Annotated in this window: 123 protein-coding genes, 2 rRNA genes, 3 pseudogenes and 1 other annotated feature (1 of these 129 running past the window's edge); of the genes and pseudogenes, 104 read left to right on the forward strand and 24 right to left on the reverse strand. The window is 31.8% G+C overall.

Annotation, left to right across the window (positions count from 1 at the left end; genetic code table 11):
• Both JHL18_RS08565 and rrf read left to right on the forward strand, forming a co-directional pair.
• Positions 1 to 75 (forward strand): 23S ribosomal RNA (locus JHL18_RS08565); the annotation flags it as partial.
• Positions 76 to 132: 57 nt separating this feature from the next.
• Positions 133 to 250: ribosomal RNA gene (gene rrf / locus JHL18_RS08570) — 5S ribosomal RNA — on the forward strand.
• 251 nt (positions 251 to 501) lie between these two features.
• Here rrf and JHL18_RS08575 read toward each other — a convergent pair.
• Positions 502 to 1,347, reverse strand: a complete 846-nt coding sequence (locus tag JHL18_RS08575) for a metallophosphoesterase family protein (protein ID WP_200268172.1) — start codon at positions 1,345 to 1,347, stop codon at positions 502 to 504.
• 326 nt (positions 1,348 to 1,673) lie between these two features.
• Between JHL18_RS08575 and JHL18_RS08580 the strand changes: the two genes are divergently transcribed.
• A complete protein-coding gene (locus tag JHL18_RS08580; RefSeq protein WP_338025460.1) occupies positions 1,674 to 3,083 on the forward strand; it encodes an MFS transporter in 1,410 nt (469 codons plus the stop codon).
• 130 nt (positions 3,084 to 3,213) lie between these two features.
• Here the strand turns inward: JHL18_RS08580 and JHL18_RS08585 are convergent, their stop codons facing one another.
• Entirely contained in the window at positions 3,214 to 4,098 is an 885-nt protein-coding gene (locus JHL18_RS08585; RefSeq protein WP_200268176.1) for a helix-turn-helix domain-containing protein, read from the reverse strand.
• A gap of 514 nt (positions 4,099 to 4,612) precedes the next feature.
• Here JHL18_RS08585 and ccpM point away from each other — a divergent pair.
• The 7 genes from ccpM to JHL18_RS08620 all read left to right on the forward strand — a co-directional run bounded on the left by ccpM (position 4,613) and on the right by JHL18_RS08620 (position 12,284).
• Positions 4,613 to 6,037 (forward strand): Cys-rich peptide radical SAM maturase CcpM, encoded by a 1,425-nt coding sequence (gene ccpM, locus JHL18_RS08590; protein ID WP_200268178.1) that lies wholly within the window; start codon positions 4,613 to 4,615, stop codon positions 6,035 to 6,037.
• A 335-nt stretch (positions 6,038 to 6,372) separates the two neighbouring features.
• Positions 6,373 to 7,515: a TIGR04066 family peptide maturation system protein gene (locus JHL18_RS08595; RefSeq protein ID WP_200268180.1), complete on the forward strand. Its 1,143-nt coding sequence runs from the start codon at positions 6,373 to 6,375 to the stop codon at positions 7,513 to 7,515.
• Complete coding sequence (locus JHL18_RS08600) at positions 7,515 to 7,808, forward strand: hypothetical protein (protein ID WP_200268182.1); 294 nt, start codon at positions 7,515 to 7,517, stop codon at positions 7,806 to 7,808. The genes JHL18_RS08595 and JHL18_RS08600 overlap by 1 nt, the downstream gene beginning before the upstream one ends.
• Positions 7,809 to 7,921: 113 nt before the next feature.
• A complete protein-coding gene (locus tag JHL18_RS08605; protein ID WP_200268185.1) occupies positions 7,922 to 8,119 on the forward strand; it encodes a CLI_3235 family bacteriocin precursor in 198 nt (65 codons plus the stop codon).
• Between the two features lie 194 nt (positions 8,120 to 8,313).
• On the forward strand, positions 8,314 to 8,484 hold the full coding sequence (locus JHL18_RS08610; RefSeq protein WP_420839216.1) for a hypothetical protein: 171 nt from the start codon (positions 8,314 to 8,316) through the stop codon (positions 8,482 to 8,484).
• 281 nt (positions 8,485 to 8,765) lie between these two features.
• Positions 8,766 to 10,580, forward strand: a complete 1,815-nt coding sequence (locus JHL18_RS08615; RefSeq protein WP_200268189.1) for an ABC transporter ATP-binding protein — start codon at positions 8,766 to 8,768, stop codon at positions 10,578 to 10,580.
• Positions 10,581 to 10,634: 54 nt separating this feature from the next.
• Complete coding sequence (locus tag JHL18_RS08620) at positions 10,635 to 12,284, forward strand: S8 family serine peptidase (RefSeq protein ID WP_200268191.1); 1,650 nt, start codon at positions 10,635 to 10,637, stop codon at positions 12,282 to 12,284.
• A gap of 309 nt (positions 12,285 to 12,593) precedes the next feature.
• Here JHL18_RS08620 and JHL18_RS08625 read toward each other — a convergent pair whose 3' ends face one another.
• Positions 12,594 to 13,118 (reverse strand): hypothetical protein, encoded by a 525-nt coding sequence (locus tag JHL18_RS08625; protein ID WP_200268193.1) that lies wholly within the window; start codon positions 13,116 to 13,118, stop codon positions 12,594 to 12,596.
• 346 nt (positions 13,119 to 13,464) lie between these two features.
• Here JHL18_RS08625 and JHL18_RS08630 point away from each other — a divergent pair, with 346 nt between their 5' ends.
• The 4 genes from JHL18_RS08630 to JHL18_RS08645 all read left to right on the forward strand — a co-directional run bounded on the left by JHL18_RS08630 (position 13,465) and on the right by JHL18_RS08645 (position 16,463).
• Entirely contained in the window at positions 13,465 to 13,953 is a 489-nt protein-coding gene (locus tag JHL18_RS08630; protein ID WP_200268195.1) for an RNA polymerase sigma factor, read from the forward strand.
• Entirely contained in the window at positions 13,950 to 14,405 is a 456-nt protein-coding gene (locus tag JHL18_RS08635) for a zf-HC2 domain-containing protein (protein WP_200268197.1), read from the forward strand. Before JHL18_RS08630 ends, JHL18_RS08635 begins: the two co-directional genes overlap by 4 nt.
• 640 nt (positions 14,406 to 15,045) lie before the next feature.
• Positions 15,046 to 15,534 (forward strand): RNA polymerase sigma factor, encoded by a 489-nt coding sequence (locus JHL18_RS08640; RefSeq protein WP_243277835.1) that lies wholly within the window; start codon positions 15,046 to 15,048, stop codon positions 15,532 to 15,534.
• Positions 15,531 to 16,463 carry a hypothetical protein gene (locus JHL18_RS08645; protein ID WP_200268455.1) on the forward strand — a complete coding sequence of 311 codons (933 nt, stop codon included), beginning with the start codon at positions 15,531 to 15,533 and terminating at the stop codon, positions 16,461 to 16,463. The genes JHL18_RS08640 and JHL18_RS08645 overlap by 4 nt, the downstream gene beginning before the upstream one ends.
• A gap of 168 nt (positions 16,464 to 16,631) precedes the next feature.
• Here the strand turns inward: JHL18_RS08645 and JHL18_RS08650 are convergent, their stop codons facing one another.
• Positions 16,632 to 17,102 (reverse strand): helix-turn-helix domain-containing protein, encoded by a 471-nt coding sequence (locus JHL18_RS08650; RefSeq protein WP_200268199.1) that lies wholly within the window; start codon positions 17,100 to 17,102, stop codon positions 16,632 to 16,634.
• A 722-nt stretch (positions 17,103 to 17,824) separates the two neighbouring features.
• On the opposite strand from JHL18_RS08650, the gene JHL18_RS08655 reads away from it, so the two are divergent.
• Positions 17,825 to 18,280 (forward strand): GNAT family N-acetyltransferase, encoded by a 456-nt coding sequence (locus tag JHL18_RS08655; protein WP_200268201.1) that lies wholly within the window; start codon positions 17,825 to 17,827, stop codon positions 18,278 to 18,280.
• A 461-nt stretch (positions 18,281 to 18,741) separates the two neighbouring features.
• Here JHL18_RS08655 and JHL18_RS08660 read toward each other — a convergent pair whose 3' ends face one another.
• Both JHL18_RS08660 and JHL18_RS08665 read right to left on the reverse strand, forming a co-directional pair.
• Positions 18,742 to 19,077 (reverse strand): hypothetical protein, encoded by a 336-nt coding sequence (locus JHL18_RS08660; RefSeq protein WP_200268203.1) that lies wholly within the window; start codon positions 19,075 to 19,077, stop codon positions 18,742 to 18,744.
• 13 nt (positions 19,078 to 19,090) lie between these two features.
• Entirely contained in the window at positions 19,091 to 19,615 is a 525-nt protein-coding gene (locus tag JHL18_RS08665; protein ID WP_200268205.1) for an HTH domain-containing protein, read from the reverse strand.
• A 434-nt stretch (positions 19,616 to 20,049) separates the two neighbouring features.
• Here JHL18_RS08665 and JHL18_RS08670 point away from each other — a divergent pair, with 434 nt between their 5' ends.
• The 3 genes from JHL18_RS08670 (at position 20,050) to JHL18_RS08680 (ending at position 23,055) form a co-directional block, all read left to right on the forward strand.
• Positions 20,050 to 20,955, forward strand: a complete 906-nt coding sequence (locus JHL18_RS08670) for a conserved phage C-terminal domain-containing protein (protein ID WP_200268207.1) — start codon at positions 20,050 to 20,052, stop codon at positions 20,953 to 20,955.
• Between the two features lie 11 nt (positions 20,956 to 20,966).
• Positions 20,967 to 22,328 (forward strand): replicative DNA helicase, encoded by a 1,362-nt coding sequence (gene dnaB / locus JHL18_RS08675; protein ID WP_200268209.1) that lies wholly within the window; start codon positions 20,967 to 20,969, stop codon positions 22,326 to 22,328.
• A 301-nt stretch (positions 22,329 to 22,629) separates the two neighbouring features.
• Positions 22,630 to 23,055, forward strand: coding sequence for a GNAT family N-acetyltransferase (locus JHL18_RS08680; protein ID WP_200268211.1), 426 nt, complete (start codon positions 22,630 to 22,632; stop codon positions 23,053 to 23,055).
• A gap of 268 nt (positions 23,056 to 23,323) precedes the next feature.
• Here the strand turns inward: JHL18_RS08680 and JHL18_RS25880 are convergent, their stop codons facing one another.
• Positions 23,324 to 23,779: a GNAT family N-acetyltransferase gene (locus JHL18_RS25880; RefSeq protein WP_200268213.1), complete on the reverse strand. Its 456-nt coding sequence runs from the start codon at positions 23,777 to 23,779 to the stop codon at positions 23,324 to 23,326.
• 403 nt (positions 23,780 to 24,182) lie between these two features.
• On the opposite strand from JHL18_RS25880, the gene JHL18_RS08690 reads away from it, so the two are divergent.
• From JHL18_RS08690 to JHL18_RS08730, 9 genes are all read left to right on the forward strand, one after another.
• Positions 24,183 to 24,419, forward strand: a complete 237-nt coding sequence (locus JHL18_RS08690; RefSeq protein WP_200268216.1) for a GNAT family N-acetyltransferase — start codon at positions 24,183 to 24,185, stop codon at positions 24,417 to 24,419.
• Positions 24,420 to 24,575: 156 nt separating this feature from the next.
• Entirely contained in the window at positions 24,576 to 25,301 is a 726-nt protein-coding gene (locus JHL18_RS08695; RefSeq protein WP_200268218.1) for a CPBP family glutamic-type intramembrane protease, read from the forward strand.
• Positions 25,302 to 25,524: 223 nt separating this feature from the next.
• On the forward strand, positions 25,525 to 26,400 hold the full coding sequence (locus tag JHL18_RS08700; protein WP_200268220.1) for an NADAR family protein: 876 nt from the start codon (positions 25,525 to 25,527) through the stop codon (positions 26,398 to 26,400).
• Between the two features lie 17 nt (positions 26,401 to 26,417).
• Entirely contained in the window at positions 26,418 to 27,284 is an 867-nt protein-coding gene (locus JHL18_RS08705; protein WP_200268222.1) for a DUF4261 domain-containing protein, read from the forward strand.
• Positions 27,285 to 27,321: 37 nt separating this feature from the next.
• On the forward strand, positions 27,322 to 27,786 hold the full coding sequence (locus JHL18_RS08710; RefSeq protein ID WP_200268224.1) for a hypothetical protein: 465 nt from the start codon (positions 27,322 to 27,324) through the stop codon (positions 27,784 to 27,786).
• A 173-nt stretch (positions 27,787 to 27,959) separates the two neighbouring features.
• Positions 27,960 to 29,588 (forward strand): HEAT repeat domain-containing protein, encoded by a 1,629-nt coding sequence (locus JHL18_RS08715; RefSeq protein WP_200268226.1) that lies wholly within the window; start codon positions 27,960 to 27,962, stop codon positions 29,586 to 29,588.
• Between the two features lie 89 nt (positions 29,589 to 29,677).
• Entirely contained in the window at positions 29,678 to 30,370 is a 693-nt protein-coding gene (locus tag JHL18_RS08720) for a tyrosine-protein phosphatase (protein ID WP_200268228.1), read from the forward strand.
• Between the two features lie 49 nt (positions 30,371 to 30,419).
• Entirely contained in the window at positions 30,420 to 30,800 is a 381-nt protein-coding gene (locus JHL18_RS08725; protein ID WP_200268230.1) for a nuclear transport factor 2 family protein, read from the forward strand.
• Between the two features lie 99 nt (positions 30,801 to 30,899).
• Positions 30,900 to 31,268 carry a cyclic-phosphate processing receiver domain-containing protein gene (locus JHL18_RS08730; protein ID WP_200268232.1) on the forward strand — a complete coding sequence of 123 codons (369 nt, stop codon included), beginning with the start codon at positions 30,900 to 30,902 and terminating at the stop codon, positions 31,266 to 31,268.
• Between the two features lie 240 nt (positions 31,269 to 31,508).
• On the opposite strand, the gene JHL18_RS08735 is transcribed toward JHL18_RS08730, so the two are convergent.
• The gene (locus JHL18_RS08735; RefSeq protein WP_200268234.1) at positions 31,509 to 32,876 is read right to left on the reverse strand and encodes an MATE family efflux transporter; all 1,368 of its coding nucleotides are present in this window, start codon (positions 32,874 to 32,876) and stop codon (positions 31,509 to 31,511) included.
• A gap of 187 nt (positions 32,877 to 33,063) precedes the next feature.
• Entirely contained in the window at positions 33,064 to 33,453 is a 390-nt protein-coding gene (locus JHL18_RS08740; protein WP_200268236.1) for an RrF2 family transcriptional regulator, read from the reverse strand.
• 540 nt (positions 33,454 to 33,993) lie between these two features.
• Here JHL18_RS08740 and JHL18_RS08745 point away from each other — a divergent pair.
• The 13 genes from JHL18_RS08745 to JHL18_RS08805 all read left to right on the forward strand — a co-directional run bounded on the left by JHL18_RS08745 (position 33,994) and on the right by JHL18_RS08805 (position 45,198).
• Positions 33,994 to 34,155 carry a polynucleotide phosphorylase gene (locus JHL18_RS08745; protein ID WP_200268238.1) on the forward strand — a complete coding sequence of 54 codons (162 nt, stop codon included), beginning with the start codon at positions 33,994 to 33,996 and terminating at the stop codon, positions 34,153 to 34,155.
• Between the two features lie 214 nt (positions 34,156 to 34,369).
• Complete coding sequence (locus JHL18_RS08750) at positions 34,370 to 34,642, forward strand: hypothetical protein (protein WP_200268240.1); 273 nt, start codon at positions 34,370 to 34,372, stop codon at positions 34,640 to 34,642.
• A gap of 117 nt (positions 34,643 to 34,759) precedes the next feature.
• Positions 34,760 to 35,332 (forward strand): non-canonical purine NTP pyrophosphatase, encoded by a 573-nt coding sequence (locus tag JHL18_RS08755; RefSeq protein WP_200268242.1) that lies wholly within the window; start codon positions 34,760 to 34,762, stop codon positions 35,330 to 35,332.
• A gap of 320 nt (positions 35,333 to 35,652) precedes the next feature.
• On the forward strand, positions 35,653 to 36,585 hold the full coding sequence (locus JHL18_RS08760; protein ID WP_200268244.1) for an ABC transporter ATP-binding protein: 933 nt from the start codon (positions 35,653 to 35,655) through the stop codon (positions 36,583 to 36,585).
• A 9-nt stretch (positions 36,586 to 36,594) separates the two neighbouring features.
• Positions 36,595 to 37,755, forward strand: coding sequence for an ABC transporter permease (locus tag JHL18_RS08765; RefSeq protein WP_200268246.1), 1,161 nt, complete (start codon positions 36,595 to 36,597; stop codon positions 37,753 to 37,755).
• A complete protein-coding gene (locus JHL18_RS08770) occupies positions 37,752 to 38,861 on the forward strand; it encodes an ABC transporter permease (protein WP_200268248.1) in 1,110 nt (369 codons plus the stop codon). The genes JHL18_RS08765 and JHL18_RS08770 overlap by 4 nt, the downstream gene beginning before the upstream one ends.
• 581 nt (positions 38,862 to 39,442) lie before the next feature.
• Positions 39,443 to 40,189 (forward strand): ABC transporter ATP-binding protein, encoded by a 747-nt coding sequence (locus tag JHL18_RS08775; RefSeq protein ID WP_200268250.1) that lies wholly within the window; start codon positions 39,443 to 39,445, stop codon positions 40,187 to 40,189.
• On the forward strand, positions 40,158 to 41,708 hold the full coding sequence (locus JHL18_RS08780) for a hypothetical protein (RefSeq protein ID WP_200268252.1): 1,551 nt from the start codon (positions 40,158 to 40,160) through the stop codon (positions 41,706 to 41,708). Before JHL18_RS08775 ends, JHL18_RS08780 begins: the two co-directional genes overlap by 32 nt.
• A gap of 146 nt (positions 41,709 to 41,854) precedes the next feature.
• Positions 41,855 to 42,934, forward strand: a complete 1,080-nt coding sequence (locus JHL18_RS08785) for a sensor histidine kinase (protein WP_200268254.1) — start codon at positions 41,855 to 41,857, stop codon at positions 42,932 to 42,934.
• On the forward strand, positions 42,935 to 43,558 hold the full coding sequence (locus tag JHL18_RS08790) for a response regulator transcription factor (RefSeq protein WP_200268255.1): 624 nt from the start codon (positions 42,935 to 42,937) through the stop codon (positions 43,556 to 43,558).
• Between the two features lie 86 nt (positions 43,559 to 43,644).
• On the forward strand, positions 43,645 to 44,391 hold the full coding sequence (locus tag JHL18_RS08795) for a nucleoside phosphorylase (RefSeq protein ID WP_200268256.1): 747 nt from the start codon (positions 43,645 to 43,647) through the stop codon (positions 44,389 to 44,391).
• A gap of 251 nt (positions 44,392 to 44,642) precedes the next feature.
• The gene (locus JHL18_RS08800; protein WP_200268257.1) at positions 44,643 to 44,783 is read left to right on the forward strand and encodes an SDR family NAD(P)-dependent oxidoreductase; all 141 of its coding nucleotides are present in this window, start codon (positions 44,643 to 44,645) and stop codon (positions 44,781 to 44,783) included.
• 10 nt (positions 44,784 to 44,793) lie between these two features.
• On the forward strand, positions 44,794 to 45,198 hold the full coding sequence (locus JHL18_RS08805; RefSeq protein ID WP_200268258.1) for a GNAT family N-acetyltransferase: 405 nt from the start codon (positions 44,794 to 44,796) through the stop codon (positions 45,196 to 45,198).
• Between the two features lie 88 nt (positions 45,199 to 45,286).
• Here the strand turns inward: JHL18_RS08805 and JHL18_RS08810 are convergent, their stop codons facing one another.
• Positions 45,287 to 45,628 (reverse strand): hypothetical protein, encoded by a 342-nt coding sequence (locus JHL18_RS08810; RefSeq protein ID WP_200268259.1) that lies wholly within the window; start codon positions 45,626 to 45,628, stop codon positions 45,287 to 45,289.
• A gap of 442 nt (positions 45,629 to 46,070) precedes the next feature.
• Between JHL18_RS08810 and JHL18_RS08815 the strand changes: the two genes are divergently transcribed.
• The 3 genes from JHL18_RS08815 to JHL18_RS08825 all read left to right on the forward strand — a co-directional run bounded on the left by JHL18_RS08815 (position 46,071) and on the right by JHL18_RS08825 (position 48,693).
• The gene (locus JHL18_RS08815; protein WP_207752996.1) at positions 46,071 to 46,538 is read left to right on the forward strand and encodes an NUDIX domain-containing protein; all 468 of its coding nucleotides are present in this window, start codon (positions 46,071 to 46,073) and stop codon (positions 46,536 to 46,538) included.
• Between the two features lies 1 nt (position 46,539).
• A complete protein-coding gene (locus JHL18_RS08820) occupies positions 46,540 to 47,397 on the forward strand; it encodes a metallophosphoesterase family protein (RefSeq protein WP_200268261.1) in 858 nt (285 codons plus the stop codon).
• 300 nt (positions 47,398 to 47,697) lie between these two features.
• On the forward strand, positions 47,698 to 48,693 hold the full coding sequence (locus JHL18_RS08825; protein WP_243277846.1) for a DUF2087 domain-containing protein: 996 nt from the start codon (positions 47,698 to 47,700) through the stop codon (positions 48,691 to 48,693).
• 346 nt (positions 48,694 to 49,039) lie between these two features.
• Here JHL18_RS08825 and JHL18_RS08830 read toward each other — a convergent pair whose 3' ends face one another.
• On the reverse strand, positions 49,040 to 49,666 hold the full coding sequence (locus JHL18_RS08830) for a type 1 glutamine amidotransferase family protein (RefSeq protein ID WP_200268263.1): 627 nt from the start codon (positions 49,664 to 49,666) through the stop codon (positions 49,040 to 49,042).
• Between the two features lie 100 nt (positions 49,667 to 49,766).
• On the reverse strand, positions 49,767 to 50,729 hold the full coding sequence (locus JHL18_RS08835) for a helix-turn-helix transcriptional regulator (protein ID WP_200268265.1): 963 nt from the start codon (positions 50,727 to 50,729) through the stop codon (positions 49,767 to 49,769).
• A gap of 518 nt (positions 50,730 to 51,247) precedes the next feature.
• Here JHL18_RS08835 and JHL18_RS26570 point away from each other — a divergent pair.
• From JHL18_RS26570 to JHL18_RS08875, 8 genes and pseudogenes are all read left to right on the forward strand, one after another.
• Positions 51,248 to 51,364: pseudogene (locus tag JHL18_RS26570) on the forward strand (hypothetical protein); the annotation flags it as partial.
• A 51-nt stretch (positions 51,365 to 51,415) separates the two neighbouring features.
• Positions 51,416 to 51,562, forward strand: a complete 147-nt coding sequence (locus JHL18_RS08840; RefSeq protein ID WP_200268267.1) for a hypothetical protein — start codon at positions 51,416 to 51,418, stop codon at positions 51,560 to 51,562.
• Positions 51,563 to 51,752: 190 nt separating this feature from the next.
• Positions 51,753 to 52,934 (forward strand): GNAT family N-acetyltransferase, encoded by a 1,182-nt coding sequence (locus JHL18_RS25885; RefSeq protein ID WP_243277836.1) that lies wholly within the window; start codon positions 51,753 to 51,755, stop codon positions 52,932 to 52,934.
• A gap of 194 nt (positions 52,935 to 53,128) precedes the next feature.
• On the forward strand, positions 53,129 to 53,755 hold the full coding sequence (locus JHL18_RS08855; RefSeq protein ID WP_200268269.1) for a TetR/AcrR family transcriptional regulator: 627 nt from the start codon (positions 53,129 to 53,131) through the stop codon (positions 53,753 to 53,755).
• A 114-nt stretch (positions 53,756 to 53,869) separates the two neighbouring features.
• A complete protein-coding gene (locus JHL18_RS08860) occupies positions 53,870 to 54,673 on the forward strand; it encodes an alpha/beta fold hydrolase (RefSeq protein WP_200268271.1) in 804 nt (267 codons plus the stop codon).
• A gap of 120 nt (positions 54,674 to 54,793) precedes the next feature.
• On the forward strand, positions 54,794 to 54,979 hold the full coding sequence (locus JHL18_RS08865; protein WP_200268273.1) for a hypothetical protein: 186 nt from the start codon (positions 54,794 to 54,796) through the stop codon (positions 54,977 to 54,979).
• Between the two features lie 337 nt (positions 54,980 to 55,316).
• Positions 55,317 to 55,787 carry a MarR family winged helix-turn-helix transcriptional regulator gene (locus JHL18_RS08870; protein WP_200268275.1) on the forward strand — a complete coding sequence of 157 codons (471 nt, stop codon included), beginning with the start codon at positions 55,317 to 55,319 and terminating at the stop codon, positions 55,785 to 55,787.
• 59 nt (positions 55,788 to 55,846) lie between these two features.
• The gene (locus JHL18_RS08875) at positions 55,847 to 56,797 is read left to right on the forward strand and encodes an alpha/beta hydrolase (RefSeq protein WP_200268276.1); all 951 of its coding nucleotides are present in this window, start codon (positions 55,847 to 55,849) and stop codon (positions 56,795 to 56,797) included.
• 205 nt (positions 56,798 to 57,002) lie between these two features.
• Here JHL18_RS08875 and JHL18_RS08880 read toward each other — a convergent pair whose 3' ends face one another.
• Positions 57,003 to 57,596, reverse strand: coding sequence for a TetR/AcrR family transcriptional regulator (locus tag JHL18_RS08880; RefSeq protein WP_200268278.1), 594 nt, complete (start codon positions 57,594 to 57,596; stop codon positions 57,003 to 57,005).
• A 238-nt stretch (positions 57,597 to 57,834) separates the two neighbouring features.
• Here JHL18_RS08880 and JHL18_RS08885 point away from each other — a divergent pair, with 238 nt between their 5' ends.
• Both JHL18_RS08885 and JHL18_RS08890 read left to right on the forward strand, forming a co-directional pair.
• Positions 57,835 to 58,878 carry an NADH:flavin oxidoreductase gene (locus tag JHL18_RS08885; RefSeq protein ID WP_200268280.1) on the forward strand — a complete coding sequence of 348 codons (1,044 nt, stop codon included), beginning with the start codon at positions 57,835 to 57,837 and terminating at the stop codon, positions 58,876 to 58,878.
• Positions 58,879 to 59,443: 565 nt separating this feature from the next.
• Positions 59,444 to 59,965, forward strand: a complete 522-nt coding sequence (locus tag JHL18_RS08890; protein WP_200268282.1) for a nitroreductase family protein — start codon at positions 59,444 to 59,446, stop codon at positions 59,963 to 59,965.
• Between the two features lie 220 nt (positions 59,966 to 60,185).
• On the opposite strand, the gene JHL18_RS08895 is transcribed toward JHL18_RS08890, so the two are convergent.
• Positions 60,186 to 60,569 (reverse strand): carboxymuconolactone decarboxylase family protein, encoded by a 384-nt coding sequence (locus tag JHL18_RS08895; RefSeq protein ID WP_200268284.1) that lies wholly within the window; start codon positions 60,567 to 60,569, stop codon positions 60,186 to 60,188.
• A 255-nt stretch (positions 60,570 to 60,824) separates the two neighbouring features.
• Between JHL18_RS08895 and JHL18_RS08900 the strand changes: the two genes are divergently transcribed.
• The 31 genes and pseudogenes from JHL18_RS08900 to JHL18_RS09045 all read left to right on the forward strand — a co-directional run bounded on the left by JHL18_RS08900 (position 60,825) and on the right by JHL18_RS09045 (position 81,934).
• On the forward strand, positions 60,825 to 61,202 hold the full coding sequence (locus JHL18_RS08900; RefSeq protein ID WP_243277837.1) for a MerR family transcriptional regulator: 378 nt from the start codon (positions 60,825 to 60,827) through the stop codon (positions 61,200 to 61,202).
• A 197-nt stretch (positions 61,203 to 61,399) separates the two neighbouring features.
• Positions 61,400 to 61,891, forward strand: coding sequence for an NUDIX hydrolase (locus JHL18_RS08905; protein ID WP_200268288.1), 492 nt, complete (start codon positions 61,400 to 61,402; stop codon positions 61,889 to 61,891).
• Positions 61,892 to 62,197: 306 nt separating this feature from the next.
• Positions 62,198 to 63,118 (forward strand): hypothetical protein, encoded by a 921-nt coding sequence (locus tag JHL18_RS08910; protein WP_200268290.1) that lies wholly within the window; start codon positions 62,198 to 62,200, stop codon positions 63,116 to 63,118.
• A 28-nt stretch (positions 63,119 to 63,146) separates the two neighbouring features.
• On the forward strand, positions 63,147 to 63,665 hold the full coding sequence (locus JHL18_RS08915) for a GNAT family N-acetyltransferase (protein WP_200268292.1): 519 nt from the start codon (positions 63,147 to 63,149) through the stop codon (positions 63,663 to 63,665).
• Between the two features lie 221 nt (positions 63,666 to 63,886).
• On the forward strand, positions 63,887 to 64,699 hold the full coding sequence (locus JHL18_RS08920; protein ID WP_200268294.1) for an AAC(3) family N-acetyltransferase: 813 nt from the start codon (positions 63,887 to 63,889) through the stop codon (positions 64,697 to 64,699).
• A gap of 26 nt (positions 64,700 to 64,725) precedes the next feature.
• Positions 64,726 to 65,262: a DUF7010 family protein gene (locus JHL18_RS08925; RefSeq protein ID WP_200268296.1), complete on the forward strand. Its 537-nt coding sequence runs from the start codon at positions 64,726 to 64,728 to the stop codon at positions 65,260 to 65,262.
• Between the two features lie 100 nt (positions 65,263 to 65,362).
• The gene (locus tag JHL18_RS08930) at positions 65,363 to 65,809 is read left to right on the forward strand and encodes an NUDIX hydrolase (protein ID WP_200268297.1); all 447 of its coding nucleotides are present in this window, start codon (positions 65,363 to 65,365) and stop codon (positions 65,807 to 65,809) included.
• 4 nt (positions 65,810 to 65,813) lie between these two features.
• A complete protein-coding gene (locus tag JHL18_RS08935; RefSeq protein WP_200268299.1) occupies positions 65,814 to 66,272 on the forward strand; it encodes an AraC family transcriptional regulator in 459 nt (152 codons plus the stop codon).
• 719 nt (positions 66,273 to 66,991) lie between these two features.
• On the forward strand, positions 66,992 to 67,507 hold the full coding sequence (locus JHL18_RS08940; protein WP_200268301.1) for a GNAT family N-acetyltransferase: 516 nt from the start codon (positions 66,992 to 66,994) through the stop codon (positions 67,505 to 67,507).
• 362 nt (positions 67,508 to 67,869) lie between these two features.
• Complete coding sequence (locus tag JHL18_RS08945) at positions 67,870 to 68,775, forward strand: IS1 family transposase (protein WP_200268302.1); 906 nt, start codon at positions 67,870 to 67,872, stop codon at positions 68,773 to 68,775.
• Between the two features lie 224 nt (positions 68,776 to 68,999).
• Positions 69,000 to 69,140: pseudogene (locus JHL18_RS26575) on the forward strand (TIGR04076 family protein); the annotation flags it as partial.
• Positions 69,141 to 69,211: 71 nt separating this feature from the next.
• On the forward strand, positions 69,212 to 69,604 hold the full coding sequence (locus JHL18_RS08950; RefSeq protein WP_200268304.1) for a cytidine deaminase family protein: 393 nt from the start codon (positions 69,212 to 69,214) through the stop codon (positions 69,602 to 69,604).
• Positions 69,605 to 69,668: 64 nt separating this feature from the next.
• Positions 69,669 to 70,574, forward strand: a complete 906-nt coding sequence (locus JHL18_RS08955) for a hypothetical protein (RefSeq protein ID WP_200268306.1) — start codon at positions 69,669 to 69,671, stop codon at positions 70,572 to 70,574.
• A gap of 176 nt (positions 70,575 to 70,750) precedes the next feature.
• Positions 70,751 to 71,299, forward strand: a complete 549-nt coding sequence (locus JHL18_RS08960; protein ID WP_200268307.1) for a P-loop NTPase family protein — start codon at positions 70,751 to 70,753, stop codon at positions 71,297 to 71,299.
• A 66-nt stretch (positions 71,300 to 71,365) separates the two neighbouring features.
• Entirely contained in the window at positions 71,366 to 71,884 is a 519-nt protein-coding gene (locus JHL18_RS08965; RefSeq protein ID WP_200268309.1) for a GNAT family N-acetyltransferase, read from the forward strand.
• Positions 71,885 to 71,965: 81 nt separating this feature from the next.
• Entirely contained in the window at positions 71,966 to 72,511 is a 546-nt protein-coding gene (locus tag JHL18_RS08970; protein WP_200268311.1) for a flavodoxin family protein, read from the forward strand.
• A gap of 179 nt (positions 72,512 to 72,690) precedes the next feature.
• A complete protein-coding gene (locus JHL18_RS08975; RefSeq protein ID WP_200268313.1) occupies positions 72,691 to 73,407 on the forward strand; it encodes a DUF1963 domain-containing protein in 717 nt (238 codons plus the stop codon).
• 705 nt (positions 73,408 to 74,112) lie between these two features.
• Positions 74,113 to 75,219 carry a glycoside hydrolase family 113 gene (locus JHL18_RS25890; RefSeq protein ID WP_420839217.1) on the forward strand — a complete coding sequence of 369 codons (1,107 nt, stop codon included), beginning with the start codon at positions 74,113 to 74,115 and terminating at the stop codon, positions 75,217 to 75,219.
• Between the two features lie 20 nt (positions 75,220 to 75,239).
• Positions 75,240 to 75,833: a hypothetical protein gene (locus JHL18_RS08985; protein WP_200268317.1), complete on the forward strand. Its 594-nt coding sequence runs from the start codon at positions 75,240 to 75,242 to the stop codon at positions 75,831 to 75,833.
• Between the two features lie 159 nt (positions 75,834 to 75,992).
• Positions 75,993 to 76,322: a hypothetical protein gene (locus tag JHL18_RS08990; RefSeq protein WP_207752997.1), complete on the forward strand. Its 330-nt coding sequence runs from the start codon at positions 75,993 to 75,995 to the stop codon at positions 76,320 to 76,322.
• Between the two features lie 196 nt (positions 76,323 to 76,518).
• A complete protein-coding gene (locus tag JHL18_RS08995) occupies positions 76,519 to 76,779 on the forward strand; it encodes a DUF3781 domain-containing protein (RefSeq protein WP_476728536.1) in 261 nt (86 codons plus the stop codon).
• Between the two features lie 190 nt (positions 76,780 to 76,969).
• Positions 76,970 to 77,446: an HD domain-containing protein gene (locus tag JHL18_RS09000; RefSeq protein WP_243277838.1), complete on the forward strand. Its 477-nt coding sequence runs from the start codon at positions 76,970 to 76,972 to the stop codon at positions 77,444 to 77,446.
• A gap of 57 nt (positions 77,447 to 77,503) precedes the next feature.
• Positions 77,504 to 77,782, forward strand: coding sequence for a hypothetical protein (locus JHL18_RS09005; RefSeq protein ID WP_200268323.1), 279 nt, complete (start codon positions 77,504 to 77,506; stop codon positions 77,780 to 77,782).
• A 74-nt stretch (positions 77,783 to 77,856) separates the two neighbouring features.
• Entirely contained in the window at positions 77,857 to 78,627 is a 771-nt protein-coding gene (locus JHL18_RS09010; protein ID WP_200268325.1) for a class I SAM-dependent methyltransferase, read from the forward strand.
• 92 nt (positions 78,628 to 78,719) lie between these two features.
• Positions 78,720 to 79,175, forward strand: coding sequence for a GNAT family N-acetyltransferase (locus tag JHL18_RS09015; protein WP_200268327.1), 456 nt, complete (start codon positions 78,720 to 78,722; stop codon positions 79,173 to 79,175).
• 30 nt (positions 79,176 to 79,205) lie between these two features.
• Positions 79,206 to 79,538, forward strand: coding sequence for a DUF1801 domain-containing protein (locus tag JHL18_RS09020; protein WP_200268329.1), 333 nt, complete (start codon positions 79,206 to 79,208; stop codon positions 79,536 to 79,538).
• Between the two features lie 196 nt (positions 79,539 to 79,734).
• Positions 79,735 to 79,962 (forward strand): annotated as a pseudogene (locus JHL18_RS26220) (DUF2441 domain-containing protein); the annotation flags it as partial.
• 51 nt (positions 79,963 to 80,013) lie between these two features.
• Positions 80,014 to 80,379 (forward strand): hypothetical protein, encoded by a 366-nt coding sequence (locus JHL18_RS09030; protein WP_200268331.1) that lies wholly within the window; start codon positions 80,014 to 80,016, stop codon positions 80,377 to 80,379.
• A gap of 246 nt (positions 80,380 to 80,625) precedes the next feature.
• Complete coding sequence (locus tag JHL18_RS09035; RefSeq protein WP_200268334.1) at positions 80,626 to 80,949, forward strand: nucleotidyltransferase domain-containing protein; 324 nt, start codon at positions 80,626 to 80,628, stop codon at positions 80,947 to 80,949.
• Positions 80,942 to 81,298, forward strand: coding sequence for a HEPN domain-containing protein (locus JHL18_RS09040; protein ID WP_200268336.1), 357 nt, complete (start codon positions 80,942 to 80,944; stop codon positions 81,296 to 81,298). Before JHL18_RS09035 ends, JHL18_RS09040 begins: the two co-directional genes overlap by 8 nt.
• Positions 81,299 to 81,625: 327 nt before the next feature.
• A complete protein-coding gene (locus JHL18_RS09045) occupies positions 81,626 to 81,934 on the forward strand; it encodes an MGMT family protein (protein WP_200268338.1) in 309 nt (102 codons plus the stop codon).
• On the opposite strand, the gene JHL18_RS09050 is transcribed toward JHL18_RS09045, so the two are convergent.
• Positions 81,931 to 82,107: a hypothetical protein gene (locus JHL18_RS09050; RefSeq protein WP_200268340.1), complete on the reverse strand. Its 177-nt coding sequence runs from the start codon at positions 82,105 to 82,107 to the stop codon at positions 81,931 to 81,933. The two genes, JHL18_RS09045 and JHL18_RS09050, sit on opposite strands and share 4 nt — an antisense overlap.
• Before the next feature lie 322 nt (positions 82,108 to 82,429).
• Here JHL18_RS09050 and JHL18_RS09055 point away from each other — a divergent pair, with 322 nt between their 5' ends.
• The 8 genes from JHL18_RS09055 to JHL18_RS09090 all read left to right on the forward strand — a co-directional run bounded on the left by JHL18_RS09055 (position 82,430) and on the right by JHL18_RS09090 (position 93,163).
• Complete coding sequence (locus JHL18_RS09055) at positions 82,430 to 86,143, forward strand: 5'-nucleotidase C-terminal domain-containing protein (RefSeq protein ID WP_200268342.1); 3,714 nt, start codon at positions 82,430 to 82,432, stop codon at positions 86,141 to 86,143.
• Between the two features lie 649 nt (positions 86,144 to 86,792).
• Complete coding sequence (locus tag JHL18_RS09060; RefSeq protein ID WP_200268344.1) at positions 86,793 to 87,395, forward strand: hypothetical protein; 603 nt, start codon at positions 86,793 to 86,795, stop codon at positions 87,393 to 87,395.
• Between the two features lie 261 nt (positions 87,396 to 87,656).
• On the forward strand, positions 87,657 to 88,313 hold the full coding sequence (locus tag JHL18_RS09065) for an ankyrin repeat domain-containing protein (RefSeq protein ID WP_200268346.1): 657 nt from the start codon (positions 87,657 to 87,659) through the stop codon (positions 88,311 to 88,313).
• 498 nt (positions 88,314 to 88,811) lie between these two features.
• Positions 88,812 to 89,327, forward strand: a complete 516-nt coding sequence (locus tag JHL18_RS09070) for a helix-turn-helix domain-containing protein (protein ID WP_243277839.1) — start codon at positions 88,812 to 88,814, stop codon at positions 89,325 to 89,327.
• A 255-nt stretch (positions 89,328 to 89,582) separates the two neighbouring features.
• Complete coding sequence (locus JHL18_RS09075; RefSeq protein ID WP_200268348.1) at positions 89,583 to 89,855, forward strand: hypothetical protein; 273 nt, start codon at positions 89,583 to 89,585, stop codon at positions 89,853 to 89,855.
• A gap of 219 nt (positions 89,856 to 90,074) precedes the next feature.
• Entirely contained in the window at positions 90,075 to 91,079 is a 1,005-nt protein-coding gene (locus JHL18_RS09080) for an AraC family transcriptional regulator (protein WP_200268350.1), read from the forward strand.
• Positions 91,080 to 91,120: 41 nt separating this feature from the next.
• Positions 91,121 to 91,915, forward strand: a complete 795-nt coding sequence (locus JHL18_RS09085) for an SDR family NAD(P)-dependent oxidoreductase (RefSeq protein WP_200268352.1) — start codon at positions 91,121 to 91,123, stop codon at positions 91,913 to 91,915.
• A 321-nt stretch (positions 91,916 to 92,236) separates the two neighbouring features.
• Positions 92,237 to 93,163 (forward strand): GNAT family N-acetyltransferase, encoded by a 927-nt coding sequence (locus JHL18_RS09090; protein ID WP_200268354.1) that lies wholly within the window; start codon positions 92,237 to 92,239, stop codon positions 93,161 to 93,163.
• 217 nt (positions 93,164 to 93,380) lie between these two features.
• On the opposite strand, the gene JHL18_RS09095 is transcribed toward JHL18_RS09090, so the two are convergent.
• The 6 genes from JHL18_RS09095 to JHL18_RS09120 are packed head-to-tail and all read right to left on the reverse strand — an operon-like array spanning position 93,381 to position 98,998.
• Entirely contained in the window at positions 93,381 to 94,427 is a 1,047-nt protein-coding gene (locus JHL18_RS09095) for an ATP-grasp domain-containing protein (protein ID WP_200268356.1), read from the reverse strand.
• A 21-nt stretch (positions 94,428 to 94,448) separates the two neighbouring features.
• Positions 94,449 to 95,336, reverse strand: a complete 888-nt coding sequence (locus tag JHL18_RS09100) for a UDP-3-O-acyl-N-acetylglucosamine deacetylase (protein WP_207752998.1) — start codon at positions 95,334 to 95,336, stop codon at positions 94,449 to 94,451.
• A complete protein-coding gene (locus tag JHL18_RS09105; protein WP_200268360.1) occupies positions 95,323 to 96,297 on the reverse strand; it encodes a CgeB family protein in 975 nt (324 codons plus the stop codon). The genes JHL18_RS09100 and JHL18_RS09105 overlap by 14 nt, the downstream gene beginning before the upstream one ends.
• 2 nt (positions 96,298 to 96,299) lie before the next feature.
• Positions 96,300 to 96,989, reverse strand: a complete 690-nt coding sequence (locus tag JHL18_RS09110; RefSeq protein ID WP_200268362.1) for a WbqC family protein — start codon at positions 96,987 to 96,989, stop codon at positions 96,300 to 96,302.
• A gap of 17 nt (positions 96,990 to 97,006) precedes the next feature.
• Positions 97,007 to 97,993, reverse strand: coding sequence for a GNAT family N-acetyltransferase (locus JHL18_RS09115; protein ID WP_200268364.1), 987 nt, complete (start codon positions 97,991 to 97,993; stop codon positions 97,007 to 97,009).
• A 42-nt stretch (positions 97,994 to 98,035) separates the two neighbouring features.
• The gene (locus tag JHL18_RS09120; protein ID WP_200268366.1) at positions 98,036 to 98,998 is read right to left on the reverse strand and encodes a Gfo/Idh/MocA family protein; all 963 of its coding nucleotides are present in this window, start codon (positions 98,996 to 98,998) and stop codon (positions 98,036 to 98,038) included.
• A gap of 680 nt (positions 98,999 to 99,678) precedes the next feature.
• Here JHL18_RS09120 and JHL18_RS09130 point away from each other — a divergent pair.
• The 6 genes from JHL18_RS09130 (at position 99,679) to JHL18_RS09155 (ending at position 106,730) form a co-directional block, all read left to right on the forward strand.
• The gene (locus JHL18_RS09130) at positions 99,679 to 100,296 is read left to right on the forward strand and encodes a DUF6273 domain-containing protein (RefSeq protein ID WP_200268368.1); all 618 of its coding nucleotides are present in this window, start codon (positions 99,679 to 99,681) and stop codon (positions 100,294 to 100,296) included.
• A 71-nt stretch (positions 100,297 to 100,367) separates the two neighbouring features.
• The gene (locus tag JHL18_RS09135) at positions 100,368 to 100,844 is read left to right on the forward strand and encodes a pyridoxamine 5'-phosphate oxidase family protein (protein WP_200268370.1); all 477 of its coding nucleotides are present in this window, start codon (positions 100,368 to 100,370) and stop codon (positions 100,842 to 100,844) included.
• Positions 100,845 to 101,153: 309 nt separating this feature from the next.
• Positions 101,154 to 101,376: a binding site (T-box leader), on the forward strand.
• A 58-nt stretch (positions 101,377 to 101,434) separates the two neighbouring features.
• Positions 101,435 to 102,877 carry a proline--tRNA ligase gene (gene proS / locus JHL18_RS09140; RefSeq protein ID WP_200268372.1) on the forward strand — a complete coding sequence of 481 codons (1,443 nt, stop codon included), beginning with the start codon at positions 101,435 to 101,437 and terminating at the stop codon, positions 102,875 to 102,877.
• 237 nt (positions 102,878 to 103,114) lie between these two features.
• A complete protein-coding gene (locus JHL18_RS09145; RefSeq protein ID WP_200268374.1) occupies positions 103,115 to 103,690 on the forward strand; it encodes a TetR/AcrR family transcriptional regulator in 576 nt (191 codons plus the stop codon).
• Positions 103,691 to 103,716: 26 nt separating this feature from the next.
• A complete protein-coding gene (locus JHL18_RS09150) occupies positions 103,717 to 104,892 on the forward strand; it encodes an alpha/beta hydrolase (protein ID WP_200268376.1) in 1,176 nt (391 codons plus the stop codon).
• A gap of 413 nt (positions 104,893 to 105,305) precedes the next feature.
• Positions 105,306 to 106,730, forward strand: a complete 1,425-nt coding sequence (locus JHL18_RS09155; RefSeq protein ID WP_207752999.1) for a serine hydrolase domain-containing protein — start codon at positions 105,306 to 105,308, stop codon at positions 106,728 to 106,730.
• A 211-nt stretch (positions 106,731 to 106,941) separates the two neighbouring features.
• On the opposite strand, the gene JHL18_RS09160 is transcribed toward JHL18_RS09155, so the two are convergent.
• Both JHL18_RS09160 and JHL18_RS09165 read right to left on the reverse strand, forming a co-directional pair.
• A complete protein-coding gene (locus JHL18_RS09160; RefSeq protein ID WP_200268380.1) occupies positions 106,942 to 107,850 on the reverse strand; it encodes a carbohydrate kinase family protein in 909 nt (302 codons plus the stop codon).
• Positions 107,851 to 108,044: 194 nt separating this feature from the next.
• Positions 108,045 to 109,265 carry a glycoside hydrolase family 130 protein gene (locus tag JHL18_RS09165; RefSeq protein WP_200268382.1) on the reverse strand — a complete coding sequence of 407 codons (1,221 nt, stop codon included), beginning with the start codon at positions 109,263 to 109,265 and terminating at the stop codon, positions 108,045 to 108,047.
• Between the two features lie 296 nt (positions 109,266 to 109,561).
• On the opposite strand from JHL18_RS09165, the gene JHL18_RS09170 reads away from it, so the two are divergent.
• From JHL18_RS09170 to JHL18_RS09185, 4 genes are all read left to right on the forward strand, one after another.
• On the forward strand, positions 109,562 to 110,452 hold the full coding sequence (locus JHL18_RS09170; protein WP_200268384.1) for an AraC family transcriptional regulator: 891 nt from the start codon (positions 109,562 to 109,564) through the stop codon (positions 110,450 to 110,452).
• Between the two features lie 245 nt (positions 110,453 to 110,697).
• On the forward strand, positions 110,698 to 111,291 hold the full coding sequence (locus tag JHL18_RS09175) for a TetR/AcrR family transcriptional regulator (protein WP_243277840.1): 594 nt from the start codon (positions 110,698 to 110,700) through the stop codon (positions 111,289 to 111,291).
• 250 nt (positions 111,292 to 111,541) lie between these two features.
• Positions 111,542 to 112,372 carry an SDR family oxidoreductase gene (locus JHL18_RS09180; RefSeq protein WP_200268388.1) on the forward strand — a complete coding sequence of 277 codons (831 nt, stop codon included), beginning with the start codon at positions 111,542 to 111,544 and terminating at the stop codon, positions 112,370 to 112,372.
• A gap of 73 nt (positions 112,373 to 112,445) precedes the next feature.
• On the forward strand, positions 112,446 to 113,219 hold the full coding sequence (locus JHL18_RS09185) for an EFR1 family ferrodoxin (protein ID WP_200268390.1): 774 nt from the start codon (positions 112,446 to 112,448) through the stop codon (positions 113,217 to 113,219).
• 260 nt (positions 113,220 to 113,479) lie between these two features.
• Here JHL18_RS09185 and JHL18_RS09190 read toward each other — a convergent pair whose 3' ends face one another.
• Positions 113,480 to 114,070, reverse strand: coding sequence for a TetR/AcrR family transcriptional regulator (locus JHL18_RS09190; protein ID WP_200268392.1), 591 nt, complete (start codon positions 114,068 to 114,070; stop codon positions 113,480 to 113,482).
• Positions 114,071 to 114,230: 160 nt separating this feature from the next.
• Between JHL18_RS09190 and JHL18_RS09195 the strand changes: the two genes are divergently transcribed.
• A complete protein-coding gene (locus tag JHL18_RS09195) occupies positions 114,231 to 115,184 on the forward strand; it encodes a ketopantoate reductase family protein (RefSeq protein ID WP_200268394.1) in 954 nt (317 codons plus the stop codon).
• An 83-nt stretch (positions 115,185 to 115,267) separates the two neighbouring features.
• A protein-coding gene (locus tag JHL18_RS09200) for a DNA/RNA nuclease SfsA (protein ID WP_338025461.1) crosses the window boundary here: on the forward strand, positions 115,268 to 115,343 show its start. It continues 788 nt past the right edge of the window; only the first 76 of its 864 coding nucleotides appear in the window; it begins with the start codon at positions 115,268 to 115,270; the stop codon falls past the right edge of the window.

Raw genomic sequence — 115,343 nt, forward strand, 5'->3', positions numbered from 1 at the left:
AGGTTGATAGGTCGGAGGTGTAAGCATGGTAACATGTTCAGCTGACCGATACTAATAGGTCGAGGGCTTGACCAAAACAAATTATTACAAAGTTAACTTAAGTGCAATTTTGAAAGAATAATCTTTGAAAGATCTAGTAATGATGCGTCTAAGGGTTACACCCGTACCCATTCCGAACACGAAGGTTAAGACTTAGACGGCTGATGGTACTGCATGGGCGACTGTGTGGGAGAGTAAGTGGTTGCTAGGTAATTAGTATATGACGATACGAAAAAGACCTCACAATATGTGAGGTCTTTTTTATTTTTATTTCTTGCGAGAAAATAAGAAAAACTTATATTAATTGTTTTTATAGATTTATAAAAGTACCAGATGACTAACCACTTAAATCAAAAACAGTAGTTTAGTAACATCTAAATAACTAATATTTCAATTAAAGAGTATATGTTGATGGGATGTCAATACTCATTGATTTTTAACATACCATTACTTAAGATAAGCCTATAGCCCAAATTCTTCATCAGCCTTGTCCCAGATATTATTAGGAATTAAGCTTAGGTTAGTAAATCCATTTTTCTCAGCTAACTTATAGGCAAATTTAATGAAATCAGAAGTTACATCTCTGCCTTCTTTTATACTTTGTAGAGTTAACTTAGACCAAGTTGTACATGCTTTATATAATCCGCTTTCGAAGAAAGTCTGTTCTAATTCAGATAAGTCATATTCAACTTGGTGATGTGTAACTGTAAAGTGATTACCGCACCAATTTAAAATAGCATATTCAGCAAATTTGCAATCATTAAAAGGAACTCCAACTGAGCCTGGATTTACTATTAGCTTATCATATATAGTCTTATGCCAAGCAAAATGGGTATGACCGCAAATTAGAACTTTTTCGGTAATACCCTTAAGAGATTTTTCTATTCTCTCAGGGTGCTTGTCACTAAAAATCTGTTCAGAAACATTAAAAGGCGACCCGTGTACAACTCGTATAGTATCTATACCTGGCAAAGAGATATTTAGTTGTTCAGGTAACTGATTTATGTATTCCAAGTTTTCTTTGTACAATATACTGTGTGTCCACACAACTGATGCCATTTGCTTATAGTCGATCCATTCTTTATGAAGACCTTTATTGAAATCTAATACATATTTTTCTCTGTTTCCTTTTATGGCGTAACCATTTAAACTTCTGATTATTCTTAATACCTCATTATCACTTGGACAATCAATGATATTATCACCAGCAATAATGTATTTATCGATATTTAATTTTTTAAGGTCATTAAGTACAGCATTTAGAGCCGACAAATTGCCATGTATATCTGATAATATAGCTATTTTCATTAATTATTCACCACCTTATGCTTTTAATTTTATGGTCTATTTAATATTGTTGTTAAAATTAAGGTGGTGCTACGAAAATTATTCAAGCATCAGGAATAAAATCTTAATTCCAACAAAGTTCATAAACATAAACTAAACTTATTGTATCACAAGATATTTTATTATAAGTATAATTTTGTTACAAGATTATACCTTATAAAAAGCAGTGAATGGATAGGTCTATAATTTATTCATATTGAACTGGTACAACTTAAATCCATAGTATTGGTATCAATTTAGTAGATTTATAATATTATAGTACTGAACAATTTATGGAGGTATTCAAAGTGAAGGAAGGAAGATGGAAGACTCTAGTAGTAATATTGGTTGGTTCCTTTATGACTACCTTGGATATTAATATAGTTAATGTAGCATTACCGAAGATGGCGGCCTCTTTGTCAGTAGATTTAGGAACAATACAGTGGGTGGTAACTAGCTATCTTTTAGTTATTTCAACTCTAGTACTTATGTTTGGAAGGCTTGCTGATATGAAAGGCAAGAAAAATATATATCAAAATGGATTTCTTATATTTTCACTAGGATCACTGTTGTGTGTTTTTTCAAAAACAATGCTTTTCTTAATTGTAGCTAGAATGGTACAGGGGCTTGGAGCTGCTATGATGATGGCTTGCAATTTTGGTATTATTACAATGGTATTTCCACTGAAGGAAAGAGGAAGAGCAACGGGAATCTTAGGAACAGTAGTTGCAATAGGTACAATGACTGGACCACCTCTAGGCGGATTTCTTGTTGGAACCTTTAACTGGCAGTCCATATTCTTAATTAACATCCCAATTGGTATAATCGCATATTTAGCTGGAGTAAAGTATGTGCCTAAGGAAGAGCTTAAGAATAATAAACAAGCCTTTGATTTTAAGGGAATGATCACTTTTGTAATTACTGTTGCTGCACTTTTTCTATCACTTTTAAACGCTGAAGCATTTGGGTGGAGCAGTTTGCCAATAGTTTCAGGATTTATAGTATCTATATTAAGTTTTGTAGCTTTTTGTTATATAGAAATAAATACAAAGGTTCCAATGTTAGATTTTACACTTTTTAAAAATAATCTCTTCAGCGCAGGGATATTTTGTGCTTTTATTTCCTACTGTGTAATCTACTTTACAAATATAATACAACCATTTTATCTGCAGCATATATTAAGCTTTTCTCCTCAAAGAGCAGGTATTATAATGATGGTTTATCCTGTGACTGCAGCTGTAATGGCACCGCTTAGCGGAATTTTATGTGATAAAATAGGCTATAAGATTCCTACCTTTATAGGGCTCGCGTTTACTTGTGTTGGAATATTTACAATGTCCTTCTTACAATTGGACTCATCATACTTTGCTATAATGGTAAGCATGACTATACTAGGATGTGGTTATGGATTATTTCAATCTCCAAATAATGCAGGAGTCATGTCCTCGGTTCCCAAAGACAAACTTGGTATATCAGGCAGTATGAACTCTCTTATAAGAAACTTAGGAATGACAAGTGGAATTTCAATTTCAGTAGCTATATTCTATAGTCATATGAGTTCAAAGCTGGGAAGTCATGTATCAGCTCTTACTTCCGGTAATCCTGAGCTTTTTATAGGTTCAATGAGTTTTACCTATAAGATTGGTGCAGTAATTGCAATTGCAGGTATTTTTATGGCACTTTTTAGGCTTGTGAAGACACCTAATATAAGTGAATAGAACAACAAACTTAAGTAATTTATACACTTTTAGATGATAACTAAAAATGTACCACTTCGATTAAAGAACTATTTTAAAAGCTCTTTTGGGTTCTGAGAGTAGAATTTAAAGAGAAAATGATCGGAGTGGTTTAAATACATCTCTTAATTGGAACAAATATATCTACTTCGCAATAATCGGATCTTAGATTTTCTTCACGAATGCTTTCATAATGAAAGGAATGACTTTGTTCATAACCTGAGCGGTAGAGCCAAGTATTAAATACATAATCGTATACGTCTATGATGTTGCCAATGGTGACCTCGCTAATATTACATAAGTCTATATATTTAAATACTGCATATTTGTTACCGACAATAGTATCTTTAGTCATACTGTGGGGTATTTTTTTATAGTTATCCACTTCTATAGATGGTTGATAATAAGAATACTCTTTATCAATGTACCTTGTCAGCCCTATATATTCTCCCCCTTTTGCATTTCTTATATTATGTTTATGGTTATAATAAAAATCTGAAGCAACTTTGCTTGCAGTATAGCCGTAACAATTATCACCTGTATATAACTTATGCGTTTGACCAACTATATAAATCGGCGGTCTAATAACAATCTGTGGTTCAATAATAATCCTATCTTTTATAGAATTAGTGCGAGTTAGATCTATCCTGTCTATAATTTTTATTGCCTTTTTTTCCTTTCTAAATTTTGAAGGACTCACACTAAATTGATTTTTAAAGGACCTAATATAATTCTGCTCATATTCAAAGCCATATTCATGAGCTATATCTATTATCTTTAATTCTGTATTAATAAGCTCATTAGTAGATTCGGATAATTTTCTTCCTATGAAATATTCCATTAGTGGACTACCAGTTATTGATTTAAATATTCTGTGCAAATGATATTTTGAGATACCAGCTTCTTGAGAGATGTCATCTAAGGTAATGCTGTCTTTTAAATTTACTTCAATATAGTCGATAACCGTCTTTATAATTTTAAAAGTTTCTTGTGTCATTAATAAACTCACCTCAAAGCATATTTTGAAAGGTATACCTTTTTTGAAGAGATAAACTACTTCAATACGTGGTACGGATGTAAAGATGTGATAAAAATATGATTTTTATCTTGATAGAATTTGACATGAACACATTTATTTATAAATTATATCATCAAAAATATAAAAAGATAGCAACATATGATAATTTTGGTTAACTTCATATATGTAAAATAGTAACATAGCATGAAATTTGTGAAAATTAACAACAAATAAAAATATTATAGAGTATTTATTGTATAACGTGAGTGAACAAATGAAACAAGTAATATGGTTTTGTGCAAATTTTATCCTTTAGGAGATCAAGATGAAGAAAATCTGTGGGAGCATAGAAATAGTACTCATTAAAGTTATAAAGAATAATAGAGAAAAGCATTTCATTTGTAAGATTTCTCACATAGTCCAAAGAAAGTTTATGGATAAAAATATTACCTTACTCAAAATATAAAAACTTTAGATTTAGGAGGCTTTAAATATGACTAATGAAAAACCATTTATTCACCCAATAAAAACTCCGTATGGTAGTTATATATTTGACGTGAATACCAATTCTATCATTAAGGTTAATAAAGAGGTTTTTAAAGCTATCAAAGATGGAAGAGCAGATGACTTTGATGAAAACGATATCAAAGATATTGTTGGGATAACTATTAAAAATCTAAAAGAAGAAGGACTTTTATCTTCTAAAAAACCGAAGAAGATTGTCCATCCAGAAGACAGATTTCTTGAGTATAACTTAGGACATAAGGTAAAAAAAATAACCTTGCAAGTAACTCAAAAATGTAATTTTAGATGTGCGTACTGTGTATATTCCGAGACAGCTAACGGTAAACAGAGAGCCCATTCTTTAAAGAGCATGTCCTTTGAAACAGCAAAAAAAGGCATAGATTTCTTGCTAGATCATTCTAGAGATTTAGAAGAGGTTAATATTGGTTTTTATGGAGGAGAGCCGCTTCTAGAATTTGATTTAATTAAAAGGTCTGTTGAGTATGCTGAAGATTTGTTCGAGGGAAAAGATCTTTCCTTTACCATAACTACAAATGGCTCCTTGCTTACGGATAAGATAATAGATTTTTTAATAGAACATGATATTCATACTATGATTAGTCTTGATGGACCAAAAGAAATACAGGATAAAAATAGGATATTCGCAGCTAATGGTTGTGGAACCTTTGATGTAGTAGAAAGAAACCTTCTAAAGATTAGAGAAAAGTATCCAGAATATTTTAAGAAGTTGTCTTTCAGTATGGTTTTAGATCCTAGCAATGATTTTGACTGTATAAACAGCCTCTTTACAGATTATGACTTATTTAAAGAGAATAACATAATGTCCACTGTAATAGATGATGCTTATTCAAGTAGCAAAATTCATCTGGAAGATGATTTTATAAGTAAGAGAGGTTATGAAGTATTTAAAGCATACTTACATTACTTTGGTGAATTAGATAAAGATACAGTTTCTCCAATTGCAATGAAAGAAGTGGATGAAGTAAAGCAGCTTAAGGACAAGCTGTCTAAAGGTACTGTAATGGCTGAAGTTATGTCACATGGGGGACCTTGTATACCAGGAGCACAGAGATTATTTATTAATGCAGAAGGAAATTTTTATCCTTGTGAGAGAGTAAGTGAAGTATCAGAAGTTATGAGCATCGGAAACATAGAAGATGGTTTTAACCTTGATAAGGCAAGAAACTTATTAAATGTAGCAAAACTTACTGGTGACTCTTGTAAGAATTGTTGGGCTATCTCTCACTGTGTGATGTGTGCAAAACAGGCTGATAACAGTAAGGAACTTTCAGTTGAACTAAAGAAAAATGGTTGCAGTAGTGTAAGAAATTATGTAGAGAGTTTACTTAGAAATTACTTGATGGTCAGTGAAATTCAAGAGGTTTTTCTATAGATGAACCATTTCGTAATAAAGTTTATATTTTTAAATCATCTCAATAGAACCTAGGAGAGTTTTAATATAAATTTTGGATTCAAATGTTTCAGCTTTAATTATAGATAAACTACTTCATATTAGAAATTATTCAAATAAAGATTCGTAGAACCATCGAAATCTTTATTTGGAGTTTAAGGACTGAAGTAGTTTATCAGTTCAACGGAATAGATAATCTAGTTCTATATAATAAATCTAATATATATTTCTATTACCATTAATGGTAATAGGATTATCAAATATAGATTCCACTTGGAACTAGTTTATCTATACAAAAACTTGAGAGGAGAATTTTTATGGTTGCAACAAAAAAGAGAGCAATAATTTATCCTTATGGCAGAGAAGCAGCATCACTTGTAAGACATAGAGAACTATTAAAGGACTATGAAATAGTTTCTTTAGTATCACCTAAGGGATGGGGAATCATAGATGAAGATGCTGGACAAGCTGATAAGGGAGAAAATATAGGTATAAAAGTCAGTGGAGATTTTGAAAAAGCATTAGAACAGTGTGATGCAGTAATTATAATGGATTATAACAAGAATGAAAAATTGAAAAATAGAATTGTTTCTAATATTCATAAGGCAATAGCTGCTGGTAAAGAGGTTGTATGTGCATCAGAATTTGATGGCGATACAATTGAGAAGTTACAAGAGGAATATGGTAGTGAAAAACACTGTTTTAGATATATAAAAGAGAAAAAATCTGATTTTTCAGTTGGCGCTTATGATGAAACTCTACTTGAGATTGAAACCCCAGTTATTTTTGTAGGGGGATTAACTGAGAATACCAGTAAATTTGAGATCCAATTATCCTTAAGAGAAAAGCTTATAAATCAAGGTTATAAGGTAAGTCAGGTAGGTACAAAAAGTTATTGTGAATTATTTGGTTTTCATTCTATACCTGAGTTTATGTTTAAAAGCGAGATTGGGGAAAAAGAAAAGATTGTATCTTTTAATAGATATATAAAAGAAATTGAAAAGACAGAAAGTCCAGATTTAATTATTGTTGGAATACCTGGTGGTTTAATGCCTTTCAATAAGAAGCTAACAAACAATTTTGCAGTTACTGCATTTCTTATATCGCAAGCACTTACTCCTGATTTTACAATTATAAGCATTTTATTTGAAATTATGTATCCTAGATACTTTGAAATGCTTAAGACCTCCTTTAAGTACAAATATGGGTTTGAGGTGGATTGTTTTAATTTATCCTCTGCACGTGTTGATTATACTGCATCGAATGATAGGCGAAAGATTTGCTTAGATTATTTTAGTTCTTTGGATATAGACAAAGTTATAGAAGGTGAGTATATGAATACCATTAGGCCAGTATTCAATATATTAAGTAGCTCTCATAGTGAAAAAATGCTGGAATATTTGATTGATACCCTATCTAAATATGGAGATAGAGAACAGATAAGCATAGGAGGGATATAATGGAGGCAATATTAGAGAAAACCTTAGACAAGCAACAGATTCTTGATAAATTATCAGAAGTTATCGAGAAAAGATTCGATTTTCCTGTGAAAGAAATCTCGCCTAGTTGGGAAAAGGAACTTATACTTGGCAGTAAGTTTGGATTTACGCCAAGAGAGCTTATATATTTGTATTTTGAAGTTCAAAGAGAGTTTGGTTTAAAGATTCCGCAAGAAAATATTTTAGACGGTTCGTTTAAAACACTTGAAGGAATTGCAGAGAGTATTCTGCATGTATATGAAAGTAAAAGCTGAACAAATCGGTACAATCCTAAGGTTATATTTTATTTTAAGAAAGGGAGGAGATTAATTTAAATTTAACCTTTGGTTTGATATATATTAAATTTTTTATTGAGGAGAGATATATTATGAAAAAATTAGGTAAAAAAATATCAATGATTGATGAAACTATAGAAGCTTATAACACATGTAACTGCTACTGCAGCTGTTCATGTTCATGTACATGTACAAGCGCTACACTTTTCAATACTTCATTTAGCCCAAATAGTAGTCCAAACAGTGGTAAAACAAGCAGTATGAACCTTGCTAGTGGATACCGTCCATAAGATTTTCAATTTAAGTTATAAGAAGAAAGCATTTTCATTTGAACTTATTATGTTGATTTAGCATTTCATTATAGAATCATATTTTTAAAATTTCCTCCCTGATATTACATCTATATGAAGAAATTTCATAATGAAAGGTTACAATTTTAGTTAAGGAGAGATGATAAATGAAAAAGTTGGGAAAAAAGATATTCATGACTAATGAAACTATTGAAGCTTATCATAGCTGTTTATGTTCTTGTAGTTGCACATGTTCATGTACTTGTACAAGCTATTCAGGCTTCAGTGCTACATTTAGTCCAGCAAATAGTTCCACTTCTTATAGTAATAATACTCCAAATACTTGGAGTAACAATCGTCCATAAGATCTTTATTGATGTCATATAGTAGATGTAAAGTAATCTACTAAAGAAGTTACAGTTATAAGGTTAGTATTATCTTTTAGGGGGTAATACTAACTTTCCATTTCAAGTAGTTTATCAGTTCAAAGGAATAGATAATCCAGTTCTGGCTAATAAAACTAGGCGATATTTCTGTTAACTATTAATGGCAATAGGATTATAAGATATAGATTCTATTTGGAACTGGTTCATCTTTAAATCATCAATATCAACCATAGTAACTCTATTGAAAGGAGTGAGCAGTGATGAAATTTGCTAAAAAGATAATGCCAATGATAGTTACTTCAGTAAACTCAATTATATTTTGTATGAAGATTTCCTGGCAGGCCTCAAAGGGGTTTACAGCCCTAAGAATAGTTCTAGAGATAGCGTCCTCTGTAGTACCATTTATCAACATTTACTTGGGAAAAGAAATACTAGATTTACTAGTAAAGCTAGTAAGTGGCGGAGGAGAGACGGCTAGTGTAGATGGATTTATAAGGCTCATAATACAGCTTACAGCAGTTCAAGCCTGTTCAAAGGTTATGGAAAAAATAAAAGAGTTTTCTTCAGGCTTACATAATGATTATATAACTAATCATGTTAATGTATTGATTGGTAAAAAGTCAATTTCTTTGGACTTATGTTTTTTTGATTCAACTAAATATTACGATGAAATAACAAATGCAAATAGAGATTCAATGTTTGTTCAGATGTATATCTGGAGCATTATGCAAGGAATTAGTTCCGTATTCAAACTAGTTACTTGTTTTATTTTATTATGTAACTTAAATGTTATCTTTGCTATATTATTGATATTTGCAATTATACCATCCATGATTATAGAGAAAAAATACACAGAAAAAGTGTATAATTGGCAAAGAGATACAGTACCAGAGGAGAGAAAATTTAGATATATATTAAATATTTTCTCAAATAGAATGTTTGCTAAGGACATGCGCATTTACAATCTGGGTGATGAGATGATAAGTAAATATAAAAAATCCTGGGCAAAATGGTTTGCCGGAAAGAAAAATATAATATCGAAAAAAGCATTTCTTGTATGTGTGGTTTCAACTCTACCTGAAATATGTTATGCAGGTATGATGTATTATGTTGGCAGTAATATAATTCGGGGGAAACTGACTATAGGAGATTATAATTTATATACTGGATATTTTGGAGAGATGATAGGTGCACTGTTCATGCTAGTGTACACCTTTTCCAGGATTCTAGATGAAACTTTAAGAATAGATAATTTTAGAAAATTCCTAGCTTGGGAAAATACAATACTGGATTTAGGAGAGAAGAAGGTTGATAAGAGTTTTTTTGTTGAATTTCGAAATGTAGCCTTTAAATACCCTAACTCAGACAGTTTTATATTAAAGAATTTAAGTTTTACCATAGATTCAAAAGACAAGACAGCGTTAGTTGGAATTAACGGTGCAGGTAAATCAACTATTATCAAGTTAATGTTAAGATTTTATGAGGCAACTGAAGGTGAGATATTAATTAATGGAATTAATATAAAAGAATATGAACTAGAAAGCCTAAGAAGTCGCTTTAGTGTTATGTTTCAGGATTATGCAAACTATGCTTTTACAGTTAAGGAGAATATAGTTTTTTCAGATCTTAAAAATAAAGATGATGAAAGTAAAATAAAAGATGCATGTAAAAAAAGCGGGTTTGACAGTGTAGTAAACAAATTTGATACAGGCCTTAACACTTTTTTGACAAGAGAATTTGAAGAAGATGGACAAGAACTTTCAGGAGGACAGTGGCAAAAGTTAGCTATTGCCAGAACTTTTTTCAAAGATGGTGATGTAATAATTTTGGATGAGCCATCAGCAGCTTTGGATGCAGAATCAGAGCATCATGTTTTTAAGATGTTTGCTGAGCTTTGCAAGGGTAAGGGAGCTATCTTTATATCTCATAGATTATCTAATGTGGTGATGGCAGACAAGATAATAGTTTTAGATGATGGAAAAGTAGTAGAAAGTGGATCTCATTCAAGTCTCATAAAGCTTAAAGGTAAGTACGCATACCTGTTTAATTTACAAGCGGAGAAATATATTAGTTGATAAAGAAGAACCACTTCAATCCGAAATCTATTTTTAAAACTCTCACGGGTTTTGGTGAGAGAATTTAAAAATAATAAGTTTTATTATGAAGTGGTTCATCCATATAAATTTAAGATGGGATTGTTGAGGGGTATGGTATCTGAAAAAGTATCTGTTGCTATTATTGATGATGGCATAAATGAAGAGTTTTATAATTTAGGTCCTTTAAAACATAATATAGAGATAAGAAGTGACTTGGCTGTAATTATAAGAAAAGATTATAATAAATGGTTACCTAGTCATGGAACTACCTGTGCAGCTATTATTAAAAGTTACTCAAAAAATGCAGAATTAAGCAGCATAAAAATATTAAACCATAGCACAATGAAATGTGAAAAAAATCAATTAATAAAGGCAATAGAGTGGTGTGTAGAAAATAAAATAAAAATAGTGAATATGAGTCTTGGTACTATTGATTTTAGAGATTTTGAAGATGTGAGGACTTGTGTAAACTTTGCCTATGAAAAGGGTGTTATTATAATTGGAGCCTGTAGTAACAAAAATGTTTTCACCTATCCAGCATGTCTTTCTAATGTTATTGGTGTTCGTGGTAAGGAAGAGTATACAGGGCTTCAATATAAGTTTATAAGTCACCCATTTGATGGAATTGACGTACTTGCAAGCTCAAGTCACCATTTATCAGGTGCTTTTGGATATGAAGAAGATACCTTCTTTTGTAATAGTTATGCAGCTCCCACTGTAACAGCGTTAGTTTGTAATATAGTCAGTGATAAAAGAGATATTACCTTGGAAGAAATAAAAAAAACGCTGTGGCAAGGAGATAAAAACAATCTTGAAGATAAGTATAATCCATATTTAAAGTTAGACTTAGATTGGATTACTGATAAAATTATAGTAAATATCTGCACCGCTGGAGAGGAAATAAGTGATACTTTATGGGACGAAAAAGCAGCAAGTATAAATGTAATTATTGACGACAAATTAAGCTTAGAAGCAGATATATTTTATGCATTAAATAAAAACTTAGATTATTTAAGTGGGTTCAAAAATGTCATATTAGTGTTCTCACAAGCTATATATAATCATGAGAGATATATTAAAAAGTTACTTAATTATTTCAATGAATTAGATAAGAATGTGGTGTTTATATATAAAGAAGAGTGTAATTCCAAGGATTTTATAGAAGTAAAAGATTTCAAAAATAGTATTTGGGATGCTGCAACTTACAATAAAATTATAAGTAGCCAGTTGAAGAAGGAAGAGGAACTGGATATACCTTTGTTATATTTTTACGGAGGTAACCCTTCAGAACTACTTGCTATAATAGCTGAGATAAGTACTAGGTTTAAGAAAGATGGGTATAATTCTACCACTATTTCTAACGAGGCAATTGGCAAATTAGAAGGGATTGAGTATATTCCCCATGGTATTAATTTAAACAGATATTTGACTACTTTATATAGAAAGTATAATTCAGATATCATCATACTAGGAATTATTGATCCTGATAATGTAAATCGCAAGGACAATATAAATGAAGCTTTAGATATTGACATAAATATGATAGATATATATATAGAAATAGACAAATGCAAAATCACAATAACAGCTGAAGATGAGAAGGAAGTCATTGGAAAAAACCAGGATAATAATGTGATTGAAATACAGAAAATATATGATAAAGTAATTAAATATTTAATATAGTTGATATAAAAGATATTAATATCAGTCAGTAGCATTTTAGTTCTATTAGGGATAATGCTACTGACTGTTTTTTTACTGGTGTATGTAATATGTTTTGTGTTTTGTAAGAATATGGTATCATTGTGATTCAAATTAAGTAAGTGTTCTTTACTTAAAATGTTGAAAAGGAGGTAAGAATCATATATGATTTTGCTAGTTCTTCATTTCCTTGGGTGGCAATGGGAGTTACTATTGCAGTTGTGCTTACACATCTGAATTCAAAATAGAAGTTGAAGTCATAAGGATAGAAGTGGAACCTTATTAAATATATCAGCTTCCTAGTTTTTCAACATAATAATCATCTTGTATTTTTAAGAGTTTTTTTATTTCAGGTACATCTTTTTCTGTAAAATCAAAAACTGATATAAGTTCGCTACCACAACGATAAACTTTTCTTCCATCTGGATAAATAAAAGTATATCCTTCTGATCCATCACATCTGCCGCATCCGTAACATCCAGTATATCTTCCATCATATTCTTCAATAACATTTTTAATTCCGTTATTAAAAATATCGGAATATTCTTTTGCTGCAAAGAAACGCATTCTTAATCCTGGTTTATCCCGTTCACCGTATTTAAGCCCAGCATGCTTCTGTTCCTTGGCTTCCAGCTTTAAAATTGTTTTTTTAAATTTATTTTTCCGAAAATCAATATTGACATCAATGGTTTTGCTTCTTACTGGAGTATAGCCAAGGCTTATGGCATATTCAGCTAATTCTAAAAACATAGTATTATATTTTAAATCTATGTTTGATAACAATTCATTTAAAATAGATTGCTGTTTTTCATTCATAATATTTATCGTGCCTCCGATTTAACATATCTATATGCTTATAAATCAAACTAATTATGGGGCATAATGTACGATATATTTTATTGTTACTATAACTAATTATTTACAATTGTACCATTATATTTATTGTTTTTAAATACATCATTGGAACCTATAAAATTTTTTATTCTTTGGGAAATGGTGATAAAGTAAGAGCTAAATATAACTAAATTTAAAAATTAAGTGGTAAATTAAGATAGAGGCACTAAACCTTAAGATATTTCAAAACTGGCATGCTAAAAATTTTTCGGGAGCAGTGTAATATTTTGCGTTTTAATGTGACTAATTATATGAAAGGGGGATTTAAATGAAGCAAATAGAAAGATTGTACTTAGAATATAAGCAAGATATATATAATTATTTGTTGAGTATTACTCATAATCATACCCTTTCAGAAGATTTGCTTTCCGAAACATTTGTAAAGGCTATTTATTCTATTGGGAGTTTTAAGGGCAATTCATCCATTAAAACATGGCTATTTAGCATTGCTCGTCATTTATGGTTGCAAAATTTACGAAAAGATAAGGCCACTGTGGAATATAGTGAACTTTTAGAACTATATATTTCAGATAGTACCTTTGATAACTTTAATACAAAACAAATAGCTGAAAGAGTGCGCGAACTGTTAAAAACTAAAGAGGAGCAAGTTGAAAAGATAGTAAGTATGCGTATTGATGGGATAAGCTACTGTGAAATATCAGAGAAAATAGGTGTTTCTGAAAACTCGGCAAGAGTAATAGATTTTAGAACAAAGAAATGGCTTAAATCCATTTTGCAAAAGGAGGAATTAATTTGAATATATCATGTGATGTTGTATTAGATTTAATACCGCTAGTAAAAGATAATGTGGCAAGTGAGGACAGTGTTAAATTAGTTAAAGATCATATAAAAAACTGTGAAAGCTGTAAAATTGAGTTTGGAATACATACTTTGCCAATTGATACTGAATTAAATGATAAACGAGTGGTATCCACAATCAAGAAAAATCTAATTCTTGCAATGTCAGCGTTATTACTTATAGGAGCTTTTATTGGAATGGCATTAAATAAAAATTCACATTCAAACTTTATGCCAGCAGTAATAGTTGTTTTAGGTATTGTTTCCGTAGGTATAATAATATTTAAATTTGATTTAAAAGGGGATAGAAATATGAAAAACTTTTTTGTAGGAAGAGCTATCGGTACAATCATTATCTTTGGTATATTGGCAATTTATTTACTACTAAGATATGTGCTACAGCTTTTTTAGATATAAACCACAAGGCACTGAGTAGAATACTAATAGTTGTATTAAGCGCTCTTTAAATTAGACGATTAAAAAGTAAAGTGGACAAATCAACTTGCCCACTTTTATTATGCTTATTTATAAATATTAGTTTAAAGTAGAGCCTAAATTTATATAATTAAAAAATGATAAATTCTTATATTTATATAATTAAAACAATATAAAAATATAAGAATGTAACAATTTATAGAAAACATGCGGGTTTCAAGCTGATATGCAAAAAAATATATATTCTTATTGGCTGGAATGTTTGGGGTTAATTCAGTACAATGTTTATTAATAGGAGATATGGGTGAACGATGAACTGGGCTAATCCAATCTCTTGGCTTATAGTTGCGTTGGTAATTATAATGATTGTAGTACGTAGGAGTTCTTAATAACGTAAAGATACTGGTATATCCATAATACTACAAAGTTTAATTTGATAGATCAAAGATTAATGAAGAGGGGGACCAAGGAAGGTTCCCCTTAAAGCATTAACAATAAAAATATAACTACTAATGATTATGTATTGTATTTTAATTCTCAAAAAATGAAAAAGTATTTTTAAGGATGTGACCATATTCTATTTTTATTCGTGTTATAGGTGAAAGGAGTGAGGATTTTGCAAAATCCATCTAAACAGTTAACTGATAATTTCTCACAAAAGTATAAACTTTATAGCAGTATGCTATTTAAAGTATGCATGATTTATCTTGGAAATAAAGAGGATGCAGAGGAAGCTGTACAGGAGTCCTTCTTGAAGCTAATATATAAAAGTCCGGAGTTTATTAATAATGAACATGAAAAAGCATGGCTGATTAGAGTAACCATTAATGTATGCAAGGACATGCTTAGGAGTATATGGCGTAAACGAGTTGTAAGTATTGAGGATATTCAAAGATATTATGATAGCTCAGAAGAAATAGAAATAATGGAGGAGATCATAAGGCTGCCTTCTAAATATAAAGATGTTATTTATCTCTACTATTTCGAAGATTATTCTATAAAAGATATATCCAAAATACTTAAGGTCACTGAGTCCGCAGTTAAAATGCGATTGAAACGAGGACGTGACACGTTAAAAATAGAATTGGAAGGAGAAGCGTTATGAATAAGGATGATATTAAAAATGCCATTGAAAAGTTAGTGCCAGACGAAGAAATGGAACAAAAAGTGTTTGATAGAATATCAAAAGGGCAAAAGAATGTATTCTCAATGAAAAGAATTGCTGTGATAGCTGCAAGTGTTATAGTAGTTGTTTCAATTGGAATAGTTGCTAAAAATCTCGCGGATATAAAAGTTATAACCACGCCTAATACCAGTACTACTGGAGAAGGTATTTATATACCAAAAATGGAATTGAAAAAAAATGCAAGTAAAAATGCTAAAATGGTAGCTCTCATTGTGTATCAGGGCAAAATATATACTCATTCAAGCACCAAGATAACTCCTGAAAATGCTGAGAAATTAATTGATAAAAAAATTGGAACGACTAAGGAAAGCTTAGATGAGTGGAGTAGCCAGAAGGATTATGCAGTTGAACTTGCATCAACCATTGGAATCGCAGATGTTTATACAGTTAAAAATTACGATAAAAACTTTAGAATAATGACATATGGTAAACAAGAAGGAACTATATATGCAGAGTTTTATGAATGTTTTGAAGGGATTACTGTAAAGAACGGAGAAGATGTCTTTGGTAAGTTAAAAATAGAGAATAATATTAGCTCTGCAAAGTTACAAAGGTTAGAAAGCTGGAACAACAATAAGCAAGAATATAAAGAATTAAAAAATTTGGATACTTTAAATAGCTTTGTAAAGGAATTGAAAAATACTACTCCATATTCACAAGAAAGTTTAACTGATCTTTTTACTAAAGAGGGAGAAGAAGATCAGAAGTTTATATATATAACTCTAAAAGATGGCAGTGAGGTTGAATTAAGACTTTTCAAGGATGGATATATATTCTATGAAAGTCCTCATATTTTCTTTAAGATGGAGGATAAAGCCTTCCAAAAGCTTTGGAATGAATTAGATTAGTATGATAGGATTTAAATTTTCATTGGTATAGATATCATGTTTCGATAAAGTATGTTTTTATAAACTGATCCAATTAAAAGTTGCAAACAATAAAATTTCACTAAAAATGGCATCAAAGAGAGCACAAAAGCAGCAATAATATTCTGTGATATTATTGCTGCTTTTACTTTATTGTTCTAATAATTTTAAAGTATCAATTATAAACGATGGATTACCAAATAGAGTAAATCGTGCCTTACCCTCTTTTTCAACATATTCATAGGAGTACTTAGCACCACTCTGGACAGCCTCGTTGCTATGGTTTATTACCATTATCAGTTTGTCTGACATTTGTTTTGCAGATTCTATATTATCACAATAGTAATCCACAATAGTACAAATTTGAATATTGCCGTTCATGTCTGTATTAACACCATCAATAAAATCAAGCACCTGTTGTTTTTTGTCATCTTGAATGTCTTTTGAAACATTGCCATTATTAAATAGTTTTTCAATGTTCTTCATATTAAACCTCCATTGACCACCAATCTTTTTACCTTCTAGACTTCCATCTTTAAGATAATTTCTAATTGTACGAGTTGTTAGACCTGTCATGTTTGCAATATCTTCAACTGTATAAAGCTTCTCAAGTTCTTGCATTACTTCCATCTCCTTCCTATATTTATATTGTATTTCATAAATTTTCATATATCAATACACAATTTCATATAATTTCATATTTTTTTATATAAGGATAACATAAAACAGATGGATAATATTCTTATATATTTAAGCTATGAAAAGATTACAAAAATCCAAATATGATAACAATTACTGTGTATCAAATCAAAATACATAACAATGTATCGTTATAGAGATAAGTTTAAAGGGAACCCCTTTTTTGGAGTTCCCTTTAAGTTAATAGTGTGAATGTTATTATTAAATAACACCTTATATAAAGGTGTAAAATGCAAAATTAAACTTATATTTTAGCATTGTTAATGATAAATATATTTAAATAAAAATAAAAGAATCTACGCATAACATGGTAAGAATAAATATCAGAAAGTTTATCCATGACATATTTATACGATTGAATAATTTTATAGGATTTTGTTTTTCATAAGCTAGTAATGGATATACTATCGTGAAGAATCCCATAAAAAATAAACTTTTAAAAATCATACCATATTGGAATGGGGAAAGTACATGATTTACAGTACAAAGTATAAATCCTTAACCTTAGAGAATTGAATTGGAATTAAATGAAGAATTTAAAAAAGGTAGTAGATTCAATTATATAATTATTATTTGTAAAAAAATAGAATTGTAGTATAATATGTGTATTTGGTAAAAAGTATAAAATAAGAGGGGGAAAATATATGTTTGAATTCAAAGATTTTGATTTACTAACAGATGGGGAGATTAGTTTAAAAGTAGAGGATAAAACACCTTCAAATGATGAGAAAGGTTATTTGCCAGCATACAGATATAAGATTATTTTACACGATTCAAATATTAGCATAGGCAATATTGATATTCGTATAGGATACAATGAAAATATATATTATGGTGGGAATATTGGCTATGGGATTGAACAATCATATAGAGGAAATAGTTATGCCTCAAAGGCTTGCAAAATTATAAGACAGGTAGCTATTGCTCATGAAATGGATAAATTAATAATAACATGTAATCCAGATAATATTGCATCACGTAAGACTTGTGAGAAAGCGGGTCTTAAGCTTAAAGAAATAGTAGACTTGCCTCAGCATAATGAGATGTATCAAGAGGGGGAAAGACAGAAATGCATATATGAATGGATTCTAGGGGAATGATTAAGTTCCATGTAATGCTATTGCTGTATTGATCATTTTATATATAGATGAACCACTTCATAATTGAATTTATATTTTCAAATTCTCCTCTCAGAACCCAGAGGAGTTTTGAAAATAGATTTCGGATAGAAGTGGTTCATCTTTATAATTACTAAAATGTTGATAGCACACATATTGTAATATGTCTGTGCATATATTTTTATACTATTAACTTCTGTATTAAATAAATGTTGGTAGTTAATCGCTTGTCCCTGTGGGGACAGTAACAACATTTATTTAATACATAATATAAGTTCTTTAAAATAGTAATATCTAGTGTATTCCTTCGGTCTAAGTTTTTGCAAATTTCTAAGTATATTAAGTATCTAGATAGCTTTTTTGCTTATTTCAGAATCAATTACAAGTGTCTTCTTGTTTATTTATAAGATTAAAATGGGTTATAAGAACTATTCCTCTACAATCTAATCAATCTTGAAGTAATCATTAAGTATGTCCATTTTATTGGAATACTTCTCCTCAGAGAAATATCCAATCTCTTTCAATTCCTTTAACGCACTTGAATATTTTTGATACTGCTCGTAATCTTTATTTTTAAGATTTTTCTTTTGATAAAACTCTATTATTTCTTCCAGCTCAGAATCACTCAGCACGTCTATATCACGTAACTTAACTAAATCACGGCTTTCTTGATCAATTATATATTTCTTTTCAATCAAGGGACTAATTGCTAATCTAACAGCTGCAAAAATTATAAGAAATAGCATAGCAGCCCAAAGTAAAAGTGTGTTTAAATCCATTTCATAGCCCACTTTAATCATTCCCTTCAGCTTTAGTAAAATCATAATTAGGCTCTTTCTTTAATAGGTAGTGCAAGAACAAAGTAGCTACAGCTAATTTATACTTTTTCTCAAAAGAGATTGAATTAGTATCTGTCATAAAACTTTCAACATCATTTAAGCTAAGACTTGAATATAAAGCAATACTCTCATAGCTCATAGCATAATTCATAGTTAATCCATCTATGATTGCTTTAACTCTACTATCTTCACTTATGGTATCTATGCCATCATATAGCATAGAAATAACATGTGAAAACCATAGGGCATTAGGGGCATTTGCACTATCATCAGTGGATTTATAATTCTCACCTAAATGCATTCTATTGAAAAAGTGAATATTTAAGTGAACTTTTTTATCCATAAAATCTTTTAGCCAAATATAATTTACTCCTAGCATTTTACTTAAAGTGTTAAGCTCAATTTTATAATTCTTAGCTAAACCTTGTATATTCTCTCTTAATATATCATCTGCATAATGTAAGTTCGTAGATACCATAATATCACCTCAAAATTTTAATAGCTTGTAAATATGAAAAATCTACAACAAATTATTTTATTATAACATTTTTTACATAATATGTATAACTACACATTGATCGATTATTGCTGATAAAAGTTTAGAAAACATAAAATTCTTAAAAGTTTCTTACATTTTGCAAAATATCAACATAGATGTAAAATAATTGGATATAATGGAAAAAGCTTAACAATGCATTATTTAAATTTATTTTAAAATCTTATGGTACCAAGATTTTAAGAGGATGCACTGACTTTTATACAAAGATCTGTTTTTAAAGCTTCTTTGAATTTTGAGAGAAGGCTTTGAAAATATAAAATCTAATAGGAAATGATAAATTTCCAAATACAAAAGGTAGTAAGCAAAGTTTGTATATAAACAAATAAATTTTAATAAAACTTTTGGAGGTTAAGATGAAGTACACAGCAATGGGCTTTAGCCAAGAAAAACTAGTTAATTATGGGCTTGATATGAAAGATGCAGTTATATTAAGATATTTTATTGATTTTAAAGGTACAAATACAATGAGGACAGAAATCATTGATGATGAAGTTTACTACTGGGTTAGGTATGAAGGAATTGTTAATGAGTATCCTATATTAAATCTTAACAATGAAGATAGTATTTATAGAAGACTAAAAAAGCTTGTGAAAGTAAATATATTGAAGCATAAGACAATAAAGAGTTTTGGAACTTATTCTTATTATACCTTGGGAGAAAATTATATTGATTTAATATCAGGCTATGAAAAAGAAGCTGATAATCAGGTGAAGAATATAGAAAAAAATTTTAATGCCTATGAAAACAATCTAGAAGATTCTAACAATCTATCGGATGAAAACATGTCTATTGTCGGATGTAAATCCTTAGAGGGTACGGATAATTATCCTACAGCTACAGGATGTAAATCCGTACCAAATAATCCTTCTACTATTAATCCTTCTATTAAAAATAATCAATATATAAAGAAAACTGAAGAAAATATAAAAAAACAGAATATTACTAAGGTGATTGTAGATTACCTTAACTTAAAAGCAAATACTAATTACAAACATACTACAGCTTTAACTATTAAAAATATTAAGGCTAGATTTAAAGAAGGTTTTATACTAGAGGACTTTTATAAGGTTATTGATAATAAACTTTTGGATTGGAAAGGTACTGATATGGAGAAGTTTTTAAGACCAGAGACCTTGTTTGGAAATAAGTTCGAAGGTTATTTAAATGAAAATATTACTTTGAAGAAAGAAAAGCATAATCCAGTGAAGGCTGTGGAAATAAGTACAGGCAATGCCGGAATGTATAAATTACTTGATTAGGAGGATTTAGCATGGATATATTAAAAGCTATGCCAAGCTCTAAGGAAGCTGAACAAGCAGTGCTTGGTTGCATATTAGAAAGTGGCAATATGGATGAGCTAGTAGGGCTACTGGATAAAAATGATTTCTATGTTACAAGTCATAAAACTATATTTTCTTGTCTAACATCAATGTACAAAAAGGATAAAAGTATAGATATCATAACCGTCATAGAAAACTTAAAATCAAAAGATATGCTGGATTCCGCTGGGGGAGCAAGTTACTTAGTTGCACTTAAGGGTGGGATAATAAATACTAGAAATTTAATTCATTATGCTGAAATAGTAAAGGATAAATCCTCAAAGAGAAAGTTTATCTTATCTGCTCAGGAAATGTTAAAAGAGGCTTATGAGGATAAGCTAGAGGTTAAAGACATTATTAGTAAAGCAGAGGAATCTATGTTTAATATAGTAAGCAATAAATCTAAGGATTTTGTAACCATAGGAGAATGTATTGAGGGTGCTTTAAAAAATATAGAGAAAAACTACTTAAAAGGTGGCGGAATTGTGGGGATTTCAACAGGCTATAAAAATCTAGATAGATGCACTAGCGGACTTCAAAGATCAGATTTTATAGTAATTGCAGCAAGGCCATCTATGGGTAAAACCGCTTTTGCTATAAACCTAGCTAACAATATCGCACATGAATCAAAGGTTGCCATATTCAGCTTGGAGATGAGTGAAGAGCAATTATCCTATAGGCTGCAGGCATCAGAAGCTCTGCTTGAGTTCTCTAGAGTAAATAAGGGAGCAATGAATGATGACGAATGGGTAGAACTAACAAAGGCCTCGGCTAGACTAGCTGGGAAGAATATAAAAATAAACGACTCAGGGGAATTGGATGTAAGTGAAATAAAGGCCAAATGTAAAAGACTAAAATTAAAGCAAGGGTTAGATGTGGTAATAATCGATTATCTTCAGTGCATTAAGTTAAATGAAAAAGTATATCTTAGAGAACAAGAGGTTAGTAAGATTTCAGCAGCACTTAAGAATATGGCAAAGGAACTGGATATAACAGTAGTTGCCTTATCCCAGCTGTCTAGAGCACCAGAAAAAAGAGCAGATCATAGACCACAATTAGGTGATCTTAGAGATTCAGGATCAATAGAGCAGGATGCTGATATAATCATGCTTTTATATAGAGATGAATACTATCATCCAGATACAGAGGATAAAAACATAACGGAAGTTATTATAGGCAAAAATAGAAATGGACAAGTAGGTACCACAAAACTGGCATGGTTAGGGCAATATCAGAAGTTTGCAGAATTGAATGGGGGAGATAAGATAGGAATAAACAGGACGAGTTCCACAAATGGCAAATGGATGAATTGATGCTTAAAATAACAATCCTTAGGTTTATTAAAAGTTATATTTTCAGGTTAATTTAAAAAGACATCGATGATAATTTTTATATGATTGATACCGCTTATTGGTTAAATTATGTATTTAGTGGTAGTTTTAGGCTTATAACTTTTAGTGTATATTATATATTGATGTATTACTTTGTAATAAAACTTATATTTTTAAATTTTCTCACTAGAAGCAGTGAGAGTTGTAAAAATAGATTTCGATTCGAAGTAGTTTATCTATAGGGTAGGCTATAAAAATCTATAAATAATGGGGGCGAGAAATTATGGCAGATTATATTATTGAAGAAAGTACAAGAGAAGAGTGTGGGTTAGTTGATGATGGTATAGTTAAATATAATTTATCAAAGGTTCCTTTTACTCAAGAACCATCTTTTATTTCAATCAATAGAGTGATAAAAGGAGCAAATGGAGAGGTACTCGCAGGAATAAACAGTGTATTATATTGCTGGAATTGCTTATATGTAGATGTTTTGTGGGTTAAAGAAGAGTATAGAAGAGAAGGATATGGATCTATACTTTTGAAGGAAGTTGAAAAAATTGCTAAAGAAAAAGGGTGCAAACTAAGCCACTTAGATACCTTTGATTTTCAGGCAAAAGATTTTTACCTAAAGCATGGCTATGAGGTTTTTGGTGTACTAGACGATTGTCCAGCTGAGCATAAACGTTATTATCTGAAAAAGAATTTATAATCTAGCATAGATTAACATTAAACATAGTAAAACATTTCATACTCAAACTTATACTTTCCAATTCTCCTATCAAAAATCAGAGGAGTTTTTTTAATAGGTTTGGGAGTGAAGTGGTTCATCTTTATTAACAGGTAGCTCTATTGGACTACCTGTTTTACTTTAGTAATTAATTTGTGAACTATTTTTATCATATAATATAGTGGATCAAAGTTCGATTATTAGTTTTTAAACGACATACGGTTAGTTAACAGTATAATAATGTTGCGTCTTAAATCCTTTTTAAAATATAATTTCCGATATGAAAACCATAACGTTCATAAAATGGTAATGCTTCATCATTTGCATAGACTACATTAATTTCAATATTTGTTGCTAAATTTAGTTCAAACCAATTTAAGGCACTTCTCATAAGTTTGTCCCCTAATTTAAACTTACGATACTGACTTTCGATAAATATAGAATCTATTTCTCCTAAATTATCTTCAATGGAACTTAAACAATATCCTATATACTTCCCAGTGTCACTGTCTAAAAGCATATCAATCCTTATAATGCCGTTTTGTGCCTTTTTATTAATAGATTCCATTCTTTTATCAAAAGTAAATTTTTCGTATTTACTTTTAAAGTGAACCGATTTATTAAAGTGTATTGAATTAAGTTTTTCCCATAGTGGCTTTATTAAATCAAATTCTGTTATATCTTTCTCAACTAAACAAATATTCACCCTATTCCCTCCAATTTGTATTTTTCTATTCACTAACTTATTGTTATGACATTTTAAATTACAATTGCAAATTATAATATGTTATATCATATGGTGTTTTGTTAATATTTACTTTGAAGCAAGTTTTCCTAAAAGTATAGAATTATCATTTTTTAGTTTCTTGTTTTTTTCTATAAATAAGACATGCTATCAAACAGTATTTTACAGTTAATCCGATTTTTATTTAATTATATATTATAATTATGAATATTCAAACATTTAATATGATTTACACATAAATTGATTCTCTTATTATAAAATTCCTTAATTTAGTGTAAGCATGCCTTCTCTTTTACTCAGATCTATTTTAATTATAATTTTCTGTAATATTATGGTACAATTATTAGGAATTTAACAAGTAGTTTTGAAAAATAACTTAGTAAATTTTAAGATAGGCACAGAACTATTTACAAAAGCTGTTCAGTGGTCCAAAGAAAAGGGCTTCAAACAAATGAAGATAGAATGTCAGAATAATAATGTACCAGCTTGTAGATTTTATCATAAACATGGTGCAGTTTTAGGAAAGTTAGATGAATACGCCTATTATAAAGATATAGAGATTAGAGATGAAGTTCAGCTTATATGGTATTTGGATTTGTAGAATGAAGAAAGTTTAAATGTATGGAATTTAAATAAATATAGGATTCCTAACTCAAATATTAAGTTGGGAAAACTGTATTTGAAATCTCTAAAATAGTTTAATAAAATCAAAGAATTATATATGGCTAATAGTGTTTTATTATGAGGAGTTGATTTAATGAATAAAAAATATCCGTTTATATTACCATTATTCAGAAGTATCTTATTTATTATAGTTGGAGTGTTATTTACAATAATAACTAACAAGTCATTAGAACAAGCAAGTAAGTGGTGGTCAGTAATATGTACAATTTGCAATATTATTACTATTGCCGTATTAGTTGCAATTTGCAAAAGTGAAGGATATTCATATAGAAAACTAATTGGGTACCAAAAGGGTCAAAATACTCTAAAGTATACATTGTTGATTATAATCATAATGCTCATATTAGGAATGGGTGGAATGTATGGATTCGGATTTATGATTTATGGTTATGTTCCAGTGACAATGGTACAACCTATTCCTGTTTGGATGGCTATAATAAATGTTATACTTTTGCCTTTAACGGTAGTATTTGCAGAACTACCTTTATATTTTGGATATGCACTAAATGGAATTGAAAAAATTACAGGCAATAAGATATTAGCAATTGTATATCCAATGTTTTTCTATGCACTTCAGCATAGTTTTATACCGCTACTATTTGATTGGAAACATATCCTGTTTAGGTTTTTGTCATTCTTACCTTTGATGTGTGTATTAGGAATTATTTATTATAAAAAGAGAAAGCTCCAACCGTTGATGATAGGTCATGCTATCCTAGATTTAGCAACTGGTAGTCAGATTCTAATGACGTCTATATCTCCTGCAATATTTGAAATGATGAAGGCAATGAGTAAATAGAGTGTATTAGGATCTCTAGTGGCCCTATATTTTAAAATTGTTATTAATGTATGGTGAGTTGAATAGACGTATAAGGGAGTAATTTGTTTAAATAATGAATTACTTAGAGGAAATATGAAATTATCATAACTGTATAATTCAGTTAGTAGAGAATGAGATACAGTAGATAGAAAAATACAAATTAGATAGACCTAATAAATTAGTAATGTAAGGAGATAAATTTATGAAAGATAAATATACTATTAAAAATCCTATGGCACCACTATGGCTTATGTACCCTCATATCACTAGATACAGCATTGGCTGGAGAATGGGATATGGAGAGGCTTATGCCATGAAATTTGTTGATTGGTATTCTAGTTTGTGTGCTGATGAACAAGTTAAGTTTCAGCAGTTGTTTCCAGAGCCCAAAGGCTGGCTTGGCTGGTATGAAGAAGAAGGTATAGATAGAGATATTTATGATGGGCAAACTCTTCTTTGGGATAAGGAAAAAGAAATGAGCTATAATCTTGATAATCTACAAAAAGACTTCAGAAAAGGAAAAAGGATAAAATACCTATTTTTTTGGGGACACCAGCCATCCAAAGATGGAAATATTACAAAAGCCTGTTTTAGTCAATGGTGGAAGTCTGATTTTACTATTAATACAGATACCTATTGCTGTATGGAGCAGTACATGATGGCAGAGAAAGCAAGGCTTTTTGAGGATAATGAAACTTTAGAAAAGATAATGAAAAGTAAGCAGCCAAAGCAGATAAAAGATTTGGGAAGGCAAGTTAAAAATTTTCAGGAGGATATTTGGATTAGATATAGATATTCTATAATCCTTAATGGTAATTATGCGAAGTTTATGCAAAATGAAGATTTAAGACAGTTTTTATTAGGTACAAAGGATAGAGTGATTGTAGAAGCAAGTCCTTATGATAAGGTTTGGGGAATTGGAATGTCTGCGGATGAGGAGAATATAGAGAATCCTTTATCCTGGAAGGGGTTAAATCTTTTAGGATTTGCTTTGATGGAAGTAAGAGCTGAACTTATTAGGATATGTGAAAACTACGATAAATTGAATTTAGTAGAACTCCATAAGAACTTTGATTAAGAGAGAGGGATTTAATTATGTTTTGGAAAAATAAGAAAAACAAAAAGGGTGAAGAAACTTTACCAGATTGCTTTGCACGTACATATGGTGTTGAAATATTTACGGAAAATGAACCACAAATACCAGTTGACGGATTATTAAGCAAATTAAGAAGCCGTTGTGGCAATGTTAAATTAGTGGTGAATAAAGATAAATCAATATTATTTACTTTTGAGGATCATATAGTTCAATACTCAAATGGACAAGTACCATCACAAATAGCAATAATGATAATTGACAAAAAGGTAGACATGGAAAAGCTAGAGATGTCATTTTATCAGTCTTGGGGCTGGAAGAATGCTAGAGCTACTGCTGAGAAGGCAGAGTATACAATTCTAGTTACAGATATGATGTCATCAGGTTTAGACTACACTATTAGATTAGAACTATTTCAGAAGACTTTGTATTCGTTATTAGAGACTGTACCTTGCTTAGCTATTAACTGGCACTTGACGCAACAAATCATAGATCCAGAGAAGTATTTAGATAATATTCCAGAAAGTGAAGATTATAATTTGCTATTTGGTGCCCTCAATGTGAGATTATTCAACATTGAAGGAACGGAGAATGAAACTTTAATGGATACTATAGGGTTAGGAGCACTGGGATTACCTGATCTACAATGTCATTTTAAAAATATTGATGTAAATAAGATTGCTAATATACTATATACATACGGTGACTATATTTTCAAAAATGGCGATGTTATAAATGATGGTGAGACTATTGAGGGACTTACAGTTAATGATAAATGGAGATGCCAACACGAAATTTCTCTGCTTGAGCCGAAAAGAATAGTTATAGACATAAATCCTGGAGAAGAGTTCTCTGCAGGAAATAGGTAGTGAACCATAAATTTATGTTGTTTTAGGAGGATTATTTTTGTTTTATAAATATATCTCGTTAGATGCTTTTGAACATATTTCACTTCATGATTGTGTAATTGACGAAGGCATAGTACTAAACGATAAAGTAAAATTAATATTTGATAGTATTAATGTTGTTTTTTCTCATCCATTAAACTATTTTAATAGGTCTAAGCGTACAGGTAAAGCTGCAATAATTTTTGAAAAATGCACTGTACTAAAGTCTTTTTTATCTGAGGTTTCGGATGTTGATGAAGAAAAGATAATGAAGATATCTGAGGAGGAATTTAATAAGCTTGCCAAAAATATGGAAGTTCTTCGGGTAAGAATTGATACATCAATGGAAGATATGCTTCAATATAAATTTATAGGGTTGAATGATGATGGTAATGGTGTGCAATTTATATTAAAATTTGAGAAACTTATTATATGTTGGAACAGATTTGAAGGAGATACATGGTTCGCAGATTGGGATAATTGATTATAATAAGAAGCTATAATTGAGATAATATTTTATACCAAAAAAAAGAGAAAGTAAAAGCTATCCTAAAACCAAAGTATGTAAGCATTCAGATGACTTTATCAATGTATGCATAATACCTAACCGTAATGAGTTTGAAGGGTTAAAATATAACAAAAGAAGGTGCAAATTTAATGTTTAAAGAAATAATAGAAATTATATTAAGAAATAATAAATCAAAAAATATAGAGGTAAATTCTTCAGTTAACTTTAAACTAACAAGTGACATGGAAAATAACATTCTTAACGAATTACTTAGAGACAATGTGAAATTATCAGTCATTCCAGATGCTTTTCGACTATTACTTAGTAGTAATGAAAAAACAAAGCTACAGGCTGCAGAAATTCTTAAGTATATTATTGGGAATTTAAATTCTTCCAAGCTGATTAAAGTTGAAAATTTGTTTAGGGAAAGAAGTTCCTATGATTGGCAATATAATTGGAGTAATAAGGATCCTCAAGAGTTACTTAATCCATTAATGTTAATAGAAGAAAAGATTACAATCCTAGGGTTAAGTAGTTTTCATCCAAATGGATATTTTAGAGAGAAGGCAATACTAGCTCTTTCAGGTATGGAAACAGGACAAGAAATACCATATATCTTAATTAGGCTTAATGACTGGGTTAGAGAGGTTAGAAGTACTTCGAAGAAAGTGCTATCGAGATATATAACTCCAAAATACGCTATGGATTTTGTAAATAACCTACCTTTAGTATTGAGATTAAGAGAGTGTTCAAGAGATGAGCATACTCAAATTATAGATAAAATTATCTCAATAATATCAAGCAAGGAAGGCTCTGAAAATTTAATAAAAGGCCTACAATCCACTGATCCAAAGGTGAGACTAGCGTGTTATAAAGTTTTACTTGAGACAAAAGTCATAGATACTAGAATTATAATGAGTCATTTAATAAAAGATAATGATCCTTATAATAGATTGTATGTATTTAGAAGGATACAGCATGAGTTGAGAAGTGAGGAGTTTACTGATATTTTACAGCTATTAATTAATGATAAGTTTGCACAAATAAGAGTTTTGGCTCTTGAGTCACTATATGCATATATTCCTGAAGATACCTTAGAAATTTTAGAAAAAAGCTTATTTGACAAGAATAAGTCAGTGCGTGACACATCTCGATATTTACTCTCAAAGCACAAAAAGTACGATTTTGCAGCTATATATCGAGAAGCTATTTACAATGATGAAAGCTTGTATTCTAGTATTTGTGGACTTGGGGAGACTGGTGATGTACAGGATTCGGAGATTGTCATTAAATTTATACACTCTAATAGTATTAAGATAGTTAAGGCCTCGATTACAGCACTTGCAAGACTAAATATACAAGGATATAAAGACAAATTAATTTTACTACTGAATGATAATAGAGTAGGAATATCAAAACTTGCTAAAAAACTAGTACAAAAAGAGATTAATAATAGTGATGCAGATACTTTATATGAGATTTATAAACAAGCTAAATATGACCATATGAAAATTAATGCTATTAGTCTTTTATGCTTATTAAGTAAATGGAATTCTATAAGATATATCATAGAATTTTGTTCAGATGAAAATAAAACTATTTCAACACTTGGGCAAAGTGAACTTGAGAGTTGGAGACTAGCATACAATAATTCTTTTACAGCACCTACCAAATACCAGATAGAAGAGATAAGGAAATTATTAGAGTATTTTGGTGAGGCTATTAAAGATAGTGATAAAAGGTTTATTGAATTTCGTATTAGGGATTTTGAAAGGTAGAGTATAAACTATATGAAAGTAAGAGAGCCGCTATATGGATATTTTGAAAAAATATTATTAAAGAATAGATAATTTAAGGAAGTGAATTTATGCGTAGATTTTTATTAAGCAATACACTTAATACCCGTGATTTAGGTGGGTATCCAATAGATAATGGAAGGGCAACAGCATATAAGACTTTTATTCGTAGTGATGTGCCACATAAGCTATCTGAAGAGGATATACAACTGCTATTATCAAACAATATAACAACAATTGTTGATCTAAGAAGTGATGAGGAGACTGAAAACAAACCTTGTGCTTTGAAAGATCATAATGATTTTGAATATTATCATTCAAAAATCTATGGAGATGGATATTTACCTGCAAGTGTTGAAGAAGTTCCTCTTTCGTATTTTGAAATCGTGGACGAGCAAAAGACTATATTAAATACCCTAAGAATATTTTCAAAAGCTAAAGGTGGAGTTCTATATCATTGCACTGCTGGCAAAGACAGAACAGGTGTAATTTCAGCGTTATTACTTCTCTTAGCAGGCGTTTCCAAAACAGATATTTTGGTTGATTATCAGATCTCGCAAGTATACTTAAACTCTATGTTACAGCAGTATTGTAAAACCAATAGGAATGTAGATATAAATATCATCACTCCTAAAATGGAGCACATGGAAAAGTTTTTGGACATGTTCTTTGATAAATATAATTCAGTTGAGGAGTATTTTTCGAAGATTGGTTTAGAGGATAGTGAGGTAATGAAGTTAAAAGAAAAGTTAGTTGGGGTTTAATATAGTAAGATTAATGATAAATTAAATCAGATCAAAAGGGGCAATGTATATGGATATTAAGAAAAGAGTATTGAATTTTTGGGAAACTGTCATTGAACAAAATCCTACAAAGATTCAAACTTATTTTCAGTCAAATGCAATAATTAATTGGCATAATACTAACGAAAGTTTTACTCCTGAAGAATACATAATTGCAAATTGTGAATACCCAGGCAAATGGTGTGGAGAGGTAGAGAGAATTGAAATAATAGATGATTTAGTTATCTCAGTTACAAGAGTGTGGCTTGCAGATAAAAGTGTATCGGTTCACGCAACTTCATTTTTTAAGTTTAGTGGAGAAAAGATAGTGAGTCTAGATGAATATTGGGGTGATGATGGCGCTGCTCCTCAGTGGAGACAAGATAAGAAAATTGGGAAAGCTATAAAATAATTAAAGCTTGCTTTATAAAAGAAGGCAATGTTTAGATTGGTTCATTATAATGATAAGAGTTGATGAGGATTTAAATATAGTGTAAAAAAGGTGTTAATTATGGATAGTAATAAAAAAATAATCAATCTTTATGTAGATGATTTAAGAGATTGCCCACTCGGGTTTATTATAGCTAGAACTATTGAAGAAGCTATATATTACCTAGAAAATTATGAGGTTAATATTCTTTCATTAGATCATGACATGGGTGAAGATAATCAAGGCAATCTTAGAAAAAGTGGATATGAATTAGTGAAATATTTTTGCGAAAATGGCTTGAGAGCAAATAAGATATACCTTCATACAGATAATGCTGTTGGAAGAGAAAATATGTATCATACATTAATTGGTGCTCAGAGAAGAGGGTTTATTGATTCTAGTATTGAAATATTTCATTATCCTATAACTGAAAATAAATATACTATATAGCGAAAGAATTGATTTTTTTCAAACTTAATGTTGAGTTGTAGCTTTACGATATTCATTATTGTAATTTACCACAATCGCTTCTTTTATGTCTGTACCCTTAATAGAAAATATTTTTGTTCCAAGTTTTTGCAGGAATTTTATTTATTAATTAAACGAGCTTTTATATAAAAGCTCTAACACTAACAAAACAAAAAAAGGAAAATCAAATTCAAGTAAATTTGATTCTCCTTTTTTTAGTTGCTAAATTGGTTTTGTAAATCCAGGTACCGATGTAAGCAGATGTTTATAATTCTTTAAGAAAAGAATAATTATTATGAAAGCACTTAAAAGATCTGCTATTGATTGTGACAGCCAAAGCCCAGAGGTTCCCATAAGTTTTGGTAAGAAATACAGCACTACTGGAAATATGATACATTGTCTTGAAAGTAGAAACATAATAGCAGTCTTAACTTTTCTAGTGACCATGAAAAGTCCTCCAGAAATTATACATATTGATGATAGTGGTATAAGCATAGAATATAGTTTTATTCCTTTAGTAGTTATATCCATGAAAGTAGGATCTTTTGTAAATAGTTTAATAAAGAAAACTGGGAAAATCTCAATAAATATGGTTCCAATTAATAAAATAATAAAGCTGTAGACTATTGATAAAATAAATGTTTTAAATGCTCTGTCATATTGGCCTTTAGCATAGTTATAACCAACTATAGTTTGGTTTGCTTGACCTATTCCGTTAGCTAGCATCAATGGAAAAGATATCACAGATGAAATTACAGCCATTGCCCCAATATACATTTGTCCTCCATAAAGATTCAATGAGTAATTGCTAAAAATTTGTGATAAACTTACGGCCATCTGATTAAGGAATGGAACAGCTCCTATCAAAATCATTGGTTTAATAATAGAAAGTTTAGGTATCAGTTCATTTTTTGAAAAATGAAGAGAAGACTTTCCTTTAGTAAAATAGAAGAACCCAATGATTACTGTGATAAATTGAGATATAACAGTGGCTGTTGCAGCTCCTTTTATTCCAAAGTTCAAGATGTTTATAAAAATTACATCCAAGAAAATATTAAGTATACATCCCATAACAGTAAGTATTGCTGCAAACTTTGGGTTTCCTTCAGCACGAATTAAATTTGGAAATAAAAAGTTTTGAATGCTGAAAATAGAACCTATTATAATGATATTTATAAAATCTTTGGCATAAGGTAAAGCTTCACCACTTATCCTAAAAAACTGTAATATTGGATTTTGAAAAAGGAAATATAAAACTGTGAATAAAACTCCTATGATAAAAGACATAGTAATAGCGTTATTTAACATAGCATTTGCTTGTTCTTTATTGCCTTGTCCTAAACTAATAGATATATTTGTGGCTGCTCCAACTGCAATTAAAGCTGAAAGGGACAATAAAATAGTAGTTATTGGGATAGTCATTCCAATCCCAACTAAGGCTATTGGACCTATTCCAGAAATATTACCAATAAAAATACGATCAATTATTATATACATTGAAGATATAATCAAGCTTAACACTGATGGGATTGAGTATTTTAAAAGTAATTTATTAATTGGTAAACTATCAAGTTCGTTTAATCGGTTCATATGAAAGCTCCTTTAAGTACATTAGAGATACTCTATATCTCTTATTTATATAAAACAAATGTTAAATATTTTTTATGAATAAGGGATAAACAATTTCTCTTAGCTAAAATAAAAAATATTATGGATATATTAAAGATATTTTATATCTTCAATTGTTGCAGAATAAATACTAAACAACAGTTTAATATTATTCCTTATGTACTAAATTATATAATTTCTTACTCTTCAAAAAGTGTTCCATGTTACTTTCTGCTTCGGACATAACTTGTTGAATAGGGCATTTAGGCTCATTGTGGACACCACATTCAAATAATGCTGAAGTTCCTTCGATAGCAATAATAACATCATAGAAGGATATTTCCTCAGCTTTTTTACGTAGAATATATCCACCATTTACTCCTGATACAGACTCTATGATTCCTGCTTTTACAAGTTGAGTCATTATTTTTGAAAGGTAGGTTACAGATACATTAAAATGTTCGGCCAAAGTATATTTGCTCAAATTTTCCTTTGGAGATTGTTGAATCATAAATACTATAGTATGTAATGCATAATCAGTAGCTTTTGTATATTTCATTAAGATACACATCCTTCGAAGATATTGTGGACTCTAATTATCTCTTAATATATAAGAAAACTTTCTAACTGTCAATACAATATGTTTTTTTTATTCTATCAGCTTATGTATTAAATAAATGTTGGTAGTTTATAACTTGTCCACTTATATGGCTTGTCCTCTTATATAGCTGTAACAACATTTATTTAATATATAATACAAGGCTTCTTTATAGTTATATCTAATGAACACCTTCAGCGCAATTTTCTGCAAACGTTCAATTAAAGTAAGACTATAGACAACTTTTTCTTACCTAGAAATCAAATACAATTGCATTTTAAGTTAATAATGGCTAAGATAGATAATTAATATAAGAAACAATCTTGATCATCAACACTACTCTTTATATAAACCTTATTAAAAAAGTTAATGGTGGGAAAATATTAATTAAATGGATGAAAGTCACTTTGAGTTTGGATTCAAAATCCTCATATCCCCCTTGAAAACCAATTCCCATAGAACTATAATTTCCCCATATTAAATCACAAGGGAGGTTTTTATATGGACCAGCAATATCTAGAAAAGCTTAAGCCTATGGAATATGCAAATATGCAAGGCGAACAAGTTAGCCGTTTGAGAGAAGTAGAACTAAAATTTAACGAAGAATTTGGGACTGATTTCTATTTCATGGTTATGGAAAAGGAAGAGAAGTTTAAAAGCTAAAAGACACTTAGGTGTCTTTTTTTATTGAAAAAAAGTTAAATAACATTTAACTATTGACTAGTCTTAGGTTTAAATTTTCCTAGGCAATTTCAATATGATTAACAAACAGTAATTTATGAAAAAAGATCAATAAAGGTCTTTTTTTGCAAGTCTTTTTGTTATATATTGGATATACAGTGATAATATTAAGGTTTATCCATTAAGAGGTGATATAGTGAACAGTAGCATGATTTTTATTATATTTTGCATAGTTTTGGCTTCTGGGGTAGATCTGATTATTAAATTAATTAAAAAGATTTATAAGAAGAATTATAAAAAAATATATCTATATATAGCAATGACAGTGCTACATGTGGCCTTCTTGTATTATGGTGGAAGCTACATATTTTTAAATGAAAAGAAGGATATATCTATATGGGTGGATCTAGTTCTGTTAATCTGTGTAATTATAAGAATTTTAACATTTAAAACAGATTTGATTGAATAAAATATTTTTAAAGCAATTAAATATAAAGTATATTTATGTCTAGCCAACAAGAAAGGACAACTAAAGCCACGGAAGTTTTGAGTAAGGCTATAAAATACATATAAAAGGAGTATATAAGTGGATAATACATTAATTTATGTTACAGGGAACAGTGTTAAATTTGATGTTGCTCGAAAGACATTTGCTAATACAGAAATAAATGTCATGCAAATGAAGATGGATACCCCGGAAATTCAGAGTAAAAGCGTACAAGAAGTGGCAATGTACTCAGCCCGCTGGGCAAGTAAAGAAATAAATAAACCAGTTATCGTAACAGATTGTGGTTTTTATATAGAGGCTTTAAACGGTTTTCCAGGGCCTTTCATCAAGTATGCGAATGAATGGTTCTCAGCTGATGATTTTGTTAATTTAGTAAAAGATAAGAATGATAGAACTATAATTATTCAAGATTGCTTAGCATATTGTCATCCAGAATTAGATCCAATGGTTTTCACTGGAACATATCGTGGAAGATTAGCAAATGTGGCAAGTTACAATCCTGGTACTTCAATAGAAAAAGTTTTTATTCCTGAAGGGTTTGATGTTCCTATTTCTGATATACCTGAAGAAGCGATGATTTCATATTGGAGTAATGGTGAGATAATGAGTAAGTTTAAAAAGTACATTTTGGAAAATATAAGAGGCTTATAAAAACTAGCAAGACACTTAGGTGTCTTTTTTTACTGTACAAGAAAATATGAATTTCTAACGATAGATAAACCTAGTAATTTCAAACATTTAAAATGAATTTTTAGGTCGTATAGTAAAAACGAAACTTATTTGCCTGTCAAATTTTCCTCATATATTGGGAAAGGCAGATGCGTAAAAAAGCTTATTGAAGAAAGACGCTTCAGTAAGCTTTTTTTGTCCAAAATGACATTTGTCATATCCGAAAGTAATATAACTCACTATTTTCATTGCATCTATTAACGTATTATAAGATTAGAAAATACGGTTGGAGGTATTAAAAGATGATTGTTGAGATTAAGAATCTTGTTAAAAGATATAAGGATTTTATAGCAGTAGATAATTTGAGTCTATCAATAAAAGAAGGAGAGATATTTGGGCTTCTTGGACCAAACGGGGCAGGGAAGACTACAACTATAAACACTATTTTGGGACTAAGCAAAATAGATAGTGGAGAGGTAAAAATCTTTGGAAAAAGTTTAGATAAGGATGAGATGGTGATTAAGAGGAATATTGGGATAGTTCCTCAAAACATTGCTCTTTTTAACGATCTTAAAGCTTATGAAAATGTAGAGTTTTTTGGCAGGCTTTATGGACTGAGGGGTAATGTATTAAAGTCAAGGGTAGAGGAAGCTTTAGAATTCACAGGTCTTTTAGATAGAAAAAAGGATTATCCAGGCAAGTACTCTGGAGGTATGCAAAGAAGACTTAATATAGCTTGTGCCATAGTTCATAAACCAAAGCTTATAATAATGGATGAACCTACTGTAGGAATAGATCCACAGTCAAGAAATCACATACTAGATTCAGTTAGAAAGCTCAATGAAAGTGGATCTACAGTAATTTATACTTCACACTATATGGAGGAAATAGAGGAGCTGTGCTCTGATATAACTATCATGGATCATGGAAAGGTCATAGCAAAGGGAACTAAAGATGAGCTAAAGTCACTTATAGATGTAGAAGAAAAGGTAACTGTTACACTTTCAAACATCAATTATACAATGGTTGAACAGATTAAGAGAATATCAGGGGTTATAGACTGCGTACTTGATGATAGAAAGCTTACTGTTATATCTCAAAAGGGCAGTAAAAACTTAAGCAGGATAATAGATTCAATTAACAATTCAAGTAGTGAAATAGTAGGGATAGATGTTGATAAACCAAGTCTTGAAGGGGTATTCTTAACCCTCACTGGAAGAAAGTTAAGAGATTAGGAGGAAGTCATGAATATATTCTATATAGCTTTAAATACTATCAAGCGGAATTTAAGGGACAAGAAAGCATTACTCAGTTCTATTTTGATGCCTATTCTAATGATTATGATACTTGGAACTGCTCTAAATAGCCGTTTTCAGAGTTCAGAGTTAGATAAACTTGATATATGTTATCTTAATGTTGATAGTGGCACTTTAGGGAAAGAGTTTGAAAGGTTCCTTGAAAATGATGAGATTAAGGAAATACTTAATGTTAAAGTGGTAACTTCAATAGAAGAAGGAGAAAAGTTAGTTAATGATAAAAAAGCAGTTTCTCTTTTAGTTGTGCCACAGGATTATTCGGAAAAATTAGAAGCTGGAAAAGAATCTGCTATTAAAATTTACAATACAAAATATGCTGATTTTAAAAATACAATAGTTGAAAATATAGTGGATGCCTATAATTCTGGTGGAAATACAATAATGGCAATAGCTAAGCTTAATTCAAGTAGCAGCCTTAGTTATACTAGGTACAAGGCAGTAGATGAAAGTATTCTTTCTACTGAAGGAAATTCTCCAAGAGGTATAGATTATTACGCCGTAGCCATGCTTGTTCTAGCAATAATGAGTTCTGCAGGCTTTGCTGGTGATGTGATTTCAGAGGATTATTTTTATGATGTGTCGGTGAGAATCAAGGCAACCCCTATAAAGTCTTATGAAAGGTTAATAGGAAAGATACTAGGTTGTGTGTTTGATATATTTATCAAGGCAGCTATTATCATAGTCTTCAGTAAACTTGTCTATAAAGTAAACTGGGGAAACAACTTTGGAATGATAGCAATTATTGTAATAAGTGCTGCAGTGTTTTCTACTGTATTTGGGATGTTTGTAGCTATGGTTGTGGGTAATGGAAGCAAAGCTTCAGGAATATTAAATATCTTAAACAATGTTTTTACTTTCGGAGCTGGAGGGTATGCGGTGCTTTTGACTAGGGATTTAGGTGAATCAGTATTTATGCATCTTTCTCCAAACTTTTATCCTCAAGCTGCATTGTTCAACGTAATATATTCAAATAAATACAGTGTAAATATTCATTTCTTTAATACTTTTGGATATATAGCAATGCTTTGGGCGGCTGCAGCGTTGTTATTTATAGGTTTTATCACAGTGGAAAGGAGGAGAGTAAGATGACAATCTTCATTACAAATTTAAAAAGGATATTTAAAAGAAGATTAAATAGAGTGATAATATTTGGAGCACCAATAGTTTTTATAATTATTGCTTTTTATTTAGGCACTAATGGAATCAGTGTAAATGTAGGAATTGTAGATAAGGATAATACAGAGTTTACTCAGAGCTTTATAAAAGGGCTTCAAGGAAAAAGTGATGTAGAAATTATGTCCGAGGATATTATGAAAACATCTATTATGAATAAATCCCTAGCCTATGGAATTGTGATAGATAAAGGTTTTACGGAAGATATGTTAAACGGCAAGGATGTGAAGCTTAAAACCTACAGAGTTGACGAGGTAAACATAGCTTCTTCAGTTAAGTTATATATAGAAGATTATATTAGTGCTGCTAAGAATATTTCTAACAGTACAAAAGGAAATAAAGAACTATTCTACTCCTCAATGAAGGACTATGAGAATGGTAAACTTAACACCGAGAAGATTATTATTGGAGATAATGGTGGAGATGGTCAAAAAGAAAAGATTGCGTTAGGACTATTAGGGTATACTATGCTTTTACTTGCAACCTTCTCAACTAATATTATCCTTGAGGACAAGAAAAATAATACCTATATACGTATGTTTGCTTCACCTCTAAAAAACTTAAGCTATATGCTGCAAAATATTTTAAGCTTTTTATTTGTGTTACTTTTACAAGTAGATATTGCTTTTCAATTTATGACAAGGGTATATAAGGTTCAGCTTGGAGCATCAGAAATAAATATGTTTCTTATATTCGCACTTTATGCTGCTAATTGTGTTGCATTATCCCTTGCTATAGGAAGCATTTCAAGAAATATTAAACAGGCTGGGGCTTTAGGAATGCTTGTTACAACTCTAATAGCAATGCTAGGTGGTCTTTTCTGGCCAAAGGAATTTATGCCTGATGTGCTCCTTACAATAGGAAAATTTACGCCAGCATATTGGCTTACAGATGGTATAGATAAAATACTTACTTCTTCCTCAATAACATCTATAGCTATGGAACTGGGAGTACTTTCATTATTCACAATAGTATTTTTCATGATCTCCTCCTGGGGGAAGGTATACTCAGAAAATGTTTAATGAAACTTTATTCTAATAATTGATGTAAGGGTTAGCTTATAGTCAATTGTTGCAGCAAAGCATGATAGACTTAACTGGATTATACAATGGAAAAGATCAGATTTTAGATGAAATAAATTTAGGCATAAATTTACCTCTGTGTTTTAGTTTTCAGCTTGTTTGAAATAAAACATAAGGTGATTTTATGCTTTTTTATAGTTTATAGAAGCCTCTATAACTGCACAGTAGAAAAATGGAAACTAACTATCTGAAACAACTTATACTTAAAAAAAGGCAAATAAGCAAAAAATCAGTTGTTTTCAGTGGTTTGTATAGCATAATTCTTATAAATATTTAACTTTAACAATATTCTTAAGCATATTCATGATTATTTAAATTAGACAAATTCAACATAGATAAGTAAAATAATTACAATGATGTAAGTGGAATGGGATATTGCAGAAGATTTAAAAAGTTTTTATAGATTGAAACTTATACAGATTATATCTCTAGCTATTAAAAAATACTCTATTATATTACAACATTTGCATCTAAATTAGAGCACAAATAAATTTTAAATGATGAAAGGATATTAGAAAAGTATGATTTGTATTGAAAATGTATCAAAGAAATATAAGGATTTTACTGCTGTAGATAAGCTGAATATTGAAATAAAAGATGGAAGTATAGTTGGGCTCATAGGTCCCAATGGTGCAGGAAAGACTACAACAATAAGCATGCTGATTGGAATTATTGACCCATCTGAGGGAAGTATCATAATAAATGGCAGCTCAATAAAAGATAAACCTATGGAGATAAAAAAACAAATTGGCTATGTTTCAGATGATGAAAATAAGTTCTTAAGTTTAAAAGCTATAGAGTATTTAAATTTTGTTGCTGATATGTACAAGGTTTCAGAGGATGAAAGAAGAAAACAAATATTAAGCTTAAGTAAAAGATTTGATATATTAGATCATTTAAATACAAGGATGGACAAGTTTTCTAAGGGAATGAAACAAAAAATAATGATAATAGCATCTTTAATTCATAGCCCTAAGTTTTGGATATTGGATGAACCATTTAATGGGTTAGATCCTCAAACAGCATATGAGCTAAAAATGTTTATGAGAGAGTACGCAAGCAAAGGAAATATAGTACTTCTATCATCTCACATTTTAGAGATTGTAGAAAATCTTTGCGATGAAGTCATTCTAATTAAAAAAGGAAAAAATATCTTTTTTGGAGAACTAAGTGATCTAAAAGATAGATTTAGGAATGGATACACCTTGGAGAAAATCTACATGGAGGTATTTGAAAATGGAGCAGATAATATCTCTAGTAAGAACTAGTATAAGAAGTAAATTAAATATAAATCTTGGAGAAGAAAAAAGAGGAAAGAAAATAATAAATGTAGTAGCTTTTGTGATTTTTTGTATTGCTTGTATGGAGGCTTCATTTGTAAAATCATTCAACATGCTTCATTCAAGTAATAGTGATATATTAGTTTTCAAGCTAATAATTAATGTGGAGTTAATTATTAGTGCTCTATGGATCTTTAAGGAAGTAATTACTACCTTCTATTTAGCAAGTGATTGGAAAGAAATGATGATATATCCTATAAAACCTGGGGAGCTGCTGTTATCTAAGTGTATTCTATGCTGTTTGGCAAACAGTATAATTTCCATATTTGCGTTAGTATTTTTATTTAGCTACGGCTTTTTAGCTCATGTTAGTGCTTATTATTATTTGCATGTAATCTTGTTTCAGATCATTATAACTGCTGTACCTACGGCATATTTTACCTTGATAACCTTGACTATATTCTGGGTTACTGCAGTGATTAGAAACCCTATAAGTAATCATAAAAGCAACAAGTGGTTGCTTGTGATTGACTTAGTGGTAGGAGTGCTTACCTATTTTCTTATAAAAGACGCTATAAACAATCATATCAGTGTAGGAAATCTAATAACATACACCTTTTTGGGATCAAATTTAGATAAACCACTGGGGATAGAGCTTTTAATAACATTATCAATAATTGTTATTGTAGGACTTGCTGTTTACTTTCTTGGCGAAGTTTACTCTACTATTATGAAAGGTGATTTGTTTAATTCAAGAAGGTCTAAAGAAGTGGAGTTAGAATCTAATTTATATGAATTTAAACCTAAAAATATTATTATTTCAAATATAATAAGAGATATTAAGCTGTTAATGAGAATACCAGCACTTAGATTTAATTGCATTACTTTTAATGCTTTCAGTTCGCTATTTAGTGCGATTTTACTAATAGCCTTTAGAAAGCAAATCCTCTCAATTCAACCTATAATTGAGAGGATGATGGCTCTTCTTATAATTTTATGGTTTTTAAGCTTACAAATTGCTAATTTCACAATGATTACATCATTTTCTAGAGAGGGCAGAGCTTTAAATCAATTTAAGGTATATCCAGTAGAAATTAAGGATATTTTACTTTCAAAAATTTCTGTTGGTATATTGAGCAATATTTTTCCATTCGTTAGCACAAACTTACTATTATTTTTAGTATCTCCAAGTCTTATAAGTTTTGTTTTAAATGAAGTTATTTTAATAATATATTTGGTTGGAATTACAATAATTCAGATTGAGTTGGATGTTAGCAGTATGGAGTTAAAGTGGATGGATATTAAGGAGTTAGTAACCATTGAGCGTGTTATAAAAATTGTGAAACCATATTTTATATTAACACTTATACCACTTGTGGTTATTATTCTGGATAGTTTGATACTTCATGGTAAGTGGATGAAATATATACCCACAATTTGCATAGTTTTTGCTATGGTATTTTATTCTCTTCATAGTTTTAGAAAGATAATGATTAAAATGAGGTAGGAGGAATACAGGTACGAGAAGATTATTGGATAAACTTATTTGGCGATAGCAAATGGGAACTATTTAAAAAGTTGTCTTATTATACAATTGGCTTTAAAATAAATACATCAATATAAATAAAAAGAGAGCTTAAAAAGGTGAGGAATATGGGGTACTTAATTAGGATATTAATTTTTGCAGCAGTGATAGGAAAGTTTATAATTCAAGGAAGTGCATCGGCACTTGAGGTTTCACTGTTTCTTTCCATAGCTGCTATCAATATATTTAAGCATAAATACAAGGTAACTTGGCAGATTCTTATAGTAGAAGCTATAGTTATAACTTTTGGATGTTCATACAGTTCTAATTTTACCTTTCTATATTCCCTCATTGCATATGATGCAGGAAGTAAAGATTTTAAGTACTTTGCTTTGCCAATACCATTGCTCGCTATTTATTTTTCAGGAATTAATAGTAGTATTGAAGTTTTAACCCTAATATTTATGGCTTTTATAGTTGGAAATCTTACTTTAAAGTTTAGGGATAATATAAGTTCTTTTAAAGAAACTTATGATAATGAAAGAAGATATAGGTATGAGCTTGAAGCTGCAAAGCACAAACTGTTAAACTCAGCTAAAGAGGCTGCTTATATCGCAGAAATCAGAGAGAGAAATAGGATTGCAAGGGAGATTCATGACACCGTGGGACATAGCCTTGCAGGTATTTTGCTTCAGCTTCAGGTGGTGCAAAAACTTAAAACTAGGGATGAGGAAAAATCTGATAGTCTTCTTCAGGACTCAATCGTACGCTTGTCTGATTCTTTAGATGTTATGAGAAATACAGTTCATAACATTAGGCCAAGCAATCCACTGGGGCTTGAATATATTGAAAGCATTATCAACAATTTCAATTACTGCACAGTGAACTTTAAGCATTCAGGAGATTTCAAAAGTCTTCCGGCAAATGTTCTTGAAACTATAAGTTCAGATATTAAAGAAGCACTAACAAATGCTTATAAGTATTCTAAGGCAACCGCAATAGATATTAAAATTGACGTTATGGATAAGTCTGCAAGAGTATATATAAAAGATAATGGAGAAGGATGTGCAAGCCTTAAAGAGGGCTTTGGTCTAATGGGTATAAGAGAAAGGATCAAAAATCTTGGAGGTACTGTATCCTTCAGAGGAGAAAATGGTTTTATAATACTTTATGTAATTCCACTTGAAAAAGATAAGGGGGAGAATTAAATGAAGGTAATAATAGTTGATGATGATGGCTTAATAAGGGATAGCTTAAAGTTGCTTATAGATCTCGAAACAGACATGGAGGTAATAGGTACAGCAAAAAATGGTATGGAAGCCTTTGAGCTTTGTAAGGCAGAGCAGCCAGACATTGTACTTATGGACATACGTATGCCTGTAATGGATGGAGTTCTCGGAACAAAGCTTATAAAAGAAAGCTTTCAACATATAAAAGTAGTAATGCTTACTACCTTTAAAGATGATGAATATATAAGAGAGGCAATACTTAATGGAGCTGAAGGCTACATACTAAAAAATCAATCTTCAGATAGCATTATTGATAGTCTTAGGACTGTGTTCAAAGGAAATGCAGTGTTTGAAAAAGATATAATTAACTCAATCACAGGTATGCTTAAGGAAGAAAAGAAAAATAAACCTTCAAGCTTTGGTCTGTCTGAAAGAGAGTTTGAGACCTTAGCTTTAATCGCGGAAGGGATGTCCAACAAGGAAATAGCAGAAAAGCTTTTCTTGGGCGAAGGAACAGTGAGAAATTATATAACCAATATTCTAGAAAAACTGAGCCTTAGAGATAGGACTCAATTGGCTATATTTTATTTGAAGAATTTTTAGGGGTAGAGGGATCTATTAGGATACCCACTAATCATGAGGTTTAAAAGTTATTAAAAAATGAATTCTAATTTTGTAGAGGTAAGAGGATGGATAGAAATTATGTAATGACAGAACCAAAAGACTTAGTACGAATCGAGTTAAAAAACGCTGGGTTTGATATAGATAATATCAAAATTCCTAAAAGAGTTTTTTTATTAGCTGATGATATATATGATGCTATGCTTGAGAGAGAATGTGGAACTTATAAGTATCCTTTAGGAGGAAAGCTATATGTATTTAATGATAATCCAGATATTGGGTTTGTAAAAGGAAAAATGTGCTCACCAGGAATAGCTATACAAGCAGAAGATTTAATTGCGGGTGGGGTTAAAGAGTTGATACATGTAGGATTAGCAGGAGGTTTACAACCTAATATAAATATAGGTGAAGTTATTGTTACGGATGGAGCGTATAATGATACTGCTGTTGCAAGACTTTATGGATTTAATCATGATTTTATAGAAACATCTAAAACATTGACGGATGAATTAGAGTGTTTATTGAACAATAGCTTAGTTGAAGTAAAGAGAGGAAAACATTGGACTACTGATGCTGGGTATCGAGAAACATGGGGACAGGTTTTAGATTATCGTTCAAAAGGCGCTTTGTGTGTAGAAATGGAAGGTGTAGGTCTTTTTACAATAGCTAAATATAGGCAATGTAAGTCATCTGCCATTTATATAGTTACAGATATACTTAATGAAAATGGATGGAGTTTAGGATGGAACGGTAATGAAATAAATAAGTCAATAGGTAAGATAATTGATATGATTATAGGTTCTATAAAAATATAAAATCTGATTTATGGAAATAAGTTGTTTTTGAAAAATATAAAGAGCTGTATAAATGCTATTTGATGTAGTGTTTATACAGCTTTTTTATCTTTACATTGAAGAGGGTGCCTTTATTGGTGTTCCGGTTTTCCGTATATTTGAATATTTACAGATGTATGGTATATAATTAGATAAATGTATAAATAAAGAGTGAAATTGAGTTTTTTAGAAGTGGTATATCTATACAAGATATTTATAAGGGGGGGAAATGTATGGAAAAGAGAATTGCAATTGTTACTGGAGCTAGTGGTGGTATTGGGAAAGAATTTACAAAGATATTGATTGAAGAAGAAGTAGACGAAGTCTGGGATGTAGCTAGAAATAAAGAAAAGCTTGCAGCTTTAAAAGGTTAGGACTAAATTAATGATTAATTATAAAGAAATTGATTCATCCATGCTTGAATCTATAAAAGATATCTACAAAAAGGAATCTTGGAATGCATATTTGAAAGATGATGAAAAGTTAATAAGAGCATTTGATAATTCCTTATATACCATGGGGGCCTTTGATGAGCATAAGCTAATTGGCTTTATTAGATGTGTTGGAGATGGAGAACATATTTTGGTGGTACAAGATTTAATTGTTGAACCAGAGTATCAAAAGCATGGGATTGGTACATACCTCTTTAAAACAATAATGGAGAAATACTCAAAGGTAAGAATGTTTATGGTTGTAACAGATATAGAAGACATGGTAGATAATAAGTTTTATCAATCCTTCAAGTTTAAAAAGTTAGAGGATATGAACATGGTAGGATATATTAGATAGAATTTACTAAAAACAATATACAATAATTTAAGGGAACTAGTTAAGGTTCCCTTAATTCATATTTAAACAATATTATGTTGGATAAAAATCACTTCGAAACTCTTTCATAAACCGCATCAGGACCCATTAGCCATCTGACATAAATACGTTTATGTTCTTTATCATTTTTAAATTCACGGATGGAAGTACCTAAGAGTGAATCGATAAGCGTCCTTTTTCTATCTTCATTTATTGCAATACCTATAACTTTACCTACGCTATCAGTATCAGTAAAGTTAAAATCCTTGGCTACATAAACATTATTTTTATAGGTAATTGTTCCGTTGACGTCTATGTATGTAGGCAAAGTAATAAGTCTATAGGTAAGCAAAAGTGGAATAAACAGAACAATTGAACAAATAATGAGTGTTACCTTTTTTCTGAATTTCATTTTTTATCCCCTTATTTCTTTCAGTTCTTAAAATTCTATAATTCGTTTAATTATACAGGATATAACTGCCTGATTGCAATAATTTTACATTTATTATATACTGCTTCTTATACTCTAGGTGACATGGTTTATAAGCTTAATTTAATTTTAATGTAGGCATCTTCTTTGAGAAATATGGTATAATTGTCTTTAAAACTTAAATAATGAAGTTACTGATGCTTAGAGTATTAAGGATATATGATAGTGATTAATAAATATTGAATCAAGAAGGTGTATAGTTATAGCAGGATTTTTCTTTATATGCGATGTAATATACAACTATGTAATAAAATTTCTTGAAGAAGGGATTTCTAAAGGATTAATAATTAATAGAGATATTAGTTTTGCTGATTATTATTCATCTTATATAGTGGAATATATGTCTTAGAGAGAAGGGTGAACTTTGATAAAGTTAAGAAATACTGCCAAAGCCATAATAGTTGAAGATAGTAAAATACTATTTGTAAAATATCTTTCAAAGAGAACTGGAATTATATATTATGTTTTGCCTGGAGGTGGACAAGTAGCTGGAGAAACATATGCAGAGGCGCTAAAAAGAGAATGCCTGGAGGAACTTGGAGCAGAAGTAGAAGTAAGGGACGTTGCACTTGTTAGCGAGTATATTGGGAAAAACCATAAGTTTGCTGACTTGCATTCTGAAATACATAGAATTGAATGTATGTTCTTTTGTGCATTAAAAACACCACTTGATTTATCAAAAGCTACTAATATGGACCCTGATCAGATAGGGATTGAGTGGTTAAAGCACGAAGAGCTTAAGGAGAAGACAGTGTATCCTGAGGCTTTGAAAAGAGTTTTTGATGAACATGGTAATGTTATATCTCCATTATATTTAGGGGATGTGTTTTAAAATGGATATAGCAGTTTTATCTGATATTCATGGCAATTACATTGCATTAGAGCGTTGCCTTGAATATGCATTTTCAAGAAATATTGATACGGTTATATTTCTGGGCGATTATATAGGAGAATTAGCTTACCCAGAAAGGACAATGAAGATAATATATGAAATTAATGAAAGATATAAATGTTATTTTATAAAAGGAAACAAGGAAGATTATTGGCTTAAATATCGTGATGATGGTGAGAAAGGCTGGAAAGACAAAAATTCTGCCAGTGGTTCATTACTATATGCATACAAATCTCTTACTGACAGAGATTTAGATTTTTTTGCTAAGCTAAGGCCAGTAGGGAAAATAAAATTTGGTGAGATGCCAGAAATCACTATTTGCCATGGTTCTCCAGAAAAGATAAATGAAAAAATGTTACCGAATGATAAGAGAACTTTGGAAGTGATTAATAGTGTAAAAACATCAATGATTTTATGTGGACATTCCCATGTACAAAGGAAGATAGTGCACAATGATAAATGTGTACTAAACCCAGGAGCTGTAGGAGTACCTCTTTATAGTGAAGGAAAGACACAGTTTTTGATATTGCATGGAAATGATGGAATATGGTCAGAGGAATTTATAAGTCTAGAGTATGACACTTCTAAAGTAATCAAAGAAATGCATGAAGCTAAGCTCTACGAACGTGCGCCTTTCTGGAGTATGGTAACTGAAAGTATACTTCAAGGAGGTAATATATCTCATAGTAGAGTCTTATCAAGAGCAATGGAGATATGTAGAGAAGAAACCGGTGTTTGTGCTTGGCCGAATATCCCTGAAGAGTATTGGGAGAAGGCCGTGAAAGAATTAATACTGTGAGTGTCAATATTTATTATGAAAATGATTAAACATTAAATAGTTTGGTTAATACATAAATATGTATAGTATATACACAAGAATAAAAGTGAAAGTTCTTACCTTAAATCTAAGGATAAGAGCTTTTTTGCTGTAACGAAAAGTATAAATTTTATATCTAATAAACTTAGATACTTCAATGATCTTAGAAATTCCTTATGTAGATATGTAAAAACACGCTGAGGCAGGTCATTTCAGCAGTTTTTTTATTTTATACAATATAAGATGCAATTGACAAAAATATTAAAAAGTGTTATTGTGTCTATGAAATTAATAGACTGGAGAAGAGAAATGCTGGAGCTTATTCGAAATGCAACTATAGAAGATTATAAAAGAGGCTATCAGTGGGACGCTAAAAAAGCCCAATTCTTTTGCTTAATATGTGAAAGATACATTAATCAAGAAGATGATAATTTAAACGTTCATATGGAAAGTCATGGATCACCTTTAGAAAGACTTTTGATATTGGATAAGAAGTATACTGGGCTTACAGAAATTCAAAAAGAGTTTTTAGATATGGTATCAAATAAATATAATGATAAAGAGATAGCATTGAAGCTTGGTTGTGCAGAATCCACAGTAAGAAATACGAGATTTGCCTTAAGAGAAAGAGCAAGGCAAGCAAGAGCCTTTTTGGCAGTTATGGAATTAGCTGAAGAGGATATGCCTAAAACAGCCATTCCAAGGCTAAGGGTTTTTCCAGTTAGAGAAGAAAAAAGGAAGGCATTACTGCCAAGATTCGCAGATTTGTTTGAGCCAGATAAAGCTTATACAGAAGCAGAAGTGAAAAAAATCATTCAAACAATCTATGAAGATGATGCAACAATACGTAGATACCTAGTAGACTATGGGTATCTAGCAAGGCCAAATGATGGAAGTAAATATTACAAGAATAGTAAGGAGAATATTATGAGCGATATAAATAAAAAAGAAATCAAAGATAATTATAAGCTTCAAGAAGTAGAGATGGGAATAATTCAAATATACAATAAAGTTAACGGATATTCTTTCGTAGATACATGTACAAATCTTTATAAGCCCTTTGAATCGATAAAGTTTCAACTAAACTTAGGTAAGACTAAAAGTAAAGAGCTAAAAGAGGATTGGAAAGAGTACGGAGAAGATGCTTTTGAGTTTAAGGTGGTAGAAAAGCTTAAACCAAAGGAAGGGGCTTCAGAAAAAGAGAAGCTTGAGGAACTAAAAGAACTTCTAAAGCTGTGGGTTGAAGGTGAAGGAGAGAAGTTAAAGTTATATAAATAAATATAGAAATAAACCTATGGTTAAGAACAGTTTTAATATGAAGTGCTACATCCATAATATGAGATTTTTTAAGGGAACTTATTAAAAGTTCCCTTAATGCACATATTTTGAAGAATGGGTACTGATAGTTATACTTATTAACTTTACTAATTGCATATTCTCCTCCAAGCAGTTCCAAAGATTAATGGATTCTTCCTTAGGCACCATAGCTGATTATCGAAGTATTATAATCATAAACAATGAGATACTCTTGATTCCTTGGATGGGTGTCGTCGACATTGCCGACAAAACCTACGCTAAAGTAAAAGGTGGTGAAAAGTAGCTATCTTACCCACTTTAAGCCATTTTATTGAATTGAGTTCATCAACTCAAAGAAATATTTTAACTCTTGGGTTTTATAAAGATTGTACCAGGAATATAGGGTTTGCGGTGAGAATACATCTAGAATTTTCAATATATGCAAAGCAAATTCAAGAGGAGCTATTCCAGAAGCAGTAATCAAATTTCCGTAAGTTACTACAGATTCCTGCTTATAATACATCTCTCCATCATAGTTTGGACAGACCATTTTAAGATACCCAAGGTCATTGCTTGTATGGTTTCGTTTATCCAATACTCCCCCTATAGCAAGTCCTATTGTAGCACCACAAATTGCCCCTACAACAATACCTTCCTCTAAATATTCTTCAGCCATTTTTATAATTGGAGCATGAATTGCTTCTGTCCATGTATTACCACCAGGTAGAATCAAAGCAGCAGTATCTGTAACACTACACTCCTTAAGTTCAATTTCTGGCAATATTTTTAGACCTCCCATTGTAGTAATAGGGGTCTTGGTAATTCCTACGGTTACCACTTTTAGCGGCATTAATCCCTTTTTGTAGTACCTTCCTGAATTGATTTCAGCGGTTAAATAACCTATTTCCCAGTCTGCCATCGTATCAAATACATAAAGATATACTGTATTCTTCATTTTCTATTCCTCCACATTCAGTTTATTGTTGCTATTTGTTACAGGATGGTCTCAAACTCCATCTTGATCTATTATATATTATCTTCACTGACAAACTCAGTCAGTGAAGATAATGGGCCATTAAATCTCTAAGAATAGCTGCCATAGCATCTTTAAAACTATTTGGTTCAAGCACATTTAGTGATTTACCATATTGAAGTAGAATGTGAGGAACATAGGTATGGATTGAGTTTTCATCCATTAAAAAATTAGCTCTGCATTCAGTTCTTTCTATCAGATGATATCCTAAAAACCAATGCGAACAAAGGTCATTCAATGCTTCTGACTTGCCCTCAATTACTAAAGTGCAAAGTCCTACTTTGCTTTCCACATCCGATAATAGGTTTTTTGTAAAAAACTCACGTGCCGAAAAAGCTTCGGGACGCTTAAATATATTTTTAGTGCTTATAATATTTACTATTCTATCTACCCTAAAGCTGCGAATTTCATTCCTAAGATGGCAAAATGCAACAGCATACCATTTATCGTTCCAGTAAAGCATCCCGTAGGGGTCAACAAGCCTATGCTTAGGATGCCCTTCATAACCTGAGCAGTATTCAATTTCCATAGAGCATTCATTAGCAACAGCTTGCTCAATTTCCATTAACATAGGTTTGACAGCTGGATCACAAATACGGCTCACTACTTCAAATCCCACTAAGTGACGATTGAGAACTTTTTCTTGTTCTTGATTTGAGAACATCTTTAACTTTGATGTCGCACTATTTAGTGCTTCCATAAAAGGATACCCTGCCTCTATTGCAAAAGTAGCAGCATGCAAAAGTGATTTTTTCTCTTCAAGATCAAAAAACAGGGGTGTTCGGATAAAATTGTTAAGCAAACTATATCCGCCGTTATGACCGGACTCCGATATTATTGGTACTCCACTAACACACAATGCATCAATATAACGATAAACTGACCTTATGTTTATTTCTAACTTTTCGGATATTTGCTTTGCAGTTATTTTTGTACCTGAATTCAGCATCCATAAAATTGCTAGCATATTATCATTTTTTGGCATAATTCGCCCTACTTCCCTAGATTTTTAATAGTATCATTTATAAATAAATGTAATGTACCTCATTGCCAAGACATATTTTTCTCATATTTAAGTTAGTATCTTTGACACCCTCTGTTTGTTAAAGGGAATCAATGGGGACAGTTCTTTTTCTTTATAATATATAAACTAATACTATAGATGAACCACTTCGAACCGAAATCTATTTTTAAAACTCTCACGGCTTCTGGTGAGAGAATTTAAAAATAATAAATTTTATTACGAAGTGGTTCATCCATAACTATAGTTAAGTTGTCATAACTTACAAATGTTCATTTATTTGATTATATAATATGTAAGTATTGAATTACAAATATTCTACATATGCTATTATTTCATTTATAAGGTTTCTTTATTTTCACACATTTCAAACAGCTATATAGATTTTAGGATGGCATCTTTAATAAGAATAATTGGTTAAATAGACCATATGAGTTATAATATAGGATAATGATGTGTAGATAGATATAAGACCCTAAACAATATATGACACAAACTTTTTTGACATCGGAGCATGTATTGGTTCTCTTGAATACTTTGAAAAAGACTTTGTTGAAAAAGCAATTATTGAAGCCCATCGAATCTTAAAACCTTATGGAAAGTTTGTTCTCGATGTTCCGGATGTTGGAAGTGCTGAGTATCAAATTACGATGCTTATAGAGGAGTATTTAGGCAGAACTGATAGATTTGATATGTCATCTCAAGAATTTGAAGAGGTATTAGCTAATTATTTTCAAATAGAAAAAAAAGAAAAAGTAGGGCCTATGATTCAATATTTCCTGTGTTGCAAAAAATAATGCAGTGAGTTTGATTAAATGAAAGATATGGGGAGTAAGCAAAACTAAAGGGGTCCTGCGTGGGAGCTTAATTTATACTTGTTCGAAAATCACGCACTTACGACTTTTAGCATGTATGAATTATATAATTGAGCTAGAGACCCTATAAAGCATGCTAAGACAATAATTAATATAAAAGAGGGTAATTAAGATGGAATATGAAATTATACATTTACCAAAAGATAAATGGAAGGGAACTTTGATTCCGATTAGGTATACAACAGACAAGTATTATGATGTTAAGGTAAATAAAACGGATGAAGGCTTTGCTATTGATATAGAAAAGAAAGCTTTTAATGAGCCAGTAACTCACACACCGGAAGAATATGATTTTCCAGATAAGTTATACCAAGATCATTGGTTGAATGCTTATGCCTGGGGAGTAGTGATTAATGATGAATTAGTTGCTGCGATTCAAACGGATCAAGAGCTATGGTCTAACCGTCTAAGAATCACAGAACTTTGGGTAGCAGAGAAGTATCAAAAGCAAGGTATAGGACGTGCTTTAATTGAAATGGCAAAGGAGCAAGCAAGAAGAGAACGCCGAAGAGCTATTATACTAGAAACGCAATCTTGTAATGTTAATGCAGTAGATTTTTATCAGCACGAAGGCTTTACTTTGATTGGTATGGATGCTTGCTGCTACAGTAATAATGATCTACAAAGAAAAGAGGTAAGGTTAGAGTTTGGTTGGTTTCCAGAGGAGAAGAAAAGATTAAACCGTGAAGAAGTAGACATTAGAATGGAGACAAAGGATGATTGGTACAATGTAGAGCTCATGACACAGCATGCATTTTGGAACAAACATCATCTTGGATGTGACGAACATTACCTTGTACATAAATTACGAAAAGATAAAGATTATCTTCCAGAGCTAAGTAGAATAGCAGTAAAGGAGGGGGAAGTAATAGGCTGTATAATGTATTCAAAGGCAAAAGTTGTTGATGGTGAAAATACACATGAAATCATAACCTTTGGACCTCTTTGTGTAGAACCTAAATGGCAGGGCTGTGGAGTTGGTGAGCTGCTACTTCGAGAAACTATGAACATAGCTGCAGATAAAGGTTATAAAGGAATCGTAATTTTTGGTGAACCAGAATATTATCCTAGAATTGGCTTTAAAACTTGCGATAATTTTAATATTACAACTGCTGATGGCAAAAATTTTGATGCATTTATGGGATTTGAACTGACAAAGGATAGTATGAAAGACATAAAGGGAAAATTCCACGAATCAGAAGTTTTTGTAAATCTTCCAAAGGAAGAAGTAGAGGAATACAATAAAAGGTTTCCTAAGCTGCAAAAACTAAGATTCCCTGGACAATGGGATTGATACATTTATAAATTTAAGGTCTTCTAAAAAACGGTCAGTAGATTTAAAATAAAATTAATCTACTGACCGTTTTGGTCTAAAGAGTTCCTGTGTCGAAACTTAATTTATACTTGTTCAAAAGTTCAGACTTCTAGGAATATCGGGCACGTATAACTAAATAGTTGAGTTAGGAATCCAATATTAAGGAGAATAATATGAATCAAGCATATTTTCAGTTACCGTTAGATAAACAAAATAATTTAATCAATGATGGATATAAACTATTTGCAATATACCCATATAAGAAAGCTTCGATGATTGCAATTGCTAATGAAGCTGATATCTCAAAATCCTTATTGTTTTATTATTTTAAAAACAAAAAAGAATACTATTTATTTTTATTTGATACTGCTGTTGACTTTATTGATGAATATAAAGAGAAAAGTATTGATAAGGAAATCAAGGACTTTTTTGAGTTAATAAATAAAACTATGGAACGTAGAATGCAAATAATTCACGACTATCCGTATTTGTATAAGTTTATCACAAGAGCATATTACGAAAACTTTGAAGATATAAAGCTTGAGATAGATGAAAAGAAAAGAATAATGCTGCAAACTAAGGAAGAGGAGATATTAAATATTATCGATTATGATAAATTTAAAAATCCAAGTGATGTAAAAATACTGCTTGATATAGTTCTATCTGTTGCAGAAGGATGTATGAGAGGACTGGAGGATTTGGACCTTTGGAAGATACAAGGCAAGGTAAATGAGTTTAAGGTTATGATGAATTCTTTGAAAAAGTATTATTATAAGAAAGAATATTTGATTAAGCTATAGATGAACCACTTCGTAATAAAATTTATTATTTTTAAATTCTCTCACAAGAATCTGTGAGAGTTTTGAAAATAGATTTCGGATCGAAGTGGTTCATCTTTATAAGGGGAGTTCAGTATGGAAAATCAAGCTAGATATTTGGTATTTAAAAATATGAATTGTAATATTCATTATTGGTATAGAAAGGGAACGACTAATAAGTGGGTGATATTTTTTCATGGAGCAGGTGTTGATGATGAAATGTTCAATGAGCAAATTAAGGCATTAGATGACACCTATAACTTAATTGCATGGGACTGTCGAGGCCATGGGTTGTCAAAAATGGAGCAAGGGCAAAAGTTTCAGTTTAAAGATATGATTAGCGATTGCAAAAAACTATATGAAATTTATAATATTGATAAGGCTGTTCTTATTGGACAATCGATGGGAGGTAACTTAGCACAGGAAATAGCTTACTATTATCCAGAGCTAGTAGAGAAATTAGTGCTTATTGATTGTACCAAAAACACAGGCAAGCTCACATTTATAGAAAAATGTTCTTTAAAATGTACTAAGTTTATCTTTAACTGTTATCCCTGGAAGCTTCTTATAAAGCAGAGTGCTAATGCTTGTGGAAACAAGGAAAGTGTAAAGAAATATGTTAAGAATTGCTTTGAAAAGATAGATAAAGAAACCTTTATTGATATTATAACTGATTTAACAAAATGTCTTCATTATGATCCAGAATTCAAGTTTAAGAATCCTGTGTTATTACTTTGTGGTTCAGATGATAAAACAGGCAATATTAAAAAGATTGCTGAGCCGTGGGCAAAAAGTGATAGTAGTTGTATACTTCATTTTATCGACCATGCAGGACATAACTCCAATCAGGATAATCCAGAGATGGTAAATAAGTTGATCATCGACTTTATAAATAGTTAATTATATTAGGGGGACATTTATACTGATTCGTGGAACTTTTACTATAATCCAGCATAATAATGTTAGTATACAATAGTAAATTATTGTTGAAATAAAGCTTGATGAGGATGGAAGGAGTAAATGAAAAATAAATACGTATTCATAATAAGTTTAATTATAATGATAATTTCAATACTAATTATGTATATTAATCGCTTTGTAGAGCCACTTCCAGACATAGCTATAAGGGTTTTAGGTGGCTTAATGCTTGGTAATATATTTGTTTTAAGTTATAGTGCTGTAAAATTGAAGAATAAAAATCAGTGATGTTTACTTAATAAAAGAGTAATGCAGAAAAATGAATCATAATAGATTTTTTGTGAAGACAGAGAAGCACCTTTATAATAAACCCCACGACGATATTGATTTATATTGTCGTGGGGTTTATTTTTACAACACTGATAAAATAGTTATTGACACGATAGGATTATTGGCACAGCATTTGCTGTACTACTGGAGTGTGTCCGAGAGATTAATAGATAACTAAGTGCTGCTTTTTTCTACCTATACAAAGTGGTATTACGATATATTTTTGTTTACAAAGGAAACAATAGGAGCTATAATGATATTGTTTCCTTAGTAAACAAAATGTGAGGTGTTTTATATGATAACTGATGAACTTCTTAGTACAACTTTTAATAATGTCTCTGAAATACATAATTTAATAAAAAAAACAGAGGAAATGAAGTTTTTGACCGATTATACATTTACTGAAGTACATTGCATTGAGCAAATAGAAAAAATGGAAGACCCCAATGTTACAAAGTTATCAAAAACCTTTGAAATGACTCGGGGGGCAATTAGTAAGATAATAAAAAAACTAATTGAAAAAGGCGCAATAGAGATATATAGAAAGACAGAAAATAAAAAAGAAATTTATTATAAACTTACTGAAAGCGGTATGTTAACATTCATGGAGCATGAAGAAATGCACAAATCAAGGCTAGAAAGAGATAAAGTTATCTTCAGTAAATTAAGTGAAGATGAGAAGGCTACTTTTGTAAATATTTTAAATAAGGTTCATGAACAACTGACTGTAGAACTAAAAGATGCAGGCATTGACGAGTATATATAATGAAATAATTAAAAACATTGCAAATTAAAATTTTGATAATATGAGAGGATGACACCTATATGAAACAAGAAATTTATATCTGCGGTAAGAAAAAATCTGAATTGGTTAAGGGTATACTTGCAAATTTTCCACCTGATTTTTTAGAAGATGTAAATGCAAATATATCAGATATTAAAACTAAACATCTTGATTTACCGTATTGTGATTTACCGGATTCAAAAACTTTGGATATTTATCTTCCAGATCAAGGTGAAAAGCCATTTCCAGTGTTGGTTTTCTTTTTTGGAGGTGGATTCTTATTCGGGGACAAAAGAGGAACTCAATTAGAAATACCTCTTTTAGCCAGAGAATTAGGATTTGCTGTGGTAAGTGTCAATTACACTTTAAGCAGCGAAGGAGAGTATCCAAGACTTGTATATGATGTAAAATCATCCATAAGATATTTACGTGCAAATGCAGAACAATATGGGCTTGATTCAAAAAAGATAATTACAATTGGGTTTTCTGCTGGAGGAACTCTTTCAGCATTACTTGGAACTACCTCTGGTGTAAAGGAGTTGGAGGGACTATCCTTTGGAAACTCAGATTATTCAAGTGATGTTCAGGGAGTTATAGATTTCTGTGGTCCAACAAATATTCTTGCTATGAAAGATGAAATGAGTGAGCATGTATTGAAAACTGGAATATCACCTTCACTGTCCTATGGTGAGCCAGATTCGGTAGAATCATTACTTTTTGGTGCACTAGCAAGTGATGTACCTGAAAAGGCTAAAGCTTTTTCGCCTATTACGCATGTTAATTCCAATGTTCCACAATTTCTTATAATACATGGAGCACAGGACGATACTGTACCTCCACAGCAGTCTATTGAACTTGCAGAGTTGATAGAAGAAAAGGCAGGAAAAGATAAAGTAGAATGCCATATCTTAGAAGATGCTGGACACTGTGATGAAGAATTTTTTAAGGATGCAGTTCCACTAATGTTCAACTTCTTAAATAAATATATTTAAAAAAGAATTATTAATTTGGTAAACCGTTAAGAACAAGAGGCTATTACTGAAACAGAGCTAAACAAATAAACTAGAATTAAATTTTGATGTAAGTCTATTAAAACCTCGGCAGAAATGTCGAGGTTTTTAACTATCGAATTATTAAATATATACCATTTCAATTCCAAATGAAAAGTAAGTTCTATAGTATATTAAGAAAAAAATACTAGCTTTTAGAAGAAAACATCTCAATACTAGGCATTACATAAGGTAATATATTATGTGAAAGTTCTTCAGCTGAAAGCTGTCTCCCTTGACTATACCAGTAGCTAGTAGCTCCATATATAGAATTACTTATCATTATGGATAATAGATCTAACTTATCTTGATCAATGATGCCAAAGGCAGTGGTGTTTGTTAACATTAGAGCAATAAGTTCTTTAAGCTTAAGCTGTATCTTACTATCCATAAAAGAAGAAATTGATTTATAAACCATATTACAATGATTGCTGATATTCTCATGATAATTGCACATAGCAACTATTAAATCCTTTAGTGTATCTTCATTTAACTGTACATCAGCTTGAAGTTTACTGGATATGCCAGAGGTGAAGGCATCCGAAAGCAACTGATCTAGAAGAATATACTTATCTTCAAAATGAGCATAAAAGGTGGATCTATTTATATTGGCTCTTTCTACTATATATTTTACGGTTATTGCTTCAAAAACTTTTTCTCTTGTTAAGGAAAGAAAGGCATCTTGTATCAAAATGCGAGTTCTAGCAGCTCTTGGATCTATTTTTTTAGTTTCAGGTGTCATTTATCATACCTCTTAATAAAATGTTTCTCCATCACTTTTAATACTTTGATGGGTTAACCGACAGAACTGAAGTTTTGTTGGTTGAACTAGTTTCCTACGGATATTATCATAATAACATGCAGAAATCACTTTGACAACACGTGTTGGAGAGAGGGGTGGCATTGACATTAAAAGCTATAAGTTTATAAGGATATCCGGTTCAATTATATTAAAATTATGTAAAAGGAGCTAGAATAGAATGAAATTATTATTTGATAAAACTAATATAGGAAAGTTAGAATTAAAGAACAGATTTTTTAGATCTGCAACTGGTGATGGCTTTATTAAGGATGGACACCCAACAGAGGAAATGTTTGCAGCATATGAAGAGTTAGCTAGAGGTGGCGTTGGAACCATAATAACAGGCAACGCTAAAATAACTGACTACAAGATTCCGTTTTTTGATATGCTTAGTATAGAGGATGATTCTTTTATACCTGAACTAAAAAGTTTTACTGATAGAGTCCATGCTTTGAAAACCAATATCATACTTCAAATTGCATACTTTGGTTCATTAATTGGAGCAGAAGAAGGAGATATTTTAGGTCCAAGTGCTATACCGAATTTTATATCAAAAATTGTACCTAAGGAAATGTCAAAGGAAGATATTAAATATATACAAAAGGCATTTGCGATCGCAGCACTAAGAAGTAAAAAAGCTGGTTTTGATGGTGTACAGCTTCACGCAGCACATGGTTTTCTTTTGAGTCAGTTTTTAACTCCATATTATAACCGTAGAACAGATGAATATGGTGGAAATATCGAAAATAGAGCGAGAATGCTTATAGAGACTTGCAAGGAAGTAAGAGAACTGGTAGGAGAAGACTATCCTATTTTAATAAAGATAAATAGTAGTGATGCTATGGAGCAAGGGATGACATTTGAAGAATGCAAATATGTTTGTAAAAAGTTGCAAGAGGTTGGAGTAAATGCAGTGGAGATAAGCGGCAGTACCCACACTTTCAAGCCGCAACAAGAAGCATACTTTAAGGATTATGCTGCAGAAATTGCCTCTGAGATTGATATACCGATTATCGTAGTTGGAGGAAATAGAGACTATGCAGCTATGGAAGCTATATTAAATGAAACTTCTATCGAGTATTTCTCATTCTCAAGACCATTTATTGCAGAAAGTGATTTTATTAGACGCTGGGAAAACGGAGATACAAGTAGAGTAAAGTGTGTTTCCTGTAATGGCTGCAACAGGCCAGAAAGTATGGGAAGATGTGTATTGAAAAAGTAGGCGCTGTTAAACACCATGTTGAAATTAATTAGTTAATCATCCGACGCTTTAATGAGCTTACGCAAAGAATTAATATGATTTTATCATATTCCATGTCTAAAAATGTAAACTCACTACGTTCGAACAGTACATTTTTACTTTTTAAAAATCCATGCATTATATAAATATTTTATAACTTAAATTTAATAAAATAAAAGGTCACCTGAATTAAAAGTAAAAAGTAAAAATTTATCGCCTGCCAGAATTTCTTCACATACGTTCAGAAAAGGCAGATGCGTAAAAAATAACTAACAAAGAACGATTAGTGATTTTTTAGAGCCATTCCATCTGACAAAATCATTTAATTCTAATAGCTTGCTCATAGAGCGTCTCCTGTATAACTAATTAATTTCAACAATATTATTAAACATAGCCTAAAAATAAAATAAGTAAATGTGCCATAAGTTAGAAGCTTAATGGCGCATTTTTTTACAGTATAGGAAGGATCCATGAAACTAAAGCTATTGATACTTTTTAAACAATATAATAAAATGTTTGAAAAGTAGAAAATTAGGAGGAATAATCAATGCTGTTAGATCAATTAAAGACTAGAAGAAGCATTAGAAAGTATGAAGATAAGGTAGTTGAAAAGGAAAAAATAGATACAATACTTAAAAGTGCACTACTTGCACCATCATCCATGTCAAGAAAGCCACTACAATTCATCGCTGTTACTGATACAGAATTGCTTAAAAAACTTTCTGTGTGCAGAGAACCAGGTCCTCGTTATTTGGCAGCTGCACCTTTAGCGATTATAGTTATAGCAGATAATACCGCAAGTGATGTATGGGTTGAAGATGCATCCATAGCAGCAACTTTTATGCAATTAACGGCACACGACTTAGGACTTGGATCATGTTGGATACAAGTAAGAAAAAGATTCCGTACAGAACAAGAGACAGCAGAGCAATATATTAAAGAAGTAATGGGGATACCTGAACAGTATAGTGTTCAATGCATTTTATCTATTGGCTATCCTGGAGAGGAAAAAAAGCCTTATGAAGAAGAGGCTTTGCAGTATGAAAAACTTCATTTTAATAAATTTTAAGTTTAGGCTATGTCAAAGAATAATGTTGATAATATGCAAATTATTAGGGGAACTTTTTAATAAGTTGCCCTAATAAGTATGTTTAATCTACATTATCTACGTTAAATTCAAGTTCAAGACATCTATTAGATGATAGTTTTTAATAGCGTTTATTATAACATAACTTACAAAATATGTTATGGTAAAGACAGTTAAATAAATATTCTGTTTAAGATAATGGTTATAGTGTGATATTACGTTCTTGAAAGACTTTTTTTGCTGTAAAGATAGCATTTAGTACTTTGGGAAATCCAGTATAAGGTATGCATTGCAGAAAGGTTTCTACCACTTTGACTGGCTCTATTCCTGTGTTTAAGGCTCCGTTAATATGAACTTCTAATTGTGGTTCGCATCCACCAGCTGTAAGTAGGCTAACGATAGTAATCATTTCTCGCTCCTGAAGTGATAAAACAGGTCTAGAATAAATATCACCAAAAGCAAATTCAATGATGTATTTTCCGAGGTCTGGTGATATATCTTGTAGAGATTGAATCACTGCATCGCCACCTTTTCCATCTACAGCTTTTAATTTTTCCATTCCTTTTATAAATCTTGTATTATCCATAATAAAACCTCCAAATGTAGTTGATATTTGAAGAATATCACTTCAAGTATGGTTTAAGTCAATGAACAAATTATGAATTATAGATAAAGATGAAACACTTCGATCCTCAATCTATTTTTAAAACTCTCACGGCTTATGGAGATTTTCGGGCAAGTATAACTTAATAGTTGAGCTAGGAACCCTATAGAAAAATTCAAATAAAATGTAAGTTTATGATATAATTACAGATAATGGGTAATGCCATTTTGATATGTTATGAAAGAATTTATACAGGCGAGGTGTGAAATGACAATTGGTGAATTCTCTGATTTAACCGGTATAAGCTGTTCGGCATTAAGATATTATGAGGACAAGGGTTTGCTCCAGGTTGAAAGAGATTTTGGAAATAGAAGAATTTATTCTGATAAAGACATTGAATGGGTGAAGTTTCTACAACGGCTTAAGGATACAGGTATGTCTCTAAAAGATATTAAGAGATATTCTGATTTGAGGTATGAGGGAGATTCCACAATTTCAGAAAGACTTGAGATATTACAAAATCATGAGATTTATGTGGAGAAACAAAGAAGACTCTGGGAAGAATACTCTGAAAATCTAAAGTCTAAAATTCAGTGGTATAAAAATAAGCTTTGATTTTAGAGATATTGTAAGAAATACTTTGAATATATATGTGTATAAGACAAAGAACACGGAATAAAATAAAGTCTATTTGAAATCGGTACATCTATAGATAAACTACTTCATGCTAGAATGTATACTAGGAGTTTAATGACTGAAGAAGTTTATCCGTTCAGAGGAATGATAAATACCAATTTTAGAAGTTAATAGTTATGGAATTATGGGATGGATATAGAGAAGATGGAACCCTTGCAGGTTGCAATTTGGTTAGGGGTGAAGTAATTCCTGCTGGGTTATTTCATTTGGTCAGTGAAATAATAGTTAGGCATGAAGATGGTATGTTTTTGCTTATGCAAAGAGATTTGGAAAAGCCTAATTTTCCAGGATTGTATGTAGCCAGTGCAGGTGGTAGTGCATTGATAGGTGAAGGACCTTATGATGCTGCCATTAGGGAACTGAAAGAGGAAACAGGCGTTGAAGCCAAAGAATTAGAACAAATATATAGATGCAAGAGTAAAGACACTATATATCATGGCTATCTATGTAAAACCAATTGTGATAAAAATTCAATTAAGCTTGAAAAAGGCGAAACAATTTCATATTTGTGGCTGAGAAAAGAAGAGTTTTTGGAGTTTATAGAATCAGATCAGTATATGCAGAGTCATAAAGACAGAATGATGGAATATCTAGATATGATTAGATAAATGGTAGCTAAGTACAAATGAGCTATATAAATACTATTTAATGTAGTGTTTGTACAGCTTTTTTTGTTTCTGTACTAGTACAATTGAAGTGCCTATGGATATACATATTTTCTATATATTTGAATATTTGTGAGAGCGTAGTGTATAATTAAAGAAATGTATATAGAGCACAAATTGTAATATAGTTAAGGTAATTAAATTTGACAGCGGACGAGCATTAGCATTATATGAATTGAGGTTTTAAATTTGATAAGTGCTAATTTAAGACTAAGTAATGTAAATATTAATTTTGTGGAGGAAATATTTATGAATAAAGTGAACTTAAAGCATATAGCATCTTGGATACATAGAAATGCAAGAGAACTTGAGATTGCAATATGGAGATATCATTTTGAGAATGGAAATAAAGAAGATGTAGTTAATGCTTTAATGTATTATCAAAACGAAGATGGTGGGTTTGGTAATACGGTTGACCCTGATAATTGGAATGTAAATTCATTACCAATGGCAACACTATTTACTATTAATATTTTAAAGGATATTGAATTCTATGACATGCAGCATCCGATTTATTTAGGGATAAAAAAGTATATTGACACTAAATTAAACTTTCCAGAAGGTTGTGATTTTACAGTAGCTACCAATATAGATTATCCTCATGCAAGTTACTATAATCATGATGAAAATTACAATAGAACTGAAAGTACGGGTGTGATTTTAGGATTTTGTTCCTTTATTATTGAACATTATGATGACTCAAAAATATATTCAGAGACACTAGAACTTGTTCGCAAGATGATGGATCATTTATACACTGATAACCTTGGAGATATGGGGCCAACAGGTTATATTTCATTGATTAATGCTATGAGACATAAACAGGTTCAGGGATATGATTATGAAAAATTGGATTTAAGATTGAAAGAACTAGTAAATAACTCTATTCAAAGAAACCCAGAACAGTGGCCTTATTATGGGTATAGACCATCAGATTATATCAAGTCTGAAGATAGTATTTTCTATGAAGATAATAAAGATATTGTTAATGTAGAATTAGATTTTTTACAGGACACCTTGCCAGAAAATGACGTTTGGCCAATTACATGGTCATGGTTTGAAAACAACGAAAAGTATCCAAAGGAGTCAACAATTAGTGGCAACTGGTGGAAATCTATCAAAGCAATTGAAAGAGCAAAGTTCTTAAAGAATTTTGGAAGAACGTATTAACAAGTTTAGCTTAAGGAAGAGATAAGATATGCTACTTAATGTAAAAAGATTATCACAAGTAGAGGCAAGAAAATTAATGATGGTGTATGAAGAAAGCAATGTAGGAAATAATAAATGCTTTTTTCCAGACAATAAGGATATTAGCAAAGGAAAAAAGGCAGAAGAAGAGAAATTTTTAGATTATCTTAGTAATGATTTTTTTAAACTCGACAATTCAGTTCTATATGTATGGGAAGAAGATAAGATATGGGTAAGTGCTCTTAGATTATACAAAATAAATGAGAAGCTTTATTTTCTCGAAGCTTTAGAGACGCATCCTGGTTATAGAAGGAAAGGCTATGGAAAAAAATTAATAGATAATTTAATAGAAGAGTTGAAGCAAAACGGCAACTTTATATTAAAAAGCTATGTTTATGAAAATAACATTGCTTCACTTAATACACATCTTAGGTGTGGATTCGTAGAAGAAGAGGATAGGGCCTTTGATTATGTAGACGAGTCTTATGTTGATAACTCAATAAGTCTAGCATTTAAATATGGGGTATAGCTTAAAGTATAGGGAAAAGATTTTGTAGAAGTTCTGATAGCAAAATCCTCTAAAACCTTGATTCTATGAGTAAATAGTTAAATAGTTATAAAGTTAACTTTTTTAAAATTTATAATTTTAAGAAGGTAAAAAGTTTTATTCATAAATATTTGAAAAGGTATATTTATATAAATTTAAAAAGTTATGTAGTATCGAAACATTAAGAGACGAGGAAAAACCAAATGAATGAAAGAAATATAATTACAGAAACAAATAAGCCCAATACCGTAAAAACTTTATATGAGGATTTTCTAAACCTTGGCGTGAATAGCTCAGATATATTATTAGTGCATTCCTCCATGTCTAGCATGGGATGGATTTGTGGTGGAGCACAGGCTGTCATAACTGCCTTGAAGGAAGCGGTAGGTAGTGATGGAACCATAGTAATGCCAGCTCAAAGTGGAGATTGGTCAGACCCTGCAGGTTGGGAAAAACCACCTGTACCAAAGGAGTGGATCCAAATAATTTATGATAGTATGCCAGCTTTTGATCCAGAGCTTACGCCAACAAGAGGTATGGGACGTATAGCAGAATTGTTTAGAACTGTACCAAATACAATACGCTCAAACCATCCTCAACGATCCTTTAGTGCAAATGGCAAGGATGCAGCCTATATTACTCAAGATCATCCCCTTACTCCTCATTTTGGAATAGAATCTCCTCTAGGCAAAATGTATAATCTTAAAACAAAGGTTCTTTTATTAGGAGTTGGCTATGATTCTTGCACAAGTTTTCATCTTGCAGAAACCTTTATAAATGAAATGCCAAAAGAAAGACTTGGTGCTGCAATAATGGAAAATGGCGAGAGATGCTGGAAGTGGTTCGAGGATTATGCTTATGATATAGAGGGCTTTGACCTAATCGGTAAGGAATTTGAGGAAAAGTGTAGTGTACAAGTAGGCAAGATTGGCAATGCTGACTGCAGACTATTTGATATGAAGGAAGCAGTTGATTTTGCAAAGGATTGGCTAATTAAACATAGGTTTAATATGTAGAATATTTAAATTGGGGAGAAATGATTATGAATTTAGAAGCATTACGATTAGATTGTGCAATTAAGCAAAAGAAAGGGCTGCATTTTATATTAGCATCTATTATTATTTGGTGTGCTGTACTAATAATTCATTTAACAGCACTACCTATCTTAACAAAGAACTTATTTACATTTTGTGCTACAGCACCATTAATGCCTATAGCATTCTTCATAACAAAAATAATCAAAGTTGATTTTCAAAACAAAGAAAATCCGTTAACTAATTTAGGCGTTCTTTTCTCTGCAAATCAGATGCTATATTTACTGATTGCAATGTGGGTGTATCCAACAGTACCTGAAAAAATGTTAATGGTAATAGCAATGATTTTTGGAGCGCATTTATTACCATATGGTTGGCTATATAAATCAAAATCCTATATGGTAGTTGCTACTTTGGTACCAATTTTGTCCCTTATAGTAGGTATAAACTTTAAACCTTATATTCTTGCAAGTATGATGATTTTAATAGAAATTATATTTAGTGTTTGTTTGATATTAGAGAATAAAAAAATATCGCAAATTTAAATCATACACTTTAATTTGTCCATGAGAATATTTAAAGTGAGAAATAGTTGTATTACTTAATACAATAATTAATGACTAATATATGAAAGGAGGAGATTTTATGAGAGCACCGTATCAAGTTTTAGTATTTCCTTATCATATCAATGAGCAAGGTATAGAATATGCTATATTTCATAGAAGTGACTATGACTGTTGGCAAGCAATCTCTGGTGGAGGAGAAGACGGAGAAACCGTAATTGAATCTGCTAAAAGAGAAGCATGGGAAGAAGCAGAAATTCCTATGGATTCAAATTACATTAAGTTAGATACAGTTAATTCAATACCTGCTGATGAGTTTTCAGACAGTAAATATTGGGGTGAAGATGTGTATGTTATACCAGAAAATTGTTTTGGGGTTGAAATTACTTATAAACAATTAAAGCTTTCACATGAACATACAGAATATACTTGGATGAGTTATGCTGATGCTATTTCATGTTTAAAATATGATGGAAATAAAATAGCACTGGGTGAACTTAATAAAAGACTAAATAGGAGAGGTGAGTGAAATTATGGCTTATAAATTAAAAGAAGCAACAATAAGAACAAATAATTCTGAAGAAGGAATGAAAATGATTGATGAACTTTGGGAGGATATTTCAAGCGGAAAACTTCCTGTTTTGTTTGATAGTGAGCATACATTTCAACAAGGCATTTCTCCAGTTTCAAGATATAGCAACTATTCTAGTGATGAGAGTGGAGATTATGACCTTACCATAATGGCTGTATCAGTTGAATTCTTTAAAAATATGGAAGTAGCAGTAAGTAAGGGATTATATAAAAAGTATGTTGAAAAAGACGAAAACGGAGAAATAGGTGTATGTGCAAAAAAAGCCTGGGAAAAAGTATGGAATGAGCAAAAATCAGGTGAAATAAAAAGAGCATTTACTATGGATTATGAGAGCTCTGTTCCTAGTGAATATACGAAGGATGGAAAAGCACATTGCTATTTATATATTGCAATTCAGTAAAGCGTAAAAGCATATTTGGGACATATTATTAAACAAAGAAGTTCCAGTATAAGTTTGAGTAATTTTATTTTTTACCAAAGTGCTTAACTAAAAAGCTTGGTATCAGTATAAATATAGTTATTAGAATACTATCTAGTATAAAAACATCAAAAAGAAATTGCGGTAATGACAATACAGACATATGTAATCCTCCTTTTCATTTATATATAAATATTACTGATACTCTATAATAATTACTCTATTTTAGAAAAACTAATTATAGGTAAACTGCTTCATATTAGAATTTATCAAAATAAAGATTCGTAGAAACACCGAAATATTTATTTGGAGTTTAAATACTGAAGTAGTTTATCTGATTAAGTGGAATATATATTTGAGACTAATCTTAAATTACTTATAATTCAGCAAAGTTATTAACATTAAGAAGTTTTGAAAGATTGTGTGCTAGAGTTGGACAAGGCTTATTTAGTATCTCCTGCAATGGAGCATAAAGAAGGTTTTAACTATTGATTGTGCAAATTTAGTATCCTGTAAACTTGCTGAAAAGTGTGGCTTTGAATTGTTTGAAAGAAGAACACCCATAGGGCATAAGCAACCTAACATGGAAAGTGATAGTTATTTTTACTATCGTAAGTATAGATAAATTACAATTTAAGTTTTATTAATAAAATAGTAATTTGTATGTCAGATGTTGATACAATTCATTAGGAGGTAATTGCATGATACTAGAAACTAAAAGGTTAATTTTAAGAGAAATGACACAAGCAGATTTTTCGGATCTTTGTAAGATTATGCAGGATGATGAAGTAATGTATGCTTATGAGGGTGCATTTACAATTGATGAAATTCAAGTATGGCTTGAGAGACAAATTGAACGTTATAAAGAACATGGCTTTGGTCTATGGGCAGTTGTTCTGAAAGAAACGGATAATATGATAGGACAATGTGGGTTGACATTGCAAGATTACAACAGTAACAAGGTACTGGAAGTCGGTTATCTTTTTCAAAAAGATTATTGGCATCACGGATATGCAAGTGAGGCTGCAATTGCCTGTAAAAAATACGCCTTTGATAAGCTAAATGCTAAAGAAGTATATTCTATTATTAGAGATACAAATATACCATCACAAAACGTAGCAATAAGAAATGGAATGACTTGTATAGATAAGTTTGTGAAACATTACCGAGGAGTTGATATGCCTCATTTTCTATTCTCTGTTAAGAAGATTGTATGATATATAAGTGCTATTTAATTTACTTCATCAATTAATCATCTAAAATATCATTACTTTAATAGTTTATGAACAAAACTATTCTACTGAAAGAATTTCTTAACTTATATTTCTTGACTTATATTTCAGAAAAGACTGATGTGAAAAGAGACACACTTAAGAATGGCGATTTGCCATTTTTATATGAACGTTTTTATCATTTTAATTGTCTACTATAAATGGATCATATCAGAAAGGAACTTCAGTAAATTTTTATAGTATGGAGTTATTTGTTAAATAAATGTTGGTAATGATTAAAAAATGAACATGTGGCAAGCATTAAGAGGATAGAGTAATTATTAAATTTTCTTAGTGAGGTGTTCTTTTTGCTACAGCATGATGTTAAACTTAAAAAATTTGATCTGCATACTAACGATGTTCTAAAAAGAGATTTTTATAAAGATAGAGTTGTAGAGACTTGTCCAATTTGTGAGTCAAATTGGTATATTAAATATGGCTTTTATAATGGAATTCAAAGATACAAATGTAAAGTATGCGAAAAAACTTTTTCGCGTACAACTAATTCATTGTGGAGTTATTCAAAAAAGAACACTAGAACCTGGATGGAGTTTACTGAATTAATGACCGAAAATAAAACTTTAAAGTTTTGTGCTGAGAAGCTAAATATAAGTATTGGCACAGCTTTTTATTGGAGACATAAAATACTTCAGGCGCTAAGTATAGACTCAACTCCAGATAGTTTATCAGGAGTTGTACATATAGGAAAAGTTATTATAAAAGAAAGCTTTAAAGGGTGCAGAGATTCAGAAATACTAGCCTTCAGAGCTCCAAGAGAAGATATTTGGATTATTGGTGCAAAAGGACAAGAAGACTCTATGTTTATAAAGCCAATATTTAAATTTAAGTATCAATGGGATAAAGTTGCTTTCGATGAAAAAGTTTATTCTAAAATAGAAAAAGATTCATACATTGCTCCCTGCTCGGACAGGAATATAAACTCAGTAGCAATAAGGCACAATAGAAATAACAGGAATAAATCCATTAAGGTAGAAGCTGAGTATAGGATAAAATATCTTTGGCCAAATTTGAAAAAATGGCTATCGATCTTTCACGGGGTGGCCTCAAAGTATCTTCAAAGATATCTTAGTTTTTTCATAATTATGAACTTGGATAAGGTGATTGATTATATGGGCTTGATATACGATAGATTATTCGAAGGGAATAGATTTATAAGAACTGATGAGATAAGAATTAGAAGTTCACTTTTTTAGAAATAAAAATTAACACCGGGGTTGTCCGTTTTTTCTGCATAGATATTTACCAACATTTAATTAATATATAACTATATAAAGAAAAAATATACTGTAAGCATAGAGCTACTGTATAAAGAAAAAATACACTGTAAGCATAGAGCTTGAGAAAATAATAGTGTAGTTATTACCAAAAAGGTGATTAATACATATTATAAGATCTATGCCCTCAATTATGCCATGAGTTTTGCAATTGCATATATCCTTTTATTTACGCTTTGCAAAATGGTGCAGATAGACTATGGAAATGCAAATTAAAGCAATTTGATGCAAAATGTCCAGATGGTGGAAGGGTATGTATTCATGGTGAATATATAGACAAATAAACTGAAAATAATGTGTTGTAAATGGACAACTAAGCTGTGGTCGTACTAAATCGAAGATTAAGGAGAAGAATATGGAACAAATATGGGAGAAACTTTATAAAGAAGCTATGAAGGTTATAAATCCACATGAAGTCTCAAGCACTATGTGGGTTGGAAGCGTTGCTTCAGCAGTATTAACAAAGAAGGGGAATATCTACACAGGTATATGCATAGATACAAATGGGTCCTTAGGAATGTGCGCAGAGAGAAATGCATTATCAACAATGCTTACCCATGGTGAAAATGAAGTTGATAAAGTAGTTTCTGTTTATAAGGATGGAAAAGTGATACCTTCTTGTGGTGCCTGTAGAGAATTTATGATGCACCTTGGAAAGGATGCAGATAATATAGAAATGTTACTTGATAATGAGGGAAGAACAATCAAGTTAATTGACTTACTTCCGGAATATCCAAGATATAAATAGCATGGAATGGAAAAATTTTGGAGATAAATAGGAAATTAACATAAAACTAAATGGAGGTTTGATTATGTATTATGAACAAGCTAGGAACTTTATTTACAAGAATGCGAGGCCACTTGATATAGCAAGGTGGAAGTATCTGTTTGAAAACGGAAGTAAGGAAGATGTACTGATAGCATTAACTTCGTATCAAAATGAGGACGGTGGTTTTGGAAATGCACTTGAGCCAGATTGTTGGAATCCTAATTCAGCTCCAGTTCAAACCTGGGTTGCCACCAAGATAATTAAAGAAATAAATTTGGAGGATAAAAATCACCCTATTATACAAGCAATATTGAATTACTTAGCTTCGGGAAAGGATTTTGATGGACATACATGGTCAAATACAGTAGCTACTAACAACGATTATCCACATGCACCTTGGTGGAATTTTCAAACTTCCAAGGAAACATCATATAATCCTACAGCATGCTTTATTGGGTTTATATTGAAGTTTGCAGATAAAAGCAGTAAAATCTTTGAACTGTCTTGTAGTCTTGCTAAAGAAGCATACAGTTATTTTAAAATACATTTTCCTATGGACTCTATGCACACTATTTCTTGCTTTGTTGAATTGTATGAGTATATAAAAGAAAGCTCAATGAATGACCTTTTGGATATAGAGGAATTTAAAACATTACTACAACAACAGATTAAGCAAGTTATAACATACGACACATCAAAGTGGACAGTTGATTACGTATGTAAACCGTCCTTATTCATAGACACTAAAACAAGTGATTTCTACATGCAGAATAAAGAAATATGCGATTATGAATGTGAGTTTATCATAAATACTCAAGAATCAGATGGCACATGGGCTATCACCTGGTCATGGCCAGAGTATCCTGAACAATGGAACATTAGCAAAAATTGGTGGAAATCAGATTTGATTATAAGAAATGTTAGATATATTAAAGCAATACGTGGCTAAATTCCAATTTTTAAATCACAATAGGTACAACAAAAGAGTTTATGGAGGAGCAATTTAATCAACCTACTTCCGGAGTATCCAACATATAAATAGCTGTGAGGTAAAGGTGAACACATAATGTGGAGATAATTAATAATTTGAATTGTTGATTTTTTACGTTTTAGGAAGTGGTATTATTGTATACGTATAAATACAATCGCATCATCATTGTTGGTAATAATGGTAGTGGTAAAAGCTTTTTATCTAAAGAGTTGTCTGTTATTACAGGTTTGCCACTGGTTCATCTTGATGTTGAGTATTGGCGTCCTAATTGGGAAAACCCAACGAGAGAAGAATGGGTAAAGAAAGTAATGGAGCTTATATCAAAGGATAAATGGATAATAGATGGAAATCATACCAGCACAATGGAGATAAGATTTAAAGCGGCGGACTTAGTTATATTTCTTGATATAAATCGTTTTGTATGTTTGGCCCGCGTACTATTAAGAAACGGTAAAAAGCGTTCTGACACACCCGAATATCTCGAAGAAAAATTTGATAAGGCATTTTTGCATTTTTGTAAAGGTTTATGGAGTTTCTCTAAAACTCGTAAACATGTTATAACGGATTTACATAAAAAATATCCCAATAAGCCGTTTTTTGTTATTCATACAAGAAGAGAAATGAAAAAGTTATTAGATCAATGGAGTAATGAAAAAGATAAATATATAAATCAGGATTTATAAGAATAACATGAAGCTGACAAATAGTAGTTTTAAAAGCAGGTTTTACTGCTAAAGGAGAATATAGAAATGAAAATTGAGACAAATGATTTGATTATTCGTAATTTTGAGCTAAGTGATGAAAATGATTTATGTGAATATATGTTGCAACGAGTTAATTCTAAATTTGAGCGATATCCAGATTTCACTTGCCAAAAAGCGAAAAAAGAGGTTGAATTCAGAGCACAAAGTGATGAATTTTATGCAATTGAATTAAAAAAAGAACATAAGGTTATTGGAAATATTTATTTAGGAAAGAGGAATTTTAATACAAGAGAACTTGGATACGTATTGAATGAAAACTATCAGCATAAGGGCTATGGAAGTGATGCCAGTAAAGCAGCTATAGAATATATGTTTAATCGAGGCGTTCATCGAATTTATGCAGAATGTGCTCCTCAAAACACACCTTCATGGAAGTTAATGGAGAAGATTGGAATGATACGTGAAGCACATTTTAGAAAAAATGTTTCTTTCCATCAAGATGAGAATGGATGCCCTATATATTGGGACACCTATGTATATGCAATATTAAATCCATATAAGTAAGTTTATTCTGACTGACAAATTCCAATTTAAGGATTAATAATATAAATAGTAATTTGTGAAGGAGAAGAATATGGATGTATTATGAAAACATTAATATTTAATGGTTCTCCAAGGAAAGACGGAGATACTGTTAGTTTGATAAACGAACTGATTAATAAGTTAAATGGTGAATATAGAATAGTTAATACATATAATTGTAAAATAAAACCATGTACTGATTGTAGATTCTGTTGGAAAAATGAAGGTTGCTGTATTGATGACGAAATGCAGGAAATTTATAAGTATATACAGGAATGTGATAATATTTTAATTGCATCTCCTATCTATTTTTCTGAATTAACAGGATCATTGTTGAGTGTTGGAAGCAGGCTTCAAACTTATTTTTGTGGAAAATTCTTTCGTAAAGAGATTCCAATCAAAAAGTCTAAAAGAAGTGCTGTTATTGTTGTTGGTGGTGGCGATGGAAGCGTAAATAGACCATATGAAACAGCATGCACTTTACTTTATCATATGAATTCACATGATGTATTCCCACTTGTGTATAGTCATAATACAAATAGCAATCCAGCAATTACAGATATCAATGCTATAAGAGGCATAAATGGTATTGCAAAGTTTTTTAATTAGATAAGAGAATAATTTTTCATAGAAAAATAAGTACTGTACTATTTTTATTGGAAGCAATTCTAAATTCTTTTTACAGGATGAATAGATTTTAGAAAGTATCAAAAATTCTAAAAAAGAGATAAAAATACTTCCTGTAAGTAATGAAGTATTTAATTAACTTCATAAAAGGAGTGTTATATTTGGATTCTATAGAAATTATAAAAGATAAACTAAAGAGGAAAGCAACCTTAATGCAAATTGGAGGATTTAGACCAGATAATAACTTATTAACTTCATGGTTTGGGAGGGTTAATTTTTGCTTGCCAGGTGAAGATTGGCCTATTTGTAATGGAATACCTATGCATGCATTGTGTCAGATAAATTTGACACAGCTTCCATATGTACCAGAATCACTTAATGACTTAGAGTTTTTAGTTGTTTTCATTAGTCCAGATGAGTATCCAAACAATGATACTAACGGTGTTAATTGGTGCCTTAGAGCGTATAAAAGAATTGAAGAGTTGGTTCCACTTAAACAGATAGTTACAGGTTCAACTATAAGAGAATTCCAAATGCGAGGAATTCTAATTGATGAAGATTATCCTTGTTGGGAGGATTTTTCCGATGCTACACTTCAAGACAATCCATTAGAATTGACTGACGAACTTGAGGAATATTATTGGGATAACTTAGAAAATGTATCAGGTTTTAAGATCGGAGGTTGGCCTACCTTAATTCAGTCTGAAATTTACTGGGCACCATACAATCAACATCCAGCAAAACCGGAGTATATTTTCCAAATCGATTCTACTGAGAAAGGAAATTGGATGTGGGGTGACAATGGAGTTGGGTATTTTGGCAGGGGAACCAAAGAAGGTCATGAGGATGAATGGACTATTGAGTGGCAATGTTATTAATTCCACCGAATTAAGTTCAAAGGTACAACTTACAACAAACCCTTTCCAATAATTAAATTTGGAATGAACATAATTAATCATAGTGAAAAACATTGAGAAAAAGAGGTATACCGTATGAAAAACATATTCATATCAGTAATTATATTTGGTTTAATAATTATATTGATACTGGCATTAGTTAAGTATTTAAAAAATAAATACAATCCTAAACCATTAACGCTAACTATTTTAATAGTATCAATAGTATCAATTTTAGGTGGTTTAATAACATTAGGCTTGTGGAGTTCAGGTCTAAGATTGACACCTCTTCAGGCTTCAAAAGCTAACAGCTTTATAGAGGTGGATAGCAAATTTTTAAAAGAAATAAAGGTAGATGATAATTTCCTTCACATCTATTATAATCCTAAGGAAAAGTTATACAGAACTACGTTAACTAACCCTGTTGGATTTCTTTACAAAAGCACTTCTTCAACATCTTACTATCCACATGAAGACGACAAAGTATCAACCTTAGGAGGCAGTAATATTACAACAAAAGAAGGCAATAAATCTGTGTTATGCATAGTTACAAAAGATCCAGAAGTAACAGAATTCGCGGTACTTGATTCAGAGGGGAATTATATAAGCAGACAACCAGCTAAATCAGGAGAGCCTGTCACGATTCAGTATAAGCATCAGAATAGCGACAATGCATCAAACTATAGAATTTTAGCTTTAAATAAAGATCTAGATGTTGATTACTATTATGGTAATCAAACAAATTCTAATCAAAGCAGCACTAGTGATTATAAATGGAGTGTAATGAAAAACGAGAAATTAGACAGTAAATTTGCAGCAAAAATTAAATCAGGTAATTTAGTTACTAACTATAAAATTGATACAGTTCTTAAGGATATAGATAACTTAGGACTTAATACATTAAATATTCCTGTTGTTATAGCTATAAATGACCTTTCATCTAGTGATATGTCAATTGATAAAAACAGCGAAGAACAAGCCATAAATCTTATTAAGAAATTACAAGGCAAAAACATAAATATAATACTTGAGCCTTATCCATGGATAGCTAATGGTAGTAAAGTTGAGACAGAATGGAATCCTAAGGATATCAATGCTTTCTTTAACAATTGGAAAACAAAAGTATTAAAGCCTTTAATTGATGATATTGCAGTTCCTTATCATGTTGAGGCCTTTAACATAGGTACGAGCTTCAACAAAATTGAAGATTATGAAGACCAATTCTGTGAAATGATAGATTTTGTAAAGGGGCAGTACAAAGGTCTAGTTGCTTATAGAACAAGCTGGTGGGTAACAACTAATTGGAATGATCCTGCAACTAAAAAGATTGAAGAAAACTTAAAATCAGCATATAACAAAAAACTGAATAATAAATTATTTTCAAAGCTAGATTTCATATCTATCGCATCTTACTTTGAACTTACTGAAAAGGATACAAATACCGTGGACAACCTTGTCGGAGCTCTCCAAAGTACTCAAAGATATAATAGGAAGCAAAATGTTAAGCAAGAAATTAAAAACTTCAATACTAAGTGGAATAAACCAATCTTCTTTGGCGAATTGGGCTTTCCACCAAAAGATAAAGCTTCCATTGAGCCATGGAATCCATATCAAACCTACAAATGGAATGATAAAGAACAAGCTAATTGTTTTGAAGCCTACAAAACTGTATTTGAAAACGAACCATGGAATTTAGGCTTTTCAATTTTTGCAATCGGAAGTAAGGAATCTGACAACAACTACTATCCAAGTGATGATACTATGGAGGTCATAAAAGGATGGTATTCAAAATAGGAAATTTTAGAGGTGTAAGGATGGAGAAAAAGATCCCGCAGATAGGAATTGTAACTTGTATTTTATATTTTATAGCAGTAACGTTGTTTATTATTACCCAAACAGGACTAGCACTGACCATATGGGAGACGTTAACCATTATTGGTGCCCCAGTTATTTTGTTTGTTCTTATTGAACTTTCAAATATTATGAATATTAAAACTACCTATAGAAATGCAATGATTGTATTTATGTCTGGTACTTGTTCGCTAACAGGACTTGCACATATAGTTAACATAACAGTAACAAGAAAGTTGATAGCAGATGGTATAAATGTACCAAATTATTTTAGAATAGGGTACTGGCCTTCTGTGGAAATGGCAGTAGATTATCTAGCATGGGGTTTTTTTATGGGGTTAGCATTTTTATCAGTTGGCCTAGCAATCAATGGTGACAATAAGCAGAATTCAATGATGAAAAGAATAGTACTCATATGTGGTATTCTTTGCTTAACTGGTTTTTTCGGCACAATATTTATAAATGAGAATCTATGGTATTTTGCCCCGCTAGGTTATGGTTTTGGAATGATCTTAATTTGTATTAAGATGATGAAAAGAAAAAATGAGACTGATTAATTTACGAAAATCATCAAGGTTATGAGCATATGTATAACAATAAATTCAAGTTAGAGTAATATAAATTGTAATTTGTAGAGATGGTAGAAATGAATAATGTTATACAAGTGTTATCAAAAAACAAGGATTATAGATTAGATTTGGAAAAGAGGTGTTAATATGAATGATATTAAAGTAATTGCAATGTGTGGGAGTATGAGATTTTCAAGAGAAATGATGAAAATTTCAGAGGAATTAGAATTGAAAGATGGATATGCAGTAATTCAATGTGTCTATAATGTGGATGGAGAAAAATATGAAGATCTTGATACTGAATTATTAGGTAAAATCCATCGCAGAAAAATAGATATAAGTGATGCTATTTATGTAGTCAATGTTAATGGTTACATTGGAAATAGTACAAGAAATGAAATCGAATACGCAAGGGCATTAGGTAAAGAAATATTATCGCTTGAACCATTAGAATTGGAACAAGTAAAAATACCTTAATGGGTTTGATGGGATAATTCCGTTAAAAAATACAAATTCCAATTTTTAAATCAGAATAGTAAAATGCGAGAAATAATAGAATGTTTTGGCTTGTTAAGAAAGTATAATAACACATTACTTAAAGAGTGGACTTAATAAGTAAGTTTCTATTTAAGCTTTATTAGTATAAATGATAAATTTGAAAGGTTTATACAGGGTGACAAAATTGGATGATCGCATTGAACTAATCTTAAACTTAGATAAGCTACATACAACAGATTTAGGCATTGTTAGAATTAAGAAAAATCTTTCTTTAGATGTAGATGATGTTGTTAGATGGTGTAAAAATAAAATTGAAAATCCAGATGCTTTGATAATGAGAAGGGGCAAAAACTGGTATGTAGATATAGATGATTATGAAATAACTGTAAATGCTTATAGTTATACAATTATCACGGCGCATAAGATAAAGACGTAAATTATATATAAACTCAAAAATAGATAAATTTAGATTTAAGATTGAGTAATGTAAATATTAGTTTGTCAGTGATTTGAGTGGTTCGTTTAACAAATGCGAACTGAAGATTATTATATAATGGGTGGTGTAAGATATGGAGAACCATATTGAAAAAATTCAAAAGTATTTACATAATGGAGGTGCCAAAGATATGGATAATCGCATTGAAATACTTCGAAAATATATTGATGGAATTCTAATAAATATGAAAGACAGTGAAGAAAGAAGATGTGGTTACCTCCATTTATATGGAGTTTCTCAGGCATGCGCAATGATTGCTTTGAAAAGAAATCAAGATGTTGAGTTGGCAACTATGGCTGGTATGTTACATGATTTACATTCATATAAGGCAATGAATACTGAAAATCATGCTGAGAAGGGAGCAGTTTTGGCACGTCAAATTCTTGAGGAGTTGTCATTGACAACTGAAAATGAAACTGATTTGATATGTTCGGCTATTCGTAACCACAGTTCAAAGGCTACTACTCATTCTGCATTTGATGAAGTATTAAAAGATGCAGATGTTTTGCAACATTGTTTATATAATCCTCTTTTTCCTGTAATGGAACATGAAGGATATAGGTTTCAGAATTTGCTAAATGAATTTGGTATTTTGAGAACGTTATAAGCATAATGTGGAGTTTAACAAATTCCAATTTGTTTAATGCAGAGAGGATGAAGCATAATGATGCAAACATTAGATTTCTTAGCAACTGTTTGGAAGTCAAATAGCATAAGAGAAGAATTATTAAATAACCTTCAATGTGAGAAAAAGGAATTTTTTGATATTGGAATACATCGCTTAAAGTTTGATTTTAAGCACCAGATCATATATATAACCTGTAATGATATTGATTACATTTTTATGGCTAAAATGATTCCTTTGAAAATGTCATTTGAAACACTGATAAATTTAATTAATAAGGATTTTGATAATAAGAATAATAAGTGGGATGTATTGTAAGTAAAAGATAATTTCCAATTTGTGAGGCACTTGAGATATGAAAATAATTAATATCATAGTAAGGAGTACATTTTATGGACAGGGATGAAATACTAAAAACCAATAAAACATATTGGGACTCAAATGCAGATTTATGGTTTGGTACAACAGCACTTCCAGAATACGGAGTGAAGTTTGTGACAGAAGATGAATTACATTTGTTTGGAGATGTTTCTGGTAAAAAGCTTTTGGAAATATGTTGTGGCAGTGGTCACTCTTTAAAATATCATGCAGATAGAAATGCATCTGAATTATGGGGAGTAGATATCTCTAAGAAGCAAATAGAAAATGCTGATGCTTATTTAAAAGAGCATGGTTATGGAGCAAAATTCATTTGTTCGCCAATGGAAGCAGATATGGATATACCGACAAATTATTTTGACTTTGTTTATTCCATATACGGAATCGGCTGGACCACAGATCTGCAAGGTATATTCAATAAGATAGCATCATATCTGAAGAAAGACGGCATATTTATATTCAGCTGGCATCATACCTTGAATTACTGCGTAGCTTGGTCATGTAGCGAACGTAAAGATGTTATAGAAAATGACACCTTGGTTTTTAATAAAAGCTATTTTGATGAATCATACTTTACCATGCCAGTTGATGGAAGTGAAATAATATTATGTAATCGAAAAATATCAACATATATCAACGCTTTAGCAAAAGCAGGATTTGTTGTTGAACAAATGATTGAGCAATCGGATAAAGAAACAATGGAAGCAACTGGATATGTTAGCGACAAAACCAAAAAAGCCAAGATGCTTCCGATTTCTTTTTGTATTAAGGCGAGAAAACTGTAATGTGAGTTTCGTACAGTATGAGAAAACGGGAAGTTGTCAAGTTCAAATTTAAGGTTGAGTAGTATAAATAGTAATTTGCAAGGGGAAATATTATGATATGTATTATTAATGATAGAGAACAGAAAGAGCAAATAGCAAGAAAAATATTATTTAACCTGCCGGATTGGTTTGGACTCCCTGAAAGTACGGAGGAATATATACGCTGTAGCAAAGATATGCCTTTTTGGGCTGATATTGTAGATGAAAAGGCAAGAGGGTTTGTTGTATTAAAAGAGACAAGTCCCTATACTGTTGAACTTTATGTTATGGGAGTACTAAAGGAATTTCACAGAGAAAAAATAGGTAAGCAATTATTTAACCATTGTTATGATTATTCTAAAGAACAAGGTTATTTATATATGCAAGTTAAAACTGTAAAAGAAGGATGTTATGAAGAATACGATAGAACCATAGCCTTCTACAAGAGTGTTGGATTTAAAGAATTTGAGTGTTTGCCTACACTTTGGGATGAATGGAATCCCTGTCAGATTTATGTGATGTCTCTTTAGTAAATGGTAATTTGTGGAGGTGCTGTTAATATGAATGAAAGTATTCAAAATTATATTGAAAAATACAGCGAAGAAATACAAGCAATTTTTTCAGAGATACGGGAGCTTATTATGAAAAGTGTCACTTGCAGGATAGAAGAAAAGTTATGGGCAAAATTACCGAGCTTTTATGTTGACGATAAATTCGTAAGGGTTATTCCTTTTAAGGACCATATTAATATTGAATCTACTGCAATTATTGAGCATAAATCACAATTAGAACAATATAAGATTACGCCTAAAGGGATGTTACAGATTTATCTGAATCAAGACATACCCTATACTGTTTTGCAGGCAATTTTTAAGGAATCGTTAATTGGGTAAATTCCAATTTGTCAGTGATGCTACCTAAAGATCTTTTAATAAATACATACGAGAAAGGAGGAAAACAAATTTGGAAGCAATCTATGTTTATCACGTAGTAACGGAAAGACCAATGAGGTTAGGACAAAAAATCTTGTTTGATGAAAATAATCACAATGGTGTATATAATAGAGTTATGGCTTAATGGGCTGAATTTTTTAAAAATGCTGGCCGTGATGTATATTCTATTGTTAAACTAAAAGTACAAGGAAATATATTTGATGGTGATGCTTGCAATTGTTTTGACGGAACAGAAAATGATGAAGACAATATGGAAAAAGCACGTCATTATTGGAAAATGGATATTGAAAATCACAATCCTGTTATTGAAACTTTAGTTGATGGAGTGATAACAGTTGATGAAATAATTGAGAATTTTAAGTAGACATAAATTTGATAATCTAATTAATAAAGAAATTTTGAGGAGGCAAGTCTTATGGAAAAGTATACAAGAGAAGAATTAGACGAGGCACTAAAGGTTATAGATTCAACTATAAGTAACTGTGAAAAAATGCAACCTAAATTTGAGGAGGGTACCTCACAACACACATTACTTAAGAATAGGATAAAAGCACTGTATATATCAAAAGCACTGATAACAGCTGAAGATATAACTGAAAAATATACAAAAGAAGAATTGATAAAAGCACAACCACCTGTAGCTTCAATCATAAGCAAATGTGAAAAAGCCCAGCTAAATTCTACAGAGGGTACCGCTCAGCATACCCGCCTTAATAAAATAATAAAAGCGATGTATATTTCTAAAGCATTAATAGCGGAGGAAATTAGTAGAAGAGGGTAATTTTTATTTTTGCTTAGGTTGTTAGTATAACCTAGCAGATATAGAGCAATAAATGCAATACTTTAAAAGATGTTGAAAAGTTAATAAGAGCATTTGAAAAGTCATTTTATATTATGAAGGATTTGATAATTGCAAGTTTATTAGTTAATTCAAAATTTATATTGTAGTTATGCTAAATATAAAGGTTTGTAGTATGGATATATATTATTAAAATGGCTTATAATAAGATATAGGTAGGTGAGGAATATGCCACAAGATATTAAAATAGAATTAAATAATTTAGTAAAAGAAATATATGATGTTTTTGATATTAGTTCGATTTATTTATTTGGTTCATATGCATATGGAACTCCTAATGAAGACAGTGATTTAGATATTTGTATAATAACAGATAATAAAAGTAAAAGAAAAGTTGAAATAATGAAACTTGTAAGAAAAGCTATGGCTAAGGTCCAAAGCATGCCAGTTGATTTGTTAGTTTATTATAGTGATGAGTTTAATGAACGAGCAAAATTAGATTGTACTTTAGAAAGTCAGATTTTTCATGAAGGGGTAAAGCTTTATGGATAATGACAAAATTTATGAAGAGTGGTTTGTATATGCGAAAAGAGATTTAGAATCAGCTAAATTCTTGATAAATATGTATCCTAAACCTATAGAGATAATATGTTATCACTGTGAACAAAGTGCAGAAAAGTACTTGAAGGGGTATCTTATTAGAAATGGAAACAAGATAGAAAGAACACATGATTTAGTAGTGCTTAATAATAAGTGTAAAGTAATAGATAAAAGTTTTGCTGCAATTGAGGATGAATGTATTGAATTAGTACCATACGGAGTACAGGTTAGATATCCATATCAATTAGATGTTACTGAAGATGATATGACAAGTGCTATAGAATGTGCCGAAAAGAGGTAAGATGGAGAAATAATCTATTTTACCTTTTTGTATTGTCTGGTTATTGGTTGATATAATAAGAGGTTAAAAGACAAGTAGTTATTAGAAGCGAGTAATAATGGATAAAAATAATAATTTGATCTTAATTAAAGCTCTTAGTATTTTTGGCATAAATACCGTGAACGTAAAAGCTAATGGTCATAAAATCACTGCTTTTCATTGTGTTTCGTTGAAACACTAGTTATTTTTTGCTAGAATTATATCACCAAAACAGAAGACTAAATATTAAGATATGGTGAAAGAATAAAACAATATATCCAAGTAAGGATACATATCACAGGTGAATATATGAAAAAGGTTATGAATGAACAATTAATTTATGAAATACTTTCCGTTGTGGAAGAAATCCCAAAAGGGAAAGTTGCTACCTATGGACAAATAGCCAGACTTATTGGTAGAGACAAAAATGCACGACTTGTGGGGAAGGTCCTTAGCCAGGCAGAACTTTATGGTGGATACCCATGTCATCGTGTGGTAAATCATGCTGGAAGACTAGCACCTGGGTGGCAGGAACAACGATTTCTGCTATTAGAAGAAGGTGTATCCTTTAAAGATGACAATCATGTTGATATGAAGAAAAATCAATGGGATAGTTAAGGCGTATTTTTCTTATGATTACCTATAAGTCGTATAAAACCATATACTAAACAACATATACTAATAACTAAAGGCACTTTATAAATTAGGGAATTGCCTTTTAGTGATCCTAATATACCTGCAATACCTATGAATATGAAATATAAAGGATTGATATTATTTTTATTATTCATTAATTTACCTCCAGACAGCTTTTAGCAAGCTAATTATAGCTTGTTTTCTTTTTGCTTTCAACAGCGCCTAGATTTAAATCCTTTAAAATATATTATTATTATTTTTTTCTTGTAACAAAATAATAATAATAATAAATATGTAATCGCTTTCTTAACGTTTTGATAGAAATAGATTAAGAATAAATAATAACAGTTAACATAATATATAAGGAAAATAATGCTGAAATGTGTTATCATGAATTTTGGAAGTATATTCCAAATATAATAGAATAGGATGTCCATTAATTGGATATTCAGAAACTAGGAAAAGTAGGGGGAGAAAATGTTAAATTCTATCAGGAAAGTTAAGGGATTTATTACTCTAGCACTGTCAACAGTAATGACATTTAGTATGATCGGTCCGATAAATGTCATGGCAGACACTACTAACAAAAGTGAACAAGCTATCAGCACAAGTGAGAAAAGTAATTCTTTAGCCACAGGTAACGAGAAGCAAACACTACAGATCCTTGCCACATCAGATAGTCATGGGAGATTTTTACCTTATGATTATGCGATAAATGCAGCGGATACTACAGGGAGTTTAGCCCAAGTTTACACTGCAGTAAAGAAACTTAGAAGCCAAAATCCTAACAACACTATTCTTATAGACAATGGAGACACAATACAAGACAATTCAGAAAGCTTATTTGTAAATGGTAATCCTAATCCTATGATAGCCGCTATGAATATAATGGGCTATGATACTTTAACCTATGGAAATCATGAATTTAATTATGGTATTCCAGCATTAAAAAGTGTAATGAGTCAGTTCAAAGGAAAAACTCTTTGTGGAAATGTTTACAACCAAGATGGTTCAAGACTTGCAGCACCTTATACAATTGTTGAAAGAAGTGGAGTTAAGGTCGGAATAATAGGTATGGTAACTCCAAACATTAAGAGATGGGATTCTGTAAATCTTGAAGGTTATAAGGTTACAAATCCAATAGATGAAACAAAAGAGGCAATAAAAAAGCTTAGAGAGCAAAATGTTGATGTTATAATTGCTTCAGAGCATATGGGAGAGACTGGAGAATACAATGAGCCGGGATCAGGTGCTATAGAGGTACTTTCTCAGTGTCCTGAAATAGATGCTTTTATAGCAGGTCATTATCACTCAAGAATAACAGGGGATTATTATTATAACAATGTTATATATACTTTAAACAACAATGCAGTTACAGCAACTTTACCAGATGGAAGCACAAAGGCTTCAACTATGGAAGCTTACACTGAAGCTAAACAAAAGGGAACTGTAATAGTAGAACCTAATAAGTGGGATAAGAGCCTTTCACAGATTAATATAAGTGTTACAAAGAACGCTGATGGAAAGTATGTTATTGAAAATAAAGGAACTGATATAACTACTGCTATATATGATATGGCGACTAAAACTGCGGTAAATTATCAGCCTGATGCAGAACTTACTGCAGCACTTCAATCCTATCATAAGATAGCAATCGATGATGCAAATACTCCAATTGGAGCATTAAAGGGTGGAGATTTATCGCCTAAGGATGAAGTTAAAGGTATAAGTGAAGCTAAGCTTAAGCCAACAGCAATGATTGATTTAATAAACAAGGTTCAAATGTATTATGGAGAAAGGATTGCAGGACATAAAATAGATGTATCTGCAGCAGCTATGTTTAAGGATGTTCAAAATATAGCAGAAGGACAAATAAAGAAATGTGATACAGCAAATATATATCAGTTTGACAATACTTTATATGTATTAAAAATAACTGGTGCACAGCTTAAAAAGTATATGGAATGGTCAGCAAACTACTATAATACCTTTAAGCCAGGGGACTTAACTGTTTCCTTTAATGCAGCAATACCAGGTTATAATTACGATATGTTTTATGGAGTTAAGTATAAAGTAGATATATCAAAACAGCCTGGTAGTAGAATAGTTAATTTAACTAAAGCGGATGGAACTGCAATAGGTGATTCAGAAGTATTATACATGACTGTAAATAACTACAGAGCAAGTACTCAACTTACAAAACCAGGTACTGTTTATTCAGGAAATGATACACTTCCAGTAATCATCGGTCAGTCAGAAAAGACAAATGGTCTAGGTGACGGAAGAATAAGAGATCTTATAGGAACTTATATTCAAAATGTTAAAGGTGGAACAATAACTCCAGAATGTGATAATAACTGGAGCTTAACAGGTTACAACTTTAACTCTTATGAAAGAGGATTAGCAGTTAAGTATATAAATAACGGAGCTATAGCTCTTGCACAATATAACGGCAAAGCAATCACTATGGATGATGTGAAAAAAGCTATGAATCCAAATGGTGATAAGGTTATTGATGTAGTTACCTTCAATGATTTCCATGGAAACTTAGCAGAAGATACAAGTGCCAGCGGAAAGAACCTTGGAATGTCAAAGTTTGTAGCTGCTATAAATGAATATAAAGCTGCAAATCCAAACACAGTAGTTGTTTCAGCAGGAGATAACTATCAAGGAAGCGCTATGTCTAACCTTACTTATGGAGAACCAGTTTCTGCAATGTTAAAACAACTTGGTATAGTAGCTTCAGCAGTAGGTAACCATGAATTTGACTGGGGCATAGATAAGATAGCACCTTGGGCTAAAGACGGAAACTTCGATTTCTTAGCTTCAAATATCTATGATAAAAAGACAGGTCAGCCAGTAGCATGGGCAAAACCATATAAGATGGTTACAGTAGATGGTGTAAAGATAGGTTTTGTAGGAATTACAACTCCAGAAACTGCTTTTAAAACTAAACCTGAAATCGTAGCAGGACTTGAGTTTAGAGATCCAGCTGCATCAGCAAAAGTATGGGCAGATAAACTAAAGAGCGGAAGCCTTCCAGAAGGAAAAGCAGATGTGGTTATAGCACTTACACACATAGGCTCAGCACAAGATGCAAAGGGAAATATAACAGGCGAGGTAGTAGATACAGGTTTATGCAATGTTGAAAGTTTAGATGCTGTAATAACTGCACATTCACACAATCCAGTAAGCGGCTATGTAAATAACAAGCCAGTAGTTCAAGCTTACTATGCAGGAAGATCTTTAGCTGATCTTTCAATAGTTATAGATAAGAATACAGGAAAGCTAAAGAGCATAACACCAAACCTAGACAGTGTATATAAGAGAAAAGCACAGATAACTCCAGATACCACTGCACAAGCAACTTACACTAAGTACTATACAGAGCTTCAACCAAAGCTTGAAAAGGTAGAAGGATATACAGATACAGAATTAACTCATGATAGATACGCAGAAGGCACTTCTTTACTTGGTCAATGGGTAACTGATGTTATGAGAAAAGCAGTAGGAGTTCAAATAGGTATAACAAACGGCGGAGGCCTAAGAACCCCTATAGCAGCAGGAAAGATAACAATGGGTACACTATACGAAGTAATGCCATTTGACAACACTTTAGTTAAACTTAACCTAAAAGGTTCAGACCTAAAGAGAGTAATAGAAAATGGTATAATGAACACAAGCGTAGGTTGGGTTCAAGTATCAGGAATAAAAGTATACTACGATAAAGACGCAAAAGCAGGAAATAGAATCACTGCAATGTTCCTAGAAGACGGAACTCCAATAGACATGAACAAAACCTACTCCGTAGTTACAAATGACTTCATGATAACAGGTGGAGATCAATACGACTTCACAGGAGCACAAAACGTTTATGACACAGGAATTCCAATAAGAGACAGCTTAGCAAGTGCCCTAGAAGCATTAGGATCAAAACATCTAGTAGTAAATGATGCAAAACCATTAGTAGCTGGAATAGCACCTGCAAACAATGGTGGCACTAATAATGGTGGAACAGGTACAACAAATCCATCTACACCAACATCCGGAACTACAATAGGAAATCTTCCTAAGACAGGATCTACAATAGATTCAAATGTACTTTTAGGAGTTGGCGGAGTTGTAGTAGTGCTAGGAGCTGCAATGTATGTGGTTAGTAAGAGAAAGAAAAATGAGGATGAAGCGGCTTAATGATTAGTTAGAAGAAGAGAGACTGCAGCACATTGATGAGAGATCGATGTGCTGTGGTTTTTTGTGTGTAGAGGGAAAATATGAAGGAGATTATTGAATATTGTAGAATAAAGGTATACAGGAGATGTGATGTAAAGAGAGGGGATAGTGTCTATAATTGGAAGTTTGCAAAGTATATTAATGATTATTCTTATTGAAATAGTAAAAGACCCAGTTATATAAAATGTACAAAGAATAAAATTTAAGAAATTAATAGAATAATTAATAGGATATATAGATTTTAAAAATCGAAAAATAGAAATAATACTAAATAAAATTATAGGGTATATGGGAAAAATGGATTGATAAGACAAGGTTGCTCAATGTAATACAAAAAGAACAGGGGGGTTCTAAATACATTAATATGGAGGATTTTAAAGATATTGACTTATCTAATAATGTAACACAACATTCTTATGATATTACAGAGAAAGTAAAGGTTTAAATCAGACAATACTAGAAGGTAAAGGAGGCTTGAATATAGTCAAAAAACTTACGGGAAAATGGAAATCTTCTTTGACTGAAGATAAAAAGATGTGAAAAATTAGTTGGTATATTAAGGAACTATACAAAAATAGAATTTATAAACGGGGAAAAAGGAGGAGCAATAATGGAATACATGGGAGAAATATTTATATCACCAAGGTACAAAAAGGAGGATTTTATTAATTTAAACTTAACTATGACAAGTAATCAAGAAGATTGGATTAAGGCAATAGATATATTTGAAGATAGAATAAGAGGAAGATATTTAAATATAATAGATAGAATAATTGGTGATGGTTTTTTGATGATTGACGGATTTGCTGTTATGGCATTAAACTGTTTACTAATAGAGACACTACTACAATTTAAGAATGGTTGGGATGAAACACGCAAAAGTAATAGTTATGAATATAGTAGATTTCTAATGGAAGAATTTCCACATATATTTACAAGTAATAATTTAGCAAGAAAATTTTATGGAGACATAAGGTGTGGCATTTTACATTCAGCTCAAACAAAAAACGGAAGCCAGCTAACTATTAATAAAGGATATGTAGCAGAATTTATTTATACTAATATGCGAACAAGCATTAGTGTTGATGTGGTTGGTGTTTCTATGGTTATTAAAGATTATTTTTTAAGGTATGTAGAAAAAATTAAGCAGAGTAACAATGGATATGAAAGACATTGTTTTTTAGAAAAAATGAAATTCTTATGTAAACATTAAATACATGAATTTAAAAGCCGCATTTAATATATGAGCAATTACATAATAAGTAAAGATATTACGATAAGTTAACATTCCACTATCCATAAAAATGGATGAGATGTAGGCAGTTTTATTAGGCTAATAGCAAGAAGCTAAAGTATATAAACTTTCATTAATAGGTATATCTAATTGTAATTGACTGAAAGTTAAAGACTATTTATAAAATCTGTAAGCAGATGATAAGTTATTTCAGCTTTAATGGTTTAAAGGAGGCAAGATATGAAAAAATTATTCATTGCAATTAGACAAGGTGATATAGAAACTGTAAAAGCCTTACTAGAAAAGAAACCAGAGCTTATTTCATGCACAGCAAAACAGCCACCCAAAAAAGATCATGGACAATCTCCTTTGCAAGTTGCAATAAAGTCTGGAAACTTTGAAGTTGCAGAGTACCTTTTAGATCTTGGTGCTGATGTGAATTTTATGGAAAGTGAAAGTTGTTATGAGTGGAGGATGCCTGTTTTACAAGATGCTATCATGGCAGCTGTTAGGTGTTCTAGATGGAATACCAATGATGAAATAAGAGGATTTTGTGAGTTTAATTCTAAAGAAAAAGCTACTGCTGCATTTCATATATTGAAAAGGATGTTACATATGGAATCAGATGTCGATTGTTTAGATTCTTATGGAAACTCTTGTTTAATGAGAGCTATTTTAGATGCTAGGCAAATACTTCCCTCATATTATTATAATGAGGATAGGATATCTGACGATAGGATAATTACAGATGAACTTAAACAAGATCTAACACAAATTTTTGATTTACTATTCCAAAATGGCGCAGATGTGAATGAAATAGACAGAATAAGTGATAAGACACTTTATGAAACTTATGAAAAAGAACCAGTTTCTCAATTATTGATGAAGAATAGATGATAAGTAGCTCTACATTAAGATTGTGCGATATAGGAATCTATAGTGGAAATTGCTAATAAGCAAGTAACAAAAGATGTTATTTTAGATAAAACAGGAATCATAGCTATCAATCTTCATTCCACCTTTGGGAAAATATAGAGAAAATGATATAGAAAGATGGCTAATTAAATCATTATGAGAGAAGAGTAAGTAGGATAGGTTTTAAAGCCTATCTTATTTTTTATCAAAAATATAGTTAAATGATTTATCAAATAAGTTATGTGTAATAACTACTAATAAATTCATATGAAATATAAGTAAAAAATGGTAAAATTAATTGATGGATGATAATTTATAGTATGTCAAACACTTTTGACATAGGAAAACAGGCCATATCCAATACTTTTGATAGTAGAGTTTCATTCGAGGTTATAAACTGAAAGTGCAGGGGGACATTATATGGAGATCGGAAAACAAATAAAAAAATATAGAATGCAAATGGGATTTTCTCAGTAAGAATTGTCTGAAAAGATATTTGTATCTAGACAAACTATTTCAAATTGGGAAAATAATAAAAATTATCCTGATATGAAAAGTTTATTATTGCTAAGTGATCTTTTTAGTGTATCTCTTGACATATTAGTTAAAGGAGACCTTGAAGAAATGAAAGAAAAAGTTAATTCAGAAGACATTAGTAGATTTAAACATGATGGGAATATCTTTGCGGTATTACTATTACTAGCAATTATATCACCTGTTCCACTTGTGAAGTTTATGGGTAATATTGGACTAGTGATTTTTGGTGTAGTTGCAATTATAGCAATATATTATTCAATTAGGGTTGAGAAATATAAAAAGAGTTTTAATATCCAAACTTATAAAGAAATTCTTGCTTTTACAGAGGGTGAAAGTTTGGATGACACTAAAAAGAATCAGGAGTATGGGAAGCGACCATATCAGAAAATTTTATTAGCAATAGGCTCTGCTCTAATTACACTAATAGTAGCAGTTATCATGAGTTTTATATTTTTGTAAAGCTTAAAGTTTATTTAAAGAGTTCCGATATAGAAACTTAATTTGTACTTGTTCGAAAATCATAGATCAATGAATTTTAGTATATATAAATTAATAGTTGAGTTAGGAACTTTATATAGGGTTCTATTACGAAAACTTAAGTTATGAATGTTCGAAAATCGTGCACCTATGAATTTTAGGCATGCATAACTTAATAGTTGAAGTTGGAACCCTATAGCTATATTAAAATGATATATTTAAAAGAGGGACGATTATATGAAAAAAGGTATCATGACATTATTACCAATAATCAGTATTATTTTATTAATTTTAGATTTAGTTGGATTTATAGACTCAAATATTGCACTATCTGTTGCAGTATCATTATGTGGAGTGTCAAGTATATTAAATGGCTATACTTTATATGTTAAGAAAAAGAAGAAAGAATCAATTCCACTAGTTTTAGCTGGGGTTTTTATAATCATTGTTTCAATACTTACACTATTTTTAAGAAATATAGAAACTATAATTTGCAATTTAGTAAGATAGGTTTAAAAGCCTATCTTATTTTTTTGTAAAGGAAGGTAATACTATTCATTATATTTATTACTAATAGCTCTTGGCGTGATTAGCAAGTAACTTGTCGTAAGGTGCTAGTTACTTGATCATATTTAATAGGTATAATGTAATCAATGTTTAACTAGAAAGGAAAAATGTGAGTGTAACTAAGCTAGTGAACGTATAGATAAATAAGGGAGGTTTATATGAATGGCATCGCATGCGCGTATTAAAATAACGGCTGGATTTTGGGAAAGTTTGTGTCAATTAGGTATTGATGTTAATCACGTAGTTAGAAAAGCTCAGCTACCACTAACAATTATTACTTCACCATTTGTCACCACGGCTCAATATTTTGCAATTTGGAATGCTTATTCGGATATTATTGGTGATACTGCTAAAGCAATTATTAAGCTTGCAACCGTATTTGAAACTACTCATTATCCGCCTGCTGTCTTAGCGACTTATCATGCACGTGATTATCGCGATGCGCTAAAGCGAATGGCCAGATACAAGCAATTATGTCCGCCTGAAGGTTTACGTATTGTTGAGAAAGGTGATGAGTGTACAATAGAATTGGAATGGTTGTATGTTGAACAGCCTGGTCCACCGATTTTAGTTGGTATCACTCTTGCATTTCTTCTAGAATTAGGTCGTAGGGGGACAGCTCAGCCTTTAAAGGCCAAATTAGTAGAAATTTCTGATTCTATAAGCAATATACAGGAGCTTGAAGCTTACTTTGGCTGTCGAGTTCAGATTGGTGCAAGTTGCAATCGATTGACATTACAGAGAGGAGATTTAGACCGTCCGTTTACATCATATAATGTAGAGCTTTTAGAGATTCTGACTCCAGTACTGGAACAATCGCTGGATGAGAGGCAACGGAGCTATTCGATTACTGAGATGGTTAAATGGATTGTAAAACGTAGTTTAACAGGAGGGTGTCCTGATATTAAGACAGTGGCGAGTGAACTAGGGATGAGCAATCGAACATTGCAGCGTCGTCTTATTGATGAAGGTACTAGCTTTAAGAATTTATTGGCACAAGTAAGGCATGAGAAGGCAATAGAGTACTTAAAAGATTCATCTCTAGATATTAAAGAAGTAGCCTTTATGATTGGATATGAAGACATAAATTCGTTTTATCGCGCTTTTAGACTTTGGGAAGGTGATACTCCTTCAAATTGGCGTGCTAAACATTTAGATAAAAGTTAGATAAATTAACATTGTACTAAAATTAAAAGGAGAAATGTATCATGGATATGGGATTAAACAATAAAACAGCTTTAGTTACAGGATCAACAAAAGGTATTGGTAAAGCAATCGCAATGGAACTTGCTAAGGAAGGCGTTAATGTACTAATTAATGGACGAAACTATGAGGAAGTAGAACTGATCGTAAATGAAATTAAATCAAAATTTCCATCTACTTCTCCTCAAAATGCTACAGCAGATCTTGTAAATGTTAAACAAAGAGAAACTTTATTTGAGAAATATCCTAATATTGATATTTTGGTTAATAATATGGGTATCTATGAAATTATGGATTACAATGATGTTGATGATATTGTATGGGAAAAATACTTTGAAACTAATGTCCTTGCAGCAAATGGATTATGTAAATTTTATTTAAATAAAATGTTGAAAAATAATTATGGCCGCATTATCTTTATTGCTAGCGAAGAAGCAATTATGCCTTCTGGGCAAATGCCTCAGTATTGCATGACCAAATCAATGTTATTATCACTGTCAAAAAGTTTGTCTAAATTAACAATAGGAAAAGAAGTTACAGTTAATACAATTATGCCAGGGCCAACACTTTCTGAAAATGTATATCAAATAATTGATAGTATATATTCTGACGAAAATATGGCTTTTGAAGAAAAAGAGAAAAAGTTTATGGCTACAAATCTACCTCAATCTGAAATACAGCGTTTTATTAGACCAAGTGAAGTAGGTAGACTAGCTGCATTTGTATGTAGCCCTTATGCATCTGCATTTAAAGGTTCTCCAATTCGTATGGATGGAGGAATGGTACCTACTATTTATTAAATCATTAAGAGGGAAGAATTAGTAAGATATATGACGTGGACTTTTTTTATATGAGAGTTTCAGCACTTGAAGGTTAGAATAATGTAAATAGGTTTAAGCTACCACTCTTACAATGGGTGGTAGCTTTTGTATAAAGAATAATATAGAAACGACTATTATCTTTTATTTTCATATGCAGAAACCTTAAAATTATATAGAACACATAGTTCATTCAAATTGTGAAGCTTAATTATATTTTTGGAGTTAGATTGGTTTGTTACATATGATAGTGACTATTCTTGGAAAAAAGTATTAAACCAGAATTATGAAGGGGGAATTGATTTGGGTACTACTTTTAGATATTATACAGATGATGATTTTTTCAAAGTAGAAGAACTTATTTTAGAAAGCTACAAATGGGGGAATCCACCATGGGGATTTAGTAGGCATGAGTTCTGTAGTGGAGTTCATGGTGCATGGGCAAATGTAAAAGATAATTGGAGACATACCGTTGGAGTCTGGGAAGAAGATTGCAAGGTTATTTCAGCAGTTATTTGCGAAGGTGTATGGAATGGAGATGCATTTTTTCTTTTCGATTCGTTAGAACGACAAAGAGATAGTAAATTACTTGCGAGTATGTTTCATCATGCAGAAACACATCTGTCCTGTTTTGCAAAAGATTATAAAGAAAAGACTCGATATTTACATATGGTGATTCCGCCAGAATATAATTATGTAAAGAACATGTCAAAAGAAAGAGGGTATGAATTATCACAGAATGTAGAGCGGTCACTTATACTTCCATTTACAGGTGACAAGTTTGATGTTGTGCTCCCAGAGGGATATACGATAAGTGATGGAACCGAAACACCAGACTTTTTTCTTTCTAATACCCATATGTTTTCGTTTAACTATACACTTCCAACGGCAGAAACTGGTGAAATAGGGTTTCGTGATTTGAGAAAGATGCCAGGGTATAAACCAGAACTTGATTTATGTGTGCTAGATATGGAAGGAAAGCCAGTGGGGAGTGCTATCATTTGGTATAATGAAAAGATGCCTTATTGTGAATTAGAGCCGCTTGGAGTTGTTTGGTGGTGCAGGAGAAAGGGAATAGCAAGAGCATTGATTTATGAGGCAGCCAATCGTATTATGAAGATGGCTCCTAAGTGTAGAGGAATGCTTGGAGGAGACCAGCAATTTTACTGGGATTTAGGTTTTAAAGTTGAAACAACCTGTGAGTGTTGGAATTGGAGCAAAAGATTTTAATAGTAGATAATCTCATCAAGTACTATATAAATAAAATATGTAAAACGGGGCTGTCGCATTAGTGGTTAAAAACAGTTGGTGTTCAGCCCTTATTCTATTGTAGCAAAACTATAACTGATTGAGCCTGCTTTATTGACCAGCTGTTTAGTCTGCTGATTCAAGGGCACTTTTTATATTTAGTGAGGGTTTTCAATAATTTTTACGTAAATATTTATATCTAGTGAAGATTTTCTTTAGAAAGCGAGTTAAGTTTGTCTAGTGGAAAGTAATAATCCATGTATTGCCTCAATACAAGGCCAGTTGCAGGGCTGCCTGGTATTACCTCCTGGCAAAGTACTTCTGAGCGTATTAAGTTTTCTGGCTCATTTATTCCAAATAGTGACCGCATACATGTAGAACTGCTGAATCTGGGATTTATTTCGAAAATTACTGGCATGCAGTCTTTTAGGCGCAATTGAATATTTATAGCTCCATAGGCTCCCAGTGTACTTGCAACCATGGCACAATAATCTGCAATGTGGTGATAATCATCAGAAACTGCAGCAATAGTAACTCCTTCCAGAAGATATCGCCTTAAAGCGATCTTGGAAATGACCTTTCCTTTTTGATTTATGCAAATCCCTACGGTAAACTCTTGATCCTCATCTGTAAGGTATTCCTGTATAATTAGACCTTTCTTACCATTTATATTTTCAAGTAGCTGCTGATTATCCTTAACTAGAACAACACCCACTGAGCCACGCCCAAAACGTGGCTTGACTATCAATGGAAAACCAGTATCTTCAATAAATGATGAGAGCATACCATCATCCTCAGGATATCTTATACTTGCAGGAATTTGAAAGCCGGAGCGTTGTAAATAGCACATGGTCAGCCACTTATCGGTGCAAAGTTCTATAACTTCGGGAGAATTTACAAACACCTTTGCTCCTGTAGATTTTTCAAGGGATTCTCTGTTTCTTGAATAAAAGGGAAGCTCCGCTGTAGAGCCGATAAATATCGCTTTAATCTGATGATTTATACAAAGATTTTTAATAAACATATAATAGCTTTCTTCATCTGCTGCCTGAGGACATATAAAGCTTTTAGCGGCAAAAAATAAACCTAATGAATATGGATTAGAGTCAATTGCTATTATTTCAACAGGAAGCACCGATTCTTTCAGTGATCTCATAATACCAAGCCCGTATACAGAACCTGAACCTGTAACCAAAACATTGATAGTATTGCTAGTTTCATTCATATTTTTGTAAACTGCTGACAATGTAATCAACCTCCTGTACTGTTAATCCTGGGTGGACAGGTATTGAAACCACTCATCATAAATTTTTTTACAGAGCTCTAGATTTAACCGGTGACCAGATCTGAAGCCTATCACATGTCCCTGTACCTTTTTTCCAAGCAAGCTAAGATCTCCGAGAAGGTCAAGCACTTTATGACGAGCAGGTTCATTGGGCCATTTCCACGAATTGTACTCAGTGCCGGATTTGACTACCAATACATTTGAGCTGACTTTCCCAGTTAGGTTTACAACATCTTCAAGCTCTGACTCAATTATATAAGAACGGGCATCTGACAGCTCTTTTGAAAATGTTTCAGGATTTATGTCCATTTCAGCTACTTGAGATAACTGTGGCAGATTGGGATAGTCAACCATATAGGTTAGTTTAAATCCATCGTAGGGAAGAGCCATTAGGAACTTCTCATATTGTATATCTCCTAAGCTTTCACGTTTATATACAATAATGGGCTTAAGTATCTTTATCATTTCCTTTTTGGCATTTTGTCCCACTATCCCAGCTCCCATAAGAGCTCTTTTGAATTCTTTACTGCTGTAATCTTCTGTTACGGGAAGGCTGGCCTGTTCCAGCTCAATAAATACGTTGTCCAAACCTAATCCTGATATGGCTGCCAACGCATGCTCTGTGTGTTCGATGCGAACATCTCCATCAGCAAGAGAAGTCCATCTGTATTCAACCTTTGCTTTTTCAAATGAGCATTTTACTTTAGGTCGGCCTGTAAGGTCATTACGGATAAATATTATACCTGTATTAGGCTGGGCTGGATGAAAAGTTACCTTTGCATCAGTTTCGCCAGTAATGCTAGTACCCATTAAAGAAACACTTTGTTTAATAGTTTTCTGATTATCCATTTTAATTTTAATTCCTTTCAACTAAACTGCAGAAATCAAGGATTTGTCTGGCACGTTCTTTATAAGTGTGTTTTGAATAAACCTCCAGCTGACCATTGCGTGCTATTTCTTTCCGTTCTGAGGTGTTTTTAAGAAAATAATTTACTAGGTCAACTGTATCTTCTGGGGAAAAGGCGCATGATAGGTGAACATTATTTATAAACAGCTTGGTGACAGATGGCGTTGGCGTCGTAAGCAAAAAACCACCTGAACCCAGTACTTCAAAAGTCCGAGATGTTAACATGTCATGGTAATTTTGCAAACCTAATATAATTTTAGCTGAATTATATACTTTATTTGTTTCCTCATAAGGTAGTTCACCTTTAAGCATATGCGATGGGATCTTAAAACCCATTAGTTCTTCATTAAAACGGTCCCATCGCTTACCCCAAATAGCAATGTTATAACCTTTTTCTACCAAAGGCTTAAGTAATATCTGAACGCTATCCTTTCTATATGATTTCCATTCCCGTCCTCCATTTCCGATTAAGGCTATATCATAATCATATTCACTGCTTTGAGGTTCGGACTTATTGAATTCTGGATTGCAGCCAAAATCAAGATGTCCAGCGGGAAGTCCAAGCTCCCTGTATTTATTTATACTACCAGGATGTATGGTCATAATTGCATTAGGTTTATAGGTTTCAATACACCTGAAGGAACACTTCTCGGTCCATCTTGGATCTTCAGTTGCCCAATAGACATGTTTCACCTTGTATTTAGCAGCTCTTTTTACCAACTCGTCTATATGTTCACGGCTATACCTGCGATAAGCCCATCCAGTCGTTATCATAATATCAGGTCTAAAGTTGTCAATTGCGTCTGTTATAGAACTTCTATTTAAATCTCTAAGCACAAAAACAGGGCAGTTCAATTCGCTAAAACCCTGCGGTAGCCCAAGAGTATATTTAGAACTATGCGAAAAAAATAGTATTCTTTTCATACTTACACCTCTTTCAACAAAAGCTTGCGTGTGCCATTTGCTCCACAATTAAATAACATATCCACTATAGACAAATTGGGTATAAAATTGCCCCAAAGCTGAGGATATTCTATAGGTTCATAATCCAAATACTCCAATTTAATACCTTGTTTTTCAAAAATTTCTGGTTGATTATATGCCTTTGCTCCAATACCTGATAGGTAAGTGTCAGCAGAAAAGTGTCGGCAGATTGCAGCTATCAGTTCATTTTTTCGAAGATCAGAAAATTGGGGTAAATCTGATAAAAACACAAGCTTTGTTTTAAGTCCCAGCAGGTCATATACCAGTTTGATAAAAGCTATATTGGTATCTATAAGATATCCGGTATCTTGCAATACCTGCTCCATCAGGGGAAAGATTTCTTTGAAATGAGGTGCTTTTACATAGTTTACTTTCAGTGCCCTAAGATGATGTCTTTTCCAACCAGGTATCACAGTAACTTCATTAAACCGCTGCAAGCCCATGCCCTTGCGTTTCACAGGCACAGTTAATAACTGAGTGCCTTGGGAAGCTTTGATAAGATTCCTATTATCGGATGAACTACCTGTTTGAAACTGAGCAGTATCTAAAATAAAAAAAATATCACACTGTGCCATCTTAACAAAATATCCTGGCCAGGGGATATAATTTGGTTGATGACCTGCTAATTTCATTACCTCACCCCTTTAAACTATTTGCTATTGTTCACTTTGTATAAATAGCATTCCCGCAATACTCCATGGCCTCCATAACCTTCTTTAAAATGAAATAGCCCAGTATTGACTTTACTTCCTTTTACCTCAGTGGAAATCCCCCAATCTAAATATGAAAAGTCGTTTCTTAGTCCCCATTCCATCATATGACCAAAAATAAGGTTTAACGGACGTAGGTGCTGGAAACTATCGTGGTGGGCAATATAAAAACAGTTAATAACTCTGTCATTAAGTAAAAATGCTAAAACACCCGCTGCAGGAGTTACTCCTTCATATGCTGCAAAGAGTTTTATCTTGTTAGGGTAAAGAGTTTTTAGGAGTTTGATTTCATCAAATGTATGTGCGGGCTTTGCATTATGTTTATGTTTAAGGTTATCTTCTAAAATAGGCCAAAAGTCTTTTATATTGGCATCCTCTACCACTGATAAACCACTTTTCAATGCCTTCTGGTAGTTTCGAAAAGTTGTATCACTCATTACATGTTTTGCAAAAGGTTCTTCACCTTTTTTTAGCTCAAGCACTGTGGCCAGCTCTGTATACTCAATGCTAAAACCAGAAAACCTTAATGCAAAGTCAAGTTGATCCGAAAGCTCTCTGTGGTAAACCCTCGGAACAGGTTTTAGTCGTATATAGTCAAAACCGTTCATGGAACAATATTCCACAAGTGTACTTACTAACTCTAAGCATTTTTTAGTGCTTAGACTGGACTTTATTATCAGCCCACCATGGGAAGTGCCGGGGTGAGAAATTAGCATGCGTTTATCATCTTGTTGTACTACGGCAGCAGGAAGAACGGCAATGATTCTCTTATCCTCCATAAATATTAGCGAATGATCTAAAAACCTATCTGAAGGATGATAACCTAGAAATCTTCTTTCCTGCATAAAAGTGCCATTAACTGAGGAGTGCACAAATTTCTCCCATTCATTCTCAAGTTCTTTTGAATATTTCTTTACAATGAACATAATTTAACCACACCTTCCTGATTATAATGCTTACCGTCTCAATCAGCAGATGGTGATTTTTTCTCCTCCTTTTTCGAGAGAGATGGAAATGCAATCAGTTATTTTTGCTACGAGTTCTATATTTTCTCTGCCACTAATAGGTTCAGTGTTCTCTCTAATACATTCCGTAAAATGAAGACACTCCTGTTTCAGAGGTTCCGAATTGTCTTCCACTGATAAAAACTGTTCCTGTTGTCCGTTATGGAAGATTTTAATTTTTCTATTGGCAGTCTGTGTGTCGTCAAATACTAATTTTGTTTTCGATGCAATAAGTGTCATTTTCCTAGTTTTTTCCGTATGAATGAAGCTAGCAAATATAGAAACTATTTTACCACTAGGGAAACCCATCAGTATATTGATAACATTGTTATAAGTACTTTGAACATATCTTTCGCCATGGGCAATTACCCAGATAGGGGCCATCCCTATGAGGTGTAGAGAAAGATAAATATCATGAACTGCCAGATCTTGAAGAATATCTACTTTGGGAGACGGAGGGCTGGAACTAGTTCTGCACATGTTTAAGTAATATAGATCATTAATGATATTTTTTTCTTCAAGAAGCCCTTTTATCCTTTTCACAGCAGGATGGTAAAGTAATGTATGTCCAGCCATTAATACAGTATTTTGAGCAGTAGCCAATTCAATTAGATCATGACTATCTTTCCTGTTAATTGTCACTGGCTTTTCTACGAGAACAGCTTTGCCTTTGCTTATTACTTCCTTAGCTAGTATGTAATGACTTTCAGGTGTTGTGGCTATAATAACCCCTTGTATCTCACTGTCATTCAATATATCTGCTTTATTTTCAGTGAACCTGGTCTGAGGGTAAACAGCATGTGCTTGATTTAGCTTTTCATAGTCTAGATCACAGACCCACTTTAATTCACAGCCATCTATTGCACTTACAGTCTTTAGATAATTTCTCCCCCATTTTCCACAGCCTATCAAAGCAAGCTTCATCATTTCAATTACCTCTCAATTAAATACTAATTTATATGGCGGAGCACCATGTATTAGTATATTCATCACTCATAGAAAATGTTACTTACGATGAAATTTATAGAGCTTATGTGCAGAGAAGTTGAAGCAATTAGAAGTTACAGCGTTATTGTAAGAAGAAAGAATATAGGAACAGAAAACATATTGTTATATCTATTGTAAAAAACCTCATTTACTGAAATTGGATAATTGACAATAGGACATAATACGTAGACTATAATGTTCCTCAGCTATAAGTTATGATGTAGTTGATAATTCCTTTATTTCAATGATTTACCAAATGATTCATGTGAGATATAATAATATATAATACTTATCAATGAAAAAAACATAAAAGAGATATATCAAACCAGACTCCCGAAGCTTTAGCTTTGACTGTTCTAAGGGGGCAGCATTACTCGGAGAACCTTACCATGTATATGAGGTGTGGGTATCAATTCCTGACCATTTAGAAATCTCCGAACCTTTAGTAAAACGAACTTTTGACGGCGGGTTATATGCAGCACATGTGTTGAGGACGTGGGACTTTCAGGACTGGTGTTTATTAAAAGAATGGGTTATTATTGTTGCCCATTAAGGAGAAGGGTTAAGAATAAGTTTAAAGAGTAAGGTGGATTACCTATTGGAAAGAAAGAGGTATTTAAATGGAATATATTGAGATTAGCTCATCATTATTATTCGGAGGATATAATTGGCGTGTGCTTGATATACATAACAATACAGCTTTGATTATAACTGAAGAGATTATAGATCAACGCCCTTACCATGATGCTTATGAAGATATAACATGGGCTGACTGCGCGTTAAGAAAATATCTCAATGGTGAATTTTATGACAAATTCACTGAAGCTGATAAATCAAGAATAATTACGGTAGTAAATAAAAATCCTGACAATCAGTGGTACGGTTCAAAGGGCGGAGCAGATACGAAAGACAGTATATTTTTATTAAGCCTTGAGGAAGTATGCACATATTTCGGGGATAGCCGCTCAAAACTGTATAACCGAGGAAAAAATCAAAGATACTGGTTTGAAAGAAAAGATGAAAACAACAGTAAGCGATTAGCAAAACTTTTGGGTAAAGAATGGTGTTGGTGGTGGTGGCTTCGGTCGCCTGGCCGAGTTAATATAAAAGCAGTGTACATCTTCGGCACTGACGGTAATATAGGTATACAAGGCAACAACATATTGAAAGGCAACATCAGCGATGGCAAATGTACAGGCGGTGTCCGCCCAGCATTGTGGCTAAAGTTGGAATTGTAAATCTTATTCACTTTTAAGGTGGTTTGACTATAACTACAGCAAAAAAATAATTAAGTTAAAGGAGAATTAAAATGAATAAATATGAAAATGCAATGAAACTTATGGAGGAACGTTGCGGAAATGGCAAAGAGGAAGTTATTGCCCTTGGGACAATATCACTATCTTCGAACGCTAATGGTAATCCTCGTCCTGCTGTCCGTATGGTATGCGCTTATTATGAAGACGGCGTATTTTATGTTTCTACTGACGCTCAAAAAAATAAAATGCTACAAATTGAGAAGAACAATGAGGTTTCTGTGGCTGGGTTAGATTGGTATGCTCTTCAAGGTGTGGCTGAAAATCTTGGTTGGGTGAAGGATGAGAAGAATGCGGAAATCAGAGCGAAATTTAAAAAAGTTTTCGACTGGTTCGATGAAGTTGGCGACGAAGAAAATCCTAACTCAATCGTTCTTCGTATCTCCCTCACAGAAGGTACGATTATTGACAACGAAGAAAAATACGGTGAACGTCAGTATGAAATTGATTTTATCAATAAAATGGCAAAATAAATCCCTAACATATACAATTATTTAGAATTTACTAAATAATACTTTAGAGTTATACCATATTAAGTAGTAGATATAAAGTAATAAAATGTACAAACCTCACTTGTAACTGCAGATGGACTACTTCGAACCTTAATATATTTTTAAAACTCTCACGGGTTCTGGTGAGAGAATTCAAAAATAATAAATTTCATTACGAAGTAGTACATGCATAATACAAGAAGTATATCTTAAATAAAGTATAATAAGTAAAATTAAAGAAAATATATTGCTTGACGTAAACCAGTTATTGAGGTAACATTGAGAAAAAATATTATTGCTGTGAAGAGGAATAGTAAGTATAGTGAGTTCTTATTAGAGAGGGAATGCTTGGTGAAAGTTCCTAGAAGTTATATACTGAACCAGCCTTGGAGTTCTGTACCGAAATAATAGTAGGCTACAGCGGATATTCCCGTTATAGATAAAGAGAGATTATAAGATTATTGCGCGTAATCTTATAATAATTAGGGTGGTAACGCCAAGAAGGGTCCCTTGTGGATTTTTCTTGGTGTTTTTTTGTATCTAAATATTAACAGACAGAAAGGAAGAAAATTATGAGTAAAAATAATAATAAAAAATTTGTTGAAGCTATAACAGCAATAGATGAGGATTTTGCTAAGTGGTACACAGATATTGTAAAGAAAGCTGAGCTTATTGATTATTCAACTGTTAAGGGTTGCATGATTATAAGACCTTATGGATATGCGATTTGGGAAAACATTCAAAAGTACTTAGATAATAGGATTAAGGAAACAGGTCATGAAAATGTATATATGCCAATGTTCATACCAGAATCATTATTGCAAAAGGAAAAGGATCATGTAGAAGGGTTTTCACCAGAGGTTGCTTATGTGACAAAAGCAGGAGGAGAAGATCTTGCTGAAAGATTAATAGTAAGACCAACTTCAGAAACTTTATTTTGTGAACATTATGCTAAGATTATTCAAAGTCATAATGATTTGCCTAAGAAATACAATCAATGGTGTTCTGTTGTAAGATGGGAAAAAACAACTAGACCATTTTTAAGAACTTCTGAATTTTTATGGCAAGAAGGACATACTGCTCATGCAACAGCAGAAGAAGCAGAAAAAGAAACTATAGATATGCTAAATGTCTATGCTGATATGCTAGAAGAATATTTGGCGATTCCTGTTATAAAAGGACAAAAGACTGAAAAAGAAAAGTTTGCAGGAGCTAAGGCAACATACACAATAGAAAGCTTAATGCATGATGGAAAGGCACTTCAAAGCGGTACATCTCATAATTTTGGAGATGGATTTGCTAGAGCGTTTAATATAACATATTCAGATAAAAATTCTAAGTTGCAATATGTGCATCAAACTTCATGGGGAGTTACAACTAGATTAATTGGAGCTATTATAATGGTTCATGGAGACGATAGTGGGTTACTATTGCCACCAAAGGTAGCACCAATTCAAGCAGTGATTGTCCCAATTGCTCAACATAAAGAGGGAGTTCTTGACAAGGCTAATGAACTAAAAAATATGCTTTCTAGTGTTGTAAGAATTAAGTTAGATGACTCAGACAAGATGCCAGGCTGGAAGTTCAATGAATATGAAATGAAGGGAATACCAGTTAGAATTGAAATCGGACCAAAGGATATAGAAAACAATCAAGCAGTTTTAGTTAGAAGAGATACTAGAGCAAAAGAAGTAGTTAATTTAAATGATTTGAAAGATAGAATCTTAGCTGTACTAGATGAAATTCAAAAGAGCTTATATGATAAAGCTTTAAAGAATAGGGAAGAACGAACTTTTGTGGCTAAAACAATAGAAGAACTTAAAGATAATGCTGAAAATAAATCAGGTTTCATTAAAGCAATGTGGTGTGGTGAAAGAGAATGTGAAGTAAAAATTAAGGAAGTAGCAGGGTTAACTTCTAGATGTATTCCATTTGAACAAGAAGAGCTTGATACCAAGTGTGTATGCTGTGGTAGAAAAGCAGAAAAAATGGTTTATTGGGGTAAAGCATATTAAAATTTATATTTTTTCAAAGAATATAAGAAGAGTTTAGTGTATTAACACTAAGCTCTTCTTAGGACGTTTTAAGTTTTAGGGCTATTTGATTGATTTATCTAAATAAAAATATAATTAGATGAAAAAGCACAACAATTCTTGGTGGGATGGAGTGCTTTTTTCTTTACAAAGCGACACCGGTGTCGTATAATGAAAAAGACACTTGTGTCGCTTTTGAATTTGGAAGGAGTAATTAAATTGATTAAAAAAGGTGATCAGACTAGAGCTGAAATTATAGATAGTGCAAGGAAAATATTCTCTGTTAAGGGCTACTCAGCAACTACAATGAAGGATTTTTGTGAAGAAACAGGGCTAAGCAGGGGCGGATTATACAGGCATTTCTCGTCAACAAAAGAGATTATGATTGCTATGCTTGATTCGGATATTATAAATTCAAGAATTCAAATAGAAAATGTTATATCTTCCGGCATGTCTCCGAAGGAAGTATTAAGATTGCTTCTGGAGGATCAAAAGGAAATAATAAAAGAAAGAGGTGGGGATTTAGAGCTGGCGATGTATGAATTTTGTAAAAGCGAAAAAGATCAGGAACATTATATAAATAATCGATTTACTTCCTCTGCTGAAATCATAAAAGGTATCTTAAAGTATGGACAGGAAAGGAATGAGTTTGTAGATTGCGATGCAAATGAAACAGCAAAGAGAATTATTTTCTTACTTGAGGGTATAAGAATTTCCTCTAGTATTATGAATCTCTCTGAAGAACTGCTAGAGGAACAAGTTAATGGAATATTTAAAATGGTTGTTAAGCTTTAAATCAAAAATCTTGGGAGGAAAAAAATATGTTTGGTAACTTAAAGGAATTCCCAAAGCCATTTGGTAGCTTTGTAGTAGGGGTAACACAAATGGACTTTTTAGATGAAGGAAGAAAGGGAGTATTTGATTTTGCTAAGGATGAGTTAAGGAAAATACCAGCGAGAATCTATTATCCAGCTGATAGTAATGAGAATAAAGAGCATGAGTCCTATGTAACTAAGGAAGAAGCTATAGCAGCAAAAAAGGGTTCCTTAGGGTTAATATCTATTGATAGCTTAAATATAAAAACTCATTGTTTTACTGATGTTAAAATATCCTCAAAACAAAAAAATTATCCTGTTATATTTTTTAATCATGGATATTTTTCTTATAGCAGTCAGAATACAGTATTATGCTCTGACTTGGCAAGCTGTGGTTATATTGTTGTATCTTTAGGACATCCTTATGAGTCAAGTGCAGTTAGATATAAAGATGGTAAAGTTATAGAAGCTAATAAGGAACTATTTAATGAATTTAAAAAGACAATGAGTAAAGATAATAAAGAGAAATTCAAAAATCTCCTTAAAAATGTGTATAGCGATGCTGAAGTAGTATCCGCTTCAGAAGCTTTTTATGAAAACTTTAAGGGTACTACAGTTTGGAATAACATTAAAATTTGGGCGGATGATACAAGATTTGTGGCAGATGAGCTATATAAACTAAACGACGGGAAAATACCATCTATGTTTGAGGGAAGATTAAACCTTGAACTAGGCTTTGGAATTACAGGACATTCCTATGGAGGTTGTACTGCTGCACAAGTTTGTCTCGAGGACGAAAGATTTAAATGCGGTATTAATTTAGATGCTCCTACCTATGGTGAATATAGGGACAAAGATATTAAAAAGCCATTTATGGTTTTAGGTAGTTATCTTATTGAGAATTGTTCAAGGACTATTTATTTGAATAACTCTGAAGACAGCTATGCATTTATTATAAACAAAACTGAACATATGGACTTTACTGATTATGTATTTTTCGCACATCAGACTAGATTCCTTGGACTACTTGGAAAAAGCAACATGTACCTTGTTAGAGATGTGATTTCTAATTATCATATAGACTTCTTTGATAAATACTTATGCTGTGATGATAAGGTAGATTTAAAAAAGCATAAATTTACTGAAGTTAAAAGTCGTATTAAATATAAAAGCGTTGATTAAGAACAGATTTATATTAACTGTTGAATTGAATAAAGATTTAATTAATAGTAAAGCACTATTCTTCGTGGGATGGGTGCTTTTTCTATTTGCCAGCAAGTTTTATATGAAAACAAAGAAATTTAATCCTGATATTTAATTTAGAAATAAATAGAGTATGTATAAGACTAATCAAATAGTAGGAAAAAGGAATTTATTAAATTACAGGAGGAATATAGATATTTAAAAATATCCAAACAGATAAATTTAATAGTTAGATTAAAATTTTCAAGTTTGATATAATTGTTATACCATATAATGGTAGATAATGTGGGGTATAAAGTTCCTTTATTATGAGTTATAAGGTGGTTGTATATATAATGATTAGATTTGCCAATGTAAAGGAATGTTCCTGCTTTAAAGAAGGTGGTTTAGAAATGAATTTTAAATTAAAAAACTCCCTAAGAAAATTTTTAATAACCTTTGTAATATTAAGTTTAGCCATTTGTATTAGTGTACAGGCTGAAGTTAATGATAATGACTTGAAAAATTTTAAAACTAAACTAGATGACAGAGTACCTAAGCTTTTGAAAAAGTATGATATAGCGGGGACTTCTATAGGACTTATAAGTGATGGTAAACTCACATATGTTCTAAATTATGGATCTAGTGATAAAAGTGAAAATAAACCAATAACTAATGATACAGTGTTTCAGGTAGGCTCTATATCTAAAAGTGTTGCAGCTGTATCAGTAATGCACTTAGTTCAAGAAGGAAAGCTTGATTTGGATGCTCCAGCTGAAAGGTACTTAACTCGCTGGCATATTCCTGATTCAAAATACAATAAAGAAGATGTCACTATAAGGAGACTTTTAAGCCACACTGCAGGTATTTCAATTCAAGGTTATTACGGAACTGATCCAGATAAGAAGTTTCAAAACTTAGAAGAGTCTCTTTCAGATGGAGTTAAAGTTAAAGTTAAACCTGGAAGCGAGTATAGGTACTCAGGAGGAGGATATACAATACTTCAGCTTATCATGGAAGAGGTTACAAAGAAACCTTTTTATCAATATGCTAATGAAGAAATCTTAAATCCATTAGGCATGAAAAACAGCTCTTATGATGCTGAGTATTTTCCTAAAACTATGTCAAAGGCCTATAGTTTTTTAGGAGAGAATATTCCAACATATAAATATACTGAAGCAACTGCGGCAGGATTAAAGACTACAGTTAGTGACTTTTCAAAATTCATGTTAGCTTGTATGACTGATGGAGCTGGAGTTATAAGCAAAGAAAATCTTAATATCATGTTTACTCCAGTTAAATCAGATTACGGATTGGGATTTCTTAAAGAGACTTTATCTGATGGAACTACAGCTATATATCATGCTGGTGCTAATAGAGGATGGGAAGCTCAATTTGAGATGATACCTAGCAAGAAGGACGGAATAATTATTTTTACCAACAGCGACAATGGAATTGATATTATAAATGATGTGCTAAATCAGTGGAAGGGATATGAAACCGGGAAGATTCCACCAATGTTTTATATGTATAAAGATATTGAACTTGTGGCCTTTGTTGCACTTATAGCAGCCATAATACTTTCAGTAATTTTAATGGTAGCTTTATATAGAAGTGTAAGGCAGGGTAAGAGAAGTTTTTCAAAAATTAAAGCTAAGTTTTTTATAAGATTTGGTATTGGAATGGTTATCCTGCTTGCATGGAGTGTGATTTTTTATGTGTTTAGAGCTGCTCTCTTAGTACCGTATGCAGCTAGAATGTCCACTTATGCAGTTTTGATACTTATATTTATAAATCTGATTTATGGACTATTTCCAAAAACTAAGCTAAATATGTGATTTGGCTTATATAGTGATAAAAATTAAAAATCAGCTTCACATTTCTCACTGTGAAGCTGATTTTTTTATATTACGTATATGGAATGTATGTTATCTATTCCGCTGAACTGATAAAATACTTCAGTCATTGGACTCAAAATGAAGATTTAGATGGTTCTACGAATCTTTATTTGGATAAATTCTAATATGAAGTAGTTTATCTTTATATAATTCATGGTTTCAATTTGGGAATTATCTGCCTAAAAACGTCAGCAGGTAGAAGGCTACCTCTTATCTCGACGACTTTAGCAGATATTTGATTGGCTATCTCAAGGCTTTTTATATTGGAATAGCCAAATTTCCTAGAAGCCATGAAGGCTCCAATATGAGAATCGCCAGCACCTATTGTATCAACAACATTAGCTTTGATACCAGCGGCATGCTGTAGATGCTCACCATCATATAGATAGGAGCCATTTTCACCATCTGTTACGATAATCAAATTATTTGTTAAGGAATAAAGCGTCTTAACAGCTGGTTCTAAAGTTTCTGTTTTCGTAAAGGTTAGAATTTCATCCATATTTAGATGAATAGTTGGTGAAAGCTTGAAAATATCATCAAGCTTTTTTTTATCTATTAACGAGAATCTTGGACCAGGGGCAAAGAAAATTTGTAAATTCCTGTTTTCCTTAAGAAAAGATATAATTTTATTACCGGTGGATTCCTCAATCTCTAGGCCACAGATATAAACTTGGTCAAAATCCTCCATATTAATCCCATCAAGCCATGTAGGGTCAAAAGTGTATTCTGCACCGTGATATGATAGAAAGGTTCGTTCACCATTAGCTTCAACGTAACAATAACAACACCCGTTATCTTGATCTTTAACTCGGACAAATGGCGATAATCCTATTTCTTTAAGCTGCGAAGCCACATAATCTCCATAGATTCCAGTACCTATAGGTGAACAAAACACATGAGGGACTTCAAACAGATTTGCTATGTTCTGTACATTAAAAGCACAACCGCCTATAGACATAGTTTGGCCATTTATGTGACAGTCTTCAGTGGTAGTTGGAAGTTTTTCTATATTGATTATTATGTCCAGTACAGTAGATCCGATAATCAGTGTTTTTTTCATGGTTACCTCCTAAGCTTATGTGAAATAGTTTGTTGGATAATTATAGTATAGCATTTTTTGATGCATTTTGTATAAAACTAAAATCACAGGCACAATTCAAACTGACCTTCAGCATGTACTTGGGGGACGTACTAATTTAGTTGAGAAATAAACTTTACTGAAATAGATATCTAGGTTATTAAATTTGGTTATTACTAAAACTTTTTACCATCTTTGTCGAATTGTCTTACATACTCTACAACATCCTTAAAATTCACCCACGCAATACCTACCTTTTGGTCCGCAGCACCATAGCTTAGGATAAGGGTATCATCCACTAAAACGCCGCCAGTAGTGAATAGACATGGACAAGGGAATTTGTCCGGTAGCTCCCATTTTTGGTGTGCATACATGAGCCTATCAGAGCAACGGTGAATAATTTCAGGAAAGTCATTATCAATCTCTTTCAAAATCATAAAGGATTGGGTATATCCATAACCGGGATAGGTCTTACCGTGATACTGCAAAAGCCACTCTCCGTTTTTTAACTTTATAGGAGCCCAGCTGGCACCAATACGCTCTTTCTCCCAATCAAAAATGCCTGTTGCTAATAATTTGTGTGTAGCCCTGGAAGTAGCCAAATCCTTTATATTCTCAGCAGCTGCAAGCATTATTGAGGGAGTTTTATATCCTTTACCTGCTTCAAAACATTCAGGATTGTGAGGCCTATGGAGCATAACGTACTGAAGCTTACCGCGGATCTTCATTTTTTCTGGAAATAAGAACACGTCACGGTTGTCATCTATGTTAGGATCTGTAAGATTACATACGTAGGAAAAAGCCTTTTCATAGTCTTTGTTTTTTAGCTTTTCTAAATCCAGCTTAAAAAGAACTGTAGTGGTATCATTTTTATAAGCAGCCTTTCCAAAAATATTGTCTTCTTTTCTAGCCCAATTAGGCATGTTTTCAAATCGTATGTCCATTCCTGCTAACTCAGCCTTCTTCCAGTATGGTCCTGGTGGAAACATACGGCAGGCTACTGACACATACAAATGTCCTTCTACTTCAAAAATTCTTGGATCCTCTATACAACCATTGCTATAGTTGACTACTTTATTACCTTCATCATCAGTAGTATAAATTTTATCAGCCTCATATTCCATTGCTGGTGCTAATGCAGGCTTAGAGAAATCAGCCTCCCAAGTTTTGCCTAGGTCATTACTTTTTGCATACCCTAAAAAGATAGGATAGGGGTCAAGTCTACTGCCTTCCATCCTTTTGTGAGTCCAAGGGCCTGTGGCACGGAAAAGCATATGTAGTGTTTTTGTTTCTGAGTCCTTGACAATTGCAGGATTAAGTACCATTGTATCAGCCCATGGGCAACCCTCTATAGGCTCCAAAGCTGGTTTTGTGGAATAAATGAATTTTGGTTTCATAAACAAATGCTCCTTTTCAAGTTAATCTTCATATTTGCAATGAAATAAATGGTTAAAATCGCAGTTCAATTATATTGAGTTAATATAAAGAGAATTTTTTTGTTATATTTAATAGCTTTATCTGATATATGTTTATAAAATTTTCTTGCTATAAAAATTATAAAACTATATTAATCAACCAAATATCAGCAAATGGGACATTGTTTTTTATTTATGGCCCAAAAGTTAAAGGGAAATGCACGGCAATGCAGAATATGTTTTATAGCATTTATTTATAAGTTCTAAGGAGCGAAGCTATGAAACAAGGAACAACACAGCATAACATTGACTTGGATATAAAGATACCTTTGGGAAACATTGTAATTAACGTCTTTTGCGTCAATTATGAGGCGCCTATTCCAGGATGGGGTTACGGCAACCATTCCCACAGTAGCTACGAATTGCATTTTATACCTTATGGTAGAGGAGTACTTAGGGTATCCAATAAGAAGTATGATATTGAACCAGGTATATTTTATCTTACTGGTCCTGGTGTGTTTCATAATCAAAAAGCAGAGCAACAGGATCCAATGTGCGAGTATTGTATTAATTTTGAATTCGAAGTGAAAAAAGTGGTACGTACTAAAAATAAATTATATTTACAAGAAGAAATTGATGATATTCTTAACAGACTTCTTGCCACAAATTTTTGGTTTGGAAAGGATAAGTTTTCTACAACCCAATTATTTGAAAGACTTATTTCAGAGATGGAAAATCAATGTGTAGGATATTACACTTATATTCAAAATCTTATATCACAGATTATATTAAATGCTCTTCGGTGTTATAGTCCTCAGGAGAAATCTGATTATTCCATTCCGAAGAAAATATTAAACGACTCCAGAAGGTATATCATCGACAAATATTTTGAACACATAGATAAGCCTTTATCTAGAAAGGAATTAGCAAGTACCATTGGTACCAGCATACGCCAACTTAACCGCATCCTACAAGAATATTATTCCATGAGCTTTAAAGAAAAGTTAGCTGTTAGTAGGCTAGAGCAGGCAAAATATCTACTTCTAAGCACTGATCTGCTCATACAGGATATAAGCTTTAAAACAGGTTTTTCAAGTCAGAGCTATTTCAACAAGGCATTTAAAGAGTATTTTGGAACTTCTCCAGGAAAATACCGTAGTAGCCAATAATAAATGGTTAGAGTGGTTTTATATGCAATATTTTAAATATAGGGCATTGTATGTAATACGTTTGGTACCATCATGTAAAGATGTATTACTTATTAAAAATGGATCATTTTGAACGTATAATAATTTAATTGGAAAATTAAAATGGCTGTGTTCCTCTTGTGGTTACAATTAACGTAACTTGAAACCTAAAACTAACAGTGATATAATTGAAAAATCAAATAAGAAAGAACATTTTATGAGAGGTAATGACTTTGGATAAGATTTCGTTAGATAAAGAAATAATACTCAATGCAGCAGAAGAAGTTATTCGTCGTTTCGGACCAGAAAAAGCGAATATTTCTGACGTAGCAAAATCGTTAAAAGTTAGTCATGCTGCACTTTATAGATATTATAATGGAAAAACTGACCTTTGGAATGCTGTTACAGAACGCTGGCTTTCTAACTTGCATGTTTCCTCAAAGGACATTTTAAAAGAAGATACTCCTGCTGATATTAAACTTTTTCGTTTACTTGAGGACTTTGCGGAAGCGAAGCGTCGCAGCTCCATCAGTGATCCAGAAATGTTTGCTAATTATCTTAAGCTAGCTCAAAGCTCAATGGTTGTAATTGAAAAGAGTATAGAAGATGGGATAAATAGTATTAAAGAGGTTATAGAGCAAGGAATTACAGAAGGTATATTTTTTGAAGAATTTCCTCAGCAAGCTGCAATAGCTGTATACCATGCAACCAGCGCTTTTATCCATCCAAACTCATTTGAAGTTGCTGATCGAAAACAAAACATAGAATCTGTTATAAATCTTCTGATAAGAGGACTTAAAAATCCCAATACAATAAGCTAGAACTTTTAGCCCTTGGCATTCCTAATAGGATTGCTAAGGGCTTTTTTATTTGTATTCTAAGACTCTGATCAGACTTTAAAAAAGCATTCCACGCTGAAAGAAGGAATAAAATACTTTTAAAAAAATTACAGGTTACGAATATTATATATTGTAACATGTAATGCGATGTGATATTATTAAAACAATAAGTTACAAATAATAATAAATGTAACTCGTAATATTAGTTCGATACTTTTAAGGAGGATTTTTTATGCGTGTTTTTGTAACAGGAGCAACAGGTTATATAGGTTCCGAGGTTGTTAGAGAACTCATCGATGCTGGACATAAAGTAATTGGGTTAACACGCTCAGAAAAAGGAGCATTAAAATTAAAAGAAGCTGGAGCTGAAGTGCACCTAGGTTCACTTGATGACTTAGAAAGTCTTCGCAGTGGTGGTGCTATTGCAGATGGAGTTATTCATCTGGCATTTAAGCATGATTTCTCGGATTTTGCGGGTTCACTTGCCACAGATCTACAAGCAATTCAGGCTATAGGGGAAGTACTTGAGGGTACTGGTAAGCCATTTTTGACAACAGCTCATGCAAATGGTACTGCATCAGATAACGCAACTTTGGAGCTTGCAAAGCGTGGAGTTAGAGCATCGGTAATCTCGCTTTCAACCTCTGTGCATGGGGAGGGCGATAAGGGATTTGTTCCTAGATTAATCAATATAGCTCGTGAAAAAGGTTTCTCTGCATACATTGGCGACGGGTCAAACCGCTGGCCAGCTGTACATCGCTTAGATGCTGCAAGACTTTTTCGTTTGGCATTGGAAGCTGCTCCAGCAGGATCAAGACTGGATGGAGTTGGAGATGAGGGCATACCGTTCCGTGATATAGCAACTGTAATTGGTCGTCATTTGAACCTACCTGTGGTTAGTATTACACGTGAACAGGCAGAGGCTCACTTCGGTTTTCTAGGTCCAATTGCAGCTCTTGATTTAGCAAGGTCAAGTGTACAGACTAAAGAACTCTTAGGTTGGAAACCAGAGAATCCTACCCTTATTGAAGATCTTGAACAGGGACACTATTTTGAAAAATGATTAGGGACAATATTAACTATATAAAGTAGTTATATAGATGATGCTGATTGTACCAAATAAGGGGGAATAGAAATTGAAAAGTGTTGTTTATTATTTTACAGGAACAGGGAACAACTTACAGGTAGCTAAAAAAATAGCTGAGGCATTGCCGAATTGTGAGCTGATTTCGATGGGTAAAGGGACACATGATAGTAATGAAGTGTACGATTATATTGGTTTTGTATATCCGACATACGCTCTAAATTTGCCGCGAAGAGTAACACAATTTATAAGTGAAATGTCACTTGAAAAAAGTAAAAACGCATACTTTTTTGCTGTGACTGGATGTGGAAATATAAGTGGTGTTGCGTTAACTGTTCCTGCCAAAATCTTAGCAAAAAAAGGTGTGACACTTAATTTTGCTGAGGAAATTATTATGGTTGGAAATTATGTTGCCATGTATAAAATGAACGAGAAAAACCCAGAGAAATATAAAATTGCTACCGATAATATACCTGCATTGGTGCAAAAGATAGTAGCTAAAACACAGCAGCCAGTGGGTAAGGTAAACGAGCCACTTAATGTATCAACTGCTATTGGTCAAAAATTAATATACGCTAGAAAAGACAAAGGTTTTAATGTTTCCAATGCATGTACAGGTTGTGGAACCTGTATGGCAGTTTGCCCTGTTTCCAACATAGTAATGAAAGACAAAAAACCGAGTTTTCATCACAATTGCGAACAATGTATGGCGTGCGTGCAATGGTGTCCAAAGCAGGCTATTAACTATAAGAATAAAACACAAAGCAGAGGACGTTATACTAATCCTAGTATTAGTTTGAAAGAATTAATGGAAGGCAATAAGTAGAAAAATCAAAAGTTTTTCACAGAATTCATCACTAGTATTGAACTATCTTTAAGAGCATTTAAGGCTGGGGAAAATCTAGTTGGATAAAATCCTAGAAAAATATTAAAGACTATTTTGAGATTATGTAATTGATATTGATTTGTATAAAGTTTCATTGATATATAATTTAATATCAATAAAATAGATTAAAGCCATATGTTGTGTACTTTACTAACATATGGCCTATTTTTATACATAGCTCGGCTATACAAGTTAAGTCATCATATAGTCGGAAGTTTGTATGAAGGTATTTCTATTTTCATCCCATTCATAATAAAGTTAAGTGTTTTTTCAATAATGTATTCTTTATCATCTTTATTATAATAGCAATATTGAGCACAACTATATATTGAGGAGGTAATTAATTTAACTAGAATATTTGTGTCTTTACAATCTAGCTCATCTCTATCAGCCATAGTTTTTAATATTTTTTCAATAAGCTTTTCTATTTTATCTTTTAATAAATTATCTACACTTGATGCAATTGATGTAGCATCAATCTTACAGATTTGATAAAAGTAGATATTGTATTCATAAAGGAATAAAATAAGCTCTTTTATAATATCTTCATTTAAATCTACAGCACTTGAAAGTTTTACAGGTAACATTTCTTCAAAGCACTCCACAATCAGTTCTTCCAATAAAATATACTTATCAATATAGTGAGCATAAAAAGTTGCTCTATTTATAGTTGCCTCTGTTGTAATATCTTTAATTGTGATGTATTTAAAGTCTTTTTTCTCAAGTAATTTGGCAAATGAGGCTTTAATCAAATTTTTTGTTCTCACTGCTCTCGGATCTTTTTCATTCATAATTTATCGTGAAACTCCTTTTATAAAACAACAGATTTAATAAGATGTTGTCTATACAACATGGCTAAAAATCTATTGGTTGTAGTTGTATTAATAATTTAATAGTATATTAACATACAGTTGTATCTTATACAACACATGTTTGTTAGGGGGTAATGTAATGAAGATATTAATCGTAGGTAGAGGGGTAATTTCAACACAATATGGCTGGGCTTTAGAACAAGCAGGGAATGAGGTAACATTTTATGTTCGTCCAGGAAGAATTAAGCAGTATGGCGATGTAGTTAATATGAAAATATTAGATGGCAGGAAGAATAGGAAAGGTGATACGGTAAAAAAAGCGTGGAAGATTAAAATGATAGAAGAGATTTCATCTAATCATAATTTTGATTTAATCATGATTAGCGTAAATCATAATCAATTAAGTAACATAATAAATTTGGTAGAACCAATTGTTAATAATTCAACCGTTCTAATATTTAATAATATTATTGATGAACCTTTAAAATCAATTGGATCAATTCCAAAAGAACAAGTTGTTTGGGGCTTTCCAGGAGCAGGTGGATCATTTATAAATCAAAACACATTAGATGGTGGATTTATGAAAAGTATCTTCATGGGATCCATTGATAACACTACTAATAAGAACAGATATGATAAAGTAGCTAACCTATTTCAGAATGCAGGTTTTGGTATATCTGAAAATAAAGATATGCGTAACTGGCTATGGTTTCACTTTATCACAAACGCAAGCTTAATGGCTGCAGCCTCAAAGGTAGGTTCCCTTAATGCTTTCTTCGATTCTACAAGTGCCCTTAAGGAGTTTGCCTTAATATTAAGGGAGCTAATTCCTTTGATGGATGCTAAAGGCTCTAAGCTTAGTTCAATAATAAAAGTTGGAATAAAATTACCTGCAGGCCTTATAGCTTTTGTAATGAAGTTAGCATTAGCTGAAGGGCAGCTAGCTAGAGAAATAATGAGGAGTGCTAGTGACAGTGAAAGTCTAAAAGCCGAGAACAATGCAATATTTGTACGAGATGCTCTTGCTGAAGCACGTAGGTTAGGGATATCCATTCCTAGACTTGAAGCTTTAGAGTCTTCTTTTTATAAATAATTTAAGTGATTTTCTTTAAGTTAGACTTAATAATGTTGACATACAGTTGTCAATATTCATCTGATATACTTTAGGAAAAGGTTGTGAATAGCGTTGTAGTAGATGATAAGATTTACTACAGAGTTAATGAGAAGATGAAGAAAATTAACTGTTTAGGAG

Origin of the sequence: Clostridium yunnanense, from assembly GCF_016595795.1 — a bacterium.
GTDB classification, from domain to species: domain Bacteria; phylum Bacillota; class Clostridia; order Clostridiales; family Clostridiaceae; genus Clostridium_AR; species Clostridium_AR yunnanense.

Bases quoted from the DNA above. Each gene is read 5' to 3' on its own strand.
- JHL18_RS08575 (WP_200268172.1), bottom strand. From the start codon at position 1,347: ATGAAAATAGCTATATTATCAGATATACATGGCAATTTGTCGGCTCTA.
- JHL18_RS08585 (WP_200268176.1), bottom strand. From the start codon at position 4,098: ATGACACAAGAAACTTTTAAAATTATAAAGACGGTTATCGACTATATT.
- ccpM (WP_200268178.1), top strand. From the start codon at position 4,613: ATGACTAATGAAAAACCATTTATTCACCCAATAAAAACTCCGTATGGT.
- JHL18_RS08595 (WP_200268180.1), top strand. From the start codon at position 6,373: ATGGTTGCAACAAAAAAGAGAGCAATAATTTATCCTTATGGCAGAGAA.
- JHL18_RS08600 (WP_200268182.1), top strand. From the start codon at position 7,515: ATGGAGGCAATATTAGAGAAAACCTTAGACAAGCAACAGATTCTTGAT.
- JHL18_RS08605 (WP_200268185.1), top strand. From the start codon at position 7,922: ATGAAAAAATTAGGTAAAAAAATATCAATGATTGATGAAACTATAGAA.
- JHL18_RS08610 (WP_420839216.1), top strand. From the start codon at position 8,314: ATGACTAATGAAACTATTGAAGCTTATCATAGCTGTTTATGTTCTTGT.
- JHL18_RS08615 (WP_200268189.1), top strand. From the start codon at position 8,766: ATGAAATTTGCTAAAAAGATAATGCCAATGATAGTTACTTCAGTAAAC.
- JHL18_RS08625 (WP_200268193.1), bottom strand. From the start codon at position 13,118: ATGAATGAAAAACAGCAATCTATTTTAAATGAATTGTTATCAAACATA.
- JHL18_RS08630 (WP_200268195.1), top strand. From the start codon at position 13,465: ATGAAGCAAATAGAAAGATTGTACTTAGAATATAAGCAAGATATATAT.
- JHL18_RS08645 (WP_200268455.1), top strand. From the start codon at position 15,531: ATGAATAAGGATGATATTAAAAATGCCATTGAAAAGTTAGTGCCAGAC.
- JHL18_RS08650 (WP_200268199.1), bottom strand. From the start codon at position 17,102: ATGCAAGAACTTGAGAAGCTTTATACAGTTGAAGATATTGCAAACATG.
- JHL18_RS08655 (WP_200268201.1), top strand. From the start codon at position 17,825: ATGTTTGAATTCAAAGATTTTGATTTACTAACAGATGGGGAGATTAGT.
- JHL18_RS08660 (WP_200268203.1), bottom strand. From the start codon at position 19,077: ATGGATTTAAACACACTTTTACTTTGGGCTGCTATGCTATTTCTTATA.
- JHL18_RS08665 (WP_200268205.1), bottom strand. From the start codon at position 19,615: ATGGTATCTACGAACTTACATTATGCAGATGATATATTAAGAGAGAAT.
- JHL18_RS08670 (WP_200268207.1), top strand. From the start codon at position 20,050: ATGAAGTACACAGCAATGGGCTTTAGCCAAGAAAAACTAGTTAATTAT.
- dnaB (WP_200268209.1), top strand. From the start codon at position 20,967: ATGGATATATTAAAAGCTATGCCAAGCTCTAAGGAAGCTGAACAAGCA.
- JHL18_RS08680 (WP_200268211.1), top strand. From the start codon at position 22,630: ATGGCAGATTATATTATTGAAGAAAGTACAAGAGAAGAGTGTGGGTTA.
- JHL18_RS08695 (WP_200268218.1), top strand. From the start codon at position 24,576: ATGAATAAAAAATATCCGTTTATATTACCATTATTCAGAAGTATCTTA.
- JHL18_RS08700 (WP_200268220.1), top strand. From the start codon at position 25,525: ATGAAAGATAAATATACTATTAAAAATCCTATGGCACCACTATGGCTT.
- JHL18_RS08705 (WP_200268222.1), top strand. From the start codon at position 26,418: ATGTTTTGGAAAAATAAGAAAAACAAAAAGGGTGAAGAAACTTTACCA.
- JHL18_RS08715 (WP_200268226.1), top strand. From the start codon at position 27,960: ATGTTTAAAGAAATAATAGAAATTATATTAAGAAATAATAAATCAAAA.
- JHL18_RS08720 (WP_200268228.1), top strand. From the start codon at position 29,678: ATGCGTAGATTTTTATTAAGCAATACACTTAATACCCGTGATTTAGGT.
- JHL18_RS08725 (WP_200268230.1), top strand. From the start codon at position 30,420: ATGGATATTAAGAAAAGAGTATTGAATTTTTGGGAAACTGTCATTGAA.
- JHL18_RS08730 (WP_200268232.1), top strand. From the start codon at position 30,900: ATGGATAGTAATAAAAAAATAATCAATCTTTATGTAGATGATTTAAGA.
- JHL18_RS08735 (WP_200268234.1), bottom strand. From the start codon at position 32,876: ATGAACCGATTAAACGAACTTGATAGTTTACCAATTAATAAATTACTT.
- JHL18_RS08740 (WP_200268236.1), bottom strand. From the start codon at position 33,453: ATGAAATATACAAAAGCTACTGATTATGCATTACATACTATAGTATTT.
- JHL18_RS08745 (WP_200268238.1), top strand. From the start codon at position 33,994: ATGGACCAGCAATATCTAGAAAAGCTTAAGCCTATGGAATATGCAAAT.
- JHL18_RS08760 (WP_200268244.1), top strand. From the start codon at position 35,653: ATGATTGTTGAGATTAAGAATCTTGTTAAAAGATATAAGGATTTTATA.
- JHL18_RS08765 (WP_200268246.1), top strand. From the start codon at position 36,595: ATGAATATATTCTATATAGCTTTAAATACTATCAAGCGGAATTTAAGG.
- JHL18_RS08770 (WP_200268248.1), top strand. From the start codon at position 37,752: ATGACAATCTTCATTACAAATTTAAAAAGGATATTTAAAAGAAGATTA.
- JHL18_RS08775 (WP_200268250.1), top strand. From the start codon at position 39,443: ATGATTTGTATTGAAAATGTATCAAAGAAATATAAGGATTTTACTGCT.
- JHL18_RS08780 (WP_200268252.1), top strand. From the start codon at position 40,158: ATGGAGCAGATAATATCTCTAGTAAGAACTAGTATAAGAAGTAAATTA.
- JHL18_RS08785 (WP_200268254.1), top strand. From the start codon at position 41,855: ATGGGGTACTTAATTAGGATATTAATTTTTGCAGCAGTGATAGGAAAG.
- JHL18_RS08790 (WP_200268255.1), top strand. From the start codon at position 42,935: ATGAAGGTAATAATAGTTGATGATGATGGCTTAATAAGGGATAGCTTA.
- JHL18_RS08795 (WP_200268256.1), top strand. From the start codon at position 43,645: ATGGATAGAAATTATGTAATGACAGAACCAAAAGACTTAGTACGAATC.
- JHL18_RS08800 (WP_200268257.1), top strand. From the start codon at position 44,643: ATGGAAAAGAGAATTGCAATTGTTACTGGAGCTAGTGGTGGTATTGGG.
- JHL18_RS08805 (WP_200268258.1), top strand. From the start codon at position 44,794: ATGATTAATTATAAAGAAATTGATTCATCCATGCTTGAATCTATAAAA.
- JHL18_RS08810 (WP_200268259.1), bottom strand. From the start codon at position 45,628: ATGAAATTCAGAAAAAAGGTAACACTCATTATTTGTTCAATTGTTCTG.
- JHL18_RS08820 (WP_200268261.1), top strand. From the start codon at position 46,540: ATGGATATAGCAGTTTTATCTGATATTCATGGCAATTACATTGCATTA.
- JHL18_RS08825 (WP_243277846.1), top strand. From the start codon at position 47,698: ATGAAATTAATAGACTGGAGAAGAGAAATGCTGGAGCTTATTCGAAAT.
- JHL18_RS08830 (WP_200268263.1), bottom strand. From the start codon at position 49,666: ATGAAGAATACAGTATATCTTTATGTATTTGATACGATGGCAGACTGG.
- JHL18_RS08835 (WP_200268265.1), bottom strand. From the start codon at position 50,729: ATGCCAAAAAATGATAATATGCTAGCAATTTTATGGATGCTGAATTCA.
- JHL18_RS08840 (WP_200268267.1), top strand. From the start codon at position 51,416: ATGCTTATAGAGGAGTATTTAGGCAGAACTGATAGATTTGATATGTCA.
- JHL18_RS25885 (WP_243277836.1), top strand. From the start codon at position 51,753: ATGGAATATGAAATTATACATTTACCAAAAGATAAATGGAAGGGAACT.
- JHL18_RS08855 (WP_200268269.1), top strand. From the start codon at position 53,129: ATGAATCAAGCATATTTTCAGTTACCGTTAGATAAACAAAATAATTTA.
- JHL18_RS08860 (WP_200268271.1), top strand. From the start codon at position 53,870: ATGGAAAATCAAGCTAGATATTTGGTATTTAAAAATATGAATTGTAAT.
- JHL18_RS08865 (WP_200268273.1), top strand. From the start codon at position 54,794: ATGAAAAATAAATACGTATTCATAATAAGTTTAATTATAATGATAATT.
- JHL18_RS08870 (WP_200268275.1), top strand. From the start codon at position 55,317: ATGATAACTGATGAACTTCTTAGTACAACTTTTAATAATGTCTCTGAA.
- JHL18_RS08875 (WP_200268276.1), top strand. From the start codon at position 55,847: ATGAAACAAGAAATTTATATCTGCGGTAAGAAAAAATCTGAATTGGTT.
- JHL18_RS08880 (WP_200268278.1), bottom strand. From the start codon at position 57,596: ATGACACCTGAAACTAAAAAAATAGATCCAAGAGCTGCTAGAACTCGC.
- JHL18_RS08885 (WP_200268280.1), top strand. From the start codon at position 57,835: ATGAAATTATTATTTGATAAAACTAATATAGGAAAGTTAGAATTAAAG.
- JHL18_RS08890 (WP_200268282.1), top strand. From the start codon at position 59,444: ATGCTGTTAGATCAATTAAAGACTAGAAGAAGCATTAGAAAGTATGAA.
- JHL18_RS08895 (WP_200268284.1), bottom strand. From the start codon at position 60,569: ATGGATAATACAAGATTTATAAAAGGAATGGAAAAATTAAAAGCTGTA.
- JHL18_RS08900 (WP_243277837.1), top strand. From the start codon at position 60,825: ATGAAAGAATTTATACAGGCGAGGTGTGAAATGACAATTGGTGAATTC.
- JHL18_RS08905 (WP_200268288.1), top strand. From the start codon at position 61,400: ATGGAATTATGGGATGGATATAGAGAAGATGGAACCCTTGCAGGTTGC.
- JHL18_RS08910 (WP_200268290.1), top strand. From the start codon at position 62,198: ATGAATAAAGTGAACTTAAAGCATATAGCATCTTGGATACATAGAAAT.
- JHL18_RS08915 (WP_200268292.1), top strand. From the start codon at position 63,147: ATGCTACTTAATGTAAAAAGATTATCACAAGTAGAGGCAAGAAAATTA.
- JHL18_RS08920 (WP_200268294.1), top strand. From the start codon at position 63,887: ATGAATGAAAGAAATATAATTACAGAAACAAATAAGCCCAATACCGTA.
- JHL18_RS08925 (WP_200268296.1), top strand. From the start codon at position 64,726: ATGAATTTAGAAGCATTACGATTAGATTGTGCAATTAAGCAAAAGAAA.
- JHL18_RS08930 (WP_200268297.1), top strand. From the start codon at position 65,363: ATGAGAGCACCGTATCAAGTTTTAGTATTTCCTTATCATATCAATGAG.
- JHL18_RS08935 (WP_200268299.1), top strand. From the start codon at position 65,814: ATGGCTTATAAATTAAAAGAAGCAACAATAAGAACAAATAATTCTGAA.
- JHL18_RS08940 (WP_200268301.1), top strand. From the start codon at position 66,992: ATGATACTAGAAACTAAAAGGTTAATTTTAAGAGAAATGACACAAGCA.
- JHL18_RS08950 (WP_200268304.1), top strand. From the start codon at position 69,212: ATGGAACAAATATGGGAGAAACTTTATAAAGAAGCTATGAAGGTTATA.
- JHL18_RS08955 (WP_200268306.1), top strand. From the start codon at position 69,669: ATGTATTATGAACAAGCTAGGAACTTTATTTACAAGAATGCGAGGCCA.
- JHL18_RS08965 (WP_200268309.1), top strand. From the start codon at position 71,366: ATGAAAATTGAGACAAATGATTTGATTATTCGTAATTTTGAGCTAAGT.
- JHL18_RS08970 (WP_200268311.1), top strand. From the start codon at position 71,966: ATGAAAACATTAATATTTAATGGTTCTCCAAGGAAAGACGGAGATACT.
- JHL18_RS08985 (WP_200268317.1), top strand. From the start codon at position 75,240: ATGGAGAAAAAGATCCCGCAGATAGGAATTGTAACTTGTATTTTATAT.
- JHL18_RS08990 (WP_207752997.1), top strand. From the start codon at position 75,993: ATGAATGATATTAAAGTAATTGCAATGTGTGGGAGTATGAGATTTTCA.
- JHL18_RS09000 (WP_243277838.1), top strand. From the start codon at position 76,970: ATGGATAATCGCATTGAAATACTTCGAAAATATATTGATGGAATTCTA.
- JHL18_RS09005 (WP_200268323.1), top strand. From the start codon at position 77,504: ATGATGCAAACATTAGATTTCTTAGCAACTGTTTGGAAGTCAAATAGC.
- JHL18_RS09010 (WP_200268325.1), top strand. From the start codon at position 77,857: ATGGACAGGGATGAAATACTAAAAACCAATAAAACATATTGGGACTCA.
- JHL18_RS09015 (WP_200268327.1), top strand. From the start codon at position 78,720: ATGATATGTATTATTAATGATAGAGAACAGAAAGAGCAAATAGCAAGA.
- JHL18_RS09020 (WP_200268329.1), top strand. From the start codon at position 79,206: ATGAATGAAAGTATTCAAAATTATATTGAAAAATACAGCGAAGAAATA.
- JHL18_RS09030 (WP_200268331.1), top strand. From the start codon at position 80,014: ATGGAAAAGTATACAAGAGAAGAATTAGACGAGGCACTAAAGGTTATA.
- JHL18_RS09035 (WP_200268334.1), top strand. From the start codon at position 80,626: ATGCCACAAGATATTAAAATAGAATTAAATAATTTAGTAAAAGAAATA.
- JHL18_RS09040 (WP_200268336.1), top strand. From the start codon at position 80,942: ATGGATAATGACAAAATTTATGAAGAGTGGTTTGTATATGCGAAAAGA.
- JHL18_RS09045 (WP_200268338.1), top strand. From the start codon at position 81,626: ATGAAAAAGGTTATGAATGAACAATTAATTTATGAAATACTTTCCGTT.
- JHL18_RS09050 (WP_200268340.1), bottom strand. From the start codon at position 82,107: ATGAATAATAAAAATAATATCAATCCTTTATATTTCATATTCATAGGT.
- JHL18_RS09055 (WP_200268342.1), top strand. From the start codon at position 82,430: ATGTTAAATTCTATCAGGAAAGTTAAGGGATTTATTACTCTAGCACTG.
- JHL18_RS09060 (WP_200268344.1), top strand. From the start codon at position 86,793: ATGGAATACATGGGAGAAATATTTATATCACCAAGGTACAAAAAGGAG.
- JHL18_RS09065 (WP_200268346.1), top strand. From the start codon at position 87,657: ATGAAAAAATTATTCATTGCAATTAGACAAGGTGATATAGAAACTGTA.
- JHL18_RS09075 (WP_200268348.1), top strand. From the start codon at position 89,583: ATGAAAAAAGGTATCATGACATTATTACCAATAATCAGTATTATTTTA.
- JHL18_RS09080 (WP_200268350.1), top strand. From the start codon at position 90,075: ATGGCATCGCATGCGCGTATTAAAATAACGGCTGGATTTTGGGAAAGT.
- JHL18_RS09085 (WP_200268352.1), top strand. From the start codon at position 91,121: ATGGATATGGGATTAAACAATAAAACAGCTTTAGTTACAGGATCAACA.
- JHL18_RS09105 (WP_200268360.1), bottom strand. From the start codon at position 96,297: ATGAAAAGAATACTATTTTTTTCGCATAGTTCTAAATATACTCTTGGG.
- JHL18_RS09110 (WP_200268362.1), bottom strand. From the start codon at position 96,989: ATGAAATTAGCAGGTCATCAACCAAATTATATCCCCTGGCCAGGATAT.
- JHL18_RS09115 (WP_200268364.1), bottom strand. From the start codon at position 97,993: ATGTTCATTGTAAAGAAATATTCAAAAGAACTTGAGAATGAATGGGAG.
- JHL18_RS09120 (WP_200268366.1), bottom strand. From the start codon at position 98,998: ATGATGAAGCTTGCTTTGATAGGCTGTGGAAAATGGGGGAGAAATTAT.
- JHL18_RS09130 (WP_200268368.1), top strand. From the start codon at position 99,679: ATGGAATATATTGAGATTAGCTCATCATTATTATTCGGAGGATATAAT.
- JHL18_RS09135 (WP_200268370.1), top strand. From the start codon at position 100,368: ATGAATAAATATGAAAATGCAATGAAACTTATGGAGGAACGTTGCGGA.
- proS (WP_200268372.1), top strand. From the start codon at position 101,435: ATGAGTAAAAATAATAATAAAAAATTTGTTGAAGCTATAACAGCAATA.
- JHL18_RS09150 (WP_200268376.1), top strand. From the start codon at position 103,717: ATGTTTGGTAACTTAAAGGAATTCCCAAAGCCATTTGGTAGCTTTGTA.
- JHL18_RS09155 (WP_207752999.1), top strand. From the start codon at position 105,306: ATGAATTTTAAATTAAAAAACTCCCTAAGAAAATTTTTAATAACCTTT.
- JHL18_RS09160 (WP_200268380.1), bottom strand. From the start codon at position 107,850: ATGAAAAAAACACTGATTATCGGATCTACTGTACTGGACATAATAATC.
- JHL18_RS09165 (WP_200268382.1), bottom strand. From the start codon at position 109,265: ATGAAACCAAAATTCATTTATTCCACAAAACCAGCTTTGGAGCCTATA.
- JHL18_RS09170 (WP_200268384.1), top strand. From the start codon at position 109,562: ATGAAACAAGGAACAACACAGCATAACATTGACTTGGATATAAAGATA.
- JHL18_RS09175 (WP_243277840.1), top strand. From the start codon at position 110,698: ATGACTTTGGATAAGATTTCGTTAGATAAAGAAATAATACTCAATGCA.
- JHL18_RS09180 (WP_200268388.1), top strand. From the start codon at position 111,542: ATGCGTGTTTTTGTAACAGGAGCAACAGGTTATATAGGTTCCGAGGTT.
- JHL18_RS09190 (WP_200268392.1), bottom strand. From the start codon at position 114,070: ATGAATGAAAAAGATCCGAGAGCAGTGAGAACAAAAAATTTGATTAAA.
- JHL18_RS09195 (WP_200268394.1), top strand. From the start codon at position 114,231: ATGAAGATATTAATCGTAGGTAGAGGGGTAATTTCAACACAATATGGC.